Genomic DNA, 112,869 nt, shown 5'->3' on the forward strand with positions numbered 1-112,869 from the left:
TTTTTGGTACTGTTGTTGGTCATATCTAAATATCCCAAGCCTGTAGGTTAGATTACTTACATTACAGGCATCCAAATTCCCAATGGCATACTCCCTTCCATTAAAAAAACTTAGAAAGGCAGTATTGTACTTGTGTTTGGCCTTCAGAATGTCCCCTTCCATGAATTTTGTCTGGACATACCTATAGTCATTTACATTGTTCCCATTTTCAAGAATATAGAACATACTGTCTAAGTATTGCTCTGACTTTAATAGGTCTAATTCATGCTTTAAGTAATAGCTAGCATAGAAATTATACTTTTCCCAAGTATCTAAAGTGTTTCTGTTTTCTAATGAATTATAGACACTGTCAAAATGAACAATGGCCCTATCAATTTGGCCGCTGTTAAAAAAAATACTAGCATCAGCCAATGCTTCAGTGATCACTGGAGATGGTTCTTCGTTATCCGTTATTGTGCTATCACATGCCATAGAAAAAAAGACACAGAAAAATAAAACACAAAGATAATGCTTGAATTTTACTAAATTAAAACAAAATCACTTCGTTTTTTCATAATCGTTCAAATTAATCCATTATTCCTTAAAAAGACTAATTTTGAAAAGGTAAAATTCACGCCCCAAATGGTTGGGGTAAGGGTTTGATATTTTTGAAAGAAAAGCTTTAAGCTTTTATGGGCGTTTTTCAATATTTGAATTACATTAAATCACTTTTAAGAGTTTAAAAAAATAAAAATTTGTATAAATAGAAATACAAGAATTTTTTTACCTTAAAAATAAAATTTTCTTCCTAAAGAAGGATAAAGCCAATGTTGTGGTTTTAACTCTTGCGTGACCAGTGTTATGCACTTAATTTTAAGGATGAGCTTATACCGATAAATTTTTGGGCTGGGGAGACATATTCCGAATGACCTTACTTCATCCTAAAGCATTGCCTTTTTATGCCAAGACGATTGAAAGATTGCTAATCGATTTTTATTAAAATGGCTATTAGGGACAATAATTCTCCCAATTAATGGCTTTCTTATTTCTAAACATTTCCTCATGGTTGGATAAGGTCAAGCACCTGTCCTTTAAATATACCTAACTTGTGATTGTATTCTTTAGGGTCATCGATCATGGACAAGTAATAATAGGCTCCTTCAATTACGACAAAAATTTTCTCTGCCAACAATTCTGTGTTTTTGGATGAAAGTCCCTCATCTTTATCGAGGATGGTTTTTAAAGTTTTCCTCAATTTTAGGTGAAGCTTTTTGTATTCCTCTTTTATCGTTTTGTCTCTAAAAGTAAAAGCGTAACAGCTAAAGAAGACTCCATCATCAAAAAGGAGGTTCCATTCTCTTGAAAAAAGACGGTCAACCAATAAATTGGGATCCAGCTTACTGTCTTTTTCGGATTTTAGAATTATGGGTTTGTAAATCAATTGGTATTGGTGGAGTATAAAATCGATTAAGCCAAGGACCAATAACCTCTTGTTTGAAAAGTAATGTATGATCAGGCTTGGAGGCATCTTAAGGTGATTTCCTATTTTTGCAATAGACACATTTTCCAATCCATCTCTTTTACATAATTCATAAAATCCGGCAATAATTTCCTTTTTTCGTTCTGTTCTAATCGATGACTTCATAAGTTAGTTTAAAATAAAAACACTAAAATAGTTAATTTCATTTATTTTTTAATCTATTTTTTGCTAATTTTATTATAATTTATATTGAATGAACATTCAATAAACAAAGGATAAAGCCCCATTAATATTAGGGTAATATACGTGAGCTACCTTGCGCACTTCAAAAATATAATCGAATCAGTACCAATTTAATATCCAATACTTTATGGAAAAAATTTTACTAATATTTAAAAAAATCAGTATAAGTATAGGCTTTAGTGCCTTATTCATGCTGATTGTCTTCACCGCTCAAGCACAGGTCGTTGTGACCGGAGTAGTTAAAGACGGAATTGAAGACATACCCTTACCTGGGGTCTCGGTCTATCAAAAAGGTGGTGGAAGTGTAAGCATCACTGATTTTGATGGCGTTTATAGTATAGAGGTTGCCAATGCTAACGCTGAATTGGTTTTTTCATTTATAGGCTTTGAAACTCAAAACCTAAAAGTAGGAAATCGATCCACTATAAATGTGACATTGTCTGCTGAAGAAACACTCCTGGAACAAGTGGTAGTGGTAGGGTATGGTACCCAGAAAAAAGTTAACCTGACGGGTGCGGTGGATCAAATATCTGGTGATGATATTATAGACAGGCCTGTTGGAAATGTAATGCAAAGCCTTCAAGGGGTTAGCCCCGGACTAAACATTACATATTCTGGTGGTAGACCTGGTAATATACCAAACATCAATATTAGAGGTTTTACTTCCATCAATGGTGGTGGACCACTAATTGTCCTTGATGGAGTAGCTGTTGCCTATGAAGACCTGTTGCGATTAAACCCAGCAGATATTGAATCTTTTTCAGTATTGCGAGATGCTGCATCTGCAGCCATTTATGGCGCAAGAGCTGCGTTTGGTGTAGTTTTAATTACTACCAAACAAGGAGGAAGCAAACAGGTAATCTCTTATAATAGTAACTTCTCCTGGGGCAAACCATCCGTTATGCCTCAACCAGTGACCGATCCCTATATCTATTCAAGGGTGATGGATCACGCAACAAGTAATACACCTTGGAATTATGTCAACTTCAATGATTACCATTATTCATGGGCAAAAGAGCGTTCTGAGGATCCTTCTGTAGAAGATGTAAGAATAGATCCAAATAATCCTGGTCAGTGGGCCTATATGGGTAACAATGACTGGTATGATTATTTTTTCAATAATTCTAGCTTCTCAACCAATCAAAGTTTATCCATTAGTGGTAGCTCTAATAATGAGGGGATGCCAATGACTTATTATGTATCGGGTGATTATACCAGAGAAAATGGCATGAATAAATTACAACCTGACAATTGGGACAGGTATTCCTTAAGAGCAAGGATTACTGCTACTCCTAAGAGTTGGTTAAAATTAGACAACAACCTTAATATCTATCAAACCAAACGTGAGGAATCAACCAATAACCTTACGGATATTTATTATCGTACTCCTATAGAAGTAGCCAAAAATCCTGATGGATCCTGGGCCAATACAGGTGCAGGTAGGCTGGCCGCTCAATTGGTAGATGGTGGTAGAAATGTTGAAGACATGTTTGGCTTTCACAATATTTTGAGAGCAACAGGTACTTTCCTGGATGGGGACCTTACTGTTACTGCAAACGGAAGTTTCAAAAGAGAGCAATGGATATATGGATGGAATCAAAAAAGTTACGACATCGGTTATGGTCCGGATGATATCCGTACAGAAGGTGGTGATGGGTCTGTAGTACAAAGAAATGGTAACCTACAAAATACTATTTTTGACCTTTACAGTAACTATACCAAGACTTTTGGGAAGCATACCATCAGTCTTCTTGCTGGATACAATCAGGAAAGCTATTCTTATTCCTCTGTAGAGTCAGAAAGAAGGGTCTTAATATCTTCTTCATTGCCTTATTTGGGATTGACATCAGGCGATTCATACATTCGTCCTGGCTATAGTTCATATGCCACACAAAGTGCCTTTGGAAGAGCCAATTATACTTATGACAATAAATATATTCTGGAATTTAACGGACGTTACGATGGTTCTTCCAGGTTTCCAAGTTCGAGCAGATGGGGATTTTTCCCTTCCATATCAGGAGCTTGGATAGCAAGTGATGAAGGATTCCTTCAAAATATTGACGGGGATCCAACACTTAAATTTAGAGCTTCTTACGGTAGTTTAGGAAACCAGAACGTAGAAGATTTTGGCTATCTGCAGTCCCTACCTTTTGGACTTTCTAGCTATTTGATTGATGATGAGCAACAAAATGTTGTGACAAGTTCTCCGCTTTTAGCTGTAGATCCTAATTTCTATACCTGGGAAAGGGTTGTGACAAAAAATTTCGGTGTTGATTTTGGCTTATGGGAAGATAAGTTCTTTGCTACTTTTGATTATTATATCAGAGATACAAAGGACATGTTAACCTATCCGGTGGAACTTCCTGGCGTATTGGGGACTTCTCCACCACAACAAAATGCTGCAGATTTACAAACCAAAGGCTGGGAAATTGCTCTGAATTATAGAAATCAATTTGGTAGTTATGATAAACCTATTGAGTTCGCTTCTAAATTTTTCGTGTCAGATTCCAGATCATTTATTACCAGATATGAAAATGAACAAAGGTTATTTTCAAATGCTGAAAGAACATACTATAGAGAAGGTCAGGAAGTTGGAGAAATATGGGGACTAGTTAATGATGGCTTATTTCAATCAGAAGATGAAATAAGTCAACTTGATCAGACTGCAATTATCCCATGGGGAGCATTACCTATCATCACAGGTTGGCCAAGATATGAAGACCTAAACAATGATGGTAAAATAGAGGAGGGTCTTTCTGATATTGAACCAAAAGACCTTAAGGTTATAGGAAACAGTCGTCCAAGGTACCAATTGGGAGCTAACTTAAGTGTTGCATGGAATGGTTTTGATGCCTCTATATTCCTACAAGGTGTTGGTAAACAGGATTATTATCCAAGGAATTATCTTTTCTGGGGGCCTTATCAACAGCCCTATGCGAATATTTATCCATGGAACCTTGACTACTACAGAGGCGAAGCGGATAGTGATGCTTTGCGGGCGCAGCACAGTCAATCGTATATAGATGCGGGATTAGCAGATGTGAACACTGATTCTAGCTATCCGGTTCTTCAGTCCTGGCTTGCAGATGCAAATTACGGTTCTGGGCTAGATATATCACAAACAGGCTACTTGCTTAATGCCGCGTACGTCAGGGTAAAGAACATTACTATAGGTTACAATTTGCCTGAACAGTGGGTTTCTAGAATTAAGGCCAGTAGAATTAGGGTTTTTGTTTCTGGAGAAAACCTATATGAATTTTCGGCCATCAAGTCATTTATTGACCCAGAGGCAATCAACGATGTGAACGGTTTTGCTTACCCTTTCCAAAGAAAGTTTTCTTTCGGTGTAAATGTTGACCTATAAACGCAAATTAGAAATGAAAAAATACATTAATTATTTATTCATACTGAATATATTCTGGATTAGCGCCTGTGATGATGAATTCATGGACAAGTATCCACAGACTTCTATTGCCCCTGAAGCGTTCTTTAAATCGGAACAGGACCTAAGGCTTTATGTCAATGGATTGTTAACCCTTCCGGGCATGTTCCAGTACCAGGTAGATCAAAACAGTGATAACCTTGCAACTACCGGTGCGGTTGAAATAAAAAACATCATGACTGGATCACCAAGTTCTCAGAATATAACTGTAGGATGGAACTGGGGCAGATTACGGAATATTAATTATTTCCTTGAAAATAGCCGTCAAGCAGATGCTACTGTAGAAGTTATTGAGCATTACGAAGGAATCGCTAGGTATTATCGGGCGATTTTCTATGCTAACATGGTAAAGCGTTATTCCGATGTTCCTTGGTATGACCAATTGCTTTCTCCATCTGATGAAGACTTGTACAAAGGAAGAGATACCAGGGAATCTGTTGTAGATGGTATCATGGAAGACCTTGAATATGCAAGTGAACATGTGACCACAGATGTTCCTAACGGAACTCCTGGAAACTGGGCGGTAAAGGTTTTTTATGCAAGATTTGCATTATATGAGGGTACTTTCAGAAAGTACCATGAAGAATTAAGTCTTCAGAATACTGCAGACACCTATTTAGGGAAAGCGAGTGAAATCGCAAAAGTCATCATGGATTCAGGGAAATTCTCTGTTTACAATACCGGAAACCCTGAAAATGATTATAAAACATTATTCAATAGTCAAGAACTAGCTGGTAATGGAGAAGTAATATTGTTTAATGCTTACGATGCCAATAAGGATAGAAGTAGTGATGTAAACACTGGTGTTTTTGGTACCTATGAGCAATCTCCAGCAAGGGATTTGGTTCAAAGCTACTTAATGGCTGACGGTTCAAGTTTTACCGATAAGGCTGGATATGAAAAATTCTCTTTTGTGGAAGAGTTTCAGGATAGAGATCCTAGATTGTACCAAACACTTGTTTATCCTGGATGGGTTCGTGTGCCTGAAAGCAGCGCCTATATTCCTATTTTAAACAGGAATTTCAGTGGTTACTACCAACACAAAGGATATAGCAATACCACAGACAATCTAGATTTAGGAGGATTAGACTTTCCAGTTTATAGGTACGCAGAAGTATTATTGACTTATGCAGAAGCGAAGGCCGAATTAGGGACTTTGACTCAGGCCGACCTGGATGCTTCTGTGAACTTGCTCAGAAATAGGGTTGAGATGCCAGCGCTTATGCTAAATGAGGCCAATGCGCAACCGGATCCATTCATGATGGCAAAATACCCAATGGTATCAGGTGCTATGGCGGGTGTACTTTTGGAAATCCGAAGAGAGAGAAGGGTTGAGTTAGCGGTAGAAGGTTACAGGTTTGATGACTTGATGCGCTACGGGGCAGGTAAATTGCTGGAAAATATACCTGAAGGAATGTATTTCTCTGGCTTGGGTAAATTCGACTTGACAGGTGATGGTGTTCCTGATGTGTTATTGGTAGATAAAGGAACAGATATCCCTGAAGACGATAACAAAGAAGTAAATGAGTTAGGGAAATTACTTATCTACTATAAAACAGGGACAATTGATGACAATGTTACCGTTTACTTGGAAAATGGAGAAGATGGTGGAACAATGGTTACTGAAACTTCACCAAGGGACTTTATTGAGCCTAAATATTATTACAGACCTATTCCTATTCAACAAATTGCGTTAAACCCAAATCTTGAACAGATTTTTGGGTGGGAATAATACTTTAAATTAGAAATACTTGGTAAGCTGTTGGAAATGTTTTTTCAACAGCTTACTTTTTTTTACTATTTGATGAAAATTTACAAACCAAACAAATGAATAGAACTAAGACAAAACTGGCCACTATATTTGTTTTTTGCTTCATGCTAACATTGGTAGCCAATGCGCAGGAGAAAAAGACCCTTTTTTATAATTTTGGATGGTATTCAAAGGGAGTTGTTAGAAAACAATCCTACCCCAAACCTTGACGACATAGCCGCTCAAGGTGGATATGCACATGCTTATGTAGGAGGAATGAAGGATGGCTATTCTGAAACACCTACTATTTCGGCGGTAGGGTACAATAGCCTTCTGACTGGTGTTTGGGTTAACAAACACAATGTTAAAGGAAATAGTATTCGAGAACCAAATTACAATTACCCAACCATTTTCAAGAAATTTAAAGAAAATTATCCCAACAAAACCATTGCTGTATATTCCACATGGCTAGACAACCGAACCAAGTTGGTAGGAGAGAATCTGGAAGCAACGGGACACTTATTATTGGATTATCATTTTGATGGGCTTGAAATAGACACCCTTTCTTATCCTCATGACAATAAGAGTGATTATATTAAGAAAATTGATCAGGCCGTATCCACTTATGCTGCTAACGATGTCCTTTCTAAAGGGCCTGATTTGACATGGGTTTATTTGCAATATACTGATGACATGGGGCATAGATTTGGGGAAAGCCCTCAAATGGATGCTGGTATTCAAGAAGCAGACAGACAAGTAGGTGTAATTTGGGATGCCATTAAAAAAAGAGAAAAAACAAACAATGAAGAATGGATGATCATCATTACTACAGACCATGGTCGAAAAGTAGGAGGTCGTGGACATGGAGGTCAATCTGAAGAAGAGCGAGCGACTTGGATGGTTTCCAATAAAAAATTCAACGCTATTTCTAAAAATACGCCCGGTGTGGTTGATATCTATCCAACCATTATGAATTATATGGATATTGCCGTTCCTAAAAATCAAGCAATGGAAATCGATGGTGTTTCTTTGCTAGGAGAGGCTTTTGCGAGTCATTTGACAGGGACTTTAAATGGGGAAACACTCACTCTTTCCTGGGAAGACTATAATGCAAAGGCAAAAGCCATGGTATGGGTAACCCCAACGAATCAATCCAAATATGGTGAAACAGATATATACAGACAAATAGGGGAGGTTTCACTTGAAAGCGGAACTGCAACCTTCGATTTGAAATATGACTATGACTTCTTAAAAGTTGTAGTAGAATTGCCAAATGGTTACATTAATGTTTGGGTAACAAATAAAGAGTAAGCATAGCAATGGAATAACTTGTTTTTTAGTATACCATCTATGTAAAAATAATAGATAATTTGGTGTTCGAAGACTTAACTTAGTCTTCGAACACCTTGATTCATGCAAAAATTTATTCTAACCTTTTTACTTTCTTTTTATTCCATAATTATTGTTTTTAGTCAGGAGACCGAGCACCCTGGTATTTTTGCTAACAAAGCGGAGAAACCTGTGCTTATAGACGGGATTCTAAATGAAGAGGTTTGGAAAGACATTGGCTGGGAAAGTAATTTCATTCAGACATTCCCCACGGATACAGCCATGGCTATTGCCAAGACAAAAGTAAAAGTGTCCTTTGATGATAAATTCATTTACATCGCTGCTATCTTATTAAACCCCGAGGATAGGAAAAAGTATGTAAGTACTTCCTTAAGAAGGGATTATAGAGGAAACCAAAATGATGGTATCAGTATTGTAATTGACACTTTTAATGACAAAACCAACGGCTATATATTCGGTGTAAACCCTTATGGGGTGCAAAGAGAAGCCATGGTAGGCAATGGAGGGTTGCTTACGACAGATTTTAATCTTGCTTGGGACAACAAGTGGTATTCCGAAGCAACCATCCACGAAGATCATTGGATAGTGGAAATTGGGATACCTTTGTCCACCCTAAGGTACAAAGATGGAGCAGAAAACTGGAACATAAACTTCTATAGAATTGACAGTAAATATTCAGAAAAGACCACCTGGACGCCTATACCTAAAAATTTTAATGTAACCCATACAGCCTTTTCCAGAAACCTTCACTTTTCTGAGCCATTGCCCAAAGCAGGAGGTAATTTTTCGCTTATACCCTATGCGGCAGTAGCTACTTCAAAAAACAATATTAATGGAATTGAAGAACCCTTAAAACCTTCTTTTGGTGGAGATGCTAAGATAGGAATAGGCCCAGCCATGAATCTTGATCTTACCGTTAATCCTGATTTTTCGCAAGTTGAGGTAGACGAACAAGTGACGAATTTAGATCGATTTGAAATCTTCTTTCCTGAAAGAAGACAGTTCTTTTTGGAGAATGTAGATCTTTTTGCTGATTTTGGAACAGATAGAATTAGGCCTTTTTTCTCTAGAAGAATAGGGGTGGATAGGGATGAAAACACCGGGCAAAATGTGCAGAATCAGATTCTTTATGGTGCAAGATTAAGTGGTAAACTGAATGAAGACTGGAGAATTGGTGCCATGAACATGCAAACTGCCAATGATCCTTTAAGAGGAATCTCTGGTAAAAACTTTACTGTGGCAGCTTTGCAGCGTAAGGTGTTCAATCGTTCCAATGTTGGGGTAATGGTCATCAATAGAGAGACCATGGACATGGAACAAGGTGGCTTAAACCTAGTGAATGGGAAACACAACCGCCTGGTAGGTTTTGATTACAATTTGTTTTCAAAGGACAATCGCTGGACGGGCAAGTTTTTTTACCATAAAACCTTTGAGGAAGGTAAACAAAGCAATACCGGAACGGGCCATGCGCAACTAACCTTTACCGATGTAAACCTGATGGCAGGTTTGTCTTATTCTAATGTGGGAGAGAATTACAATCCCTTGGTAGGTTATACGCCCAGAGTGGGTTACCAAAGAATAGCACCAATCATGAGTTATACCTTTTTTCCAGACTCTAAGCATATCAACCGACATGGTCCGGGCTTTGAATCTGAGACCTTATGGACGCCTACATTGGGAATAACCGACGAATTGCATACCTTAAATTACTTGATTCGCTTGCACTCTTATGCAGAGGTTACCCTAAGCGCAAACAATCAATATACCTATTTATTTTCCCTTTTGACCCTACCAGATCTGGTGGAGAACCTTTGGCTCAAGGTACCTCTTATCGGTACAATTATTTTGGAATTGAAATGAAAACAGACCCCAGGAAATCCTTTTCTTTGATAGGAACAGGACAGACAGGGCAATATTATAATGGGCAAATGTCTAATTTTCTCGGTACTGCCCAATGGCGAGTTGGATACTCCGCTAATATCTCCATGAACATTAGCTATAGTCGGCTAAGGCTTCCAGAGCCACAGAAGGATGCTGATTTATTCCTGATTGGACCTAGGTTTGACCTTACATTTACAAGAAGTTTATTCTGGACTACCTTTATCCAATACAATAACCAAATTGACAATGTCAATATCAATACCAGGGTTCAATGGCGTTATGCTCCAGTCTCTGATTTGTTTATAGTATATACTGACAATTACTTTCCTGACACATTTGCTTCCAAGCAGCGGGCTTTTGTAATGAAATTGAATTATTGGTTGAATCTTTAACTTAAGTTTGAAAGTAGTCTTTAGACTATTGCTTGGCATTTCTAATATTATGGCATTGCATAAAAAAAGGTGACTGAACTTATTGTAGCTCAGTCACCTTTTAAATTCTTTAGTTTTTATTCAAATTATTTTAAGAAATCAGGTCTTTTAGTACCGCTATAAGGTTTTGCACCAAGATTTGATTGATCAATTTCCTCAACCATTAATAGCTTTTTATCGGTAACCGTTGGCGCTTTAATAAAGCCATAGTACCTGCCTTTCCAGTAATCTCTTAAATAACCGGTAGGCTCTATGATCCTGTTACCATGTCTTCCACCATCCAGAACAATTGCTCTTCTGGATTCCCTTAATAAAGCGGTTTCCCTTGGGGACATGGCTTTTAGGCCACCTTCATAGGAGATATATCCTTTTTCTACGAATAGGTCATCCCTATGAGAATTGGTGTAATTGTAGTCCCTGCAATCCAATGGCCATTCTCTAAGATGCTGTGTGGCTGCTCCAAGATCAGCATCATTGCCGGTTAGTGCTGCATAAGTAAAGTTAAACCAAGGGATTTTTTCCATGCGTTTGATTTCATAAGTTCTTTCTAAACTCCTCAGGTAAGTGGAACGCAAGTCTGGGTCTTTTTCGTAGGGAAGCAAGATCATGTAAGATTCCAAGGCAAGGTTATCATCCCATGGAGCAATTTGAGAAGGAGGAAAGGTTTTCTTTTGTTTAATTGTGTTTTCTGGATAACCCCATTTCACCAATTGCTCATAGCCCTTTTTGTATTTTTCATCTCCGGTTAATGCATAGGTAGCATAAGTGAAAGCCAAGACTTCCAAACCATTAATTCCACGGTCTTCGTAGCCATAAGGCCTTAGTAAATATTCTGGATTCCATCGACCCCATCTTGTAGGTTCACCATCAGCATCTATTAATTCCCAGCCATTGTCCATAATATAAGAAGTCATTCTTGTCATATGTTCCTTGGCCAATTCCTTGTCTTTTCCTTTGGCTACCAAATCGTGAAAAATGGCTACAGAGTAATAATGTGCAATAACTTCATCACTTGAAGCATCTCCTTTCCAGTACCATAGGCTGTCCGAAGTGGCATACCATTTGGCTGGTAAACCACCAGAGCCTCTATTATCTAAACCGCCAGAGTCACCTTCTCTGGAAAAGACAGCTCTTGAGATAAGCCCTTCTATCGGGGTAACCCTTTCAAGAAATAGCATGGCCTGGAAAGCATCTAATGCTTCTTTCCTGTCAGCTTCTTCACCGGTAACTGCGTATTTGTAGCTCATAGCAGCCAGGTAGGTAGCCGTATGGGCACCATCATTGTCACTTATCTCTCTTTCCCATTCTCCTTTTCTTTTGGTCAATAGATGAACAAAGCCCATTCTTTTATGTCCGTAAGCTTCCATCCATTGCTCGTAATGCGCAGCTTTTTTCTGCAAGGTATAGGGTTCATAATGTATAATGCCTAGTCCTCCATTCGTTGCAGCTACTACTTTATTCTTGGTGCTTGCAATTCCATTGACTTTATTGTCAGGTAACCAAAGGTCTGAGCCAAAATAGTGAAATTCTTCAGCGGTCATCCTGATAAGGCCACGTGGAGTTCCTATCCACATGTCTCTGTCAAAACCTTTAACCATTTGATTAGTATTTTCTACGGGTAAGCCATCAGCGCCTTTTATTTGGGTAAGAGAGGTTCCTCTTAGCAACCCTAATCCCCGATCGGTACTGATATAAAGCTTACTTCCGATACTAAGTAAGTCTTTGGTGTTTTTTGATGGTAAATTACCCCAATCAATAAGGTGTTCGTTGACCACTTTTCCTGCCAATTGTACCAATTCACCTGGACGGAGGATATGAAGGGTCTGGCTATAACTTTCAATGGCTGTAATAGGGCCCAAAGTAACAGGGTCGGCTAGAAGCTGACTACCGTCTTCCATAAACATGGTTACATCACTTGAAAGAAATCCGCCTTCAGGCATTATATTGGTTAATTTACCACCTTCATATTTAAAAATGGATTCCGTAGTAGCTACATGGACCTGGTTCAGGTGCATACAAAAGTCTATAAACTTTTCTGTGCTGATTTTAGTCCATTTTTTGTCATCAAATAGGTAAAGCCCTGAATTACTGCTTACCCATAAGCCACCTTTCAATACTTCAATTTTATTGATTTGGTCTGGTGCTGCTTTTACAGTAATTAGCGCTTCTCCCTGTAAAAGAGCTAATTTGCCATCTTTTACGATATAAACTGATTCATTTAATATTGCCACCTGACTTATAGGCGTATCAGTCGGTATCACCTCTCTTCGTTCTTGCAAGTAAGGAGCATCCTCTACAGGCTTCCAGAAATGTTCAGCTTTGTCCTGGGCAAAGAGGTAACTACAATTTAATAGTGCTGCCACTAGGATAAGCCCAGCTTTAAAAGTTTTCTTCATTGGTAGATAAAATTTGTGATTGTTAGTTAAATACCCCTTTGCTAGAAGAATGTACCATAGCAAAACTGTTTTTTTGCATGAGGTATTGATTTGGAAAGGCAAGCTTAAATGCCTGTTTTCGGGAAATTTAAAAATTCCGCACAAGGGATTTTAGGAAGCCATCAATTTAGAATCACAACTTAAAAACAATGAATAGCTTTTTAATTGCTATTATCAATTAAAATTAATCCCTATAAAACGGGTTAAGCAATTAATGGGATTTGGAGATTTGAACTATACCTTAACAAAAAAGCAGTTGTTGTTTATTTATTTAAATCCTGGACCTATAAAGCTTCGGCATAATAATTAATAAAAAACAAGAAGCAGAAATTCTTATCTATAGAAATAATTTCAATTTAAGGTAGTTAAATATACCTGGCCTGATATACCTTTGGAGTTTCCCCAAACTTATTTTTAAAAGCCCTTATAAAATAGGTAACATTATTGAAGCCGGCCATTGCACAAACCTCTTGTACCTGATAGGCTGCTTGCTGTAATAAATGGGCGGAATTATTTAATCGTTGTTCTAAAATATATTCCATGGGGCTAATACCAAATTCTTCCTTGAATGTTCTGGAAAAATGGGTTTTACTCATACAAGCCTTAGCACTTAAAACCTCCAATGTCAAATTTTCTCTCAGGTTTTGTTTGATGTAATTGACCACGTGGGCAATTTTATTTGAGCTTGCAAGCGATTTGTATGTCTTTTCTAAGATGTCTCTGGCTTGGGTTTGAGACAAACGAATTAGTAATTCCTTCAAAGCCAGTGAGGCGATCAAATCCTTGTCTTTAGATCTTTCTTTTACGCCAATGCGGATAAAGCGATTGATGATTTCAGAGAGGTCTTGATTGTTGATCAGATGGAAATAATTTAAGTCCAGTCCCCATTGCTTTTGCCATACCTTATCTGGCAATTTTTCATTCAAAAGATTGAAAGTGTTTTCAATCATTTCTTGGGAAATCGAAAGGGCGATACATTGAGTTGGATTGTCCCATTTTGCTTCAGGGAAGTCAATTTTCATCAATTCGTTTGGAGGAACAATAACAGATTCACCTGGCAAATATTCAAATCCAGGCTTATTAAAAAGATGCATGACTTTTTTCCCTTTCATCATAGTAGTCAATACCAAGTCTCCAAAACTTAGATTCACATTTGATGCTTGTTGGTGCGTCTCAAAAATATTGAGTTCACAATTGTTCAATGAATAAGTGGTCCGATTTTCAACCAAGGTTTTCAAATCGCTCTCATTTCTCCAGGGAACTCCGGTTATATAGGGTCGTCTTGGCATGTTATTACCTAACGGTAGGTTTAATGGGCTGCATATAAATATTATGCTTTTTATTTATTCAACCAAAAAAGGCACCTTCCATTAATTTGTTAAAACGATAAATGAGGTGGATAAGATGGTCCTTCAGGTTGATTTTAAAAATTAATTTACTACTAAATTTGATAAAACTCAAAATAAAAAAAATAGTCAACACTAACTTTATCCCAAAGTAAGCCAGTAGAGCGGCCTAAATTTAAAGAAAAATACGATCATTTCATTGGAGGAAAATGGGTAGCCCCTTCATCAGGAGAGTATTTTGACAATATTTCTCCTATTGATGGAAAACCATTTACCAAAGCTGCAAGAGGAAACAAGGAAGATGTGGAATTGGCCTTGGATGCAGCCCATGAAGCATTTAAGTCCTGGTCTAAAACCTCTCCAGCTGAAAGAAGTAAATTGCTCAACAAAATAGCAGATGTCATTGAGGAGAACCTCGAAATGCTGGCTCGAATAGAAACGGTAGACAATGGGAAAGCTTTGAGGGAAACCAGAGCTGCAGATTTGCCTTTGGTCATCGACCACTTCAGGTATTTTGCAGGGGTGATTCGGGCGGATGAAAGTACCATATCCGAGCACGACGAAAATACAGTGAGTATCGCCTTGCACGAGCCTCTTGGAGTGGTAGCTCAAATAATCCCATGGAATTTCCCACTACTAATGGCCACCTGGAAAATGGCCCCAGCTTTGGCAGCAGGTTGTTGTACAATAGTAAAACCAGCCGAACAAACACCTACAAGTATCATGGTCCTTATGGAGCTGATTGGAGACATATTGCCTCCTGGCGTTCTTAATGTTATTACTGGATTTGGTCCGGAAGCGGGAAAACCACTGGCCAGTTCAAAAAGGGTAGCCAAAGTTTCTTTCACAGGTGAAACCACCACAGGAAGGCTCATCATGCAATATGCCTCTGAAAATTTGGTTCCTGTCACAATGGAACTTGGCGGTAAATCTCCAAATATATTTATGAAATCGGTGGCCGATGCCGACGATGATTTTTTTGATAAAGCAGTAGAAGGAGCCGTCCTCTTTGCTTTAAATCAGGGAGAGGTTTGTACTTGCCCTTCCAGGATTTTAGTTCATGAAGATATTTATGATGTGTTTATGGAGCGTGTAGTCGAAAGGACCAAAGCGATTAAGATGGGAAATCCTTTGGCTGAAGACACCATGATGGGAGCACAATCTTCCAATGACCAATTGGAAAAAATCATGTCTTACATGGATATTGGGAAAAAAGAAGGTGCTCAGATTTTGTGTGGTGGTGATAGAGCAGGATTGAACAGTGGCCTTGAAACAGGCTATTATGTACAGCCGACCATTTTCAAAGGCAACAATAAAATGAGGGTTTTCCAGGAGGAGATTTTTGGACCTGTTGTTTCTGTAACCACTTTTAAAACGACCGAAGAAGCAATAGAAATTGCAAATGACACCATGTATGGACTTGGCGCTGGCTTATGGTCAAGAGATGCCCATGAGTTGTATCAGGTGCCCAGAGCCATTCAAGCAGGTAGGGTTTGGGTCAATTGTTACCACACCTATCCGGCTCATGCTCCTTTTGGAGGCTACAAAAAATCCGGATTTGGTAGAGAGAACCATTTGATGATGTTAGCCCATTACAGGCAAACAAAAAATATGTTAATCTCGTATGATAAAAAGAAATTGGGTTTCTTTTAATTGACAAAGTGCCGGATTGCCATATGGCTCCGGCATTTTTTCTTTTTATTGTATTTCATAAATGAGAAATCATCATGCAAAAATATATCGCACGCGTATTGGTTTCTGAAGAAGCCAAAGTGATAATTGATAAAATAAAAGACACCCATAAAAATGATTTAATGTTTCATCAAAGTGGGGGATGTTGTGATGGCTCTTCCCCGATGTGCTTCGAGAAGGGGGATTTTATTGTAGGAGGAAGCGATATTTGGATGGGAGAAGTTTATGGCTGTGATTTTTTCATGAATGAAGACCAGTTTGACTATTGGAAACACACTCAATTGACACTAGATGTGGTTCCTGGCAGGGGAAGCAGTTTTTCTATTGAAATCCCTATGGGAATAAGGTTCATGATCCGGTCCAGGTTATTTACAACTGAAGAATTGGATAAGCTTATCCCAGTTATAACCGGTGAAGAATACCTGGCTCGCTAGGATTTAACAACACTTAATCAATCAGTTATTTGAGTTTTTAATCTTCCCTTTGATAGACAATTTTGCCATTCAGTATTGTCATGAATACCTGTGTATTTAAAATTTCCTCTTCTGGTATTTTCATAATATCCTGATCCAATACTACAAGGTCAGCTAGTTTTCCTACTGTGATGGATCCTTTCGTTTTTTCTTCAAAGGCCCCATATGCAGGGGATAGCGTATAAGATTTAAGCGCTTGCGCTCTGGTCATTTTCTGATTCCCTTCATAACCATTGTCAGGAGATCCCTCTAAAGTTTTCCGGGTTACACTTGCATAGAAATTGGCTATTGGCGAAAGTGGTTCAACAGGTACATCCGTCCCATTTATTAGGGGTACTCCTGATGCTAAGAGTGCCTGCCACATATAGGCCCCATCTGTTATTCTTTTTTCGCCTAAACGATCAATTGCCCAAGGTCTGTCAGACGATAAATGGATGGCCTGCATGGAAGGGATTACTCCTAATGAGGCAAATCTTGGGATGTCATCAGGATGAAGATGCTGTGCATGTTCTATTCTAAATCTATGGTCAGAATTTAAAGCATCCATCTCCGAAAGTGCTTTCTCATATTGATCCAAGACTTCCTGATTGGCCCGATCGCCAATGGCATGGGTAGCTAATTGAAACCCATATTTGATACCATTTTTAGCTGTTTCTAAAACCTCCTCCATTGGTATAGTCTCATGTCCATAGTGGCCAGGCCGGTCAGAATATTCCTCCAATAGCCATGCACCACGTGATCCCAAAGCCCCATCTGCGGATAATTTTATGGATCGAACGTTGAGCCAGGAATTCGTCTTCGGGCCTTTTTGATACCATTCTTCTAATAGTTCTTTGTCATTTCCTCCAAGCATGGCATACAAGCGGATTTTAAGCTTGCCTTCAGCTTGCATCTCCTGGTAAAGGCCCAAAGTTTCTTTGCCTACTCCAGCATCCTGGAAGCTGGTAATGCCATTCCTTAGACAGGCATCCTGAGCCAGATTAAAGGCAAGAAGGTTATTTTCTTCATCGCTTTCTGGAATGTGATTATAGATTAACTCCATGGCATTTTCATTAAAAATCCCCGTAGGATTTCCATTATTATCACGGATAACTTCTCCTCCGGATATTTTTCTACTGCCCCCTAGCTCTTGATTTAATGGTCCGATTCCTGCTATTTCCATTGCTTTGGCATTGGCAAATAAGGCATGTCCACTTGCGTGAAAAAGTACCACAGGATGATCTGGAGAAAAGGCAGTCATAGCTTGGTGAATTGGGAATCCATCGATAATCTCTTGGGGTTGGCTTGTCCATTTACTTTGGTGCCAGCCACGACCAATGATCCAATTTCCAGCAGTGGTTTTAGCTACTGCTACTTTCACTTTTTCTACAATTTCAGCATAGCTTTTTGTGTCAGATAAGTCAAGATTTAATTCACTATAGCCCAGTCCCATAAAATGGCCATGACCTTCTATCCATCCAGGGGTAATTATTTTATTCTTTAAATCAATTTGCTGTGTTTCAGGGCCAATAAACTCCGCTAGATCTTTTTCAAATCCTGCAAAAATGATGACCGAATCTCTAACAGCAATTGCTTCAACCTGTGGGTTGTCAGGTTGTAGTGTGTAAATCTTCCCACCTTTAAAAACGAGTGTTGCTTTTTCATTATTTGTTACCGTACAAGCCATTAACAGTAGCGAAAAAGAAACATAAATGCTTAGGCAAAAAATCCTGCTATGTAGCTGTTGATATCCGGAATTTTTCATGGTTGTTGTTTTTTATTGGTGTCCTTGCTTTAGGCTACTGTTTATGTCTAAGGCCTTTGGAAGAAATACTTCTCATGTCCCATAATCATGTTCTACCTTACATATTCGGATTTTGTATTGGCTGTACCATGTTGACTTGCCAAGGCCTTGGGCAATATTGTGTTCACTTTGGTTCTTCCAGGCTTTTATGGCCTCTATACTTTCCCAATAACTTACCGTGATCCCAATACTACCGCTAGCAGATTCATGTCCAAGGTATCCGGGTTGGATTTGAACCATTTCTTCCATTTTGGCAGACATTTCAGCATAGTTTTCCTGGTTCTCACTTTTGATGCTGGTAAATATAACGGCATAGTAGGGTGTCTTAGGAGTATGGCTTATTTCCCCCATAGTTTTATTCATTTTATTAAGTTAAATAAAGCATTATAAATTTGATAAAAACACCTGTTTTTTAATTTTATCTTCTGATATTGAGACCTATTAACCAATTGGCGTTATTCAATTATTTTTCATTATAAAAGTTTAACTTGAATGTGTCTTTAAATTCAATTCATGGCGTAAACTAAGTAGAAATAACCGCTCTTTCAATGATTTTTAATGGGGATTTACTCCTAAAATATACAGATTTTATGTCAACTATTTTAAATAAAGAACAATGGACGTAGAAATTCTCTCCAGAATACAATTCGCTTTTACCATTGCTTTCCATTACATCTATCCGCCATTGAGCATTGGGCTTGGGTTGATCATGGTAATTATGGAAAGCCTTTATTTACGAACAGGAAATAAAGAATATGAAACCTTGGCCAGGTTTTGGACTAGAATCTTCGCCTTGACATTCGGTATAGGAGTGGCCACAGGTATTGTGATGGAGTTTGAGTTTGGTACCAACTGGGCTACTTATTCACGCTATGTTGGGGATGTGTTTGGAAGTGCTTTGGCTGCCGAAGGGATATTTGCCTTTGCACTTGAGAGCGGTTTTCTAGGTGTCCTCCTTTTCGGTTGGGATCGAGTCAAACCTTGGGTACACTGGGTGGCTACCCTGGGCGTATTTTTAGGCTCCATGTTTTCAGCAGTTTGGATTGTTATTGCCAATAGTTGGCAACAAACACCAGCAGGATTTCATATCGTAGGAGAAGGTATGGAAGCCAGGGCAGAGATTACTGATTTCTGGGAAATGGCATTTAATCCATCCAGCGTAGACCGCTTGATTCATACCTGGCAAGGGGCCTTCTTAGCAGGGGCTTTTCTAGTTTTGAGTGTGCATGCTTATTACCTAAGAAAAGGCAGGTATATAGACATTTCTAAAAAAGCTTTTAAAATTGCATTGGTAGTGGCCACTATTTTTTCATTAGCGCAATTGGTTTCAGGACATAGTTCAGCCAATGGAGTGGCAGTAAACCAGCCAGCTAAACTGGCTGCCTTCGAGGGCCATTTTGAGAAAGAGGCTCCTGCACCCATGTATTTATTTGGCTGGGTGGACAAGTCAAGCCAAACAGTCACTGGCATAAGTATACCTGGTGGATTGTCCTATTTATTGCATTATGAATTTGACGCACCAGTCACAGGTTTAAATGCATTTCCAGAAGAAGATCGACCCTCTCAAATAAATGCTGTCTTCCAGTTTTACCATATAATGATCAGTATTGGTATGTTTCTGATAGCCCTAACAATTGCCGGTTGTGTTCAGTGGTACAGGGGAAAACTCTTTGAAAGTAGGCGTTTATTGTGGGTGTTTTCATTTGCTGTAATACTGCCTCAAATAGCCAATCAAGTGGGTTGGTATGCGGCGGAAATGGGGCGACAGCCATGGGTTGTATATGGTTTGCTCCGTACAAGCGATGCGTTGAGTAAATCGGTCACAGCCAATCAGGTTTTATTCTCTCTGATTTTGTTTTTTATCGTTTATACGATTCTCTTATTGCTGTTCCTTTACCTTTTGACTAAGAAAATCAAGCATGGTCCTTACGATGAAGATGAAGGAAATGATCGACCATTTCAAAAGGAAGTTGCCACCTCTTTTTCACCTGATAAATAATAAAATATGGAAACCCTATTTGGATTAGATTATCCCACGCTTTGGTTTTTAGTAGTAGGTGGCTTGTTCTCTGGCTATGCTATCTTAGATGGTTTTGATTTTGGTGCAGGGGCCTGGCACTTGTTCTTTAAAAAAGAAAAAAGCCGAAGGCTAGCCCTTAATGCGATAGGACCTGTTTGGGATGGGAATGAAGTGTGGTTAGTCATTGGTGGTGGGGCGCTTTTTGCTGGTTTTCCAGTAATGTACGCTACATTATTGTCGGGCATGTACGTTCCGTTTATGTTGTTTTTGTTGGTTATCATTATGCGTGCAGTTTCTATAGAATTTAGAAGCAAAGAGCCCATGCTATGGTGGCGAAAAATGTGGGATATTTCTTATTCAGTATCCAGTATATTATTGCCTTTTTTTCTTGGCGTGGTTTTGGGAAATGTTCTCTTAGGTATGCCCATTGGTGAGGGGTTTGAATATGAGGGCGAGGGTTTTTTAAGCTTTTTAAATCCTTATGCGGTGATGGTGGGTATATCTACACTTGCATTAATGATGTCGCATGGTGCCATTTATCTCTTATTAAAAACGGAAGGGAGAATGTATGCCAAGTTGACTTTTCTTTTAAAGAAGGGAATGATCTTCTTTATGGTAAGTTTTGGAATTACCTCCTTGTATACATTGATTTATATTCCCCACTTGTCAGATACCTTTAGAGATTCCCCAGTGCTATTTGTAGTGCCGTTGGCTGTTTTGCTATGTATTGCAAATGTGCCCAGACTGGCCAATAAGAAACAATTTGGCAAAGCATTTATATTTTCTTCAATTACCATAAGTTTATTATTAATAATAGTAGCGATAGAGCTTTATCCTAACTTACTTTTTTCTACGTTAGACCCGGCGCATACCATTACGGTTTATAATGCCGCTTCCTCTGAAAAATCACTTGGGATAATGCTCACCTTTGCAGCCATAGGTACGCCATTAGTATTAGGTTATACGGCCTTTGTTTACTTTACATTTAGAGGTAAAGTTCGAATTGATGATCACAGTTACTGATAATTTTTATCGCTAATTGTTTGATATTCTGTATTGTGCAAGGAAATATAATCGATTCGTTATATATTTCAGAAGTAAAACCCTGTAGTTGCATTTAAACCCAAAACATTATGAAAAGGCTTGTTTTAATACTTGTAACCTCCTTTTGCCTTTCCTCAATTTATGGACAGCATTTGGACATCAATGATCCGGCATTATTAGCCCTTGTGGATGAAGAGAGTCCTGTCATCAAGGTATCGGATGGTTATCAATTTACGGAAGGTCCTGTATGGAATAATGAAGAGCAATCATTGCTATTTAGTGACATACCTGCTAACACCATCTATAAAGTACATCCGACGGGAGAAATTAGCGCTTTTCGCAATCCCAGCCAGAATGCCAATGGGCTGACATTTGATAAAGCGGGAAACCTATTGATTGCAGAGCACAGTGGAAGGAAGATAAGTAGCCTTAGCCCTGAAGGTAATTATTCCACAATTGTTGACAATTACAATGGGGTTGCCTTAAACAGTCCCAATGATGTCATTATAGATAGCAAAGGGGCCATATATTTTACAGACCCACCTTATGGCAGGCCTAAAAATGCGACCGATACCTTGGGTTTTAACGGTGTGTACCGATTTTTTAATGGCAAAACCCAGTTGATAACTGATGATTTATACAGACCCAATGGCTTGGCTTTATCTCCAGATGAGCGTACACTTTACGTTGCCAATTCTGGACAGCCAAAACTCTTTATGAAATACCCAGTAAGTAACTCTGGTAAAGTTGGAAAGGGAAAAGTATTTTACAATGCGTCATTATTAAAGGGTGAAGGAAATCCTGATGGAATTAAAGTGGATCAACAAGGAAATATATTTGCTACAGGACCTGGAGGAGTTTTGGTTTTTTCACCAGATGCGAAACTTCTTGGTACAATTAAATTCCCTGAAACACCTGCAAATCTAACTTTTGGCGGAGCTGATATGAAAACACTTTACGTTACAGCACGCACAGGCTTGTATTCAATCCGCCTAAAATAATTTAAGGTTTATCAATAGACAGTGAAAACTGCCTTTTAATTTAATGCGACAGTTGGCAAAAGGGAAAAGCCAAATGGTTGATTTTAAATAAAGGAAAGAATATGTAATTTGCCTTTTAAACCTACTTACGCAATAGTGTTTTATTGCATAAGTAGGTTTATATCAATAGCTCAATATACCTTTTGAATAGAATTCAGATTTATGAACAAATTTACCTTATTTTTAAGTTTTGGCTTTACAGGAATGCTATTGGCAGGATGTGGTCAACAGCAGCAGAACACTACCAGCAGTGAATCTTCCGAAGCTAAGCCAAACATCATTTACATTTTAGCAGATGACCTTGGTTACGGGGATCTAGGATTCAATGGTCAGGAGTACATTGCTACTCCAAATATTGATAAATTGGCCAAAGAAGGTTTGTTCTTTAACCAGCATTATTCTGGGTCCACTGTATGTGCCCCGTCCAGAAGCACCCTTGTTTCAGGGCTGCACACAGGGAATGCACCTGTAAGAGGCAATTATGAAATTCAACCTGAAGGTCAATTCCCATTGCCAGATTCAGTCTTTACCATTTTTGAGTCTTTAAAAGCCGCAGGCTATACCACAGGTGCCTTTGGGAAATGGGGCCTTGGTTATCCAAGTTCTGAAGGAGACCCAAATAATCAGGGAGTGGATGTGTTTTTTGGCTACAATTGCCAAAGAATGGGGCATAATTATTACCCTTTTCACCTTTGGGACAATCAAGATTCATTGGTTTTAGAAGGAAATGCAGGCACAAATCTGGGCGATTATGGACCAGCGTTAATTCATGAAAAGACTTTAGATTTTATTACAGACAATAGCAAAAACCCTTTCTTCCTTTACGTCCCTACAATTATCCCACATGCCGAATTGATAGTGCCTGAGGATATCATGGTAAATTACAGAGGTAGGTTTGAAGAAACTCCTTATAAGGGAGTTGATGAAGGGAAAGATTATAAAATTGGTGGCTATATGTCCCAGGAAGAGCCACGTGCTGCTTTTGTGGCCATGGTAGAGTTGCTGGACAAGCAGGTAGGAGAAATAGTGGCCAAGCTTGAAGAATTAGGGATTCGTGACAATACCATGATCATTTTCACCTCTGACAATGGCCCTCATAAAGAAGGGGGAGCTGATCCTGATTTCTTTAACAGTAATGGTCCTTGGAGAGGTTATAAGAGAGATTTGTACGAAGGGGGTATTAGGGTTCCCATGATTGCCAATTGGCCTGGAAAGATTGCCCCTGGCCAAACGGATCATATTTCAGCATTTTGGGACATTTATCCTACTGTTGCGGCACTCACAGGCAGTGAGCTTCCTGAAAATACAGATGGCATTTCTTTCGCTCCTGTGCTTATAGGAAACAAAGAAGATCAAAAAAGCCATGAATATTTGTACTGGGAGTTTATTGAACAAGGAGGAAAGCAGGCCATAAGAAAAGGCAATTGGAAAGCCATCCGACTAAATCTTAGAAAAGAGGACAATCCCGCTATAGAATTATACAACCTTGAAGAGGATCCAGCTGAGGAAAATAATATCGCAGATAAACACCCTGATTTGGTCAAGTCTTTTAAAGCCTTGATGGAAGCCAATCATACCCCAAATCCAGTATTCAAATTATATGCTTCCGAATTGAATAAGTAATCAATTAAGTAACCAAGACTACAAATGATGATTAATTTATCGAAAATATGCTTAGTATTCTTTTGCTTGATAAGTTTGGGACTGGCTTCATGTGCTTCTGAAGAAGTTGAGAAAGCTCCCAATGTATTGTTTATCCTGGTTGATGACATGGGATATGCAGATTTGGGTTACGCAGGATCCACTTTTCATGAAACGCCCAATATTGATAAGTTGGCAAAGGAAAGCTTTCAATTCACCAATGGCTATTCAGGGAGCAGAGTTTGTAGCCCTGCAAGAGCAACGATAATGACCGGGCAGTTTACTTCCAGTCATGGGATAACGGACTGGATTGGCGCTAAAGAAGGGGAGACATGGAGAGAACACAATAGACATGATCCGATGCTACCTGCCAATTATATTCATCAGCTTCCAAAGGAAAGTACAACTTTAGCAGAAGCTTTTAAAGCCAATGGTTATAAGACCTTTTTTGCAGGGAAATGGCATCTTGGAGATGAAGGAAATTATCCTGAAGACCATGGCTTTGACGAAAATGTTGGGGGATGGGACAAAGGGTCTCCGTCGGGTGGGTTTTTCTCTCCTTATAAAAACCCCAAGTTAAAAGATGGGCCTGATGGTGAAAATCTAACCCTTAGGCTTGCAAATGAGGTGGCTGATTTTATTGGTAGAAGTAAAGAGGAACCGTTTTTCGCTTTTCTATCCTTTTATGCCGTCCACGCACCTGTGCAAACAAGTAAGGACAAATGGACCAAATACAGAGATAAAGCTGAAGCTATGGGGATTGCGGACCATGGTTTTGAAATGGGGGAAAAAATTCCTTTCAGAACAGTACAGGATAATCCCAATTATGCAGGTTTGGTGGAGTATGTGGACGATGCAGTTGGAATTGTTTTGCAACAACTTGAAACATTAGGCTTAGCTGAGAATACTATTGTCGTATTTACTTCAGACAATGGGGGAGTAGTAGCCGGCGATGCTTATGCCACGTCCAACCTTTATGTAAAAGGAGGGAAAGGACAACATTGGGAAGGTGGAGTTCGTGTACCCTATTTGATTAAAGTCCCTGGAAATCAACCACAGGGGCCAATAGATTATCCGGTTGTAGGGGCAGATTTTCTCCCAACCTTGGTGGATTTTATCTCTGGAGACGTAGCCATTACACAGGAAATAGAAGGTACAAGCTTGAAACCAATAATTGAAGGTCAAAAATTGCAGGAGCGTCCTATCTTCTGGCACTACCCTCATTATGGCAACCAGGGAGGTGTGCCTTCAGCCATGGTGAGAGCCGGTGATTGGAAATTGATTAGGTATTATGAAGATGGACACGAAGAATTGTATCGACTTCCTGAGGATCCATTTGAAGAGAATGAATTGTCTGTTGCACATCCTGATAAAAAGCCGCCCTTTCCGCTATGCTGGGAGATTATCTCGATAGCAAGTCGGTTTTGATGCCTAGCCCGGATCCTGAATTCGACAAGGACCTATATCAACAACGCATTGAACAAATGGAAAATGAAATGCTTCCAAAATTAGAAAAGCAGCGCCTAGAATTTCTGGACAAAAACTGGCAACCCAACGCCGATTGGTGGGGAAGCGAACCTGCTAAATAAAAAGTGTATTCAATGAAATTAACCCTTTTAAACCTAAAGCTTAAAAGGGTTGATTTCAAATATAAATAACAGGCCTGAAGGGCCTGAATGTAATAGACATAAGGTGGTTTTAAGCTCGAATTATGCAATAGGCTTAGTGATAGTCTTTCCTAACTTTTCTCTGCCTGTACTGATCTCGTGATTTCAATACATATTAGAATGCTCAATCCTATTCAGGGTTAAAGAGGCCATACCCAAAGAATAACAGGGATTCCTACCGCCATCACAATTAAGGAGAGGGGCAAACCTGGTTTCCAATAATCGCCAAACTGGTAACCTCCCGGACCTAGCACAAGGGTATTGGATTGATGACCAATAGGACTGAGGAATGAGGAAGAAGCACCAACGGCGATGCTCATTAGAAATGGATCGGCAGATAGGGAAAGAGCAGCTGCAATCTGCAAACCTATAGGAGCCATAAGCACAACTGTTGCAGCATTGTTGATTAATGCTGACAATAGCATAGTAGTGACCATTATAAGACCGAGCAAAGCCCATGCAGGTAAATTATCTGAACTCAACAAAATCAGTTTTGTAACTGTACTGGCCGCGCCACTCGTTTCGAAAGCCTCTCCCACAGGTATCATGGCACCAAGTAAAACAATTACTGGCCAGTCTATACTTGTATAAAGGTTGTTTAAGGGTAGAATCCTACTGACTACCATTCCCATGGCTGCAAGCGTAAAAGAAATAGCTACTGGTAACCAACCCATCACTACAGCTATGATGGACAAAGCAAACAAGCCTACAGCCAACAGTGTACGTCTTGGTTTCCCTATTTTTATGCTCCTTTTTGCCAATGGATAGCATTTCATTTCGAAGAGGGTATCTGACAGGCTATTTCTTCTCAGTTGCAGGAGTAAAACATCTCCTGAACGAAACACCTCGTGGTCAATTCTCTTTATTAAGGTCCTGTCTCCCCGAGACAAAGCCAACAAATTGACATCATAGCGTGACCTCATATGAATACTTGAAGCGGTTTGCCCAATCAATGGAGAATTGTCCTGGACTATCCCTTCTGTGTTTATTATTTCATTTTCAACCTCAGTAGCCGCTATGAAATCTTCGTTTCCAACAAGTTTAACCTGGTACTTATTGACAAATTCTTCCAGAACATCTGTATTAGATTCCAAAACAATTATGTCATTCCTGGTAAGTACAAAATAGGGGCTTGGCGCATGAATTCTGATCTTATTTCTAACGATACCCAGGACTTTTACATCGAGTTCTTTGTCATCAGTAATGTGCTTAATGGGTTTGTTTTCAAGTTCTGACTTGCCTGAAATGATGACTTCAGTAATGTAGTTTTCAATTTTAAACAAAGCCTCATTGGCCAGATTGGAATTTCTTTTTGGGATCAATCGCCATCCCACCAAGGAAATAAAGAATACTCCTGCCGCGGCAACTACCACTCCTACGATGGTGAAATCAAACATGCCAAATGCTGCTTCACCACTTTGGGCACGGAAGGAGGATATTATAATATTGGGTGGAGTGCCTATTAAAGTAGTCAATCCACCCAATAATGAAGCAAAGGCAATTGGCATTAAAATCAATGAAGGCGAATAATTGTGTTTTCTAGCCATTTGTATGGCTACAGGCATGAAAATAGCCAAGGCACCTATATTATTCATAAACCCCGATGCAATAGCAACTGCCCCGGAAAGGGTTGCTATTTGTAAGTTGATATTGTTCCCTACCTTGTCCATTAATGCCACAAGTACATTAACGATTCCAGAGTTTTCTAGGCCCTTACTTACTACCAGGATGGCTGCCACGGTAATTACAGCAGGGTGGCTAAAACCCATAAAGGCTTCATCATAGGGTACCAGACCAAGTATAGCAAGTAATATTAAAGCCGATAGGGCGACAAGGTCATAACGGATTTTTCCCCAAATGAAAAACAAAAGGGATATTCCGAGAGTGGCAAATACGATGATTTCTTCCATATACTAACTTAGGTAGCAATAGGTGCTGAAAGACAGGAATCCGGGATGTTAAACGCGTTGACCAAAGGCACCGCATCTTTACGAATTTCCCAGCACAATTGGTTGACCATTTTCCTTATGGCCTTGGATTTAATGCCTTCCATATAACCCTGTTCCAGGTACCAACCATTATGGGTTTCGATCTGGTAAAGGGCAAAAAGATCACAAAGTCTTTTGAGCACTTGCTTAAGTTCTGGATCAGTTGTTTGCTCAATTTTCTCAATGAATTTTTCCAATATTACCCGTTCAATAAATGCCATTGCCAAGGTGAATAGATGATGTTGTGCAACATTCACTGCATCAAATGGATCCATTCCTTCATCCATGAGACGCTTTAATCTCTTACCTGCTGAGGAAAGAATACTGTTTTCCCTGTACTGAAAAGCATTAAGATGAAATTCAGGATCCAGTAGGTGGTTTTCGTCAGTATTTCGAATGATCAGTGGGTTCTTTTCTGTGATAGATGTTTTTGTTTTATTCACAACGTAATCTATCACAGTGAACAAGTTCATGTTCTCAAATTGCTCCTTATAAGCACTAAGTCTACTTTTAGCCACAAGTTGTAGCAATACCGTATTGTCACCTTCGAAGGTTGTATACACATCAGAATCATTTTTTAGCGCATCGATCCTATTCTCAGATAAGAAACCTTTGCCACCACATGCTTCTCTACATTCCTGTAGTGTGGCCGTGTTGTGCCAGGTGACATATGATTTTAAGCCTGCTGCAAGCGCCTCTATTTCCTGCATTTCATCCTCTTTTCTATTTAGGAAGCGTTCTGTGACGTACTCCATCGCAAAATGGCAGGCGTAGGTTTTAGACAATAGTGGCAAGAGTCTTCGCTGATGCATGCGGTAATTTAGAATGGGTACTTCTGTAGTGCCATCGGGTCCAAATTGTCGACGCTTGTCTGCGTATCTTATGGCAATGGTAAGACCGGATTTTGAAGCGGCTAGCGCAGACCTTGGAATGCCTATTCTTCCTCCCACCAGGGTGCCCAACATGGTAAAAAATCTTTTGTTATCACTGGCAATTGGACTCTGGAATTCACCTTCTTCGTCAACAGAAGAAAATCTATCCAACATGTTTTCTTTTGGAATAGTGACCTTGTCGAAGGCAATCAAGCCATTGTCTACTCCGTTAAGGCCCATTTTTCTTCCGCAATCTTCTATAGCAATACCAGGCAGGGTTTTTCCTTCCTCATCTCTCAATGGAACGATGAAAGTACTTACCCCGTAATCTTTGTCATTGATCAATAGCTTTGCAAAAACAGTGGCCATTTTACCATGTAGTGCAGCATTGCCAATGTATTCCTTTCTGGCATTTATATGGGGAGTATTTATGGTAAAGGTTTTCTCTTTGTGATTGTAGGTTGCAGTTGTTTCTATACCTCTGACATTGGAGCCATGGTTGGTCTCTGTCATGGCAAAGCATCCCGGTAGTTCAAGAGTTCCTATGGCGGGAAGGTATTTTTCATGGTGTTTCTTTGTCCCTAACATAAAGACACTCATTCCCCATAAGCCAAATTGTACACCAAATTTAATTACTGTACTCAAGTCCCTGTAACTAAGGGTTTCCATAACTGTAAAGTATCCTTCCATGTCATCTCCCCCCCCGTATTCTTTAGGAAAACCAATGGAACCATAGCCTTTGTCAGCAAGCATTTTACACCAAACAAGCACTTGTTCCCTGTATTCTTTTAAATTACCAGGGTCGACATAGTCAAATTCTTTTTTAGAGATAACCGATTTGATTTCATCGATTAATGGTTTTCTCCGGCCATCCAGGAGGGCGGTTAGCTTCTCTGTTTCAAACCCTTTTTTTGTTTCATAGGAAGTGGAAATATTGGCGTGAGAAGATTTGAAAGTCAAGGCTGCAGATTGGCCAATTATACCCAATTGGCTTTCCAGGTTTCCCAATTCCTTTTCGACCTTGGAAAGGGGAAAGGTATGGGCCACCTCAGGCGCATTTTTCTTTAAAATTTCAATGCCTATACTAGAAAGGTGAGGGTAAGTGGTATCGTTGTCTACTGAGGATTTAATTGTCTTCCACCACATCTCCAACTCCTCCCTTGAAGGGGGCGAATTCGGGTCGAGTTTTGCGGTTAAATATTTTCTATCCTCTTCACTCAACCAATCTACAGCTTTAAAAAAGGATTGAAATGCCTGGTGTTCGCTGGCATTGATTGTAGTGTCTGACCATACCATGTATACGATTGGCAGGAGAACGAGACTTCCATTGGTTGGTTGAGAAAGTATCTTTTCCATGTTTTATTTTAGGTTTAAAATTTAGTACTAAAAAGGTAAGAAAATATATCTATCCCTTTCAATAATCTTACCAAAAGTTTAAAATGGAATAAAGACCTTGAAATTAATGAGAATGGCAGTCTTTTATAAAAGACAATTAAAAATTTTGGGCATGGGAATGAATTAGTTTTCTCAACTTTCCCTATTTAGGTAATGGTACATAATTGGTTAAATGAGATAATTGGATCCTAATCAATTTTATCCCAAACTTTGATGTTTTTTATGTCCAGACTTTTAGAGTTAAAAGTAGGGTCTAAACCCTTTTTTCTTTGATCCACATAGTCTTTTAACGCTGCCATAGCTGGTTTTCTAAGCAATATGATTGCTATCATATTTAGCCATGCCATCATTCCCACTCCTATGTCACCTAGTGTCCAGGCAAGCTCTGCAGTTCTGATGGTACCGTAAAAGGTAGCTACCAAAATCAAGACCCTAAGTACAAATACAGGCCATTTTTTGTTTTGATGTCCTTGAAGATAACTAAGGTTCGTCTCAGCTATATAGTAGTAGGCCATGATGGTAGTAAAAGCAAAAAAGGCCAAAGAGATGGCTATGAAGCCTGCCCCAAAATTCGGGAAATGTGAACTAATCGCAAATTGGGTAAATTCAGGCCCATATGTAACACCTGGAAGGTTCTCTACTAAAAATCCTCCTTCGGGATTGACCACATTGTATTGTCCTGTGAAAAGAATCATGAACGCGGTGGCTGTACAGATAAAAAGCGTATCAACATACACGGAAAATGCCTGAACCAGGCCTTGCTTAACTGGGTGACTAACCTCTGCAGCTGCTGCAGCGTGAGGAGCAGTTCCCTGACCTGCTTCATTGCTATAAATCCCTCTTTTTATTCCCCAGGATATGGCCATACCAAATATCCCTCCAAAAGTAGCATCAGCATTGAAAGCAGAAGTAACAATCAATTTGATCACTCCGGGTATTTCTGTGATGTTCAATGCCATGATAATTATAGCCATGATGATGTAAGCCGCCGCCATAAATGGGACAACTATTTGCGCTACTTTTCCGATTCGTTTTACCCCACCAAAAATAATAAGGGCAAGAAAAACACAAATTACCAGGCCTGTAATCCAAACCGGTACATCAAAAGCATTCTCTACACTGATGGCGATACTGTTACTTTGCACTCCAGGTAAGAAAAAGGCAGTGCTAAGAATGGTTGCAATGGCAAACAATATGGCATACCACTTAATTCCTAACCCTTTTTCTATGTAGAAAGCTGGCCCTCCTCGGTATTGGCCATCTTTTACTTCTTTAAACATTTGTCCCAACGTAGCTTCAATGAAGGCTGATGCACTGCCGAGAAACGCGATGATCCACATCCAAAAGATCGCTCCAGGACCTCCCATGGCTATGGCTGCCGCTACTCCTGCAATATTCCCTGTTCCAACCCGCCCTGAAATGGCAATGGCAAAAGCTTGAAAGGAAGTGACTCCCTTGTCTGAAGACTCTCCACCAAACAATAATTTAATCATTTCCTTGAAATAGCGGACTTGAAGAAATTTGGTGACTATAGAAAAATAAATTCCGACACCTAAACAAAGGACAATTAAGGCATTACTCCATATAATGTCATTTACGGCGTATATTATAGACTCCATGTTGATAGTTTGGCTTGATAAGATTTATTTTATTAACACAAAGAAAACCTAAAATAGGGTTAATAATAATTTTGAGGGTAAATAATTATCAGAATAAGGGAGGTTTTAATCCATTATCTGGAATTGCCGTTCTATTTGTGAATAGAATAGCTTCAAAATCATCCAACCATTGTACTTTTCGTTTCAACCAATCGTTCTAAGTTTTAAATTCGGATAGGGTTGCCTGAGAATTATACCAGTTTAACGCACATTTAAGTGAATATAGTAATGGCTTATGGATTAGGAGAAGTTTGTTGTAAATGAAGCTATGCAATATGGTTAAATGCCCTCTGCCATTATTCTAAACAACCTTTATTCTCTCTGGTTTTTTTACAAGGTAAGGTGACTTCATTGATAGAATGGGAGTGATTTGAGGTGATTACTAACAAATGAAAAAATCACTACTTCAAAAAGCAAGAATAAATCCCTATTAAAAATCATTACCTTTACAGCGATTTGTAGCTAAATACAAACCAGACGGAAATACAATTATGAAAGAATTAGGATTAATTAGCACACTACCGATCAATCGGTTTACGGACAATGGAGCTTATCTTGCTTTAAGCGATGGAGATGAGTTGTTGATACCAAATCGGTATTTAAGCGGAGAGGAAAAAGAAGGGGATTTTAAAGAAGTTTTTGTCTATACAGATAGTGAAGACAGGCCGGTAGCAGTTACTGACCATCCATCAGCCATTCTGGATCAGTTTGCTGTGATGGAGGTAAAAGACGTTACGAGCATAGGTGCTTTTTTAGAATGGGGACTGGAAAAGGACTTGTTTCTGCCCAATTCCGAAATGCGCCAGACAGTCGCACCTGGAGACAAGGTATTGGTGTTTGTCTGTGTAGATCATCGAACGTCTCGTTTGATAGGAGTGAGTAAATACGAGGATTTTATCTTATCAGACACCAAAGGATTTGAGGCAGGGCAGGAAGTAAATGCTTTGATTTTTGATCTCACAGATTTGGGGTACAAGGTTTTGGTCAATGACTTTTATGAAGGGCTTATTTATGCCAATGAGGTTTTTAAACCCCTAGAAATAGGAGATTCAGTCCGAGCATTTGTAAAAAAGGTAAGAGAGGACAACAAAATAGATTTAATTATTACCCCTATAGGTCGTCAGAAATTTGATGAAGGTGCAACGCAGATTTTAGACTTGTTAATTGAGAAAAACTTTTTACCTCTAACGGATAAGTCTTCACCTGAAATCATCAAAAAAACATTGGGGATGAGCAAGAAGCATTTCAAACAATGTATTGGTCAATTGTACCGTAAAAAAGTCATTTTGATAAAAGAAGATGGTATTTATAAGGTTTAGATCACTTCTCAAAGGTTATTTTATCAATTATATTATTGAATAAAGGATTTAGTAGGAAAATCTGCTATTTTTGCCTTGTTCACTATTGGATGATCGACCTGATTTTTAGTAAAATTGATCGTTGATCAAAGGCTTAATTAAGCGGTATTTGCATCTTGTAATTTGATTAGAGTATAGAATGGATAAAAAAGCGGAAGTGTTTTTAGGCATAGATGTGGGAGGAACTCACGTAAAAATAGGACTGATAGATACCCTTGGTCAAATTATTGAATTTGGCAAAGAGGATACAGCATTACTCCGAAGTAGTCCACAGGGTTTTAATAAGGCATTTGTAGAGGTTGTAGGTGAATACCTTCAAAAATATCCTGAAGTAAAACATGTTGGAATAGGTCTTCCAGGATTGGTAAGCAAAGATAGAACCACCACACTAGAGATTCCTGCGATTTCAGAACTGAATGGGTTTAACCTTAAAGAAGCGCTATTAGAAAAATACCCTGAAATTATTTTTCACCTCGAGAATGACGCCAGTGCAGCAGCTTTAGGAGAGTTTCATTTTGGCAAAGAAAAAACATCTGATAATTACCTTTTCATCACTTTAGGCACTGGCATTGGCAGTGCATTGATTTTAGATAGAAAAGTATTTAAAGGAGTGAGGGGCAATGCAATGGAAGTAGGGCACATGCTTTCAAGAGGAAATAGCCGGCTTGAGCCTTTGATAGGTAGAAATGGAATACTCAACATGGCCGGAAATATGATGAAACAATTTCCTCAGGAAATTGGTGAAATGGAAGGTAAGGAATTAGGTATTCATTTGTTGGTTGCTTCAGCAAAGAATGGGAATGGAATCGCTTTAAGAACTTTTGCTGAACTAGGAGCAATTTTAGGAGAAGCATTGGTGTCTACAATACGTATTCTAGACGTTACAGAGGTTTATTTTGGCGGTGGAATTTCTGCAGCACTTCCATTTATCCAACCCCAAATGGAAAAGACAATTCATCAATATTTAAGTCCGTATTATCTTACTGACTTAAAATTAGAAAAAGCTACATTGGAAAACGATGCGGGTACGCTAGGTGCAGCAGCCCTGTGTTTTATGGATTAAGTGTTGTCACTGTTACTTCACTTACCTTATTGATAGCATTGAGTCGAAAAAGAACCTTTAGGGGTTCTTTTTTTATTTGTTCGTCACAGCGATCTGATGGCTCCAGGAAGTAAATAAAAAAACTTTGACTTTTATCCACCAGTTCTACCCGATCGGGACGTCCGAAGGTAATGATGATCTCCTGATTGTTTTTTGCCAAATAGGTGTTTTTTAATTCCTTTATTTCTTCAACGTCTTGTAGGCGTAAACCCAGGCAACCGTTCCTGTCCTTTTTCCAGTTCTCTATATTTATGGTGCCTGTCTCTAATTTTCCTGAGCAGGATGAGAAACCTGCTACAAGTAAAATGAAAAAGCAAAAGGTTATTGATTTATAAGCCATGAGGAAAGGGTATAGGTTGCAAATAACTTTGCGAAATTAGTACGAATGTTTGATAGCCTTGGTAGGAATTGAAGAAAAAGACATGATTTTTTAAAATTTAAAGGTTATCGGCTCAATTGTAAATCACTAATAAGGATTTGCCTGATCTTATAAAACCACCTTTCAGACTGCTTTACGAAGTGAATCCTATTGATTTTTACCTGAAAGTGGAGAAAGTGCTTTTGCCAATGATCACATCTCAATTACCTTTTTATTTTAATTCAGGCGTTTCTTTCGCTTCCTTCACCATTTACAGAGGGCAATTACTCCATTTAAAGGTTTGTAAGAACGGCTTAAATCATTTGTATTGAAAACTCATGCTGCCTTTAAATCCAAGTTGATCTCAAATTTAAAGAACTTCTGGTTTTTGACATGGTCACTTTCTGATGGAAGCGTCGTTTTAAGAGAAAGGCTAAAAATTACTTTCTATAAATAATTTTGGTCCTTTTTATTGGGCTTGATCCAAGTAAATATTATTTCGATTTTTATATCTAACCTTCCCTAATTTAGCTGTCTTTGTCTTAAATACTAATATTACCATTTGTCCTTTTAAAAATTGTTTCTACTGTATATTGTTTAGTAATTCTGTTTAGAAGAATTATATATGGTTGTTTTGGAAAAACACACAGCTTTTGCTTGGAGGATAAAATCCTTCTTCCTAGTTTTGCCATTAGAATGAACGTTCGATCTAAAGAGATGCAACAACTTCAAGAGTTTTCAGAAAAAGAAATAGCCATCTATGAAGGTGCGCTAGAATTAGTCGCAAAATATGGCTTCCATGGTACCTCCATGAGTTTATTGACCAAAGAAGCCAGTGTGTCTACAGGAACAATTTACCATTATTTCTGTAGCAAGGATGACTTGATGAAAAAGATGTATTGTTACTTTCGAACCCGCCTGGAAGCCTGTATTTCAATTCAAGTAGATGAGAAACCAGACTATAAAGAGCGGTTCTATTTAAGGTGGCTTAAACTATACCTCTATTATACAGAACACCCCAAAGTTCTTGTGTTTTTTGAGCAATACATTAATTCACCTTACAACCAGGAACGTAGCCCACATCATTTCACAGGAGCCTATTTTAAATTCCTTAAAGAAGGAATTGATGAAAAGTACCTAAAGCCTGCCAAACCCGAAATATATGTAGCCATGTACATGGGTAGTGTGATTATGGCCTCGAAAATCAATGTTTTTGGTTCAATTCTATTGGATGAAACAGATCGGGAGCTTTTGATCAATAAGTTATGGTACGGCATGTCTGAGGTATAATTGCAATCAAAACTTTTAATTAGCATAAATAAATTTTCATTTAAATGAACAAATTTTCTTTTGTAATTCTCATAGTACTTGTCGTACTGTGCCAATCCTGTTCAGAAGGAGAAACAAAAAATGCGGCAATGAGGCAGGCGCCTAGCATTCCCGTTATAGAGGTTCCTTCCCAAACATTGACCGGCTATGATACTTATCCAACTAGTTTGGAGGGAGTAATAAGTAGTTCTGTAAGGGCTAAAGTATCAGGTTATATCACCCAGGTTTTAGTAGATGAAGGCCAAGCCGTAAAGAAAGGTCAAAGCTTGTTTAAACTTGAAACCCAATCTCTGGATGCAGATGCTGCTGCTGCAAAGGCAAATGTAGAGGCGGCTAAGGTGGATGTGGATAAATTGAAACCGCTTGTAGAAAAAGGAATTATTGGTAGTGTTCAGCTGAAAACGGCTGAAGCCAGGTACAATCAGGCCATGGCTACTTTTAACAGTATTTCTGCAAATATTGGTTATGCCACTATAAAAAGCCCTGTTTCAGGGTATGTTGGAGCCATTCCTTATCGTCAAGGAGCCTTGGTAAGTCCAAGTGACCCATTGACAACGGTTTCACAGGTGGACAATGTTTTTGCATTCTTTTCCATGAATGAAAAACAGTACTTAAATATGCTTCAAATCACAGAAGGGGAATCTCTTGACGATAAAATAGGGAATATGGCTGAAGTGGAGCTTGAGCTTGTAAATGGTCAAATCTATTCGCATAAAGGAAAGATTAAAACGATCACAGGTCAGGTGAATCCAACCACTGGGACGGTGAGTTTTAGAGCAACATTTCCAAATCCAAATCGATTGTTAGCACATGGTAACAGTGGAAAGGTGCTTATTCCTAAAATTTATGAAGACAAACCTGTAATTCCTGAAGCTTCCATTTACGAGGAACAGGGAAAAACGTACCTGTATAAGGTCGGGGCAGATTCTGTTGCTGTGGAGGCATTGATTGAAATTGAGGCGAAAGTAGGACAGCTATTAATAATTGAAGAAGGTCTGAAAAAAGGGTGACAAAATAGTTTATCAGGGCCTTGACAAGGTGCGGGATCAGATGAAGATTTCACCTCGACTAGTACCTTTTGATAGTGTCGCTGGAAAATTAAAAGTAGCTTTTAAATAAAATAAAATGCTAAAACAATTTATAGACAAACCGGTACTATCTACTGTAGTGTCCATTTTAATACTTATTCTTGGTGTTTTAGGATTATTGTCCTTACCTGTAAGTCAATATCCGGACATTGCACCTCCAACAGTTAGAATTACAGCATTCTATCCAGGAGCTAACGCTGAGACGGTACTAGAAAGTGTAATTATACCCATAGAGGAGCAAGTGAATGGGGTGGAGAACATGGATTATATTACTTCTACCGCAAGTAATAGTGGAACAGCCACCATTCAGGTGTTTTTTAGACAGGGCGTAGATCCTGATATTGCTGCTGTAAACGTGCAAAATAGGGTGGCGAGAGCCAATCCACTTTTGCCTAGAGAAGTAGTTCAGTCAGGTGTGATTACCCAGAAACAGCAAACGAGTTCGTTGATGTTTTTTACCATGGTCTCAGACAACCCTGATTATGACGCCACTTTTATTCAAAATTACCTTAACATAAATGTTATCCCTACCATCAAAAGGATTAAAGGAGTAGGGGATGTTACGGTATTTGGCTCTAAAAATTATGCCATGAGAATATGGCTGAAACCTGATAAACTCACAGCTTATGGCTTGATGCCTTCAGATGTGACTGCGGCCATAAACGAGCAAAGTTTGGAAGCTGCAGCGGGATCTATTGGGCAGAACAACGCACAGGCCTTCGAATATGTAATCAAATATGGTGGCCGTTATAAAAATGAATCCCAATATGAGGACATCGTTATCAAGGCATTGGGTGATGGACAATTCTTGCGTTTAAAAGATGTTGCTGATGTAGAAATGGATGCACAGGGATACTCTGTGATGTCCTTTACCAATGGTAATCCTGGGGTAAGTATGGCTGTCTACCAGACACCTGGATCGAATGCCCAGGAGATCATCGACAATGTGAAAGCATCTTTGACCGAACTTGAAAGCCGTTTCCCCAAGGGCTTGTCCATTTTCATTAATTTTGACACCAATGATTTTCTTAATGCTTCTATAGCTAAGGTGACGACAACCTTGATCGAGGCCTTTATACTGGTATTTATAGTGGTATTTATTTTCCTTCAGGATTTTAGATCTACCTTAATTCCAGCTATTTCAGTTCCCGTGTCTATTGTTGGTACATTCTTTTTCCTAAATATATTAGGGTATTCAGTTAACTTATTGACCTTGTTTGCTTTGGTTCTTGCCATAGGAATTGTGGTAGATGATGCCATTGTGGTAGTTGAAGCCGTCCATGCCAAAATGGAGGGCGGAGTGAAAAAAGCACGTAACGCTACTCATCAAGCCATGGATGAGATTACCGGTGCTATCATATCGATTACACTGGTAATGGGAGCTGTATTTATACCTGTAACTTTCATAACTGGGCCAACAGGTGTGTTTTATGAGCAGTTTGGGGTCACTTTAATGATCGCAATAGCCATTTCAGCTGTCAATGCATTGACATTAAGTCCTGCACTTTGTGCACTGTTATTGAAACCTCATGAAGACCACCCTGACAAGAAACTTAGTTTGGGTAAACGTTTCTTTAAAGGTTTCAACAGGGCATTTGATGTCACCACTGCGAAGTATGTAGGAGCATTAAAATTCTTGTTTCGCTTCAAGTGGATTACAGGTGTTATAATTATTGGTTCCATTGGAGCGATTATTTGGGCAGCTGAAAATACACCAACTGGTTTTGTCCCCGAAGAGGACAGGGGCTTGATATTTACTGACATTGTATTGCCTGAAGGTGCATCTCTTGACAGGACAGTTGCTGTTACAGACCAACTAATGAATGCTATAAAAGATCTTCCAGGAGTAGAAGGTGGATCCATGGTCAACGGTTTCAGTCTTATTTCTGGAGAAGGTAGTAATTTTGGTTTAGGTTTTATTCGTTTAAAACCTTGGGACGAAAGGGGAGATGAATCTTTATCTGCCAGGGCTTTGATAGGCCAAATGTTCGGTATAGCTGCCGGTATTCCTGGGGCAAAAATCCTATTCTTTGCTCCACCTAGTATTCCGGGATTTGGTGTTTCTTCAGGTTTTGAACTTAAATTTTTGGATCAATCCGGAGGGAGTTTTAATCAATTGGATGTAGAGGTAAAAGAATACATGGGCAAATTGATGGCCAGACCAGAAATTCTATATGCCCAAACAGCCTTTAGTACTGGTTACCCTCAATATGAAATGGTACTCAATATTCCTAAAGCCAAGGAGGCGGGAGTGAGTGTAAGTAGTATTTTAGGTACACTTCAAGGCTATATTGGAAGTATTTATGCTGCCGATTTCTCCAAATTTGGTAAGCAATACAGGGTGTATATTCAGGCAATGCCTCAAGATAGGTCTGAAGTTGATGACCTAAATTCCTTATTTGTTAGGAATAGCAAGGGGGAGATGGCACCTATTTCAGAATTTCTTACCTTAAAAAGGGTTTATGGGCCACAAGCTGTAACTCGGTTTAACCTTTTAATTCTGTAGCCATCAATGGTGCTGCCGCTCCAGGCTATAGTACCGGTGATGCAATCAATGCCATCCAAGAGGTCAATGAGTCAGGGTTGCCAAGAAACTTTGCTGTGGATTATTCTGGTTTGACCAGAGAGGAAATCAATGCAAGTAGCCAAACTACCTTTATCATATTATTGAGTATACTCTTTGTTTACTTCATATTGGCTGCGCAATACGAGAGTTATCTTATTCCTTTTGCAGTTTTGTTGTCTTTACCTGTAGGAGTGATGGGGGCTTATTTGACCACCTACTTCCTGGGAATGGAAGCCAATATTTACTTTCAGATAGCAATGGTCATGCTTATAGGGCTATTGGCCAAAAATGCGATCTTAATAATAGAGTTTGCCATGCAAAGGAGGGCTGCTGGGGCTTCAATTGTGGATGCCGCATATGAGGGTGCCAAAGTAAGGCTTAGGCCTATTCTTATGACATCTTTTGCCTTTATAATAGGATTGTTACCGCTGGCTTTTGCCAATGGGATTGGTGCCGCAGGTAACAGGTCTATTGGTACAGGAGCTGTTGGAGGCTTGCTGATTGGTACTGTTCTGGGTGTTTTTGTCATTCCTATTTTGTTCATATTATTTCAATGGCTTCAGGAAAAAATTAGTCCAAAAAAAGAAGTTGAAGCTTTAGATAACGCTTAATTACTATGCTTAATAAAAGTCTATTTACACCTTTTTTGCTATTGATTTTATCTTCCTGCTTTGTGGCTAAGGATTACCAACAGGCTGATGCAGTAGTGGATGAAGATTATTTCAGAACAGATTTATTGCCTGAGGACAGTGTTACGATGGCAGACTATTCTTGGAGAGAAGTATTTACTGACCCACAATTGGTAGGTTATATTGAAGAAGGATTGGAGTCCAATATTGATATAAGAATGGCTTTACAAACGATTCTTGGGGCACAGTCTTACTACAAACAAGGAAAGTGGGGGCAATTGCCCACCTTGAGTGGCACAGGCAAGGTTACCCATCAGGAATTGTCAAAAAATTCTCAGTTTGGATCTTTCTTTGATGGCGGAATTACCCAGTATGAAGTTTCTGCAGGTTTTTCCTGGGAGGCAGATGTTTGGGGTAAAATCAGAAGTCAACGCAGGGCCTTTGAAGCATCTTATTTGCAATCAATAGCGGCACATCAAGCTGTTAAAACCAGGTTGATTAATGACATTGCCAACCTTTATTTTAGGCTATTGGCCTTGGATCAGCAATTGAAACTGACCAATGAAACAATCAGTAATAGGGAGCAGGCCTTGGAAACTACCTCCTCCTTAAAAATCGCAGGGATTGTAACTGAGGTAGGAGTGAAACAAACTGAAGCCCAGCTTTACACGGCCAAGGCATTAAAGGTGGACTTACAAAGAGACCTTCACCTGGCTGAAAATACGCTTGCCATTCTTTTGGCAAGATCACCGGAAGACATTCCTCGCGGTGAGCTGGACGATCAGCACCTTCCTGAAGAACTCTCTATCGGTTTTCCAGTTCAACTGCTACGCAATCGTCCGGATGTATTTGCTGCGGAATATGGGCTTATCAATGCTTTTGAAATGAGCAATGTGGCGAAGACAAATCTTTATCCTTCATTAACCATTTCAGGTACAGCAGGTATCCAAGGCTTGGAATTGGATCAGTTGTTTAGCCTTAATTCAGTTTTTGCGAATGTTATTGCCGGATTGACACAACCAGTTTTAAATGGCAGAAGGCTAAAGACCCAGTTTGAGGTGGCATTAACTCAGCAAGAGCAAGCGTATCTTTCTTTTAGAAAAACGGTGTTAAATGCCGAAAAGGAGGTTTCTGATGCGATCTATACTTTTGATTCAGCCAAAGAAAAGGAAGGCTTGCTTAAAAAGGAATTAGATGCCTACCTAGTGGCCATTGAATATTCCGAAGAGTTGTTGGACAATGGCATTGGAAATTATTTGGAGGTCATCACTGCCAGGGAAAATGCGTTGAATTCTGAAATCAAATTAATTAATAGCCGTTATAACCAGATGGAAGCCCTTACCAATTTGTACAGGGCACTTGGAGGGGGATGGCAATAAGTCCATTGAGAGATGATTGCTTGCATTGGGTTAGTACAGTTCTATAACTATTTAGGACATTAGATAACTTCTTGCTTTCAGTTGTTATCTCCTACGCTTTTTATTTACTATCAAGTCCCTACAGGGTTTAGCATGTTTACAAAGCTAGAACCTGTAGGGATTTTTTAATTTAAAGGATTAGAATAGTGAGTGACGTTTGGATACATAATCCCAGAAAACACTTTTGGTCTGCTTGATTTCCTGATTTCTAGGTTAAGGAATGCCTAATTCAAGTAGCCTTTAACTTTTCTCCATAGCCTAAAATAAAATTGCCACAGGTTCAGGCCTGTGGCAATTAAATAAAAACAGTAAGACTATCTAATTCACTTAGTAATGGGATTAGAATTTGTATTCATGTGGAAGGATTGGTATTAGAAGCGGCGTTTTTGTCCACTAAATTCCATCGCTTCACCTTTTCCAAATCCATAGCTTAAGCCGAATGTGACAAACCTTCCTCGCATTCTATGGCTGTATTGTGAAAAGTTGCTTTGGATTGTTTCACTTTCAAATATCCTACTTGCAAAAGCATCTCTAACACTAAGATTAAGGATTACTTTTCCTTTAAGTATTTTTTTCCTGACACCAATGTCAGCCATTGTGTAGCCACTCATCAATTGTTGAAATGTTTGTCTTTTTGATTGGTAATTCCCAACGAGCTCCAAAGCGAAGTCAGCAGGGAAATCAATTTTTGTAGTTAACCTTGAAGACCATTGGTCAGCATTGAAATCAAAATCAGTAGCTTCGAAAGTTCCTTCTCTATGGAAATAGTTATAATTGAAATCCCCGTTAAATGACAACCAATCCAATGGGGTATATTTACCGTTCACTTCCCAACCAGTTGTTTTATTCGTGCCAATATTCATAGGCATAGAGATGGCTACATCCCCTTCAAATCGGGTGACATTCTCCACTGTACTGGTAATGTACCTGTGATAAACGGAAGAGCTTAAAGAGAAGGCTTTGTGATCAAATATCCCAGTTATTTCATAGCTATCCGTTAATTCAGGTAGCAAATCTGGATTTCCTGTTCTAATACTGTAATTGTTCCGGATATTATAATAAGGATTCAAGTCAAATAGCCTTGGTCTGGCAATTCTTCTTGAATATCCAGCCTGAAGTGAAAAGTTGTCCCTCATTTTATAAGAGGTATGAAGCGTAGGGAAGAGATTAGTGAAATTCCTGTTGTTTTCCTGGTTATTTTGTTCCAATAGAGTGTGAAGGTCTGTGTTTTCTAACCTAAGGCCTAATTTTATCCCTGCTTTTTCCCCTTCATAAGATCCGGTACTGTAAACACCCAAAACCTTTTGGTTGTAGATAAATGAATTGGACAAATCTGTAACTACCATCCATTGATTATCCTCCCAGTTGCTGATTGAATAATCATTTCCTACATCTGTAATTAGGTATTGACCACCGGTTTCAAAAGTTATCTTTTCCGTAAAAGGCTGGGTATAATCGGCTTTGAAAGTATATTCTACTTGTCCAAAGTCTGTTTGAGTTTGCTGTTGGTCACTGAGTGCTTCTTCACCAAATTCCGGCGTATTATTGAAGGCAGATTTTTGATCTTTAGAAAATGAGCTACCCAATGCGCTTACCAATAAATAATGGTCTTTCTTATCAGAGAAATCTCTTTTGTATTGCATTTCAAATTGCCATTTAGGATTGGTTGCGGAAGTAACCTCATCCCTTTGCCATGCAGAGGAAACTACATTGTCGGCTCCTATAGTGCTATAGTTAATTAGTGATGTTTCTGATTCCCACTCATAGGCAAAGTTACCGGTAAGGGAAAGTACATTGTTGTCATCTATATGGTAATCAGTTCCTAAAATAACATTTAGGAAAGACTCTCCTTTGTCCCTTTCTCCATAATTGTTTATTTCAGTATTGGCTGTTTCATTTCTGTTATAGCCTTTGTATTTTTCCGGGAATTTGCGTTTACCGACACCAATTTGACTGAAGAGATTGAATTTTTCTGTTCTTTTATTCAAGCTGAATCCTAGGCTATGGTTATCTGGTACACCTGTATTTAAAGAGACAGAACCATTAATACCACGTTTCTCTTCTTTCTTTAATACGATATTGATTATTCCGGATGTTCCTTCAGCATCGTATTTTGCAGAAGGGTTGGTAATTACTTCCACGCTTTCTATCATGTCCGCTGTCAAAGTACCCAATGCACTTCCTCCATCACTTGTCAAAACGGATGGTTTGCCATTAATCATGATTTGAACGCCACCAGCTCCTCTTAATTGGATCTGACCTTCTATATCTACTGTTACCGATGGTACATTGTTTAAGACTTCGAGTGCACTTGCACCTGTACTACTCAGGTCTTGACCCACATTGAAAATCCTTTTGTCTAGGCGAAATTCTGTTGATGATCTTTCGCCTCTTATTACCACTTCGTCCATCAATTTGCTGTCTTCTTCTAATAACACAGTCCCGAAATCAACTTTTCCATTGCTAATTTCATATTCGGTAATGGTCTTTGAAATAAATCCTATGAAACTTATTTCAAGGTTAAAAGTTTTGTCTTGGGTAATTAACAAAAGACCACCATCTGCTTTTGTTGTGGTTCCTACCAATAGATTACCTGATTCTTTATCTATTAATTTAATTGTAGCAAACTCAACAGGTGTTTTGCTACCGGCCACCACCACTTTGCCGGATACTTCTATATCCTGTGCTTGTGTAGAAAAAAGTGTCACAAATAAAATGGTGACAAGTGTTAGAAGTGATTTCATATGGTTAATTTTTTGAGTTGATTATGTGAATTAGTGAATAAAATCCGAACATTTAAAAAGTATTCGGTAAAACGGTTCAAATTGTCTGTTAAACGACAAATATGTGATATACACGTTATTCATGTTGTTCGCAGGGAAAAATGGGCTGTTCATCTTATATATTTCCAAGAGACTTCCTAATTTCTATATTTGTACCATGAAAAGGCAACCAATAGAAAATAGCTTAGCCAAAAAGGAGGTTTATTTTCAACTTGTGCTTCATGCATTGGTTTTTAGTTTCTATGTGATAGACAGCAATCACCCTAGTAAAGTCAACACTTTTCATTGGTACGATGTAGTGTATTTTTTAAATTATACGATAGCTAATCTCATCATTAGTTATGTGTTATTGCCCAAGTTTTTTTATGCCAAAAAATACATTGCTTTTTTTGGGTTGACAGTTATAACCATTGCCTTTGTTATTTTGTTAGAAGAACTTGTAATTGAAAAATGGTATTTTCCAGATTCCAGAGGAGCAGGTTTTCCGGGAGTTATCTTTAGCCTTGGGCAGGTACTGCCTGTGATTGTTATCCTTTCGGGATTTAAGTTTGCTTGGGATGCACTTCGCAATCAGCGGAAAGTAGAAGAACTAAAAGCCATTATTAAAGAAAGTGAGTTGACTTTTTTAAAGTCGCAGATTAATCCTCATTTTCTATTCAATAACCTTAACAACCTGTATTCTTATGCTGTAGTGCAATCTTTAAAAACGCCAGAAATAATACTAGAATTAAGTTCTGTGCTTCGTTACATGCTTTATGAGTGCAAGGAAGCTTCTGTTCCCTTAACCAAAGAAATTGAACACTTAAGAAATTTTACGCGCCTTTATGAAATGCAAATTGAAGAGAGGGGGGAGGTCACCTTTGATGCACCCGTTGGGGCTACTGGTTTTAGTATTGCTCCTCTCATTTTAAATGTTTTTATAGAAAACGCCTTCAAACACAGTCAAAGTGGCCAATCAGAGCAAATTAAAATTGCCATTCGATTAACCATCAATGAGGACGGTAAATTAAATTTTGTTTGTCAAAATAATTATAAGAATGTAAATCAAAAATCGAACTCTGGAAAAGGAATAGGCCTTTACAATGTAAAGAAAAGGTTACACCTGCTTTATCCTGATAGTCATGTCCTGGACATACAGCAGACCGATTTATTGTATAAAGTTAGCTTAGAAATGGTTTTGAATAAAGACTAAGATGAATTGTATCATAATTGAAGATCAACCACCAGCGCAAAGGATACTCAAAAAGTACATTGATGATTTGGGTACCCTCAAGCTCAAAGGGACTTTTAGTGATCCCATATTGGCAATGGAGTTTTTAAATTCCAATGCCATTGATCTGATTTTTCTGGATATCCATCTGCCCAGATTGACTGGTTTAGACCTGCTTAAAAGTCTAAGCATAAAGCCACATATTATCCTTACTACAGCTTATTCTGAATATGCGCTCGAAAGTTACGATCTTGATGTAGTAGATTATTTATTGAAGCCGTTCTCGTTTTTGCGTTTTGTGAAAGCCGTTAGCAAAGTTCCTGGGCCAAAAGAAGTAAACCCCGCCGAGAGGGTATCTTTTAAAGCCAATAGTAACCACAAGAAGGAACACTTTATCAAATTAGGATATGACCATGTTAGAATCTCATTTGAAGATATAATGTATATCCGCGCAGATGGAGATTATTGTGACATTATCCTTTCGGACAAGAAGTACATCTCTTCTGAACCGATGAAGAAATGGCTTGAATTATTGGATGGCCAACAATTCATCCGTATTCACAAATCATTTATGGTAAATATTGCCAGAATAGAGAAGGTGTCTGGTAATTTAATCACCTTAATCAATGGAGAGCAATTGCCAATTGGTCGCGCATTTAAAGAGGGGTTTTCAGAAAGATTTCTCAAGTAATTGGCTTAATCTAATTCTTTTATTTCAATATGTTTAAATTCCACACCTTGCCCTTCAGCTTGCAAGCCAATATAACCCTCTTTTAGCATTTGTCCATCTACCTTATACGCTGGATCAAAACGTTGGGCAACACCACCGCCGACTTGGGGATGGGTATATTCCAATACTATTTCACCATTAACTTTATGGATGACTATAGAATCCCCATAAACGATCAATTCTGCATGCACCCATTCATCCCATGGGAAGGTAGGTGAACTTGAACTGATACAATGTCTTGGATCCATCTCTCCATTAAAAAATACTTCAGTACCCGGAGAGCACATATTACCGGTAGGTCTGGGTTTTCCATCTCCGGCATCTGCCAGCATTTGATATTCCACTGAAATAGGCCAGTCTTGCTCTTTTAATATAGTTTCTGGATCTTGGGAATGAAACATTACGCCACTGTTTCTATAAGTGTAGCTTGGTGCATCTTCCATCCATTGGTCGGTGAAGCGGTAATCAAACTTAAGGTGAAAGGAGGAGTAAGGTTTTTTGTAAAACAAATGACCATATCGTTCATCAAAACTTTCATAATCCTCATAATTGACCTGAATCATTCCATCCACTACCCTGAAAGTATTTGCATAATTGTCACCAGATTCATGGTGCTGCAACTTAGCTGTCCATCCTTCCAAATCTTTGCCATTAAAAATGGTTTCCCATTCTTCTTCCTCTAGGGTATTTTGTGCAGTCCTGGATTCACTTTTCCCACATGAAGTGAAAATTATAAATAAAAAAAGCACAGCTAATAAATGGGTCAGCTGTTTTTGTTGATTATAGATCAAAGACCACTTCATTTTTCTAGTTTTTATGGGTAAATTATTATCAAAGGCTAATTTAGGGAATTATTATTTGAAAGGCTTTCATGCATGTGAAGGGTAGAAAATTCAATTCTCCCAGTTTGGCGATTAAATAAAGCAGAACACAAGCCAATATTCCCCTTTTTAATTTCACTGTTTAAATAAGGGTTGCTAGCTAAAATTAAAGCTTTAGAATATTCCAGATTCCATCTTACCAATCGATCTGACCATTCCTCTAAATTATCAAGTGAAATGTCTTTGGGTTCGAAGATTTTCGCTTTCAGGGAAGGAGCCAGTAAGGTGCTCTCTGGGGCATTTGGTGATGCTACTATGTTTTTCAAAGAGGCAGCTATTAATTTATTGGGAGTATTTCCCATAATAAGAATCAATTTAGCATGCTGTTTCCTGCATGAAATTTCAATGGTTTCAATAAGATGGGTGTCGAGAATGTTTGCTGCAACTTTTAAAGGAATAAGATCACCAATACCAGTGTTCATTAACATATTAAGTGGTTCTCGCATGTCTATACAGTTAACCACCACTGCCAAAGGAGCATCTTTGATGAAGTCTTTAAGTTTTTGTTTTGAAAACGCCGAGAAACCAGGTCACCATCAATGTATCGTTTGTTGCCTTCCGTTAAGAAATCCAGTATTTTTTGGGGTGACTTTAGGTCATTTCTGTCTTGAGAATTCTTCCTGTCAATTTTAATTATTTTCTTGGGGGAATAGTTGTCTCCCAAGCCTATGATGTTGAACTCTATATTGTTTTCTTTTGCAAAGGTATGTTTATAATCTTCAAAAATTTCTAGAATATCAGGTTCTATATAGGATGAAAAGGAGGCATCAATAATTACTTTGGTCCCTTTTGGTAAGTTCCAAAGTGTACTTTTTATGGCTGGTTTGTTTAAAAATGACACTTCATTAGACAACTCCAGGCGAACCGTTTTATTTTATTGGTAGGGTTGGTTGCTTCTATATAATAAGGATTGTGGAAATTACTTCTAAGTAAAAAGAAAACACTAACTGCGGATCCTATCATAACGCCTAGCAGGACATCTGTTATTAGAATAGCTATTACAGTGACCGCAAAAGGTAGAAACTGAACCCAGCCTTTTTTATACATCTGACGGATGATATGAAAAGAAGTAAGCTTGTAACCTACCAAAAGCAATATCGCCGCTAGAGAAGCCAAAGGAATTAGATTGATGATGTTGCTCAAAAACAAGACACTTACCATTAATAGTAAGCCATGAATCAGGGTTGACAATTTGGATTCAGCACCGGCTTCAATATTTACAGAACTACGCACAATTACTGAAGTAATGGGTATGCCTCCTAATAATCCGGAAAGGGTGTTTCCTATACCTTGGGCGACCAACTCTTGATTGGGTGGGCTACGTCTTTTGTGCGGATCCAGGTTGTCAGTAGCTTCTAAGTTTAAAAGCGTGGCAATGGACCCAATAATGGCAATGGTAAAAGCATAAGTCCAAACTTTTCTATCATTAATGGCTGTGAAATCTGGAAAAGTGAACAATGATCCAAAGTGACTGATCTCTGGAATATTGACTAGATGTACGCCATCTAGAAAAAGGGAAGGAATAAAAATTTTGAAAAGCTGGTTCAATACTACTCCAAGGATTACGACGAAAAGGGAAGGTGGAAACAGTTTTAAATGCTTTAAGGGTGTTTTGTCCCAAAAAATCATAATACCTAATGAAATCAGGGAGAGCAATATTGCACCTGGCTCCATGGATGTAATGACCAAAAGAATCCGTTCTTGCAGACCGGTGAAAACATCTTGAGAATAATTTAGAAGCCGACTTTTATCAAGTTCAACACCCAATGCATAGGGTAGCTGGGAGAATACCAAGATCAAACCAATAGCGGCTAACAAGCCTTTAATGATATTGGTAGGAATATAGTCGGCAATTCTACCGGCTTTTAACAAACCTAGAATTATTTGAATTAATCCTCCTATTAGAAGGGCCAAAAGGAATACCTGAAAGGAACCCAACAACTGAATGGCGACCAATACAACTGCTGAGAGACTGGCTGCGGGGCCGGAAACACTAGTGTGAGACCGACTCATTAAGCCTACAACAATTCCCCCGATCATTCCAGAAATTAGCCCAGAGATCAAAGGTGCTCCACTAGCGAGCGCTATTCCCAAACACAATGGGAGCGCAACCAGAAAAACTACAATTCCAGAAGGGATGTCCTTGGAGGGGTTGTAGCTTAACTTCTGTCCCAATACTCCGATTTGCTTTTTGTCCATATAATTCTGAATAACTGTTTTCTTATCAATAAATTACGAACAGGTTAGTTTGAGTTATCGCTAAATTCAATGACGAATAAATACAATTGAATGATGATTAATTACCTTCCAAACCAAATCCTTAAGACAAAAATAGAATAAGAATTGGAAATTTTATTCTCCGTCTAAAATATATATATCATCTAAAAAAATTATATTTATCTATTCAAGTTTTATTTACATAGAATGAAATAACCCAATTTAGCTATGAGAACTGCAAAGATGTATATTCCTATAATTGTAATTCTTCTATTGTCCTATAGTATTAGTCCTGTAATAGGTCAAAATGATTCAAATCACTTTTTATATGGGGATTTACTTCCAGATGCACCTGAATTGGCAGAAAGAGGAGACTACCTGATAGGTGTTCGAACTTTGGAGCTAATTCATAAAAATCAGCCCGACGTAGCCAATTTCACTAAAGACGCAAAACCTAACTATGACAGGCCTTTAAAAGTTGAGGTTTGGTATCCAGCGGCTATAAGCACCATGCCAGAAACCAGTTATAGTGATTTTATAGGGGTGGCAAATGATGAAAAACGACCCCTCAGCCCATTTTCATTCAAAGGTAGGGCAGAACGTAATGCCTTACCAAAAAATGATGTAGGAGCATTTCCTTTGGTGATCGTTTCCCATGGCTATTTGGGGTCAAGGTACCTAATGACTTATCTTACCGAAAATCTAGCATCAAAAGGCTATATAGTTGTAGCCATTCACCATACAGAATCTACTTTTGAGGATCCAGGTAAATTTTCAAGTACGCTTTACCACCGACCTTTGGATGATTTATTTGTTTTAAATGAAATGGCCCAAAAGGGAAGTGAAGGAGCAGAAGGGTTTTTGGCGGGTATGATTGATGCCGAGAATACTGCATTGGTAGGCTATTCAATGGGCGGATATGGCGCATTAAATGCTGCAGGGGCTGGTTTTTCACCTGCTTTTGGTGGTTTCTTTGGTCAAATGTCAGGAGGTAGTGATAAGATAACGGAGCGTAGTTTAGCCAATCCATCGTATGCGTCTACTGTTGACCCGCGGATAAAAGCGGTGGTGGCTTTCGCCCCTTGGGGAATGGCCAGAGGAGTATGGGACAGTGAAGGCTTGGCAAACCTTAAGCTCCCAGTGTTTTTTGTGGCGGGTGACCAAGATGATATTTCGGGCTATGAGGATGGAATCAAGGCGATCTATGATGGTGCTGTCAATGCTAACCGGTACTTGCTAACTTATAAAGATGCAAGGCACAATGTAGCACCCAACCCACCGCCAGCAGAATCATTCCAAAAGGGCATGCATCTGGATGAATACCTGAGGTATGCAGAGCCTGTTTGGGACCAGAGAAGGATTAACAATATCAACCAGCATTTTGTAACTGCATTTCTAGGGATTCACCTTAAAGGAAAAGACTATGCTTCTTATCTTGATTTACCGGTAGATTCCTTGGAAGAAACATGGGAAGGTTTTAAACCTAGAACCTCCATAGGTTTGGAATTAAGGTATTTAGATGCTGAGAAGTGAATGCCCCTAAAATTTGACTTTTTAATGTTTTCAATTTAACCGCTATGAAAAACTTAAAATGGATACTGTCAATTTTTTCACTTTTGATTTTAAGTGCCTGTGATAAAAGTGATGAGGAATTGTCGCAAGTGACGGAGGTATCACAGTATGTGGATTTATTGATCAAAGAAAAATACACGGCCCTGGAGTTGCCGTCGTTTACAGCTGCAGAAATCCCTGACTTACTTGATTACAGAAACAGCAATCAAAAAATAACGGTTTTTCCACGCAATTGGATATCCTCTTATGCGACCAATGAGTGTACTTTAGGCATGTACGTGTTATGGACCATAGAGTCGATTCGCGCAGTGGCTAACAATAGTGACCTTTTGATCGGAAGGTTTCCTTCTCAAAACCCTATAGTGCAAAAAAGAGAAGCAGAATTCGAACTTGTTTATGATGAAGAATCACAGAAGAAGGTGGCTGATGCCTACATGAAATGGTGGCAGAAAAACCAAGACAAGCAATTTCAAGATTTTAAGGACATCGACCCATTACTTGATACTGGTCTTAGGTGGCATTAGCATGCAGAATGTATTTCAAAAAGGAGCACTGGTAAATACAGCCGTCCCCAACGAAGTTTAATTTGGGTTTGCCATTTTATCTGTGAAGAACTTGGTTTGCTTTAAATTTTTCACAGCCTTTTTAGCGTTCAATTATTCCCGTTTTCAATTTAAAAGTAAATCAGCAAATGTTGCAATCTGGGTTAGAAAGAATATTTAAATGGATAGCAATCGACTGATGTTCTATCGTTTAAAATGATATTTGTATATGATCTGAAAACCTGATGACATTTTTAGGGTGGAAATTCAAAGCTACTTTCGCCCTCTGATAATTCTATATTATAAAGATTACGGGTATGCATGAGTTAACAACAAATTTTATAATATTTGTGCTACCTTTAAATCCTGAAATCCCGATCTTAAACTCGATTTTCGAGTTAAACCCAAAATCCATTTAATTAAGCGTAACGCGCCTCAAAAATGAGTTTAAATTTGAGTTCAATATTAAAAATTGAAGAGCCAAACGAGTATTGGTTAATTTCTGTAATTAGTTTAGATATTGGAGCTGTTTTGGGTTTTTGAGGGGTCATTGAGTTTATGGGGAAATGGAGGGGATTACAAAATTTAAACCTTTTGGGCTGGTAAAATTAATGTCCAATTATTTCAACTTTAATCCGAATTACGCAATAGGGTTCGTACAGACTGTGCCACATTATAAGAGCGCTACTGCATAATTAGGGTTTAATCATCTGGAAATTTAAATGAACAGGAAAATAAAAGTTCTTTATATAAGCTATTTACAATTCAAAAAGAATTTTATTCAATATCCTTACCGGAAATTTAATTTTATAGAGTTATTTTTAATTTGGGTAAGTCAGAAAGTTACCCGTTCCCAGTTCCTAGTTTTGTCAGGTATTTTAGTGGGGCTTAGTGCTGGTTCTGCGGGTGTTATCCTTAAAGTATTTGTTCATTATATCCAATCTGCAATTAGTGCAGACGCTCCTTTAGAGGAAAGATTACTGATCTATGGGATTTTCCCGATGATTGGGATTACCCTAACTGCCTTTATCGTCAAATACTTTTTTAAAGGTGATGAGGAGAAGGAAATATCTTTTATTCTTAAAGACATTTCCAAAAAACAAAGCAAAGTTAAATTAAGTAAAATGTACTCTCAAATACTACAGAGTGGGATAACTGTAGGTTTTGGGGGATCGGTAGGACTTGAAACACCTATAGCTGTTACTGGATCTGCGATTGGTTCTAACTATGCCCAGAGGTACAGGTTGGGGTTTAAAGAGCGCACCCTCTTATTGGCTGCGGGTGCTGCGGCAGGTATATCAGCTGCTTTCAATGCCCCAATAGCTGGGATCATGTTTGCCTTTGAGATCATCCTTACAGGGCTTGTCTTTACAGATTTTATACCGTTAGTTATTGCTAGTATCTGCGGTAGTCTACTTTCTACAATTATCTTAAATGAGGACATTCTCTTTAATTTCCAGACACGAGAAACCTTCAATCATTTCAATGTATTTTATTTTCTGGGACTTGGGGTATTGACAGGTTTGTATGCCAGGTATTTTTTAGTGGTAGGGCAGAGGGTTCAAAAATTCTTTGACAGGTATAAAAAGCACGTACTTCTTAAGGCAGTTCTTGGAGGAGCTGTGTTGTCTATTCTTTGTGTTTTATTCCCGCCCCTTTTTGGAGAAGGCTACATGAATATCAGGACCATCTACCAAGGTGATGTTGATATGCTAATTGAGGGCAGTCTTTTTCGTTATATAGGGAATTCAGATGTTATCATCATAGTGTTTTTATCCCTAACCATATTGCTAAAGGCATTTGCTACAAGCATTACCCTAAGCTCTGGAGGAAATGGAGGGAATTTCGCGCCTTCCTTGATGGCTGGAGGGCTTTTAGGTTTCGTTTTTGGGTTTTCTTTAGAAATAATGGGTTTTACAGACGTGCCTACAACCAATCTAATGTTGGTAGGTATGGCTGGCGTGATGTCTGGAGCCATGTATGCCCCGCTGACGGCCATTTTCTTAATTGCTGAGTCAAGTAGTGGGTATGACTTGTTTATCCCTCTGATGATCGTCTCAGTGACTTCTTATATTATAAACCGTTCGTTTTCCCCAATCAATCCCTCTTTCAAAGAGTTGGCGGAAAAGGGGGATATTTTTACAACAAGGCAGGATCAGAATATTTTGTCCCACATTTCCCTTAATGATTGCATCAATCCTTCCTCTATTCTTATACGTACCACTGATAGTATGGAGGAAGTGCTTCATATCTTCAGAAATAGCGACCAAAATAGTATGGCTGTTGTGGATGCCAATAACGAATTTTGGGGAGTGTTGAACCGAGAACAATTGCGTCCATTCCTGCTTAATAAGGAGTCTGCTGACGGCACAAGTGTTACTCAGTTGGCCATAGCCCCTCCATTTATTATATCGCCCAATGATTCTGTAATGGAGGTAACCAAGATGTTTGATGAAGCAGATGTATGGCAATTGCCCTTACTTGATGAGGAACGAATGTTCAAAGGGTTTATAAGTAGGTCAAAAATATTAACCAATTACCGTGCTTTGCTAAGGGATTATTCTGAATAAAGAAGTTAACGAATGGAAAGGGGATAGGTATTGAATTTTTTGGCGCTTTAAGTAAATCAAAATTAAAGCGATATCCATCTTTTGGAAGATCTTATTAGCAATCAATTTTATGCAAAAAAAAACCTGATCGATTGATCAGGTTTTTTTATTCACTTTAACCACTAACAACCACAAATAAAATTTGTTTGCCGGGTGGCAAACAAAAAAAATTTGTTGTAGTCCGTACGGGAATCGAACCCGTGTTTCATCCGTGAAAGGGATACGTCCTAACCCCTAGACGAACGGACCAGAATAAGAAAAAGAGCATCATAGTGAAGTAGTCCGTACGGGAATCGAACCCGTGTTTCATCCGTGAAAGGGATACGTCCTAACCCCTAGACGAACGGACCATTTAATGACTGATGTGCTCTTTTCCTTAAATGGTGATGCAAATATAGGGTCTTTCAAGAACAAACCAAAACCCACCAAAAAATAATCCAAAACTAATCACAAACCTTTGAAAGTTAGGGGTAAAATTTATAGAAAGAAAATATTTAACTATGCGTAAACTTTATTTTTGCCAATTCTGTTTCATTATTGAACCCATAGAATAATAAATAAATTTAAAAAAATTAAAATTATGGCATTAAGATTAGGAGATTTTGCACCGGATTTTACCGCTGACTCTTCAGCTGGACAAATTAACCTTTACGAATACCTTGGAGACAGTTGGGGAATTTTGTTTTCTCACCCTGCTGATTACACTCCAGTTTGTACTACAGAATTAGGAGCGGCTTCCAAGTTAAAGGGAGAGTTTGATAAAAGAAACGTTAAAATGCTTGCCTTAAGTGTGGATGGCGCAGAAAGTCACAGGTCTTGGATCAAGGATATCAACGAAACCCAAAACACAAGCGTTGATTTTCCTATAATTGCGGATGAGGACAAGAAAGTTTCTGAGCTTTATGACATGATCCACCCCAATTCAAGTGAAAGTTTTACTGTTCGTTCCGTTTTTATAATTGGCAATGACAAAAAAGTAAAACTTATCATTACTTATCCTGCAAGCACAGGTAGGAACTTTGTTGAACTATTAAGGGTAATCGATTCTTTGCAGTTGACTGCTAATTATTCAGTAGCTACTCCTGCGGATTGGAAAAATGGTGAAGATGTTGTTGTTTCACCTGCCATTAAAACCGAAGACATTCCTTCTAAATTCCCTAAAGGATTTAAAGAAATAAAACCTTATTTAAGAATGACACCACAGCCTGATTTGAAATAAGTTAGGAAGAGGTATTGGGGCTGATCTATTTCAGCCCCTTTTTTTATGGCCAATTTTAAAATAGAGCTACCGAATGGGCCTTATAATTGGTGTTTTCTACGGGTAATGAGGCCATTGTCTTTAATACCTAGTAGTCATTTGCGCTTTTATAGCGTATTATAGAAGCGAATTCATTTTGTAATTACTAATGTTAAAGGACAAATCAGAAATTATGGGGTAAAAGTACTTGATTGGCCATTGTGAAGTTATTCTGGTTTTTACTTTTGAAATACTATTAGTAAAAGAGAATGTTTGATTGTTCATTTGTAGGTTAAATACTGTAGCTTAAAAACTGATAAAGATCATTACAAATTAAATTATATATGGGTTTAATTATTCGTATCATTCCGGAGATTTTTCAAAATGAATGGTAATAATACGTATTTTGGGATTCTAAAATTTCAGTAAGAAAAATAATTAATGGATAAGAGAATAATAAGTAGCATAATTGTTGGTTCAGGGAAATACTTGCCAAAAGAAGTTATCCCAAATGATTATTTTTTAACCAAAGAGTTTTATGACGCAAGTGGTAATAGGTTGGTAAAACCCAATGCCGATATTGTGGCAACACTTCAAAAAATTACTGAAATACGAGAGAGAAGGTATCTAGAAGAAAATTTAATGACTTCAGATATGGCCTATTTTGCGGCAAAGGATGCCTTGAGCTCAGCTGATATAGATGGAGAATCTCTGGATTACATTATTGTGGCGCATAATTTTGGAGACATTTTGAAGGATAATATCCGAATTGATACCTGTCCTACCTTGGCTGCCAGGGTTAAACACAAACTTGGTATTAAAAACCCCTACACAGTTGCCTATGATTTGCCATTTGGTTGTCCGGGTTGGATTCAAGGGATGATTCAAGCCAATTATTACCTTCAATCAGGAGATGCCAAAAGAGTGATGGTAATTGGTGCAGAAAATTTGTCACGAATTTCTGACCCTCATGACATCGACAGTATGATTTTTTCTGATGGGGCAGGGGCAGTCATTTTGGAGGCAAAAGAAGGAGACAGCAAAGAGGGTTTACTGGCACATATCACAAGATCAGACACCTTAGATCATGCCTTTTTATTGACCATGGGGCCATCCTACAATCCCAATCACCCTGACAATACCCGCTTTTTGAAAATGAATGGTAGGAAATTGTATGAATATGCAATAAAAACTGTTGCGCCTACCCTTAAGGAATGCCTTGAACGGGCTGATATTGATATCGAAACCCTTAAACATGTGCTAATCCACCAGGCAAATGCCAAAATGGATCACAATATATTAGAGCGTCTTTTTCTGCTTTATAACAAAACCGATATTCCAAAAGGTCTTATGCCAATGAGTATTCAGGAATTGGGTAACAACTCGGTGGCCACTGTACCTATTCTGTACGATTTGGTTGTGAAAGGGGATAAGAAAAATCATCAATTCAACTCAGGTGACTATTCCTTATTTGCCTCTGTAGGGGCAGGAATGAATATAAATGCTTTTGTTTATTTACATCCATAAAACTTAATTATTCATTTGCTATGATCAACAAAATAGATGCTCATCAGCACTTTTGGCGCTATGATCCTATTGATTATTCATGGATTAATGAGGAAATGCTTAATTTGAAGACCGATTTTCTTCCAGATGATTTATTGCCTGTTCTAACGGCGAACGGAGTTGAAGGAACAGTCGCTGTTCAAGCATTACAGGATGAGAAGGAAAACGAATTCCTTCTGGAGTTGGCAGAAAACCATCCTTTTATTTTAGGCGTTGTGGGATGGATCGATTTAAAGTCTCCGAACCTGGCAGCCCGATTAAGCAATTATGATGCTTTTAATAAGCTAAAAGGCTTTAGGCATGTTCTACAGGATGAAGAAGACTCTGAATACATCCTAAACGAAGCCTTTCAACGAGGGTTAAGCGCGATGTTTGATATTGGGTACAGCTATGACCTTTTGGTGCTTCCACATCAATTGAAAGGCGCTATTAAGACCGTGTCCAATTTTGAAAAAGGAAGCTTTATCTTGGATCACCTGGCAAAACCGGATATCAAGACTGGTCAGAATGAAAAATGGAAGGATAACATCAAAGCATTGGCTGAATTCCCAAACGTTTACTGTAAACTTTCAGGTATGATTACCGAAGCAGCATGGAGTCATTGGGAGGAGAAAGAATTTTATCCTTATATGGATACTGTAATGGAAGCTTTTGGAGAGGATAGGGTCATGTTTGGTTCTGACTGGCCCGTCTGCAAGTTGGCTGGTAGCTATGAACAGGTAATAGGATTAGTGGAAGGGTATTTCAAAGGGCATTCTGAATCCACATTGCAAAAAATATGGTATTCGAATGCGGTAAACTTTTATCGACTTTAAAATAAACATATTAATATGAAGAGATATTGTCTTGCTTTGGATCTAAAAGATGACCCTATAATCATAGAGAAATACATAGACCATCATAAACGGGTTTCTGATGCGATAATTTCAAGCATCAAGGGTGCAGACATAGAGGTAATGGATATTTACCTTACAGGAAACCGACTATTTATGATCATGGAAGTTGGAGAGTCCTTTTCTTTTGATGAAAAAGCCAAAATGGATGAAAGCAATGAGAAGGTTCAAGAATGGGAAGGGTTAATGAGTACGCTTCAACAAGCACTTCCTTGGGCCAAACCAGGAGAGAAATGGGTAATCATGGAGAAGATTTTTTCACTTTAAGAAAATATAAAATAGCATCTTTTTAAAGCCAAAAGCATTGGATTTTTAAACTTGATTTACAAACCTGTAGACTAAGTATTCAACCTGTTTGTCGGCAAGTAGATTTTTTAGTTGACTCAAAGTAGACCATAGGAGTTCATGGTTTACATCTCCTTGAGGGGCAAAATAGAATCGATGATTTCACTTTTTCCGTTTGAAAAATGCTTGTAATCTGCCAATATTTTTATACAAAATTATTATAGATTTTAACGAAAATAGCGGTAGTTTTAATCTATTATATGATTAGTTTAATGGCATATAAATTTAGGTATTTTGTATGGCATTAAATGTTTTTAATTAATTGGTAAAAAAATTAAACCACATCAGAATTTTATTTTTATGAAAACCAGTAGAACTTTAGTATTGTTTTTTGCTTGTTTGATGCTTAGTTTTTCAGCATTTTCCCAAAAGGATCATTTAAGCTCGCAGGCAGGAAGAGCCAATGTTGGGATTGGCGTTGGTCTTCCCTATGGAGGAATTGGATTACGTATGGGTACGAATGTAGCCAAAGGAGTGAATTTATTTGGAGGTGTTGGTTACCAGATTGCTGACATAGGTTACAACCTGGGGATAATTAAAGACTTTGAAAGCAAGGGTATGGCTCAATTTTACCTTTCAGGAATGGTTGGTACCAATGCAGCCATTAAAATTGATGGATTGCCTCAATCTAGCAAAACCTATTTTGGCCCCTCGCTGGGCACAGGGATTAAATTAAATAGCAATCGGAAAGAAGGGAATTTTTGGGATATGGGAATAATAATTCCTATCAGATCCTCTGTCTATAAAAGTGATTTGAACGGGTTAAAACAGGATGCACGAATAACTGGCCTTACCGAACCTTGGCCTGTTTTATTGGTTTTTGCGTATAATTTTAATTTGTAATTATAATTCTCAGCCTCACTGACACATAATTTTTTTTATTAAAGTAATCCCTGATAAGCAATGTCTAAATCAGGGATTACTTTGAAAATCATGCTACCATTCTATTTCACCTTTACATCCTTCCCCTTGAATTTGTTCCAAAGTGGGGTTATAACCATTGTTATTAATCGTTATTTCTGGATGCGTTCCTTCATTTACTAGCTTTGATAAAGCACAGTAATCGGTAAGCCAATCGTTGTTTGCAATTTCTATATTACTACTAAGGTCTACCGAAATCAAGTTTTCAAGCCCTTCTAGCGTGGGAAGGTTCGTATTGCCAATAATATTTAATCTTCTTTTAATTTTTTTAAGATTAGTTAATTCTTTAATATCTCTCAATGAGGTATTGCCATATAAGGTTAAAAACTGCATCTCATCTGCAACCCTTAGGCCTTTCAATGAAGTTAGATTATTACTATCCAAATCTAAGGAAGAGGTCACCGCACCTGTGAATCCGGTAAAATCCATAAGATCATACATATAGGTCAATCTAAGGGAGCCTATTGTTTCCACGTTTCGAAAATCCTCAAAGTTAACTATATCTATACCTTTAATTTCAAGGGATCCAATATGCCTCACATTATACAATCCCTCGAAAGAAATTTGTGCATCATTATCAGTAACCTCCATATAATCGATCTCCTGAACCTGATCCAGTCCTTTGAAATTGATTAATTTGGCATTATGATTTATAAAAACACTACCTAGTTTTTTTATTTCTTCTAAGCCATAGAGGTTTAACAAAGAGGGGTTATCAGCAATGGTTAAATTTAAGCTTTGGTTATCCGATAAGGATAAACCTTCTAGTGTTTCTAAACCAATATTTTTTTCCACAGTTAACTTCCAAACCGACTGGTTTATATTTTGCAATCCATGTAGGTTTTTAAGATGTGTGGTGTTTCTAATTTGGATTTCATCGTAAACATAGGTAATCAATTCCAATGGCGACAGGTCTACGATAGGATCTTCCCCTCCATCACCCTCAATGATAAGGCTTGCTATTGTACTCTTACCACATCTCATTGCCCAGCTGTTTAAATCTGTTTGGGTAGTTAATACCAGTACTTCAGGAAAATCACCCTCTGCACATTTAAATCCCGCCTCTTTCATTTCCACAATTAATGGCTGCTCTGCATAATCCTTTAGTTGGTCTAATGTAAGTGTATCCGTGAAATCATCAAAGTTGAAACTTTTTAATAGAATAGCATAACTTTCAGCAATGGGAAGTGTAACAGATTCATTAATCCCGGCAATTAGTTCCTGAGTGATGACTTCCCCGTCTGCGGTAATTTCTACTGACCCAGAAAGGAAGTCCATTAATCTTGTGTCAGTAACCATGGCTATAAAGATTTTATTAGATGTAGCAGTGACAATATCCAAAGCAAAGGACTGAAAACCAAAGTCGGCGGGGCTATGTCCTTCTGCAGCTACCACTTGCATGGAAATCTCCATTTCTGCTTCCTCTCCAATTTCAGTTTCAATGGATTGTAAATCAAAAGCCAAGGGCAATGACAAGTCTTGATTCTCACTCAATGTGGCGTTTTTCTTGGGAGTCGCTTCTACTATATCATTGTTATCATCCAACACATAAAATGCAACAACCTGATAGGATCCTTCTGGAAGAATGATCTTCTCTGTCAGGTAATGGTCTTCCATGTCCTGGACCTGAATGTTCTTGCTATTGTAGGAGGTCGTGTCTCCATCTGCTGTTTGTATTGTAATAATTGCTTTACTGTAAGCCGTTATCCGAAGTTGCCTTGAAGATGTGTTTGAAGTTTTGGCAATCTTAACAATTACAGCTGGTAATTTCTCTTCGGTTTTTGGATTTTCACCCGGATTTGCAATAGGGTCAGGATTTACGTCGGGCCCTTCGGCCTCTTCACATGAATGCAATGATGCACCAAGTAAAATGAAAACCACAAGGAAGAGGATACGAGATTTTAAATACAATTTTATCATGGTTTACACATCCCTCCTGAGATATCGTTTAAACTCGGATTATAGGCATTATTATTAATTTTCACTCCGAATTCTAACCTATCGGTTGAGGTGATTTTTACGTCTTTTAATCCGCAAAAATCTGTTAGAGATTCATTGTTTTCAATAGTAATCTTGTTAGGTGGGGAAGTAGTGTGACCGGGTGTTGCTATGATATAGAAGGACATTTCCGAAATACCCTCAAATCCGTTAAGGTTTTTAGTTTTGGATTGCCCTTGATTGCAATTGCATCATTAATAGTTTCTCCCGTTCCAATTGCACTTATGTCCGCTAAGGATTCATTGTAATATAGGTGAATTCCTTCTATCTCTTCATTGAAAAAGAGGGGTGTAAGTGTGGTGACCTTGGAGAGGAATTTGACAATCAATTCGCTAACCCCTTCACCATCGGTTTGAAGAAGTCCATTTAAATCAACTAAATTCTCGTTATCTTCCAGATGGAGATTTTCAATAAACATAAATCCACCTGCTTCACCACCAAATGAGATTAGTGAAGGGTTGTTTTTCACTGTCACTTTTGAATTTATTATTTCGGTTTGACTTGGGAAGTCCAGATGCGTGATATTGGTATTGGATTGAATGGTTATTTTCTGAAGGTTTGTAGCATTTTCAAAGCCGGAAAAATCAATAAAATGAACCATGCCCTCAATATGTAGCCGCTCAAGCTTGTCAGCAAGGTGTTCCAAGCCGTCAAATTCTTGAATGCTAGGATTATTGGTTAAGTTCAAGCCCGTTAAATATTCTAAAGAAGTAAAATCCGAAAAGGATTCCAATTTGGGATTACTTCTGATAATTAAATCCTGGGCAATTGTTTGTATATATTTCAGCCCTTCCAATGATTGTAAATCAGGGTTGCCTGAAATGATAAAGTTCTCATCCACCTGTTCAATGGTGGCCAAAGCCGAAAGGTCTTGTATAGGATCGGATGAACCTTCTGGAGTTTGGCCAATCGTTAAATTTCCATTGATAATATCATATCCTTTTAACCCAAAAGAGTCTACAGCTGCTTGGGAGCTTAATTGCACATCTCCATCAAAAGTACCACCTATATAAAACTCATCAGCGCGTTTTTTTGTCAATTCAATAATTAGCGGATGGTTTTCAAATAAAAGAAGACTGTCATAACTAATTTCCTTTTCAATAGGTTGAAAAGCTTTATAAGTAATTGTTAAATCGAAATTCTCACTATTCTTTGGTAGTACAATTTTATTCAACTTTCCATTAAGTTGCTGAGTCAATAGATGGTCACCCTGGCTAACCGTTAATTCTGCTGGGATAAAATCCATAAAGTCATCAACCTTTTCACGTACTGTAGAGATGAAAAAGTAAAAGGTCTCCCTAAAGCCAGCCATTCCGGATTCAAAACCGAAAGGTTCAGGACTTTTTCCAGCCGTAGAGATGATTTCAAGGTTCAAGTTTTGAGATTCACTTGCGGTGACTTCAAAAGGGATTGGAAGTGGTTGAGCTAGGAACTCTCCAAACTCAGAGCCTTCTATCGGTGTAGCATAAAGGATGTTTCCACTACTGTCCGTCAAATAAAATGCACTTATTTGATAGCTGCCTTGTGAAAGGTTTATTTCTTCAATCAGGATTTCGTCACCAAAACCCAATATTGGTAAGGATTTACGGTCAAAAATCGTTTGGGAACCATCCTCGTTTTCTATTGTAAGAACAACATTGTTCACTCCTTGAATGGGTAGGGCCAAGTTCCTACTGCTTTCATTTTCTACGTAACTTTCATTAACCTGAAAGCTTATGCTTCCATCAGTGGGCATTTGTTGCTCATATTCTGTAGTACATGCTCCCAAAACGATCAAACTCAAAAGTTGAAAGTAATGGGATATTTTCCATCTGTTCATATTTTTAAAAAAGGTTTTGTAAAACTAAACATTATTTTCAAATTGACGCTGAAGTATTTCAAATAATTAATAATGTATTTCAGATAATTTATAATGTCGTTTGTTTTGAAATAGCAAATTATTTTTATATTAATATTTCCTTTTTCTAATTTCGATTAGGAAATTTTCTTTGTGAAATTAATGAGATCCCTATTGGTTTAAAGACTAGCAACTTTTTGATTGAAAGTAGGCAGGTATTAAAATCTTTTTTTATTTATGTTTGTTAATAGATAAAGTTAAAGCAATGGAAGACATTTGGATAAAAAAATGGAATGAAAGGTATGGTGAAGAAGCCTATGCATATGGAGAAGCACCTAACTTATTTTTTGAGGAAAAAATCAAGGAATTAAAAGTTGGGAAAATACTATTGCCTGCAGAAGGGGAGGGCAGAAATGCCGTTTTTGCCGCTAAAATGGGTTGGTCTGTTTATGCCTTTGATCAGAGCGAAGAAGGAAAAAAGAAAGCCATTAAGCTTGCGGAAAAGAATAAGGTTGCCATAGACTATCAGGTAAATGATCTGGAATCAGTAAAATACCAGGAAGGTCAGTTTGATGTAATAGCATTAATTTACGCTCACTTTCCGGCGAACCTTAAATCTCAATACCACAAGGTATTGGATGGCTATTTAAAAAAGGGTGGGATAATTATCTTTGAAGCTTTCAGCAAGAAGAATTTGCAATATCGAGCGCAAAATGAAAAAATTGGTGGTCCAAAAGACCTGGACTCGCTATTTTCTATAGAAGAAATAAAAGCTGATTTTAACAATTACACTATCATTCAATTGGAAGAGAAAGAAGTGGTACTAGGTGAAGGTCTTTACCACAATGGCAAAGGGTCTGTTATTAGATTTGTAGGAATGAAACATTAAGATTATAAACCTTAGTAGCTTAATGTTTAACCTTGAAAAAGGATAGTTTTACTTAGTGTAACCAAATAGTGATTTTGGGAAAAAAACCAGAGGCATAATTATTTAAGCATAAAAAAAGGCTGCTTTTGTAAAAGCAGCCTTTTTAACTTACATGTTTTTAACTTCTCCGACGAGCTCATTGAGCACCTTCTTGGCATCACCAAAAAGCATTCGTGTTTTCGGGTCAAAGAAAAGCGCATTCTGAATCCCGGCATAACCTGAACTCATACTTCTTTTGATCACTATCACATTTGTCGCTCTATTCACTTCTAGTATTGGCATTCCATAAATAGGACTTGAAGGATCATCATTTGCAGCAGGGTTGACCACATCATTGGCACCAATCACCATTACTACATCAGTATTAGGGAATTTCTCGTTGATGTCATCCATTTCGATAAGCTTGTCATAAGAAACATCTGACTCGGCTAAGAGCACGTTCATATGACCTGGCATCCTACCTGCAACTGGGTGAATTCCATAAAGTACTTCAACACCTTTTTCTTCTAATATCTTCTCTAAATCATGAACAGCATGTTGCGCTTGCGCAACTGCCAAACCATATCCAGGTACAATCACTACTCGTTTGGCATAGGCCAATAAGATAGAGGAATCATAAGAATTGATTTCCTTGGCCACCTGATCACCATCCTGACCTGCCGCAGCAGTTCCAGCAGAAGCGCCAAATGAAGTGAATAGAATATTCGAAACAGAGCGGTTCATGGCTTTAGCCATTAATAAGGTAAGTAGAATCCCCGCAGAACCAACCAATATACCACCCATTAGCATTACCTTATTGTCATAAAGTAATCCTGTGGTAGCAGCTGTAACACCTGTAAGGGAGTTAAGTAGGGAAATCACTACTGGCATATCTGCACCTCCGATAGGATAAACGAACATCAATCCATAAATGAGGGAAAGCACCACCAATACATAGATTAGAGTTGGCTGTGGTGCACCAGAAGTAAGTATATAAGCAGCTAAACCTACTGCTATAGCGAGGACAACAAATCCAAGCATTTTATTGATACGAATATCTTTTAAAACACCCTGAAGTTTACCCATTGCAACCAATGATCCTGAAAACGAAACGGATCCAATTACTAAACTGGACATAAGTACCGCTCCTTTACCAATGTCACCAATAGGTAGGTCACCGTATTCAACCAAACCGATCAAAGCTGCTGCAGCTCCACCCATTCCATTGAAGAAAGACACCAATTGAGGCATGGCAGTCATCTGAACGGTTTTAGCGGAGTATAATCCACCTACTGTTCCAAGCGCCATTGCAATTAGTATAAGTGCCAGATTATCTAAACCTGGGGTTAAAAAGGAGGCTAAAATAGCCAATATCATTCCTGCTAGGGCGGTGCTGTTTCCTTTTCTCGCAGAATCCGGATGACTCATCATCTTGATACCAACGATAAAGAGTACCACCGCTACCAGGTAGCAAATATCTATTATCTGTAAAATCATGATTCTTATTTTTTACCTGGTTTTTCTTAAACATCTCTAACATTCTGTTGGTCACAGCAAATCCACCTACCACGTTTAAGGTAGCTAGCAATACTGCCAAAAAGCCTAGCGACAAAGCCAGGTAGTTGGAAGGGTCTGTTTTTCCTAAAACGATAATGGACCCTACAATCACTACTCCTGAGAGGGCATTAGACCCCGACATAAGTGGTGTGTGCAACACGGTAGGTACTTTGGAAATAACCTCAACGCCTACGAATATCGCCAGAATGAAAATATAAAGTTCTTGTTGGTTAATTGATATATATTCAATAATCGCTTCCATATTATTTTAATAAGGGTTCATAAACTATCGCTCCATCATGAGTGATGCAGGTTCCTTTAATTATTGCGTCCTCAAAATTGAGGTTTAATTGATCCTCTTTTAACAAGAGTTTCAATAAATTCTGTACGTTCTTACTGTACATTTTACTCGCATCCTGTGGCATAGTGGAAGGTAAAGCGGAGTTACCGATGACAGTTATTCCATCAATAGATACCGTTTCGTTGTTTTGCGTTCCTTCACAATTTCCACCATTTGCTGCTGCTAGATCTACTACAACTGCTCCTGATTTCATTTTTTCCAACATCGCTTTGGTAATCAGGATAGGCGCTTTTCTGCCTGGTATCAATGCGGTCGTTATGACTACATCAGATTTAATGATGGATTTCTCCAACATTTCGGATTGTTTTTGCTTGTATTCAGCAGATTGCTCCACTGCATATCCTCCAGCACCTGTGTCTTCTACAGCACCTGGAACTTCTACAAACTTACCACCTAAACTTTCTACTTGTTCTTTTACAGAAGGTCTGGTATCAAATGCTTCTACTACAGCACCAAGTCTTTTAGCAGTAGCAATAGCTTGTAAACCCGCCACCCCTGCACCAATTACCAATACCTTAGCCGGTGCAATAGTACCTGCAGCTGTCATTAGCATTGGAAAAAATCTCGGTAAGTTTGCCGCTGCCAATAAGACCGCTTTGTAACCTGATACAGTACTCATAGAGGACAATACATCCATACTTTGAGCACGCGAAATTCTTGGGATTGAATCCATACTGAACAAAGAGACTCCTGTGCCAGCAAGTGTTTTCATAAGGTCTTTCGCTACTAAGGGTTGGTATACACCAAACAAATATTTCCCCTTACTAAGTAACGCATGCTCTGAGGCATCCATAGGTGTGATTTGAAAAATCATTTCTGCTTCTTTCAAAACAGCTATGCGTTCTTTAACTTCAGCACCAGCTTCCAAATATGTGGTATCAGAAAGGAAAGAGGATTCTCCAGCCCCTTTTTCAATCAGGACTTTATTGCCTGATGCAGTTAGGACCTTTACAGCTTCCGGATGCAAGGAAACCCTGGTTTCCGGAGAAGGTTCTTTTAAAATTCCTAAAATCATAATGGTGGTTTATATAATGTAATCCAAACATTGAATTTCCAAAATCAAATCTAATCATCCCCTCACTCAACGGTAAGTATCAAATGATTTTGGCAGTGCAAAAAAAGCACTTTTTTACGGATTTTAGTGTAATGTTTGCCAAAACTTTCTCTTTTTAGGTAGATGAAGGATTTTTTCACCTATTGTCTCTAACATATTGAAAAATTTCCATCTTTTTAAGGAGTTTTATCTTCAAAATTGGACTTTGCTTTAATTTGATTTCTCTAAACTAAGTTAAAAAAGGTTAGACTTTAGAGATTTGCCATCTTTTTTCAACTGAATATTAATAGAGAAAGATCATTTTTTTGATCTGTTAATTAAAGACTTTAATGACTCGTAGATTGGGGGAAACAATCAGATGATTAATCAGTGAGTTTTCGATATATAATTATTGATTCAGTGAAAATTTATAAGATAAAACCACTAGGCCTCTTTTGAATAAAGGTATAATTCATTTTTTAAATTAAATTTAATACAAACCCTCTTATGAGGACCGCTTTAATTTCAAAAATGACTGGCTTAATCCTTTTTTTGGGCATTTAACTGTTCGCTTTTTCTTGTACAGACCCAAAGGAAGAAACAATTCACAACACTTATGCTACTAAATGGGGAATAAGGAAAGGTAAATGGTTGTACATTGATGATTCTACGGGTGGTCATAGGTCTTTGCCTGAATCCTTCATGGCACTGAAAGGATATTCTGATTCGAGACAGCAGGACTCCTCTTTGATATTGAAGAAGACCCAGAGCAAAGAGTGAATTTGTACCTGGATAATCAGGATAAGATAAAAGAGATGGAAATGCTACTAAAAAACTACCGCCAATCCAAAAGGACTGTTTCAACAAAAATAAAAAAGTGACAGCAATTTTGACTGGTAAATAGCAACAAACCAATTCTAAAGTGTTTATGGTATTTATATTAATGTCTATTTCCTTTTTCTTGCAGAATAAATTTATGCTATTATTATTTTATAACTTTAGGTCAATCCAATTACTTTAAAAATATAAAAATGAAAACATTGCTTGTCTTATTTTGTCTGGTAGGCATTCTTATGCCAGTTTATGGTCAAAAATTTGAGCCAAATTACGATGAGGACAAGGTGCCTGACTACCAGTTACCCAGCCTGCTCACCATGGAAAGTGGTAAAGCCATTACCAACAAAAGGCAATGGGGGAAAAGGAGGGCAGAATTAATTGAAATTTTTGAAAACGAAATTTATGGTAAATCTCCCGAATGGGATGGTGAAATCACCAGTGAAATGCTATTGGAAAATAAGGATTATTTAAATGGGAAAGCCACTCGCCAGGTAGTAAGGCTAACCCTTGAAAGGGAAGGTGAATCCCTCTATTTGGATCTTTTGGTATTTTACCCCAATTCAGGTAAAAAGGTACCAGCATTTTTAGGACTCAATTTTTATGGCAACCATACTATTTCTTCTGACGATCAAGTCGCTGTACCTGATACCTGGGTTAGAAACAATGAAGCCATGGGAAGTGCAAACAATAAGCCATCTGAAAAGGGTAGAGGCTTGCGAATTGACAATTGGCCCTATGAGGATATTTTAGCTAGAGGTTATGGCTTGGTTACCCTTTACTATGGTCAAATCGATCCGGATTATGCAGATGGATTTAAGAACGGCGTTCATGCTTTGTATCCAGATGAGCAAAGAGAAGCCAATTCCTGGGCTAGTATCGCTGCCTGGGGCTGGGGCTTATCACGTGTTATGGATTATATGGAGAATCAAGATTGGCTGGACAGTAAAAAAGTTGCCGTTCTGGGACATAGCAGGTTGGGAAAAGCAGCTTTATGGGCTGGAGCAACAGACGAACGTTTTGGTATGGTGATCTCAAACAATTCAGGTTGTGGGGGAGCTGCTTTGTCTCGCAGAGCCTATGGAGAAACTATCGGGCAGATGATCAATGTTATTCCTTATTGGTTTTCAGATAGTTTTTCTGCCTACAATAAAAAGAAAATGAATTACCCGTAGACCAACATCAACTGTTGGCTTTGATGGCACCTAGACCCTTGTATGTGGCCAGTGGGGTAGAAGATCAGTGGGCCGATCCAAAGGGTGAGTTTTTATCTTGTGTTGCTGCTTCTCCAGCATATGAATTATTTGGTAAAGAAGGTGTGCATGCAGAAGTGCTACCACCTTTAGACCAACCTGTGATGGGTGGGATAGGTTACCACGTTCGTTCTGGAGGGCATGGCTTGTTGGCCTATGACTGGAAGCAATACCTTGATTTTGCTGACATGCATTTTTAATGGGGTTTCAAGAATAAGGAGAAACGCAACACTACACTTTATTTTTTTATTTGAAACAAAAAGGAGGCCGTTTATGCCTCCTTTTGTTTTCTTGTTAATAGTGTTTTTTATAATCCTTCCAACTACTTGGCTTTAAAAATGCCTTCATCTATCATCACTTGAAACGAGTCTTCCATCGTTTGCTTTAATGGCAAGAATTTGATTCCCAAGTCCCTTTTTATTTTAGAATTGTCAGCATGGAAAGGGATGTTTACGTTGTTTTTGATATACTTACGGGTAAACAGTTTATTGGCCATTGGCCCCACCAACATCAAAAGCCATTTTGGCATTGCCCTTTTGGGCAATGGATATTTGTCTCCATACTTGGGCAATAAAACTTCACTCATCTCCAAAAGGTCTGTATCATGGGCCGAGGTGATATAACGCCCTTTTGCTTTAGGAGTATAACCAGCCATGTAATGAGCATCGGCAACATCGCGAACATCAACCACGCCAAGCCCCATTTTAGGAGCCCCCATTTTGAGTTCACCGCCACCTATCATCTTGAGTATATTCATACTTTCTGAAGTGGCATGAGCTGGATTCAATGGCGGACCTAAAACCAAGGACATATTGATAGTCACCAAATCCCACTGGCTTTGGGACTTTTCAATTTCCCAAGCCTTCTTTTCTGCCAAAGTTTTGGAATAAGAGTAAGGCTGATAATCTAAGGAGGCAGTTGTATTCCAAATCTCTTCTGTAATTGTGCCTCCCGGGGCATTTACAGTGTCGATGGCATCTGTATAAATAGCCGCACAACTGCTGGTGACTACTACACGCAGTACTGAGCTTACTTCATTTGCTGTATTCAATACGTTAGCTGTACCATTTACGGCAGGCGCTATCAATTCCTTTTGTGGATCTTTCACATCCATTGTAAATGGGGAAGCAGTATGGTAAACCAACTCACAACCTTCCATTGCTTCTTTGTAAGATCCTGGCTTTAATAAATCACCTGCGAAAAATTTAATTTTACCTTTTGAATTGGCTGCCGCAGCTTTCAGGTGGCTTATTTTTTTATCATCCTTTGGGTTACGAACTGCAGCGTGAACTGTTATTCCTTCGTCCAAAAGTTTTTTTACCAACCAACTGGCTACATACCCATTGGCACCTGTAACCAATACTGGTTTAGATTTATCTATTTTTGTCATTATTGTTATGTTTTAATATTGATACACAAATGTCCTATAAAGGAATTGGAAAGGTTAACACCAAATACGGAAGCTATAACACTAATTAAGGAAAACACTTCATTTATGTTGTTCTTAACCGTGGTCTTTCATTTTGATAGGTAATTGATATTTAGGGTTTAACTCAATAAGCGCATTATTGGTTTACTTATTTACCAACTGCTTGATTTGGTAGGGTTCTAGTACTTTTATCTTCTTCGGACTTTTAACGAGTAATAACATGGCTTTTCCTAAATCGCTACTTCCAATAGTACTTTTCATTTTTTTAAATAATGGGAAAATTGGACGTAGTAGAACATACATCGTATTGTACCATCCGGTTTTTGATTTTACCCCTTTTTCTGGCAAGATTATTCCTGGCCTAAAAGCATAGGCATCCTTAAAGCCTAGATTTAAAAGGTAATTTTCCGTTTTCCTTTAATTCGGGCCCACATGGAATTCCCCTTTTCAGAGCTATCCGATCCTACTCCGGAAACATAGATTACCGTCATTTCTGGGGTACTTTCAAATAGGGTATTAAATAAATTTTTACTGTAGCCGAAAGTCATTTTGTTGTAGTCTTCTTCACTTAGGCCTATTGCCGATACACCCATGCAATGAAAACAAGCATCGTAACCAGCCAATTCTTGGACATGTGTTGCGATTAGATCAAAGTCTGCTACCAGCAGTTCTTTAATTTTGGGATGTTTTAGGTTTATTGGTTTTCGGTTGATAAGCAAGACCTCTTTAACAGAACTGTCTTCAAGGCATTCAATTAAAACTGCGTGGCCCACCATTCCTGAAGCACCTGTAAGGATAATTTTCATAGTGAATTAGTTTAACAAGGTCTTGTTTCTATAATCATTTGGCGTCATTCCTGTTTTTGATTTAAACATCCGACTGAAATAGTGAGGGTAATTGAAACCTAATTTATAGGCAATGCCGCTAATAGAATCTGAATCACTAAGCAACAAGGTTTTTGCTTTGTCAACGATAAAATTGTTAATGTGCTCCTTGGTTCCTAGTCCAGTTTGCTTCTTCAATAAATCGCTCATGTACTTAGGGGAAAGAGGAATGACTTCTGCAAAATAGTTCATTGTGGGAGTTCCCTGCTCCATAAATTTCCCTTCTTTATAGTAGGCCTTTAGCAATGCTTCAAAATGACTCACCACATCCATGTTTTGTGCTGCGCGGGTATTGAATTGTCGCTCATAATAGCGCAAACTGTAGTTTAACAGTAATTCCAAAGTGCTTACGATGACCCTTTGGCTATGATTATCCACGCGTTGAACAATTTCTGCTTGTATAAGCTTGACACAATCGTTAAGGGTATTTTGTTCTGCATCCGAAAGGTGCAAAGCCTCATGAACATCATAAGAGAAAAAGCCATAATCGTCTATTCGCTTTCCCAAATCTGTATTCCGAAATAGATCCGGATGAATAAAAATAATCCAGCCATGAATCTCATTTAGTTTTTGTTCTTTTTGCGCAGAAGTAACCTGATTGGGAGCTGTAAAAATAAGCACCCCTTCATTGAAATCGTAAGAATTCCGTCCGTAATTTAACCCACAGCTTGCATCCTTTAGGGCAATGGTATAAAAGTCCAAAGCCAATTTTTTCCCCAACCATTCCGGACCAATCACCCATTGACTGACATCTACCACACTTATGAGTGGATGGACTGGCTTAGCAAAACCACAGATAGTATGTAGTTCACTGATTGATTTTATATGAAATATTTCGTCTTGCATCTTATTTTAAGCTAGGGTCAAATTTCATTTAATTCTATTGAAGTTGATAACACAAAATGCAGAATAAAGAACACTAATGAGTTGACTTTGCAGTTATTAATGAATATATGGCTTAAAATTGGTCGTTACAACGTTTAGGATGTCTATACCATGATTACCTTTGAGGTTAATCATAAAAATGTACTAAAATCTTATTTTTCAACTTATTATAATTGGTGAAGCTTACTTTTATTTTCCAATTTCACCCAAATGTGTATGTTTGAAATCGTCATTATATTTCAGTCCATAACCAAAAATCCTATCCATGGCGGAATGGCCAAACAAAATAATGCCTGACAAAATAAGTATTGGCATATTTAGACTCGTGCCTAGGGCAAATATTAAAATTGTCGTCAATTTATGATGGAAGAAATTATACAAGCAGGCGCCAGTTTTTGGATTTACCAAATAGCCAAGCATAGATAAGTCAGGCAATAAAATACATGCAGGGAAAACCCACCAAACGTAATCTAAATAAGTAAACAAAAGTATAGCGAGTAATAATTGGCCAATTTCTTCAAGTCTTAGAAGCGAATTCATTTCCTTAGTCATTTTACTGATTCATTTTGTTTAGATACAAAATTCAGCAATTTCAACTTAGTAGGCCTTGACTTATATCAAGAATTTTCACTTTTTCGCTTTCTGATTCTACTTATTGTTTCGGCAGACATGCCAAGAACAGACGCTATGTATTGCAAGGGTACTTGATTAAATAACTCCTTGTTCTGACGATAATATTGGTCATATCTTTCTTCTGCCGTCATGGATAGATGAGAATAAACCCTGTCTTCAAGCATTGCAAAACATTTTACAATGAATTGCTTTTCAATAGTATTCCACTTGGGAAATGACTCACAAAGTTCAAGGTAATTAGACTTGCTAATCGTCATAATGGTGGTATCGGTTAGGGCTTGGATTGTCCAGCGGTTTGGCTGTTGATAAAAGAATCCCATAATCTCGGTCAGTAGTTGGTTTTCCGTTGAGATCCACTGGGTGATTTCTTTTCCATCAGAATAGGCATAAATTCGGAAAATACCTGATTTTATGATGCTTAGCCGATCACAAATTTTTCCGGAGGAGGTGAAAAAATCATTTTTTTGAAGTTTTTCTTCGTAAAAATAAGACTGAACTATTTCCAGATCTTCGTTTGAGAGTTGTCCAAAATAGGCCTGAATCAGTTGGTTGAAATCTTTCACTGGATTATGTATTTAATAAAAAAAAGCAGGGCCCTTTGTTTCGGTTATAGTTAGATGAGATGCATCATTATGACAGATTTCAATTTGGAATAGACAATTTATTGCTGATTCTTTCAAATCCCCAAAGTCATTAGGTCCTTTACTTTATGGTAAGTTAAAGTGGCTTTTATACATTCTTTCAATTCAGCTTCAGGGACCTTTTGGTCAAGTTTAAATACTATGGCACGTTTCCCTTCAAATTCAAAAGTGTCTTCAAAAACGATCCTAAAGGTATGAACCAATCTGCTGGTGCATTTAAAATACATGGCGTATTGATTTGGGGCTTTTTCTTTCCAATCCATACGCAATGTACTCCCGTTTTTGGTCAGAAAACTTGGCTCTCCCCATTTTAAGGTTTCTTCTAAATTGGAAATGCCTTCAGTTTCTTCAGCTGTTTCAATTACCAATTTCCGCAGGTACATCATTTTTGCTTTCACGAAATCTGGATAATTGGAAAAAACCGTTTCTACCTTTGGGTCTGTCGTCAGTTTCATGTTGATTTATATTTTAATTGTCTATTCCTACGAAAATATCCACTTCAGCAGCTGATGGGTTTTGGGCTTTTTCACCATAAATTTCAAAGTCAGCGGTATAAGTTCTATTCAGATCCATCTCAAATATTTTTGACCAATGCTTTACAATTAAGCCTTGCATCAAATCACCTTTTGTGCTGGTTTTAAGAAAGGTTCCACCCTCAAACGCCTTCCCTATCATTCCATTAGGGATTTCATTTAAATGATCCACCTTACACCCCAGAATAGCTGTATAGGGTTGGGTATGATCACCTTCATAATCTGTGTACAAAGAATAAATGTCATGCCCTAGCTTGTTAGGGATTCTGGCAATCGTATTTTCAGCCATAAATTTACCCCATAAGGCTGCAATATCTTTAGTTGCTTGATCATTCTCATTCGTTGTTTTTATGGAAATACCTATGATTTTAAATGGTTCAATTTCTACGTTCTGCATTTTGTTATCTTTTATGATTCATTGCAAATTTAACTTAGGCTTGTGTCATAGGTATGTCAGGGGTATTCTGGTATTTTTTTCTACATTTTTCAAGGTACTGTTCTAAGCTCATGTTGTGCGGAGTGAAATGTTCATCCTTGATCTCCATTTGTTGGATACAGTCCAACCGAAATGCCCTAAATTCATTTCTTAATTTGCAAAAGGCAATTAGGATCCAATTGTCTTGGGTGGTGTACAATGCAAATGGCTCTATCTCTCTTTGGCTATGACGGTTCTCTAAAGATAAATAATTGATTTTCACTACTTGATAATTGGCAATGGTAGATTGAAGTTGAATCAGGAAACTACTTGTTTTTTCATGCTCCCCATTATTGCGCACTTGCATTCTAGAAGTCAATAATTCTGCCTTTTCCTTTTGTGAGTATTTTAAAACGGCTTTTATTTTAGTAATGGCACTTTCGAATTGCTGGGTCAGAGAAAGGTCTTTGTTTTTCCTTATCAGTTGTTCTGCAGTGATGAGGGCATTGGCTTCTTCCTGGGTAAACAAAACAGGTGGGATTTTATAACCTTCCATCATGGAGAAGCCTTTTCCTTCTTCCGTAATTATGGGAATCCCGGATTTTTCAAGGGTCCGGATGTCCCTATAAATGGTCCTTATACTCACCTGATGTTTATCGGCAATTTCTTTTGCAGTTACTATTTTCTTGGCCTGCAATTGCGTTAGCATTGCCGTTAATCTTGCCAATCTTGGTTTGTCTCCTGCCATTACTATTGGTTTTGCTTATAGCGGTGTGGCTGTAAGTGCTATAAATTGTAAGGTAAATATACTCAAAAGATATTATCAGGTTCTTAACGTTCATGGGGAACAGGGGACCTACAAATCGTAAATTAAGGTTAGTTCTTGAAATTTTATACCAAGTCAAATCATCTAAAGCTATATTTTTCGCAATTTAGCTTTGGCATATATCAACATCAATACATTTTCTGGCACTAAAAACTTTGAAGAGAGTATGAATATTTTATGAATATAAAATATTACTTGATTTTGGCATGAAGAATGTTAGGTTTAAATTTTAGCCTTTTTTGAAATGCTACAAAAATTGACTGGAAAAGGAAATTTTAGTCCTATCCTTCTGTGGGATAAGATTTTAAATATATTTAAGTAATCGTTAGAATATAATATTCACCAGCAAATAAAACCTAAGTATGAAATGGCAAGGTAGACGTCAAAGTTCAAATGTGGATGACCGAAGAGGTCAATCTGGTCCAAGTAGGGGAGGTGGTGGTTTTAGTCCCATGTTGATGGGCCCCTTGATCAAAATTCTTTTTTCAAAAGTTGGGTTGGTCATTGCAGGTTTATTTATTGTAATCTCCTTTGTCACTGGTAATAATCCTTTGAGTTTACTCAGCGGTTTGATTTCTGGAAATAGTGGTCAACAAGTAGCTACAGCAGCCTATCAAGGTACAGAAGAGGAGAATGAACTGGCAGACTTTAGTGCGACGATTTTAGCCAGTACTGAGGATGTTTGGAATGGGATTTTGGAAAATTACCGTGAACCTACTTTGGTATTGTTTACCGGATCTGTTTCTTCTGCATGTGGTTCTGCCTCTAGTGCTACGGGTCCTTTTTATTGTCCAGGAGACGAAAAACTATACATTGACCTTAGCTTTTTTGATGACATGGAACGTAAATTAAATGCGCCGGGTGATTTTGCTCAGGCTTATGTCATTGCTCATGAAGTAGGCCACCATGTGCAGAAATTAATGGGTACTACGGATAAGGTGCACCAGCTCAGGGGACAGGTTAGCGAGACAGAATACAATAAATACTCTGTGATGTTGGAATTACAGGCCGATTTTTTTGCTGGGGTATGGGCAAATCGTTCTGAAAGCAGGATGAGTATGATGGAGGCAGGGGACCTGGAAGAGGCTTTGAATGCGGCCAATGCCATCGGAGATGATCGTTTGCAAAAGCAATCCTCGGGAAGGGTAGTGCCAGATTCTTTTACTCATGGTACTTCGGAACAACGGGTGAGATGGTTTAAAAAGGGTTTTGAAACAGGAGATATTTCACTAGGAGATACTTTTAATGCAAGTTCACTTTAATATTAGCCTTCTTGGGGTTATATATTGTGTGAATCCTGCGTTTATGGTAGTCAATATAATACTTGTTAAACCAGTACCTGAGTAGGGGCAGAAAGTCACATTGCATAGTTTAATGTGTCGTTATGGAATTTCGGAAATCCGAAGTCCTTTAAGCTTTAGCCACAGGTCTCAAATCGATAATTAAGAATACATAAACCGATAATTTTGTTAGCATTGTTGCTCTCTTTTTTACAACAATGCTTCAAAATCTCTACTTATACAATGTCTTCGAATATGGATTAAAATTTAAATTCAACCGTTCCTTTTATGAAAAAGGGAGTCCCCGGAGTAAAATGTAATTCCTCTACGGGAATTGTTTCATTTTGCAACCTTGATTCAGTAGCAAATTGGGTCTCATTCCATTCGGTGTTTAAAAGGTTTTGAACTTGTATTCCAAAATTTAATTTTTTCAATTTGTAACCTACGTTTAGGTCTACCACTGTATAGCCTTCAGCAATAATCGAATTGTCTTCATTGGCAGGCCTGTTTTTGATATGGCGCACATTTGCCCCACCATAAATACCCGATTTGTGTAGCGCATTTAGTCCACTTTCTAAAATAAAATCTGGCGCCAAAGGAATATAATCATTTCCGCTTTCCTCTTCAATTGACCTGGCATGTGTGTAATTGGTATCAAAATTCCAAAATAACCATTTTAGAGGCTGATAGCGGAGACTTAAGTCTATTCCTTGTCTTCGGGTTTTGCCACTAGGCTCCACAATGCCAGCATCTCCTACATAGGCAAATTCTTGTTCTAAGAACAAATACCAGTAAGCCGTATTTACAAGCAACTTAGGAACAGGTTTCCATACAAAGCCAGCATCCAGTCCATATGCTGCAGGAAGGGTTTCCTTTCCACTTTGAGAAAGAATTACCCGCGTATCATTGGAATGAAAACCTTTACCTCCTTTTAAATAGACTTGAAGATTTTGAGTGTAATCATATAAAATATTCAACTTTGGACTAACAATTGTTTTTGATGAAGTTTGAGTTTCGTAATCAACCTGCAAAGCATCATTGTATTGGAAATCAAAATAATCAACCCGAATGGAGGGGTTAAATGTCCACTTTTTATAATAAAAGTTAGCGTTTAGGTAAGAACCGAGATTGGTTTCATTAATATCTCCCAGTTGTAGGTATGAAAGGGTCTGTCTCCGATTTAATGTATGGGATAAGGCATTGCCATTGCTTTGGTCATTTCTCAAATTAACACCAGCCTGAACAGTGGCTTCAATTTTATTTATAAAAAACGATCGATAGTACTCAGTGTTTAATCCATAGATATTGCGACTTTCTTCTTGTTTGATTTGATCGCCATTTACTTCGTCTTCAAGAAAAAACGTGAAATTGGAATACAATTCAAAATCATATTGGCTGTAAAATACCGTACTTTTTATATAGGATTGTTCGTCTATGAATTTCTCATAATTGACCAAAACATTGGTTCTACTGGTATTGCCTCCTTCGGTATCATCAATGGCACCAAAGCGGCTGATCATCCCCATTTCAATCGCTCTTTGTGGGATTTGACCAGATGCGTCCCACTTACTAGACAAATGTGAAAAGGTGATTCCTAATTTATCCAAAGGTGTGATATTTCCTGTATACTTGCCAAATAAATTGATCCTATTGAAATTCTGAGGACTTTCAAATGGGCCATCTGTGCTTAAGTATTCCGTAGCGATGTAGGCGTCATGCTTGTCATTGTTTAAAACATCAAACATACCCAATAAACGGTTGGTGCTAAATTGCCCCTTCTCCATTTTTATTGAACTGTTATCCAGGTTGCGTTTGGTTTGGAAATTTACATAACCTGCTGTGGCAAAATTCCCTTTGTCGGCATAATAAGGGCCTTTGCTAAAATCAATTTTGTCTACTGTTTCGGGAATCACAAAATGCAAATCTGCATAGCCCTGCCCGTGTGCATGTGAAACCATATTGACAGGCAAGCCATCAACTGTGATGGCAATGTCGGTACCATGGTCAATATCAAAGCCCCTTAGGAAAATTTGCTCTGCTTTTCCTCCACCAGCATGCTGACCAATAAAAAGTCCTGGGACCTGTCTTAATATGTCTTGAGATGAACTGACTGGATTGGTCTGCAGATCTATTTTTGTAATTAGGTTTAAGGCGTTTGTTTTTGGGGATATAACTACCCCTTCCAGGGAGATGGATTTCTCATCTAAGACAATGGTGATAGGGGAGGATAAAGAGCGAATGATTGTATTGTTTAGTTCATAGCCCAAGTGAGACAATTTAAGGGTATCTCCAACAGAAATGTTTTGGAGAACAAATTTGCCATTTTCATCACTATGGGTGTGAGTTTTAGTGGACAAGTTCAATATCTGAGCATCGGAAATAAGCTCTTTTTTACTGTTTATGACCGTTCCTTCTATGGCTTGTCCAAAAAGATTGGTTTGTATTAAGAAGAAAAAAAAGGCAATAAAAATTCTATTCATTTGGCAGTATTTGTTATGGTTATTGAAATAGGGATTTAAATTTTGATCGAGGTTGTATTTTGTATGATGAACCTGGTAGATTAAGTAATCAATACCAAAAAAAAGCTGATCAGGCCATGGCGTTCGTTCTTTATCCGGTACTATTAGTTACTGAAACAAAGATAAGCGCATTCCTTTCTTTTTTATGATTTGCAACTAAAATTATCTTATGTTTAAAGTTGCCGGCAAAAAATAAGTTTCGGGATATGGGTAAGGGCATTGTCTTTCAATGAAATAGGCAATAGAATATCTATTGCCTATTTCAAGTACCTAATGACCTGAGTTCGGCCTAAAATCATGAATAAATCGTCATACCGAGGCTTAGTGAGGACTTTGAGTAGAAAAAGTCGTGGGAATCCCCAGAAAGGGGAGACTGAACACCCTTTCCCAACTCAGCATCCCCAAAAAAGGGTTCGCAGTGACGACGTAACCGTTTTTTATGATAGTTTTACATCGAACTGGAGTTAATGGGATTTACCATCTTTTTTTGATCCACAATTGTTTTTCATCCTCAGTGAGGAATGTCCAGGCTACTATTCGGCTAGATTTATTATTTGTGCCGAGGGGAATCATTTTTACCTGATTGGCACCTATTTGTTCTAATAATTTATAGATTTTTTTAAGATTTGATTCCTTAGATACCAATGTTGAAAACCAGTAACAGTTTTTAGAAAACTTTTTGCTTTCGCTAATCATTTTTTGAATAAACCTGGCTTCACCACCATCAAATATAAGCTCATGGCTTATTCCTGAAAAATTGAGTGTAGGTGTTTTTACTTTTTTGCCGGATAGATTCTTAATTTTTCTCCGTGTTCCTTTTTGGGCTTCTTCAATCGATGAATGAAAAGGAGGATTACTAATCGTTAAATCGATTCTATCGTTGGGGTTAATTATGCCTTTAAAAATGGATTCAGGCTCTTTTTGTAAACGACATTCAATTTTACCTTTTAGGGATGAATTTGCTTGTACAATGTGCTGGGCGGATGCAATTGATTTAGGATCAATATCAGACCCAATAAATTTCCATCCGTAGCTGGTCACTCCAATAATTGGATAAATACAGCTTGCCCCTATGCCGATATCAAGACAAGTAAATTTGTCTCCAGTCGGGATAGTGTTGGCATTGTTTTCAGCTAATATATCAGCTATATAATGAAGGTAATCTGCTCTTCCAGGAATTGGAGGGCATAAATTTTCCGTAGGAAATTCCCAGTGTTTTATCCCGTAATAATGATGGAGAATTGCTTGATTTAAAAGTCTTACAGCAACTGGGTTTGTAAAATCAATAGAGGCTTCTCCAGATTTGCTGGGTCTTATGTGATTTTTCAATTCCGGGAGAGCGGCTGATAAGGCACTCAAATCATATTTTTCTCGGTTCTTGTTACGAGAATGTAGCCTTTCTTTCTCTTGTTTTGGTTTTTCTGAAGACATGTTTTATTGTGTTTTTATGTTTCTTATACCTTCATATACAACAATAGCTACTGCGTTAGCCAAGTTTAAACTTCGGATATGAGGACTGTAAATAGGGATATTATAAACCAAATCAAGGTTTTCGGCTACTATACTTTCGGGTAAACCGGTGGATTCTTTACCGAATACAAGAAACATGTCCTCTTTATAATCGATTGAACAGTAATCTTGTGTTCCATGACTTGAGAAATAGGCAAATTGTTTGCCTTTGTTTTTTGCATAAAAGTCGTCAATACTCTCATAAATAAAGAGTGAGATATGCTTCCAATAATCCAAACCAGCTCTTTTTAATCGTTTGTCACTTAATTCAAATCCAAAGGGTTTTACAAGGTGTAAGGTTGATCCGGAGCCTAAACTCAATCGGCCAATATTTCCTGTATTCGTGGGTATCTCTGGTTCAATTAATACAATATTTAATCCCATTATTTTTAGTTAAACTATTTCAAGGTTATGAGGTATACAGCTGCCGTTGGAGAATGACTTTCAATTTTTTATTTAGCTGGGCAGGTACCATGAATAAATAACTTCATCCATCAAAAGTAGGGCTATCGTTTCTATTAAACGTTTAAAACTATAAAAAAACAAGGCAGCTATGGAAATGTAAATGAGCATTCAACAAGCTTGGTTAAATATTTAACCGTTCCAGAATTTGCACTATTTCAACCACCTGGTTTATTTCTAAATGTAAAGGGTTATTGCCTTTGTGTTTAAGCACTATAGCATTTTCTGTTTCATTGAATTCAATGGTCAATAGGGAAGAATCAATTTCCCAACTGAAGGTATTTTGATTTTCTATGTACAATTGCTTTACGTAGGGTGTTTTTGTGTAATTTTCGTCCTCCCAGATTTGCTGCGAAAGCCTTGTTAACAGTTGAATGAGATCTTGGGTATCAGTAAGAGCCAATTGGCAATGATCTCCATTTTCATAATCTAATTGCAAGCTTATTCTGTATTCATTGCTTTGAATGACAATGTTTCCTTTCTTAAGGAACAAATTAAAAAGTTGGTTTTCCATTTATTCAATGCCTTGAGGCGTCCACATTTTTAAAAACTTGAATTTTTTAGGGTATTCTTCTCTTGGGCAAAAGGCCAGACAAACCTCCTTGTCGTTCAGCCTGGATTCTGTCAACAAGATGTTTTCGGATTCAGATTTAAGGTTGTTAAATGCAACCTCATCCACTATACAAACCACCTTTTTGAAAATCCCATTGATCCATTGTTTCATTTGCTCATTATCCTCAAATTTTCTATAACAGGCCAAGGAGGCATGAGCTGTAATGACAGGGATTAACTTATCTGGAATGTTGTCTTTTACGACAATATACATTTTCATAAATTGAATGTCTAAGGTGGTTATAGCTTGATTATTAGGGGAATGTGTTATGGATTAAGTGCTGTCTTGTGAATCGTTTAGTAAATTTATTTTAAAATAAGAATAAAAGTTTGATTGAAACTTGTTCAATTCTGATTCATAGTATTTAAATAGTATTGTTGTACAGCGAACCTGGAGTATGTTGTTAATTTAAAATCCTTATAATTATAGACTGTGGTTGTTTTATGGATGCTCAAGATCGATTAAAAATTCATTGAGATTTGGTTCAAAAGTATAAATCCCCTCTGCTATTCTACTTTTAACTGCTCAATTGCATAGTACAAACGATTCTGTGCTCCTTCCTGGGAACCGAATATGGTACGAGACAGTTTACCGTCTTTTGTGATTAAAACCCATTGAGGGGTGCCGGAAGAGTCAAATTGATCATAAACAGTTCTTCCATTGTCTAAAAAAATAGGAAAGGGAAGTTCATCAATTGTAAAAATGCTTTTTATATCGCTTTCAGTCACTTGGATGGCATTGAAGCTCGTATGAATGCCTACAACTTGTATCTCCTCATTTTCTTTTTGCAATTCATAGGCCAAAGGAATTGCTCTACCGGTACAGCCCAAACATTGGTTGTTATAGATAATGAGCAACAGTGGTTTGCCTTTGTATTCTTTTACGAGGTCAATAGATTTATTATTGAAGTCTCGGACTAGAATTGATTCAACTAAGTCATTTTCCCTTGTCATGATATCCTTTAAGTTTCATTTCTTTTTCTTTCGATGTACGCTGTGGTTTTTTCTGGTAAATCAATGGCATCGTATTCGAAGTCAGTTACCCATTCAAAATCGAAGATAGTAAACCCATCAAAGCATTCACTAGGCACCAAATCAAAAGCTTTCAATACCATTAAGAATCGATCGATACCACCATAGGGAAAATTATCAGTAGAATACTCAATGACCCCAAAATTTTCATTTTGCTTTTCAAGCCTGGTCAAGTATACTTCAAAATCATATTCTAAATAATTAAATATTGAAAGCGTTTCTTGTACACCAAGTACTCCCAATTTTTCATTGTCCACTCCCAGGTATCTTTCTAAAAATGCATTGGCATAGCCAGGCATTAAAGACTGGTATCTTTCTTGTGCGGGATCTTCATCCAATGATGCAATTAATTTTTCATAGGCTTCATCTGTCTCTTCTTTTGATAAGTTTTCCCAATCAACGAGGGTAGGCTCTTTTTCCTCGAACCTGAAACCAGGTTGTCTTACCATATCCATATGTTCATACAGCTTTTTAAAATCTTCAAACTTTGTAGGAGATTGTATATTGAATCTGATGAATAACATTATTTAATACTTTTATGGTGTAGTGATCATTTCGAGGGGAATAATTGCCAATTCTGCACTGTTGTTGTTCCATGAAGCCCTGCCTTCGCTAATGGGCCTGCCAACCTTTCCGCCGCTATTTGAATACCCTACATAAAGTTTTCCTTGGTATTCCACGGCGTGAGGATAGGCCAATGCAGCTTTTGGATGAGATTCTCCCGGTCCTTCAGGAAATACGGCATGGCGGATTATAAAAACTTTTGAAAAGACCATTTCTCCTGGTCGACTAAGAGCGATAGTAAGGGTGTTTCTTGAATTGTTGACGCCTTTAAAAGTGGCACCTATTAAATAATACTCACCAGTACTCAATTGGCCTGTATATGGTTTTGAAGTCGTCATGTCCAGGTTACTAGGTGCAAGTGATGTCCAGGTACGGCCAAAATCTTTACTTTTAGAAGCAAGTGCGATGGGTTCTGCTCCCCAACGAGCTACGTTATTTATTTCTGAACTGTCAATCATTATTGAGCTTTCGCCCCAGACACTTTCTATTTTCATAGGGATAACAACCACGTCCCATTTGGTGAAATTATCTCCTTGACTAATGGCTACAGCAGGTGGATTGTTGCCACTGCCAGTTTCATTTACCTGGAAGCCCGACATTATCCAATTGCCATTCTCCATTTTTTCAGGAGCGGCAAGTGGCCAAAAATTATTTCTTGCGACAATTCCTTGGTCCTCCCAATAGTTTGTGTTTTCATCCAATTTGTATGCACGAACGCGAAGGTTTTCCATGATGCCATCGTATTCCCCCATGAAAGCCCATAATTCGCCTTCATAGGATAGAAATTCGCCATGACTAACCGCTACTTTTCCGCCTCCCCCTATGTTTTTTACGGGTCCCCAGGTTTTGCCTCCATCCTCACTGACACGGTAATTGGCTTCTTCTGTTACTGTGTTTTCACCATTCTTATTGTGGCCAAATGAAGCGTAAAGTTTGTCCTTGTGCCAGATTAATGCAACTCCGTGTAAAAACCTGTAACCATCTTTGTCAAATTCAAAGGGTTTTATTACCGAAAATTCAACGTTTTCAACTTTAGGGATTTCTTTTATTTCAGGCAATTTTTGATTGGAATCCCATAATGGGAAAAGATCCTGTGCACACAATGGCAAGGCACATAAGACCGCAACCAATAATAGTAAACTTTTCATTTAGGTGTTTTTTTGATGCTAATCGCTAAAAATAATAGATGCTGTTACAGATTTCGAAACCCCAAAATTGCGTGTGCATGGTCTCTACTGTTGGCAAGTCCTAAATTAATAAAAGATTACTTATTAGAGACAATATCTGTGGAATTTTTGAGTAAGTGATCATTGTTCCTACAGTCTAAAAAGGAAATGGAGTTGATTTTGTCAGCATTTTTGGAAAAACAGATGGAAATGGTCTCTCAAAACTTGAAATTGTCCCTTCCTTCACAAGCTCAACAACTGTATTTTAAATTATGGTCTTTAGGCCTCCTGAAGTACTATCCAAATAAGTACTTTTCAATTTTAATGATAAAATTGCCTTTTATGGGTTTACGATCAGTTTTTGTTTGTGAACAATGGTTTGCTCATTGCTTACACTTATAATATAGATACCTTTTGGTAAATTTTCCAACGGAAAGTTTAGTATATTTTCTTCGGTTTTAACCCAATCGAATTGACTGACCAAGTTACCATTCATGTTGTGGATGAAGACACTTCCATTTTCAATTTTAGCAATAATTTCCAAAGTGACAGCTCCTTCAGAAGGGTTAGGGAAAATTCGCGTTTTAACTTCAATTGAGGGTTCTTCTCCTTTGGTTCTATTGGTGTAGTACTCTTGCATACCCTTCAAGTTAACCTTAAAGTTTGGATCATTGGCCTCATTTCCTATGATGGCAATTCCTGAAATACTGGCGTTATTGACAGAAGCAGCCATTTCCAAATTCAATGTACCGTCGCTTACGATTATGTTTTCGAAGGATAGTAAAGTAGGTGAATTATGGTTTTCTACAAAAATGTCAAAGTTATCTTTTAAAACTTCACCTTGAAGGGCGATGTCATAAACCCTTTTACCAGCTTCAGCCTCACCTCCGGCATGCCCAAACCAAAGTTCATTGTGCATGGTAAATACTGTATAAGTTCCATTTGGAACCGGGAAAGTGTACAATAAGTTTTTTCCATTTCTTTCCGTTTGAAAAAGGGCTTCCTCCTCGATTTCAGCGTTTTCGAAACGGCCTGAACCAAGATTGAAGTAGTCCTTCGTATCACTTTCAGCAAGAAAAGTAATCCCATTTAATGTCTCATCTGTCGTCCCGCCCGTATTTAAGAAATAAATTAGATCTAATTGCGGGACTTCCTCTATGACTTCCCGAATGATCGATATGCCAGAAATAGAAGCATTGTTGACACTTGCAATTAGCTGAAGATTCAAGACCCCATCTATTACTTGTACAGCATCAAAGGTGAGTGTGGTGGGATCATTATTGCCCTGTGTATAAATGTCAAAATCATCTTGGACTAACTCATTTTCCACTAAAATGTCGAACACGCGGTTTCCAGCTTTTGCTGTAGTCCCACCTTTTCCAAAATAAAGCTCGTTATGATACGTTTTTACTGTGTAAGTTCCATTTTCAATAGGTATTTCAAACGCTAACTCCGTGGCAAATCTCTCAGATTGGAAAATAATTTCATTGCTTGCTTCAGTATTCGTATAAGTATTTGAACCTGATGAGGAAATGAATTTACTATTGATTTTCTCGAAATTGAGGTTATTGAATTTTATAGCTTCTTGGTTGCCGGTATGGAAGTGCAAATCCTGTGAATCTTCTTTGGGGATGCTATTTTCCGTTAACAGGATAAGTGCCAAGGACCCGTAGGGAGGAATGGTCACCTCACCTGAGTATTGCTCTAATTTAGCATCAACATAAGTGCCTGCCAAAGTTATGGTTTTATTGTTTTTGTTGGATTCGTCTCAAATAACATTACCTCCTCAGGTTTTATCAGTGTGGCTTCTACTTCCACCAGTTCCAAATCATCTAGCCAATAAGTAATATTTGCCTCATAAGAATGGATTATAAGAGACACTTCACTTTCATCCTCATAGGGGGAAACAGCCAACTCGAAAGTATTGACCGCTGTGTTGAGTTCAATTGTGCTGATAGGAGACAATCTCTCCCATGGGCTATCAGTAAATCGTAAGTTAAAAGCAAGGTTCCCCACTTTTGTAGCATAACCTTTTAATGATAATAAATAGGTTTTATCCTTCTTCAAAGCACCTAAATTTATTTTAACTGAGCTGGTTCCAGTATTGGCGACCTTAAGTGCACCTCCAGTTAACTTATTATTGGCATCCCAGGATGCTTGGCAATCGTTGCAAGATGCGCCAGCAATACTTTTATCGAAAGTAGCATTATCGTAAAGGCTATTTCCAATTTTCTTACCGATAGTATAGGTTGAAATGTCAATGGTATTGCTTGTTGAGTTTTTATCTTTATTGTATTTTGCACTCCAATGGTTCAGGTCATCCAATGTTTCTTCTATTACTCCATTTTTTAAGTATTGGCTCAGGATACTAAATTCATCACCTAGAGGTCTGAAAAAATAGTTTTTATCAAAATCAGCCATTAAAGAAATATCTGCTTTATAGGTTTTGACTGAATAGGAATATTGATCAGGAAGCATCGTGAAAAATTGGTTGTTTTCGATGTTTACTTTTCTGGTATCATTGCCAATGATACTATTTCCCAATGTAATGGCAGCATGGGTGTTAAAAAACAAATTGTCAGAAACGGATATGGTGTTTCCGTTGGATATTTTTAGTCCACTATTAGTGATATTACCGACCGTATTGCCTATGATGGAGACGTTATTGGAATTATCATCCAGGAAAATACCTTCTGCTAGTAACTTGAATTCTACTCCTCTTTTAGGGGCTCCGTCAATACTTCCGATGCCATTTAGCACAATGTTTTCTTCAATTCTTCTTCCTCTGTAGCTTTGGTATTCGGTGCCTCCAAAGGTGTAAATTCCCCCACCATCACTTTTTATCAGACAATAGGTGTCTACAAAATTATTCTTGACCACTGTATAGTTACCACTAAATTGGATGCCATTAAACCCAGTGTTAATTATGGAATTGTTTTGGATCAATATGTTTTCCCCACTTGCGAAAATCCCTATTCCGGCGGCATCGTCATTTCTGGTTCTTCCGGAGATCAAACCGGTGTTGGTTATTTCATTGTCTCGGACAATCGCTCCATCATTTCCATATTTTAAGAACAAGCCGTTATTATAGTTCTGCCGGACAATATTGCGCTCTATTAATAGGTCCACCACACCCAGGGCATGAATACCGTCTTCACCGGAAAAAGATATTTCAGAATCACTTACTTTAATGTTATCTCCACCTTCCAATTGAAGAATGTTTTCATTTGCGCCCTTAAACTGGAGATTTTGAATGCTGATATTACTTTCAAGATAGTCTTTGGTCAATAAGTTGTCGAGCGTACTTACTTCAATAGATTTGGTAGAAGGATCCTCGTTGCCAAAATAAACACTTATTTTTTTATTGGTAGGGTTAAAAAACCACTCGCCAAACGAATCGAGGGTGCTGATGTGATTTGAGATAAAGAAACCATAACCTACTTGGGCAGAATAGGGACTGATACTTCCATTGTAATGAATTTGTTGGCCAGTTTGTGATTCGATTTTATACCTGTTGATTATCCAGTCCTTTGCTTTTATCACTATGTCTGCCCCTTTCCAGTTGTGATAACTTAGTAATTGCTCACTGTATATCACATTGGTTTCCGTCCTATTAATGGTCAAATAACCATCGTTTTCGATACCAATGTTTGGATACCTGCCCATTTCATTGATCTTCCCATCGATTAAAAGTACCTGGACAGTGTTTGAATTGACAGGGTCAATGCTTTCATAAATACCATTACCGATAGCTTTCCAGCCTTTGATTGATTGGAAAGAAGTAATTATGGGTTTTGATCCTGACCCATAGCTTCCAATTGTTATCGGTGAAGAAGCAGAACCTGAAGCTTCAATATGTAAGGTGCCATAAAAAGTTTCACCTCTTTTAAACAAAATACCATCCCCGGGTTTAAGCTTGTTGAACTGGGAATTGACTTTTTCAATCGATTTCCATGGTGTGGCTGGATTTTGTGCTTCTTCCAAAGTTCGGGTATCATCTCCGGTTTTATCAGAGACATAGTAGTTCGACGCATAACTATTAGAAATAGAAAATGCCATACTGAAAAGGAAGCAAACGGCTAAAAATTGGAATCTCATGCTATTAAAATTAAAAATTACATCTTTTGTTTTCTATACTTTCATAAAACATGTTTTGTTTTATGAGTATTTTATACTTAAAAAAATTATTTAATAAATTATCCTTTCCTTTTTAAGGATTAAATAAAATTAAATATTGGTCTTCTGTTTTAATAATCAAATATATAGATTTAATTATTATTTATAAAAATTAGTGTTTTAATAAAATAAAAATACTTTTTGAAGGCTGTTGAAAGCTTAGGTCTGTTTGTCGATATTCAGGAGTCCTATATGGAATCCAATCATGTGGATATACTCCTATTCATTTCCCTCGCACTATTTTGGCAATTAAAAACCTTTATTTACTAAGATTTCTTGCCGCCATATCCTGTTTGAATACCCCCTCCAAAAGCTTGTACAGTTCTGGATGTTTTCGCTTTAGTAATTTTGGTCGCTCAAAGAAATACTCACTCGCAACGGAGAAGAACTCTGCTTGATTGGTGCCTCCGTAGGGATTTATGTCTGATTTTCCAGCCTGAATTTCCACCAGCTTTTTATTGATAAAATCCAGCCAGGGTATGGTGTATTGCCTTTCCATAAGCGAAGAGGGGACACCATCGACAGTTCCATCTATTTTGTCGATCAAATGTACAAACTCGTGAATCGCTGTGTTTTTCTTGTCAGTTTCATTTTGAAAGCCAAGTTTCAATGCTTTTTGGGATAAAATCATTACCCCCTCCATTGGGCCATTTCCAACCATTCCTGCAACCCTTCTATCTTCACCCTCTGTTGCGAAGCCTTCATTAAACAATGTTGGGTAGATCAATACCTCATAAAGATTGATGTATTTCCAATCTTCAAACCCAAATATGGGGATAATGGCACTGGCCGCAACAAGTATTTTATCGGTAAGGTCTATGTTTGTTTTTACCCCGGTTATTTTACAGTTCAATAAGAACTCTTGAATTTTGTATTCAAATCTTTTTTGCTCCTCAGCGGACAATGACCTGTAATAGGAAACTGTATTGTTCAGCACATTTCTCCATTCTGTAGGGAAAGGCTCATTGGGTAAAATCCATTTTGAATCCTTTTTTCTTTTGAAATAGAAACCAATGAAACCAAATACAATTACAAAGAATAAAACATAAAGAAACGTCATAGGGAATTGTATAGTTTAAGCGGGATAAAGGTAACAATTGATTAACGATTATAGCTGTAACAGGTTGCTGCAAGCCATTGGAAATTATTTAGGAAATAGGCATTAATGCCAATAATGTCCTGCTATCAAAATGGAAAAGCTTAAGGAGCTATGGTACTTTTGTAATGTTAGTTGTTTTTATAAAAACCAACAGGAAGAATACACAAAATATAAGGTCATTTATCCCATATATCGAGTAAAATAGGCCAGCCATGATGTCTTTTTCATACACTTCAGAAACATTATTGTCAAGCATCCATTTGATCCAGATATAGCCATAAATGGATTTTTCAATGGCAAAAACAGCCACAAGCCATTTCACTTTTTCATAATCGTAGGCAATGGAAATATACGCCAATCCCCAAATTACAATCATTAACAAGCCAAAGTTTGACATGACCACTGGATCATATTCAGGAATGGTAGAATTGCTAAAGAACCTTGAAAAAATCAAGACCGTTAAGTTCATTAAACCTGATAGTATAAAGCCTTTTGCAATTGTTTTATCTTGGATATTCATGTTTCAGGAGTATAAATAACAATCGTTGGTATAAGAAAAATTGTGCCAATGTTCAAGACGAATCAAACATCGGCAAATCTATTCCAAAAAGTCAAAAGCAGTAATTACCTCTGCCAGTTACGAATTTTTACGCATAGCAGGATGAGAATATAGGTCAAATAGGTGACCGATCGTATGAGATTTGGGCGATAAAACAGGTGTAAGTATACCAGCCAAGCGAAAGGGTACGGGGAAATGCCGTGAGCAAATTGCCCACGGCTTGATTCTCCAAAAACTATACCTTATCTAATCTGACCACGTAGTAAACCACCACCATGTTGGGTGGAGTGAATGTTTACATACAAGGGATCATTGTTTATCGTGGTAAGTTCAGCATCAGTTAAAGCAAGGCTTTTTGTTATGTCTAGTTGGGCATTGTCTGTAAAGCCCAGGTTTACAAGTACGCCACCATTAACCTCTGCTGATCCTTGGTGAATATGACCTGCATTGATCGCATCAGTAGCATCCAGGTCATTCACCGTGGCTTTGTAAATCATTGTATTGCCTATTATTCTTAAATAAGCAGCACCTGTTTCATTTCTTCCAGTAATTGCAGGGACTTCATTGGCAGGCGATAAAGCTACATTGTAGGCATTGTCAATGGTCTGGTCAATTTGTCCTCTTACCAAACCTGCTGTTTCGTCTGTAGAATGTACATTGACATATACATCACTGCCTTTCAAGGTAGTTACTTCACCATCAGTTAATGTAACTGTCCCTGTGGCCATATTGCCTGAAAAGGAGATATCGGCACCATCAACCAATGTAATGGCTACACTTCCAGCCGTAACGACATCACCTGTGTGAACATGGGCTTTAGTCAAAGCATCGGTTGACAAAAGATTGTTTATTATAATTGTGAATTCCAGGGTATTGTCGTCAAACAAGTTCATTTTAATATTACCCGTTTCATCTCTTCCCATAACCATTGGGATTTCATAAGCATTGTCCAAATCAATATCGAAGATTTGTACACTAACTTTGGCAGGGGTATCGTCGTCATCGTCTTTGCAACTGAATGTAATCAGTGCAAAAAAACTTAGCATTAATAATAGGTTTCTTACTTTCATATTCTAAAAATTTTAATGGTAGGGTCTACTCCTTTTTATAGTCCTTTTTCGACAGGTTCAGACTTTGATTCCTTTTTTGAATGCATATAATGGTTGGCACATAAAGTAAAACCATCTACAGGCTATTACAATTATATAATAGCGGTTTCAAGATGAATATAAGGTAAAAAAATGATCAGTCCTAAGTTTAAGTGGCTTGGAACAAACCGCTTAAGTAAGCGGGTTCTTTTAAGTAATCGCTATGGCCATTGACATTGTTTAATAGGGCTGAATTCTAAAGGTATTACTGAAAGATATTTTTTAAAAGTGTTTTACATCAAGTATAAGGTAAGCCACTGAAGGGTAAGCGTGAGTTGCGCCATCTAAAAGTCGCTCTGTAGGCTGCCCACAAGGATCTAGGTAGTGCTTTTCTTTCCCCAATCCTTCTTTAAATAGTTCATAGCATCAATAAGGGCCTCTTTGGAAGGTTTGGGATTGAAGTCCAGTTCCTGCCTTGATTTCTGGATGTCGTAGTCTTGTTTCAAACCATAAAACATGTCCAGGTAATGCCTTTGTAGCAAGGGTTCTTTGCCAGTGATTTTGCTGCCAAACTCCATGAGTCCTGCTACACAATACAAAAGGGATTTGGGTACTTTTTTAGGTGTTTTTAATTTTAATTCCGGGTACAATTCGGACGCTATTTTAACGCTTTCTTGTAAGGTGGTGTGTTGTTCGTTCGAAAGGATGTAGCGTTCTCCATTTTTGCCCTTCAACATAGCCTTGTAAGCTCCAGAAGCCACATCCTTTACGTCAATCCAATTTAAGGTGACATTCGTATCGACAGGAATTTCTCCATTCAAAATTTGATAGACAAGCTTGTTGGTATAACTGAGCTTAAAGGCTTCACTGCCAATCATGGCAGAGGGTAAGATCAAAACAGTTCTAATGCCATATTTTTCGCCCAATTCAATGGCCAGCTTGTCAGAATCATTTTTGGAATTGTAATACCAGTTTCGCCGGTCTTTATTGTAGCCGTTGTCCACATTTGCTGGTAACTGGGTGAAGTCCAAAGCGGCTACTGAACTTACATAAACAATGTTCTGTATGCCACATTCCCTGGCCATGTCAAATACATTCTGAGTACCTTTTACGTTATTGTCATAGATTTCTACCTTAGGATCTTTGGCCCACATGCTAAAATTTGCTCCTACAGCATAGAGGTTGGTGATGCCCTTGAAGGCTTTCTTAAGTGAAGCCCTATCGGTAATGTCTGCGGGTACTACTTCACAATCTAAACCCTCAAAGGATTCCAGGTTGTTTGCATTTCTTACCGTAGCCCTTACCCTCAGGTTTTTAGAAAGTAATAACCTGACCAAATTATTGCCTAAATGCCCATTGGCACCTGTTACTAATGAAATTTCCTTGCTCATGATGTTGTATTTTGTTTGAGCAAATTTCAACAGCAATTAAGGATTTAAAAATAACATTTGTTAGAAAGCGATTTGCTTGCGTATCCTGCTTAAAGATTGAGGTGCTATGCCTAAGAAAGAGGCGATATTGTCTACGGATACATTTAAAGCCAATTCGGGGTGTTGATTTAAAAATTTTAGGTAACGCTCTTTAGCGGTTAAAACTTGAAAATCTTTTACTCGCGCTAATTTACAACTCAGGTGTTCATTGGTTACTGTTTTTACAAGTTCGGCCCAGATGGGCGTCGTTTCTTGTAACAATACAAAGTCAGGTTTTGAGATTTTTACCAGGGTGCAATCGGTAACTGTTTCATAATAATCGGAAGAGGGCGTTTCGCTCATAAAACTATCCAAAGAGGTAAAGAAATCATTTTCTGGCACCAAATGCTGCACGACAAGTTTACCTTCTATATTTTGATACCCTTTTACAATTCCTGTACTCAAAAAATACACATAACGTTCAATTTTTCCTGCCTCTAAAAGTATGGTTTGCGCTGGCACATTTTCCGTGGTAAAGTATTTTTCAAGCAAAGCCATGTCTTCCTTGCTTACTGTAAAGCGTGTGTCGATATAGTTGCGCAGATTTTTCATCGGTACGTGTTGAATTGGAAGAGTCAAAGCCTGGGGTGGGAGGGCAATTCTTTTGTATCTCTCTTCCCCGCATTAAATGTACAAGTATTTTATTTATATCCTGAATTTGAGCCAATTTCATGGCACAATCGTCATTATGAGGCTTTGCGATGGGCTTGTTTGGGGAAAGCCGTGGGAATCCCTAGGTGGGGCTGCCAAAACTTTCCTTACAACAGCAAGTAGGCGAAATGGGTTTGGCTTCACAATGTAATTCGGATTCGATAACAATTCAATTAACGTCCTGTTGTTAGTTAGCGTTTGGATTTTGTCAGTATTGTTGCTAAAAACAGGCAACAATACCGCCAAAATCCGATGTCGTTAATGTTCTCGGTCCACGGGTTTCACCCGTGGTTATTATTGTTGAAGCCCTTTAGGCTTCTTTGTTTTCGTTTAAATTCACGGGTTGGTTCATTCACTTGATATGGAATTATCTCATAACACGATCGTCATTCTGAGGCTTAGCGATAGCCCTCTATAGGCAAAGCCGTGTGAATCCCAAGCTAGTTGGACCTTCTCCGACGGGAGCATTAATAATGACCAACGTTATTGGGTCTTTCAGGGATGTTTGCTGTCTTCATCCTTTTCTGGAAAGCAGCTTTGCTTTCTCCGGGACTTGGCCATACATCACTTGGGCGATGGGAATCGCTCATCATCTTATTTATCGCTTCCACTTTGTCTTTATTGTCAGCACTGATATCATTTTCCTGTTGTGGGTCTGCTATCAAATTGTACAATTCCAATTCCGCCCCGCTTGCTTTGTGTCCATAATATTCTCCCCAGCGAACGGCTTGATTTTGATTGTGTTCCCAATACAGATACTCATGTTGTTTTTGCGTGCCATTTCCCGTAAGGGTGGGTAAGATCGAAAGTCCATCAATGTCTGAAGGTGAGTTTACCTGGGCCAAATCCGCTGCCGTTGGAAGGAAATCCCAAAAAGCCCAAATATGATCGCTTTCTGAACCTGCTGCAATATGACCTGGCCAGCGGGCCATGGCCGGTACATGAAAACCGCCATTGTACTCATTGCTTTTTTGTCCTCTGGTGGGGGACAAATGATTGAAAAATTCACTTAAAGTAGGGCCATCTTTTAGGTCCAGGTATCTTTTTTCATAACCCTGACTTGAATTGCCATTGTCGGAGGCAAAGAAGATAATGGTGTCATCATCCAGCTCCAATTCTTCCAATAAGGCCATTAATCGACCTACATCTCCGTCCATGCGGGAAATCATGGCAGCCCATTCCTTGTGCTGAATCGGCCAGTCTTTGTCCTTGTACTCTCCAAGCTCAGGAACGATTAGCGGACCATGAGGAGGAGTATTGGCCAGGTACAGGAAGAAAGGCTGCTCTTTGTTTTGTCTCACAAATTCAAGTGCCTTTTCATTGATGATATCAAAAGAATAAACCGCTTCTGAAGGGTCATCTATGCCGTTGGGGATAACTTTTCCTTCTTCATCATAGGCACTTGCCTTGGAATAATTGTCATATTCATAATGGGCTTCGTTCCCTGGGAAATAGACTTTTTCTTTGTTGTGGTACAGAAATTCAGGGTAATAGGTGTGGGCTTGTCGTTGGTTGAGGTAACCATAGAATTCATCGAAACCCATGTTATTGGGAATCCCTGGTTGGTTGTCCAATGCCAATCCCCACTTGCCGAATAAACCGGTTTTGTATCCTGCTTCTTGCAAAAGCATCGCCACTGTATAATCTTCTTCCCTTAAAGATTCCCGAAAGGATTGATAAGAATTGCCACGTACCCTGGCATGCCCCTGATGCAATCCCTGCATCAATGAGGACCTGGATGGCGCGCAAACGGTGCTTCCTGCATAAGCATTTGTGAATTTGATTCCTTCATAAGCAATCCTGTCTATGTTTGGGGTTTTGATTTTCTCCTGACCAAAAGCACCCAAATCTCCCCAACTCAAGTCATCACTAAGTATGAAAATGATGTTTGGAACCCGTTCTTCCTCTTCTTGAGCCTCTTTTTGATTGCCAGAACAGGCAGAAAATAGCAGCAAGGCGGTCAGCATTACCAATGCCCCCTGATTCCTTATTGGGTTTGTATAAGATGGTTTAAACTTCATGTTAATCTGATTAATAATGGCTTAAAATGTACTTTTTCCTTTCTTCTGGATTGTAGTTGCCCATGGTCCAGGATTTATCGTTTTTATGAACCTTGAAAGCAGGCCTTACGGATCGATCCATGCTTTTGATATCCAAATCTCCTGCCGCTGACTTGTCCCCCAACAGTGGATTCAATACCCTTAATTTCCTTGGCGAAAGGGCCTGATAAATTTGAGGCAGGTCAAAATAGGTCAATATTCCAGGTAAAATGATCTCATGTTGGTATTCTGGAATGTCCACTTCCACAATGCTTTCAAAAGAAATTAGGGGGTCTTCCAAAAGAAAAGAAGCAATGTTTTCATCCATTGTCCCGGCAAAAACACCATAGAGGGCACCCATTCCTGTACCCCAATAATGTATCTTTTGGGCATTGATTTCCGATGATTTTAGCCAGTCGGTAACTGCCAGAACATCCCTTATCCTTTGGCCAAAAATCGGTTTTCCCAATAGAAAATCCCAAAACTTATTAGCATTGTCAGGGCCTGTTTCGCCAATACCTCGCAAATCAATTCCACACAATAAGTATCCTTTGGCCAATAGTGCTTCTACCAAATCCAAATCTTCCAACAAATTCGATTTTCCTTCTTCATGAACGTATAGAATCACTTCTTTCCCTACCAAACCCTCATCGGCACCCATAGTTACACCTGGTACAATTATCCCTGCTTCAGGCTCCATGGTGAATTTCCGAAGCGTCATTCCCTTTCGTTTTATGGGAGCTTCCAGTGTAGCTTTTCCTTTAATGTCCTTCAGGGAGGTATTCAACACTTGCTCAATTAATTCAGGCAATTGCATTTGAAGCGCTTCAAGTGTTTGCTTGGATTGGATGTTTTTCCAATTGGCTTTGTTTTGGGCCAAATGCGCTTTTATCAAATCAAGTTCACTGACACTTCCTGGTTCATTATAAACACTTCCGTTTTGTGTAGCCCATAATTCCTCCTCTTTCATTAGTGGCGTTTCCTCCTCCCAAAATGTAGAGGGATCGCCTCCGGTCCATTTTAGTATCCATGAATAGGTGGCCTCTCTTTGTTCTTGATTGTAATCATGCCCTGCTCGGACCATGCTTGTTTTGAATTTCTCCGGTACTCCATGAGCGGCATAAGACTTACTTAGCCAGGTGTCCAGTTCCCAAACACCCTCAGGAGGATTCAAACTGTCGTCCGATGTGGCATTTAGCATTAGTGCATGGGGTACCTGGCAGAACAATGGATCTCCCCGTGGATCAATCAACTGACCGAATGCCCCGAAGAAAACCTGCTCATGATCAGTGGCAAGGTTGGCCAGGGTGCGGTGTGACCAGGTATTGGGATTACAGGTAGGTATGGCAACAGCAATGCGATCGTCCAGGGGCAAGATATAAGTGGTGGTCATTCCCCCTCCCGAACTTCCGGTCATGCCAATCTTAGTGGGATCCACTTCGGGTCTACTTTCCAGGTAATCGATCGCCCTGATGACATCCCATGCCATAAAATTGAATAGGTGGGTGCCGCTTAAAAAGGCTTTTGTTCCCAATATCTTGTGAGAAGCGAGCAACCCCCGTTCTCCCTGACCTATCTGGTCAATGGTCAGCACTACAAAGCCATTTTTCGCCTGTGCGATACTCATCCTTTGGTACCGTTCATTGGCTTTTCCATTTTGGGCATGTCCTATCACATTCAACTGGGCAGGTCTTGGTCCGGAAAAGTTTCGGGGTAGGTATAAATTGGCACTTACATATAAATTTGGCCGGCTTTCAAACAAGATATTTTCGATGCTGTATTCCTCGTGTTCAATTCGACCCGTAACACGTGCATTCAAAGGTGTTTTTTCCGGGAATGCCCCTGTCCATTCTTTCATGGCATCCGAAATGGATGCTGCCCGAAGGTCCCAATCTTCAGCAGCTTTTAGTGAGGATAGGAGGGAATCCCTTTTGGTAAATTGGGTAGTGACCTTCTTGGTAAGGTAGTCTCGCATCATGGTAGCTGCAGGCTGATTCAAGACAGTCAAATCATCCATCACGATGGCATTCTGACCATTTACAGCTCCAATTGTTAAAAACAAAACAAGATATAACCAAATGTACTTCCGCATTTTACCTGATTTTAAGTAGTTAAGGGGATTCTAATTAACTGTTTTAACCGGATAATGCAATAAGATTTTTAGTAAGTGGTAAGGATTAGATCTATGCTGTTGCCTTCGAAGAGCGCAGGGGACGGTACGTTTTCGGTGGGTGCTGGTATTAAGATAGAACAGTCTATCAGGTTTTTTACAGCCTTTACTTTTTATTTAGAAGATTTCGAGAACTGCTGTGCGCTATGCAATCCTCAATAGGCTCTGAATCTGAAATCTTAAGTAATTCAACGATCTCATTCGGTAAATCGTCCATTGATGCTTTACGAAAAGCTTCAATTTGATTGATTTTTTGCTCATCCTCCAAGTTTGAAATCCAATTGATAAGCGATATTTTTCTTTCTTCTATCGTCATAAGGTTAAAAATACTAAAAGTTTTTTGTTTTACTAGTTCGAATCCCTCATTCACAAGCACTTTAATTAGGGACACTAGTGTCGTCTATTCCAGTACGCTTTATGTTTAAAAGTAGATTGACAAGCCCTTGATAGGAGGGAGTTCTCCTGAAGGCTTGCCATTGACTGAGTTTGATTTATGTAATTAATATATTAGAGGGTATTTTCTTGGTCAAGCCGTGCTCTCTTTAAAAAATTAGCTTTATGGGTTTATTTCATTGGCGTAAGTTTTAATGGGTGAATAAACTTAGCTATTTGCGCACTTGGCCTTTACTTACCTATCTTTCCCTCACGATTCCTGCATTTTCTGCTGAAAGCTGATTTCTATGAATTCTGCCGGATGGGAGAGGGCTACTTTTACGGATACACGTAAGATGCCGTTTAAAATGTCTTCTGCGGTCATGGTGCTTCCCAAACCTACATTTACGGTATAGGCATCTGATGGACTTGAACCCACAAGTCCTCCTTGTTTCCATAAATTGGTTAAAAAGTTTTGGATCATGCTTTTTATTGATACCCAAGTATTGGCGGTATTTGGTTCATATTCATAGTCCTTAATGGCCTGTTTTATGGATTGTTCCAGAAAGATGGCCGCACGCTTTATATTGATATACCTCCAATCAGTGGAATTGCCATCCAGGGTTCGAGCGCCCCATATCAGCAATCCATTGTTTGGGAATAAGCGAATGGGATTGATGGCTTTTCCTGATAAGGGTGCATTGAGGTCTTCCTGAAAATCCTGGCTTATGTTTATCGCAGGGGCTTTTACATCAATCATGCTTATATTTGCAGGGGCTTTCCAAACCCCTGCAGTATTGTCTACTGTGGTATAAATTCCTGCGATAGCACCGGAAGGTGGGGTCAAATTTAATTTTTTAAAATGGCCTCCCTTAGCGATTGATAGGCTTTGCTTATCAGTTGAAGGTTTTGGTCTGCCTTTTGCCTATTTTTCTTATCTATTTTTAGTTGTTCTTCTTTACTTATTTTGCTGTCTGTCATTGGAGGATCATCAGCTCCTTCTCCAGCCGTTTGGCCTGTGAGTTGGGATACCATCAATAAGAATGGACCTCTATTAACTTCAGGTTTTTTTGGGGCTTCCAACTGGAGCAAGTAGTCCAGGGTTTTCAGGGCATTGGCAGATAGGTTTTTATAAGAATAATCCTCTTTTGGGTACAGAAATGTATGAAGCCAGGGATAATAAGCAGCTGCATAAGCATTGTAGTTTGGACGGATAGGGTTCACGTTTTCTCGAAAGGCATCAATGCTCTCTGAAGGATTTTTTTCAGTTTGCCAATAAGCCAAGGGAATGTCTAATATGGACATTCGATTGCCCATGCTTCCACAATGGTTGACCATATGGGATTGTAAGGCATAAGCGGCTTTGAATTTGTCCTTCAAATGGATTTGGCTTTCATCAAATAATTCCACAGCATCCGGAACAAGGAGTAGGGTAGGTTCCGGTACTTTTTCCAATAGATCTATTCCTGCTATTAGGTCTGCTAAATTTGGAGCAACAGTGTAATTACCCACACTTACGATATAACATTGATCTCCACCATTTTGATAGAAAAATTTTACTGCCTTGTACATCCGGTAATGCGGCCCATTGGCTTTGAGCAGGTAGTTTTCCCCGTTTTGACCAATGAAGTCGGCTTCACTTGACTCGGTCTTTTCAAGGTCAAATTGAATCAAAGGTGGTTCTTTACCGAAAATCCTATAAAATTCATACAGTGAGGTTACTCTCCGCGGCTTATTGCATAAATCCTCCCCTAAGAAGGTGTAACCGATAAAGGCCGGTATGGAAGTGGGTACCGGAACGACTGTATTAGGGCGGGCGTACAATTCATTTATATATACCCCGGGGGTTTTCATTGGTTTGGTCATGGTTGTTAGTTTATGCCTTGTTATTTATCCTTAGGCAAAGCATCAAATTGTTTGCGTTTGTCATTAAACCATTTTTTTATGGCATCAGGAGATTGCATCAATTGCTGCATTTTTCCCATGGCTTTTAAGTGGGCGGGATCCTTTTTTTGGAACATTTCCATGCCATGGTTTTTGCTGAGTGCAGCCATTTCATCAAAGGTAGAGGCATGAAATGCCAGTCCACAAGCTCCCCCAAGTTGTTCACAGGTCATTGTTTTCATTATAGGTTGGATTTATTGTTCATTAAAAAAGCATTTCTGGACTGCGAAAACAGTTCTTTGGCCAATTCTATGTCAGTTATCTATTCTTCGTTTTTGTAATCTGCTGTAAAATAACGAATATAAGTAAAATCCTTTGGTTTTGACAGGCTGGCTTCGACAGGCTCAGCCACCTGCAATAGGTTAATGATTTGGCGAAAGCCAGAAAGCTGTATTAACGTTTAAAAGCCTCCGGTAAATCTGGGGGCTATTGATAACCTGACCCTTTGTTACAAATACCCCTTCTCTTATGGCAGGGGGATTTTTTTCGAGGATTTTCAATATAAAATTGATCGAAGTAATTGATAATTACGTAATAAATCCCCCTGCGCCCCCTTTAAAGGGGGATTCCGGTTTTTCAAGAATTTCCGAGTACGTTATTGACTTTTCAATTGGTTAGCCCATTAATAGGGTAAGATCAAAAAATCTGGCTTTGGCCAAAATTTAGGGAAGGAAAGGATTTTCATTAAAAATGCCTTTTCCAACGGTATAGGGCTAAAGAATTACAAAGGTTATCCCTACCTTAGTATACTTAAACACGGGACTTTTTCCTTGGCTTGAAATTCAGATTGAATCAAAGTTCCAGGATTTCCGTAAAACCAGATATAGTTATTTCGATGCAAGGATATCTTGCAAATATTATTAATGTAAAATCATTTACCATCATGCCTTGTGCATGAACAAAGGTTAAAATAAAACATAGCATATGAAGCGAAGAAAGATGATTTCCACTATGGGAGCCATTTCCCTAGGATTAGCCTCTTCACCACTTGCCAAAGCAGACGTGGTAAAAGAACCCTATAAAATAACGGAGAAAACAATTGAAACCGATATTTTGATTGTTGGTGGTGGTACTGCAGGGGTGGTGGCAGCCATTCAGGCAGGGAGAGCAGGGGCTAAAACGATCCTGGTAGAAAGTGGTAGTCAACTTGGAGGAACAACCACCACCGGAGGCGTTTCCTTCCCTGGGATTTTCCATGCCTGGGGAAAACAGGTCATCGGAGGCATAGGCTGGGAATTGGTTTTGGATGCTGTGAATCTAAACGATGATATCCTGCCCAATTTCTCCATTGTTGCCAATAATACTACTATTCGCCATTGGAGACATCAGGTAACTGTCAATCCAGCGCTTTACGCCATGCTTGCAGAGGAAAAGTGCGTGGAAGCAGGTGTTGATATTCGTTATTACGAAACGCCTACGACTATCAAATTTAACAAAGGCAAATGGTCTGTGAAAACAGTGGGTAAGGGGTGTAGCAATGAAATTATTTGTGATCAGATCATCGATTGTACCGGTAATGCTACCGCTGCATCAATAGCAGGCTTTAAACTATTAAAAGAAGAAGATACGCAACCTGGATCTTTTGTCTTCAGAATCGGTGGCTATGATTTGGAAAAGCTGGACCTTTCTAAGATTCCAAAAGAATACCATTCCAGGCTTAAGCAAAACATGCTTATCAATAGTGATGTGAAAGTGGAATCATCCGTCAACAATTTTCCTCCTACTTCCCCTTATAATTATGTCTATGTACATGGAGCTGACTCCTCTACTTCGGAGCTACATACAAAAGCAAATATAGAGGGAAGGGCTTCACTATTGCAATTGATTAGAAAATTAAGAACATTCCCAGGTTGTGAAAAGATAAAATTATTGGATGCGCGGCCTGAAACGGCTATTCGGGAAACTTACCGAATTGACGGGCTCTACCAAATCACACACAATGATTATGTTACCGGGAAAGTATTTGAAGATTCCCTGTCCTATTCATTTTATCCAATCGATTTGCATCGAAACGGGAAATCCATTTACCAGGAATATCTAGAGGAGGATGTTGTTGCCACCATTCCACTCAGGGCATTGATACCTAAAGGCAGCCAGAATTTCCTGGTTGCCGGTCGTTGTTTGAGCAGTGACAGGCTGGCCAATTCCGCACTACGTGTTCAGGCATCCTGTATGGGGATGGCACAGGCTGCTGCGGCGGCGGCAGTATTGGCCATCAAACATAAAGTTACACCAGCGAATGTCCCCCTAGCGGAATTGAAAAATATGCTAAAGGAACATGGAGGGATAGTTCCGAATGCGTAAGTTGTTCATTCAAAGAATAATTAAATGATCAATTGGATCAAGGGCTTATTGGTTGGGGCATTATTGCTCCCATTTTCTTTTGAAAATGGAGAGGACATTCGATATTTTCAACAATCAACGATTCCTCTAACTGATTCCACTGATGTAATCGTATCCTCTATTTATGATTCTTTATCAAATCAGGACATTTACCAGGTAAAAACATCAACTGGTACGCCTGTACATTATTATATTGAACTTCAAGAAGGGGTATGTTTTGAAAATGAGTGCCGGCCCCTGAATATTCTGATCTACTGGAACATTACTGGTAGGTACCTGGGGTTTGAACTGGTGGATGGCGAATTCCTGAGTAAGTTTGACCATGAGCCTTTTTCACCAAAGGAATATGAGGAACTGGATCAGCTGTTGGCAGATCCATTCCTGCCTTTGGGCAATTATACTTTTGAAGATTTGGTTAAAAGACCAGATACAGTCAGCCAATCCCTGGATGGTGTTTCGGGAGCCACCATGAAAGATGTGCTGGAATACATAGTGCCCGGAGCTGCCTATACTACTCATAAATTATGGAATGTGATCCATGGTCCCATTCAACAAGAAGTCATCCGCATGACAGAGCGGAACCTTGATTCCTCATTGCTTAATAAAATCCTGCAAAGCAGGGATCAAAGTGACCAAACCTGGGCTCTGGAACGGATCGCTCAGCTTTCTGATTTGGATGATTCTGTGGTTGAATCCCTAGTAAGGATTCTTCTTGAGGGGGAGCATTTTCAAGCTTACCTGTTGTTGAAATCACTGTCTATAAAGCAATTGGAATCAGAGCATTTGCAGCTTCATCTTTTTAGCCTTATAGGAAAGGTTGACTTTAGCATTGAAAATATGATTTTTGATAAATTGGTTGAAGCACCGCAACTTCACGGCTCTGTTGTGGATGCTTCAATTCCCATCCTTACAGCATTGAGCGGTTCCCAATTGGGAAAGTTGCTGAAGCTTTATTCGCATCATGAAGTAAAAAATCCTGAGTTTAATCAGGCTCTAAAACAGATGGTACCCATTGAAAATAGTTTTATAGAGCGCCAGGTGTTGAAGTTCCTGGATAAGCAAGCGGAAACTTCTGATTAAGTGGAGAATATGTTTTTTCAAATCCCCCTTTTTATAAAGGGGGCAGGGGGATTTTTTCGAGCTCTCTCAATTTAAAATAAATCGAATAGGTGGATAACTACGTAATTCCTACCGAAGGCTGATCGGAGTCGATGCCATAGGGATCTGTGCCCGTATACCTACTCCTTCGACGCCGCTCAGGATCCGGTTACTGTTTAAAAAGTGGTGCCATTTCAATAGCCATAATTTAATCCATAGCAAATTGTCCAAGAAAACAATTCAATGTGAAATGGCTTCAGCCCATTTAAAGAAGGTGATTTGTGAATTCTGGCTTTAGCCAAAATTTATAGAAGGAGAGGGAGAAGATCAATAATCTTTTAATTTTCATACTTGACCACTTCATCTTCCAGCCCTACACAGAGTACGGCTCTTTTTAGGCCGAAAATCCTCCCGTCTTTGGCTTCATAATTGGCGAACAATTCCCCGTTTTTTCTGAAAGCTTGTTGAAGGCCTTCCTCTCTTCCCATATTGAGGGTTAGGACTTTAAAAATTTCTCCCGTGGGATACCATTTTTTTTGTTCACCATGCAACTTCCCTGAAGAATATTGAAGGTGGGATATTAAAAGGTGTGTGGAACCAGGAGTCCATGTTTTCTTTTCACCATGCAATTTTCCCAAATGGTAAAAGGCCGAATGTTGGTTCTGCCATCGGGATACCAATCTGTGGTCTCATTTTGCTTCTTTCCATTCAATATCCCAATCTTTTGCTTTAGGGTACTGTCAGGAAAATAGCTCAAGGCATAACCTGAAAATTTCTTCCCATCTAGCGTCCAAAGTGAAACCTTATTGTCATAATTTAGCCTTGATTTGTCAATGGTGTTGGCGGGCACCTGCAACAAACTGATTGTCTCTGTTACTGGGGTTTTGATTGCTGTTTTTGATTCTTCCCCACAACTTGCAATCAATAAAATCAGAAGTATGAAAATTAAATTTCTAATCATTGTGTCCAATTATTAAAACAGGAACCATCCCTTGTTTCAGGGTTGAAGTATGGGATGATTCCTATTCATATAAAACAGAAAGTTCCGAATTACATTATAGTGTTTGGGGTTCCTTGCAAATCAACACCGAACAATAAAATATAGGAGCCTATATAGGTTTCATTGATTATGTGATAGTGATAAAATTCCTCATCGCTACTGTGTTGGGTTGCGGAAATGTGTCCACCAGATGCATCCAGGTTAGTTGGATGGTCATCCGTTGAATTGCATTTTCTACCATAGAGTAAAAACCCATCTTGTAGAATGCCAATCAATTTTTCATCATCATACGAGAGTGTGGTATTTGCTTCTACATCGGTAGATTCAAGATGGTAATGATAACCTGTAGGACCCATATGGGCTCCTGCATAATCAAAACCTGAGGCTACGTTTGCGGATAAAGCAATATTTGGCCCTTCTTCGTCATTGAAGATAGGAGCTCCTGTAACGGCAATACCGATAGCACCCAATCCAGTTGCAGAGCTTGAAGAAGCTTTTACTGGAGTAGCAGGAACGGTAACCGTGTAACTTCCGCTTGAAATGGTACCAGGAGACATCTCACTTGTACTAGCAACAAAGGGTTCAATGTATAGGCTGTTACTTGTTGACCAATAAGGAGAAGTATGATTAGGAAGACCGTTAGATTCGATGGTGATATCATCTCCATCAAAAGAAATGGTGACGGCATCTTCATTGAATTCGTCAAATGCAGCAAGTGGTGTGCTACCTGTAGAAGCGGCACTGCTGTCGTCGGTATCGCTGTTGTCCGCCACATATCCACTAGGTTGTACACAGGCTGTTTGACTCACATCCGCGTTTCCTAAACCGTCGCTGTCAGCATCTTGATACCAGGTGGTCTCAACGCATACATCTTCCTCGTCATCACAAGAGCTAATCAATATTGTCACTCCAAAGAGAACAGACAGAAATAATTTCGAGTAGTTCATTTTTTTAAATTTAAAAATTGGTAATTATTAATAATCGTTAAAGGTTTAGACGCCTTTAATTGAAAAATCCCTCGGTACCGGGAAAATTAATAGCAAATGGTTTTGGGTAATTTGGGGTGAAAATGGGTTAACTTTCCTGAATGGAGTAGTAGGTGTTTTATCTGGTATTGAATCAAAAAAGAGATAATGGTAACTACTTCTTGTTCCGTGCAAAAAATTGTAATTGTATAAAAATCAAATAGCATACTTCTACACAAATGTATGTGTTTTTACTTTTACCACCTAAATAATTTCAAGAAAATATATTTTACCTTATTGATTTACAGTTGTTTAATAAGTGGTGTTTTTATAATTCACCTATTAGGCTTGGCCCATTCGATCAATCATCCAATTTTTCAAAACATTTGTAAACAGATGTTCGGATTGCCTTTAGATACAGCTTGTCTATAAAGTCATAATTTGCATCCATTGATCTTGTCTCTAAAAAAGCTGTTGATGTACAATACTTCACCATTTCTCCTGCAGCATTTAACAATTCTATCTTGGTTTCAAATTCAACATATTCCCTTTCGTTAAAAAGTGTGGGCCGAAAACTCCTGAAATCCACCGATAATGGCACATCTAACTTTGACTTCAGTTTCACCATCAGAAAAATAGGAACTAATCTGATCAAGGATCAATTGCTCTTGCTCATTGTTTAAAATGGGTGAAACTTTGTCAGATTGACCTGGGAAAGATAGTACATTCAACTTTATTCTCTTACTTGTAACGTTTGACCTTTCGTCTACAATTTCTATAGCTATTAACTTGCCTGGTATCGCTATTTCTTCCGTTTCAATATTGCGATCTAATATTGCATATTTAGAAGTGCAACTTGAAAAAATAACTGTAGCGATTGTTAAAATCGAAAAAATTAATCTTGACATAAAAATATTGTTTAGAAAATAATTCAACCAATGAGGGTTTGTATCAATTGCTCAGATGCCTAATTTCTACCCTCTCAAAAGCAAGCCAATTGGAAAAAAATAACTCCGAATGGATTGTCGTACAAACGTAATAGGTTTTTGATTAATTTAAAAGTAGTAATGGTTAGAACACAGAACTTCACTAAGAAAAAAAATGAAGTTAAAAACCCATCTTTCTAAATTTTCCTTCTTGTAATCATTGCGTCAATGTTTTTAGCCTGTCAATCGCATTTTGGTTTTGAGGATTCAAATCCAGTGATTTCTTAAAATCGGCGATGGCTTTTTTATGGTTTCCAATATATAAATGAGCCTCTCCCAGGCTATCAAAAAGATTTGCAGAATTGGGGTATAATTGGGTTGCTAAATTTAAGACATTGATACCTTGATTGGAGGTATTTGGATTAAAAACAAGCTGAAGACCAAGGGTGTTAAGATTTCCTTCAGGAAGTATTAACAGGGGATGTTTTCTTAAGCTTTTCTCATACAAATCTAACAGCTTTTCATAGTGCTGGGCAGCAGCCAAATCGTTGAAATCCTGAAAAGTAAAGACAGTGCTTTCTTGCCCCTTGCTTTTATAGGTTAATAGCCCAGCCTTTATTCCAAGCTCATCAGGATGGCTTTCAATAAAAGCCAATGCGGCAGCATCATTTATTAAATAAGCCTTTAAAAAATTTAGGGTATAAATGGAAAGCCATTTATAGGAGTTCATGATCTCAGAATCGCTTTTGTCCTGTCTTGCATCTCTTTTTTCGAAGAGCACACCTAATGTACTAAAATAGGAATGGGTTAAGTTTTGAAATTTTAATTGATAAGCCTTGTTCTTGGTAAGGCTATCGTATAATTCGAAGTTTGAATTAAGCGCTGGATCAATATTGTCTTCCTGCAGCACCTTAACAGGTATGTCCTTTTGGGCCATATGGAGGTAAGGCACATCTAATTTATTCAAATCGAAGAAGGGTGATTTTTGCAGCAAAGCATATTGGTACCTTTCTGTTCCGTCCAGACTGACAATGGCCTTGATGTTATCATTGCGCATTTGGGCAATGACATTGGACAAACCACCAAAACTAAAACCCATCACCGCAATTTTAGAGTGATCACTGTTAGGGAGTTTTACCGCTTCTTTTATTAGGAATTCAACATCCCTGGCCTGGGTTTCTATTTCCTTTTCAATGTTATTTCCAAACCAGCGTGTATCAGTTCCCCTGCCAGGACTTGCTATAACAATAAAGCCCTGGCTTGCTAGGTATTCGCACAGGGCAAAGTTTTCCACGGAGGAGGCCTGAAAACTTGGCGCATAAACAATCACAGGATATTTCCCCTTTGCCATTTCAAGGTTCGAATAGGCATTGCTCTCCTCTATTAAATGGGCTTGGTTCGCTGGAGTGTTGGCATAATAAAACCAATTCAATATTTGTTCATTGGGAAGGTATTCCCATTCCTCTTCTTCTTTTAAAATTTGCAGGTAATCCAGTACCTGTAAAGGAGACATCTTTTCATCCTTTTGAGAAGCGGGATACCATAGGCTAATAGGGATTGGTCTTGCTGTTTTTTGATTGCTATAATCGTAAATTCTACTGTAAGTTCTGGTACTATCCGAACTGGTATAATGCCGAAATCCAATGTTATATTGGCCTTTATCAAGGCCAATTTCATTTAAAGACGTTTGCCCATATAATGTAAGAAACTGAAGAAGTAGGAGGGGTAATGCTACAAGGAATCGCATGGTTTTGGTGTCTGGTTCATTGTAAAAGATGCGCTAAAAAGATTATGATTGTGGGTAATCTTTAGCTTGTTATCAGGTTATTAATCATTTGAAAGATAAATGACTATTTTGCCCGTCTCTAATTTAATGGGTTTTTATTCCTTTTGAAAGGCAATAGAGAACTGAATGAAAATCTGTGGTAATGGCTATCGGCCTTTGTGTTTTTGCTGACTGGTTTGGGATTCTGTATCGTAAAATAGTATCCCTTCATGAGATTGATCAAGTTGTCCTATTAAAAGGCCGTTTTTATCCCATATTGAAGTTTGCCCGGCACTTTTAAAATTGTCACAATGGCCAATGCAATTGACCATTAATACAGGAATTGAATATTTGACAGCAATATTCGAGAAGTGACTGAAGGCTTTTTCAACATTCTGCTGAGGTTTTGCAACGCTTGCCAAATACACATCCGCTCCATAAGCCATTGCTTTTTCAGCATGCTCGGGTTGCAATCCTTCATAACAAATGGCTGGCGCAATTTTCAAATCATTTATGGTCAAAACAAACATTTTATCCCCTGCTACAAAATAGGGCATTTCGTCTGGATGAAGCTTTTGTTTTGAATAGATGTGATAGGGTAGATTTGGCTGGAAAAAGACCATACTTATGAAAATTCCAGATTTGGATTTGGTTGGTAAACCTATTCCGATGGTGATTTGATGCCGATCACTCAATTGCTGAAATTCGCTCAGTCCTAAATTTTGCTGATCCAGGGCCAGCTTTTCGGCCAATTCTGGCTCGTAACTTGTTAGCGATAATTCTGGAAATACAATCAAATCGGCCTTTTCAGCCACAGCAATATCGATCCAGTATTTGTGCTGCTCAATATTGTGCCTGATATTTCCTTTGTGTGATTGTGATTGAATTAAACCTATTTTCATTGAAATATAATCAGCTAAATCCAAGTCCTTCAGTAAGGGTTGGTGAGTTTGAAATACTCGATTTAGTCAATATTGTTTACAAAGCCAAGATAGTATTCATAGTCCTACCTTCTAAACTAGCAAGTAGTCCATTTTATTGATGTTAAAAGGAATAACCCAAGCCGAGGCCTAAACCAAGAATCCCTGCTTTGACTTTAAACAGGATTCCCCCACTTGGTTTTTGGAAGCGGTAACCGAGATCTAAACTAGGTAAAACAAAAGTGTCGTCATGATAATTGTCATAACCAACAAATGCTCCGCCATTGAGCTCTAAATGATGATTTTTCTTTCCGGTTAATAAAGTCATCGCAGCTAAAACTCCAGGACCACCCTCTGCCAATATTATCCCACTGTATCCTAATCCGGCCCGCCCATACCAGGTGAGGTATCCACCATCATTTATAAGTATTTCCACATTCATCAATGCTTCTAACCCTGGGACAGCTCCAATACTTGCATAGGTATTGATCTTGCTAAATTCTCCTTGTGCCATTAATGGATTGTTCAATCCTAAATATATTATTCCAATGAATACTAAATTTAAAAGAAACCGGGGAGTTTGGTTTGTGTTTGTCATAGTGGGTTTTTAAGTAATGCCAATTATTTGGCGAGCCTTGCCTTATTGGTTTTTTTCCAATGCTTTATTTACCTAATGTAAACCTATTTTCAAATTACCCACCTAATTTTACCTAATTAAAATGTTCCAGTAAAATCACACTCACCGTTTGATAAACATGTAGTTGAATTGTTATTACAAACGTAATTTGAAGTGCTATAAGCTCGGATATCAGTTTGCAGGTTAAGCAAATTGTAGCTAAAGACAATGTATTAATTGTCTCGCTATAAATTTCCATTCCCAAGACTATTACCAGAACTTTAGAGTCAAGTGCTTTTGATATGTACAAAAAAAAATGACCCTTATAGGTCATTTTTGTAGCCTCCTGATTCGTGCGATTTCTCTGAGCCAGTGCAACTGTGAACTGGAAAAGAATAAAGGTAATATCCGGGATAAACCCCTTCTTAAATCCCTACCTTCTTTATACTAATGTGAAAATCTCTTCCTCAGGAAGTCTTGATTTTGGCGTTTTGTCTGTAGTGTTAAAATCTGACGCAGTTCGGTACCCAATAGAAACAGCAGTTACTGCTGTAAATCCTTTTTCTCTCAAGCCAAACTCTTCATCCAAGGCTTTGACATCAATGCCTTCCATAGGCACTGCATCAATACCAAGGGTGGCTACACCGAGCAAAAAGTTTCCTATATTCAAATAAACCTGCTTTTCCAACCAATGGGGCAAGTCCTTTAGGTCGTATTTGTGAATGTTGGCAAAAGCATTTCTTCCACCATGCATGCCTTGTTTTACTTGCTCATTTGGAAACCTTCCATCCAGGTCTTCCACGGCCAATACATGTTGCATATAGTCCTCATCTGCGGTAATTCTTGAGCAAAATAATACCACGTGGGAAGCCTTTATTACTTTGGCTTCATTGAAAGCAAAAAAACCTTGCGTTCCTTTAGCGATACGCTTTTTACCTTCTTCGGTTGAAGCAATGATAAAATGCCAAGGTTGTAAATTTGTGCTGGAAGGACTCATCCTTAAAAGCGTTTTAACCTGATCAATGTCTTCACTTGAGATCTTCTTATTTGGATCAAAATCTTTGGCTGAATAACGCCAGTTCAATACATTTTTAATATTCATAATTGTATACTATATTTTTTATAGTTGCAAACTTATAGATAGTTTAATAACTTTGCAATAACGGTCAAATAGGATAGTATAAAATTATTTGCTTATGTATAAGTTCAAAGGTAAAGAATACCCATGTTGTGCAAGTTTAACGATGGGGCTGATAGGAGGCAAGTGGAAAACAGTGATCCTGTTTCACCTTAGGAATGATACTTTACGCTACAATGAGTTGCGGAAAGAAATGCCCACGGTAACGGAGCGGACCTTGAGCCTGCAGTTAAAAACCCTGGAAGAGGATGGCATTATCAAAAGAAAGGTGTATACTTCCAAGCCACCGTTAAAAGTGGAGTATTCCCTTACCGATTTTGGGAAAACCTTGATTCCGGTGGTTCAGTCCATTGCTGATTGGGGCCATAAAACTGTTCATAATAACTTGGATGTATCAGGGTAAATAATTGAAATTTCTGCTCAGGTGTACAAGCCAATTCATTGTGTGAAAAGGAAATATTGGTTATTCCAGGATTTTGTTGGCTTGCACCATATGGCGGTCATTGTGATAGATGACTACTCTAAAGGTGTCGCCGAGTTTTAACCTGATCCATCTGGAGATACTGATGGCAGTTTTGGTTTTATTTAAGTCTATTTCACCTGATTTATTGAGAAGATCTAAAAGCTGTTCTTGCTGAGTGAGGAATCGTTGAAGGGTTGTTTTGTCCAAAGTGCTGCCTATTGGGTTTTTGTCGCTAAAGGTTTTCATCTTGTTTAATTTATCCTTTGGCAGCATGGTTTTTGCGAAATAATTTCCTAAAATACCAGCTTTGAAGGTTTCTTTTGAGCTGGTTTTTGATTTTGTGATGCAATTGTTTATTTCTGGGATATAAAAGTCCCCATACAAATTCAAATGTTCAATGCATTCCAAAATGCTCCAACTTTCTGGTCCTGGTCTATGGTTCAATTTTTCATCAGACAAGCTACTGAATTTTTCAGCTTGGTTGATGTTAATGCGTGTGCGTTCCACCAAATCCTGTATTAATTTTTCTGTTGCTATTTCCATTGTTTTTTTGCCAAAATTCGGGTTAATCTCCAGCCAAAACATTGATTTGGATCAAGACTTTTTGATTCTGGACAATGTTTCAGGGGTCATTCGCAGGTAGGAAGCAATATACCTGTTTGGGATTTCCTGAAACAATTGAGGACTTCTGGCTAAAACCCTTTTATATCTTTCAAGTGGCGAACTTGTTAAAATGTCGCGCTCTCTTTCCATTTGTTGGTAAATCAGATCGCCAAGCATCATTTGCCAGATTTTGGTGTTTTCAGTTGAGCTGTCAATAAATGCCATGAAGCTTTCTTTTTTGATTACCTTCAATTGCGTTTTTTTGATTGCTTGGATGTAGAGGTCAGAAGGTTTTTCACTGATAAATGAATCCAAAGCGGCTATGAAGTTGTTTTGGTATCCAAACCTTATAATGTTTTCTTCGAACTCCTCTAACACATAGATTCTCAAACTCCCACTAACTACAAAGTAAAGATTGGTATCTATGCTTCCTTTCACTTTCAGGTATTCATTTCGGCTTAATTCAAGCTTTTTGTCCCATAACTGTTGCTGGTCAATTTGCGCTATAAAGTTTGAAATCAGGCTCATTTTTTAGCTTTTATTCCTATTGAATCCAAGGATTTAATTGCCATCAATTTTTCTACTATGGGGATGTCTGCAGCTGCCCAATCAAGTTTGTGTAGCGTTTGCAAGGGTAACCATTCATGGTGGATATGTTCATGCAGTGTAAGGGCTTTCGTGTCAACCTCACAAATAAAACCATGCATGGTCAATTCAAAATCTGGATATCGATACGTCACAGTAAGGAACAGGGATTTAATGCTTGCAGAAAGACTTAACTCTTCTTGTAGCTCACGGTGCAAGGCTTCTTCTTTTGTTTCACCAGCTTCAATTTTCCCTCCTGGAAATTCGAATTTCTCAGATATATATTGGTGTATACTTTTTGGTTTTTGCACACAAAGGATCAGTTCCTCGTGAAAAATTATTCCTGCAACAACTTCAATATTTTTCATCAATTCGTTTTTAAAATCACCTAAAAATGAAGCACCCAAAATACCAATAGGGGTCAAAGCGTAAGCTTTACTTTTAATTTCAATAAAGGTACTCTGTGAGTCAAATTTTTCCGTAAAAGGTTTTAGTTTTTATCTAAAATCGTATTTGTATTGGAAGTTAAATTACTGACTATGTTTTGGTTTTCTGAATTAATATCAATTCAGAAACAATAAAACGCTTATTTGAGACTGCAATTCCCCATGGAAATATAAATTGACCATCGCAGTTTCCATTCCCCCCCATTTAAGAATAAAATTACCTGGGCCATCGAATTTATTGTTAAATTTTATCAACATTCATCTCACGATTCTTGTATTTTCTAAAGACATATTCAACAA

94 protein-coding genes, 2 tRNA genes and 2 pseudogenes are annotated in these 112,869 nt (G+C 38.4%); 36 read left to right on the top strand and 62 right to left on the bottom strand.

Annotated features, from left to right (window positions below):
* Together ADICYQ_RS11460 and ADICYQ_RS11465 are read right to left on the bottom strand one after the other, a co-directional pair.
* Positions 1-471 (bottom strand): hypothetical protein (locus tag ADICYQ_RS11460; RefSeq protein ID WP_040415899.1); only part of this gene is annotated, 471 nt, incomplete at its 3' end.
* 568 nt (positions 472-1,039) lie between these two features.
* Complete coding sequence (locus ADICYQ_RS11465) at positions 1,040-1,624, bottom strand: TetR family transcriptional regulator (protein ID WP_020890862.1); 585 nt, start codon at positions 1,622-1,624, stop codon at positions 1,040-1,042.
* A 205-nt stretch (positions 1,625-1,829) separates the two neighbouring features.
* Between ADICYQ_RS11465 and ADICYQ_RS11470 the strand changes: the two genes are divergently transcribed.
* The 5 genes from ADICYQ_RS11470 to ADICYQ_RS28540 all read left to right on the top strand — a co-directional run bounded on the left by ADICYQ_RS11470 (position 1,830) and on the right by ADICYQ_RS28540 (position 10,517).
* Positions 1,830-5,066: a SusC/RagA family TonB-linked outer membrane protein gene (locus ADICYQ_RS11470; protein ID WP_020890863.1), complete on the top strand. Its 3,237-nt coding sequence runs from the start codon at positions 1,830-1,832 to the stop codon at positions 5,064-5,066.
* Positions 5,067-5,079: 13 nt separating this feature from the next.
* Positions 5,080-6,876, top strand: coding sequence for a RagB/SusD family nutrient uptake outer membrane protein (locus tag ADICYQ_RS11475; protein WP_040415948.1), 1,797 nt, complete (start codon positions 5,080-5,082; stop codon positions 6,874-6,876).
* 162 nt (positions 6,877-7,038) lie between these two features.
* Positions 7,039-8,205, top strand: coding sequence for an alkaline phosphatase family protein (locus ADICYQ_RS11480; RefSeq protein ID WP_152520483.1), 1,167 nt, complete (start codon positions 7,039-7,041; stop codon positions 8,203-8,205).
* 102 nt (positions 8,206-8,307) lie between these two features.
* The gene (locus tag ADICYQ_RS11485; RefSeq protein WP_020890867.1) at positions 8,308-10,104 is read left to right on the top strand and encodes a DUF5916 domain-containing protein; all 1,797 of its coding nucleotides are present in this window, start codon (positions 8,308-8,310) and stop codon (positions 10,102-10,104) included.
* Entirely contained in the window at positions 10,101-10,517 is a 417-nt protein-coding gene (locus tag ADICYQ_RS28540; RefSeq protein ID WP_020890868.1) for a hypothetical protein, read from the top strand. Before ADICYQ_RS11485 ends, ADICYQ_RS28540 begins: the two co-directional genes overlap by 4 nt.
* 125 nt (positions 10,518-10,642) lie before the next feature.
* On the opposite strand, the gene ADICYQ_RS11490 is transcribed toward ADICYQ_RS28540, so the two are convergent.
* Together ADICYQ_RS11490 and ADICYQ_RS11495 are read right to left on the bottom strand one after the other, a co-directional pair.
* Positions 10,643-12,952: a ligand-binding sensor domain-containing protein gene (locus ADICYQ_RS11490; protein WP_020890869.1), complete on the bottom strand. Its 2,310-nt coding sequence runs from the start codon at positions 12,950-12,952 to the stop codon at positions 10,643-10,645.
* A gap of 404 nt (positions 12,953-13,356) precedes the next feature.
* Complete coding sequence (locus tag ADICYQ_RS11495) at positions 13,357-14,280, bottom strand: AraC family transcriptional regulator (protein ID WP_040415901.1); 924 nt, start codon at positions 14,278-14,280, stop codon at positions 13,357-13,359.
* Between the two features lie 255 nt (positions 14,281-14,535).
* Between ADICYQ_RS11495 and ADICYQ_RS11500 the strand changes: the two genes are divergently transcribed.
* Positions 14,536-15,990 carry an aldehyde dehydrogenase family protein gene (locus ADICYQ_RS11500; protein WP_051160183.1) on the top strand — a complete coding sequence of 485 codons (1,455 nt, stop codon included), beginning with the start codon at positions 14,536-14,538 and terminating at the stop codon, positions 15,988-15,990.
* Positions 15,991-16,064: 74 nt separating this feature from the next.
* Positions 16,065-16,463 carry a DUF779 domain-containing protein gene (locus ADICYQ_RS11505; RefSeq protein ID WP_020890873.1) on the top strand — a complete coding sequence of 133 codons (399 nt, stop codon included), beginning with the start codon at positions 16,065-16,067 and terminating at the stop codon, positions 16,461-16,463.
* A gap of 37 nt (positions 16,464-16,500) precedes the next feature.
* On the opposite strand, the gene ADICYQ_RS11510 is transcribed toward ADICYQ_RS11505, so the two are convergent.
* On the bottom strand, positions 16,501-18,246 hold the full coding sequence (locus ADICYQ_RS11510; RefSeq protein ID WP_081652340.1) for an amidohydrolase: 1,746 nt from the start codon (positions 18,244-18,246) through the stop codon (positions 16,501-16,503).
* Positions 18,247-18,318: 72 nt separating this feature from the next.
* Positions 18,319-18,648 carry an antibiotic biosynthesis monooxygenase family protein gene (locus tag ADICYQ_RS11515; protein WP_235114590.1) on the bottom strand — a complete coding sequence of 110 codons (330 nt, stop codon included), beginning with the start codon at positions 18,646-18,648 and terminating at the stop codon, positions 18,319-18,321.
* Positions 18,649-18,901: 253 nt separating this feature from the next.
* On the opposite strand from ADICYQ_RS11515, the gene ADICYQ_RS11520 reads away from it, so the two are divergent.
* The 6 genes from ADICYQ_RS11520 (at position 18,902) to ADICYQ_RS28545 (ending at position 25,619) form a co-directional block, all read left to right on the top strand.
* Positions 18,902-20,284, top strand: a complete 1,383-nt coding sequence (locus ADICYQ_RS11520) for a cytochrome ubiquinol oxidase subunit I (RefSeq protein ID WP_040415903.1) — start codon at positions 18,902-18,904, stop codon at positions 20,282-20,284.
* Between the two features lie 6 nt (positions 20,285-20,290).
* A complete protein-coding gene (gene cydB, locus ADICYQ_RS11525) occupies positions 20,291-21,328 on the top strand; it encodes a cytochrome d ubiquinol oxidase subunit II (RefSeq protein ID WP_020890878.1) in 1,038 nt (345 codons plus the stop codon).
* Between the two features lie 110 nt (positions 21,329-21,438).
* Positions 21,439-22,350: an SMP-30/gluconolactonase/LRE family protein gene (locus ADICYQ_RS11530; RefSeq protein WP_020890879.1), complete on the top strand. Its 912-nt coding sequence runs from the start codon at positions 21,439-21,441 to the stop codon at positions 22,348-22,350.
* Positions 22,351-22,551: 201 nt separating this feature from the next.
* A complete protein-coding gene (locus ADICYQ_RS11535; protein ID WP_020890880.1) occupies positions 22,552-24,012 on the top strand; it encodes an arylsulfatase in 1,461 nt (486 codons plus the stop codon).
* A gap of 24 nt (positions 24,013-24,036) precedes the next feature.
* Entirely contained in the window at positions 24,037-25,458 is a 1,422-nt protein-coding gene (locus tag ADICYQ_RS11540) for a sulfatase (protein WP_235114592.1), read from the top strand.
* Entirely contained in the window at positions 25,458-25,619 is a 162-nt protein-coding gene (locus tag ADICYQ_RS28545; RefSeq protein ID WP_020890882.1) for a hypothetical protein, read from the top strand. Before ADICYQ_RS11540 ends, ADICYQ_RS28545 begins: the two co-directional genes overlap by 1 nt.
* A 218-nt stretch (positions 25,620-25,837) precedes the next feature.
* Here ADICYQ_RS28545 and ADICYQ_RS11545 read toward each other — a convergent pair whose 3' ends face one another.
* The 3 genes from ADICYQ_RS11545 to ADICYQ_RS11555 all read right to left on the bottom strand — a co-directional run bounded on the left by ADICYQ_RS11545 (position 25,838) and on the right by ADICYQ_RS11555 (position 31,571).
* Positions 25,838-27,607 carry an SLC13 family permease gene (locus tag ADICYQ_RS11545; protein WP_020890883.1) on the bottom strand — a complete coding sequence of 590 codons (1,770 nt, stop codon included), beginning with the start codon at positions 27,605-27,607 and terminating at the stop codon, positions 25,838-25,840.
* A gap of 8 nt (positions 27,608-27,615) precedes the next feature.
* Entirely contained in the window at positions 27,616-29,913 is a 2,298-nt protein-coding gene (locus ADICYQ_RS11550; protein ID WP_020890884.1) for an acyl-CoA dehydrogenase family protein, read from the bottom strand.
* Between the two features lie 227 nt (positions 29,914-30,140).
* On the bottom strand, positions 30,141-31,571 hold the full coding sequence (locus tag ADICYQ_RS11555; protein ID WP_040415906.1) for an alanine/glycine:cation symporter family protein: 1,431 nt from the start codon (positions 31,569-31,571) through the stop codon (positions 30,141-30,143).
* Positions 31,572-32,101: 530 nt separating this feature from the next.
* On the opposite strand from ADICYQ_RS11555, the gene ADICYQ_RS11560 reads away from it, so the two are divergent.
* Both ADICYQ_RS11560 and ADICYQ_RS11565 read left to right on the top strand, forming a co-directional pair.
* Positions 32,102-32,929 (top strand): CvfB family protein, encoded by an 828-nt coding sequence (locus ADICYQ_RS11560; RefSeq protein WP_020890886.1) that lies wholly within the window; start codon positions 32,102-32,104, stop codon positions 32,927-32,929.
* Between the two features lie 178 nt (positions 32,930-33,107).
* A complete protein-coding gene (locus ADICYQ_RS11565) occupies positions 33,108-34,031 on the top strand; it encodes an ROK family protein (protein ID WP_020890887.1) in 924 nt (307 codons plus the stop codon).
* Here ADICYQ_RS11565 and ADICYQ_RS11570 read toward each other — a convergent pair.
* Positions 34,021-34,410 carry a hypothetical protein gene (locus tag ADICYQ_RS11570; protein ID WP_020890888.1) on the bottom strand — a complete coding sequence of 130 codons (390 nt, stop codon included), beginning with the start codon at positions 34,408-34,410 and terminating at the stop codon, positions 34,021-34,023. The two genes, ADICYQ_RS11565 and ADICYQ_RS11570, sit on opposite strands and share 11 nt — an antisense overlap.
* A gap of 675 nt (positions 34,411-35,085) precedes the next feature.
* Between ADICYQ_RS11570 and ADICYQ_RS25970 the strand changes: the two genes are divergently transcribed.
* The 5 genes from ADICYQ_RS25970 to ADICYQ_RS11595 all read left to right on the top strand — a co-directional run bounded on the left by ADICYQ_RS25970 (position 35,086) and on the right by ADICYQ_RS11595 (position 41,419).
* The gene (locus tag ADICYQ_RS25970) at positions 35,086-35,718 is read left to right on the top strand and encodes a TetR/AcrR family transcriptional regulator (protein ID WP_020890890.1); all 633 of its coding nucleotides are present in this window, start codon (positions 35,086-35,088) and stop codon (positions 35,716-35,718) included.
* Positions 35,719-35,762: 44 nt separating this feature from the next.
* Positions 35,763-36,767: an efflux RND transporter periplasmic adaptor subunit gene (locus ADICYQ_RS11585; protein ID WP_020890891.1), complete on the top strand. Its 1,005-nt coding sequence runs from the start codon at positions 35,763-35,765 to the stop codon at positions 36,765-36,767.
* A 115-nt stretch (positions 36,768-36,882) separates the two neighbouring features.
* Positions 36,883-39,351, top strand: a complete 2,469-nt coding sequence (locus ADICYQ_RS11590; RefSeq protein ID WP_020890892.1) for an efflux RND transporter permease subunit — start codon at positions 36,883-36,885, stop codon at positions 39,349-39,351.
* Between the two features lie 44 nt (positions 39,352-39,395).
* Entirely contained in the window at positions 39,396-40,022 is a 627-nt protein-coding gene (locus tag ADICYQ_RS29695; protein WP_316929298.1) for an efflux RND transporter permease subunit, read from the top strand.
* 5 nt (positions 40,023-40,027) lie between these two features.
* Positions 40,028-41,419: an efflux transporter outer membrane subunit gene (locus tag ADICYQ_RS11595; protein WP_040415908.1), complete on the top strand. Its 1,392-nt coding sequence runs from the start codon at positions 40,028-40,030 to the stop codon at positions 41,417-41,419.
* A gap of 410 nt (positions 41,420-41,829) precedes the next feature.
* Here ADICYQ_RS11595 and ADICYQ_RS11600 read toward each other — a convergent pair whose 3' ends face one another.
* Positions 41,830-44,202 carry a TonB-dependent receptor gene (locus ADICYQ_RS11600; protein WP_020890895.1) on the bottom strand — a complete coding sequence of 791 codons (2,373 nt, stop codon included), beginning with the start codon at positions 44,200-44,202 and terminating at the stop codon, positions 41,830-41,832.
* A 196-nt stretch (positions 44,203-44,398) separates the two neighbouring features.
* Between ADICYQ_RS11600 and ADICYQ_RS11605 the strand changes: the two genes are divergently transcribed.
* Positions 44,399-45,433, top strand: a complete 1,035-nt coding sequence (locus tag ADICYQ_RS11605) for a sensor histidine kinase (protein ID WP_020890896.1) — start codon at positions 44,399-44,401, stop codon at positions 45,431-45,433.
* A gap of 1 nt (position 45,434) precedes the next feature.
* Positions 45,435-46,142, top strand: coding sequence for a LytR/AlgR family response regulator transcription factor (locus ADICYQ_RS11610; RefSeq protein WP_020890897.1), 708 nt, complete (start codon positions 45,435-45,437; stop codon positions 46,140-46,142).
* Between the two features lie 5 nt (positions 46,143-46,147).
* Here ADICYQ_RS11610 and ADICYQ_RS11615 read toward each other — a convergent pair whose 3' ends face one another.
* Genes ADICYQ_RS11615 through ADICYQ_RS29710 form a run of 4 tightly spaced genes read right to left on the bottom strand, consistent with a single transcriptional unit; the run spans position 46,148 to position 49,261 of the window.
* On the bottom strand, positions 46,148-46,984 hold the full coding sequence (locus tag ADICYQ_RS11615) for a 3-keto-disaccharide hydrolase (RefSeq protein ID WP_020890898.1): 837 nt from the start codon (positions 46,982-46,984) through the stop codon (positions 46,148-46,150).
* A gap of 35 nt (positions 46,985-47,019) precedes the next feature.
* Positions 47,020-47,508 (bottom strand): carbonic anhydrase, encoded by a 489-nt coding sequence (locus tag ADICYQ_RS29700; RefSeq protein WP_200861891.1) that lies wholly within the window; start codon positions 47,506-47,508, stop codon positions 47,020-47,022.
* A gap of 2 nt (positions 47,509-47,510) precedes the next feature.
* Positions 47,511-47,903, bottom strand: coding sequence for a hypothetical protein (locus ADICYQ_RS29705; RefSeq protein ID WP_316929297.1), 393 nt, complete (start codon positions 47,901-47,903; stop codon positions 47,511-47,513).
* Positions 47,891-49,261 (bottom strand): SulP family inorganic anion transporter, encoded by a 1,371-nt coding sequence (locus ADICYQ_RS29710; RefSeq protein ID WP_020890901.1) that lies wholly within the window; start codon positions 49,259-49,261, stop codon positions 47,891-47,893. Before ADICYQ_RS29710 ends, ADICYQ_RS29705 begins: the two co-directional genes overlap by 13 nt.
* 246 nt (positions 49,262-49,507) lie before the next feature.
* On the opposite strand from ADICYQ_RS29710, the gene ADICYQ_RS11625 reads away from it, so the two are divergent.
* From ADICYQ_RS11625 to ADICYQ_RS11635, 3 genes are all read left to right on the top strand, one after another.
* Complete coding sequence (locus tag ADICYQ_RS11625; protein WP_040415910.1) at positions 49,508-50,812, top strand: alpha/beta hydrolase family protein; 1,305 nt, start codon at positions 49,508-49,510, stop codon at positions 50,810-50,812.
* A 44-nt stretch (positions 50,813-50,856) separates the two neighbouring features.
* Positions 50,857-51,375, top strand: coding sequence for a DUF4943 family protein (locus ADICYQ_RS11630; RefSeq protein ID WP_020890903.1), 519 nt, complete (start codon positions 50,857-50,859; stop codon positions 51,373-51,375).
* A 740-nt stretch (positions 51,376-52,115) separates the two neighbouring features.
* Complete coding sequence (locus ADICYQ_RS11635) at positions 52,116-53,963, top strand: chloride channel protein (protein WP_040415912.1); 1,848 nt, start codon at positions 52,116-52,118, stop codon at positions 53,961-53,963.
* Positions 53,964-54,179: 216 nt separating this feature from the next.
* On the opposite strand, the gene ADICYQ_RS11640 is transcribed toward ADICYQ_RS11635, so the two are convergent.
* Positions 54,180-54,251 (bottom strand) — tRNA-Glu (locus tag ADICYQ_RS11640).
* A gap of 29 nt (positions 54,252-54,280) precedes the next feature.
* Positions 54,281-54,352: transfer RNA gene (locus ADICYQ_RS11645), tRNA-Glu, on the bottom strand.
* 230 nt (positions 54,353-54,582) lie between these two features.
* Here ADICYQ_RS11645 and ADICYQ_RS11650 point away from each other — a divergent pair.
* From ADICYQ_RS11650 to ADICYQ_RS11670, 5 genes are all read left to right on the top strand, one after another.
* Positions 54,583-55,221, top strand: a complete 639-nt coding sequence (locus ADICYQ_RS11650) for a peroxiredoxin (RefSeq protein ID WP_020890906.1) — start codon at positions 54,583-54,585, stop codon at positions 55,219-55,221.
* Positions 55,222-55,680: 459 nt separating this feature from the next.
* Complete coding sequence (locus ADICYQ_RS11655; protein ID WP_020890907.1) at positions 55,681-56,766, top strand: 3-oxoacyl-ACP synthase III family protein; 1,086 nt, start codon at positions 55,681-55,683, stop codon at positions 56,764-56,766.
* A gap of 20 nt (positions 56,767-56,786) precedes the next feature.
* Positions 56,787-57,620 carry an amidohydrolase family protein gene (locus ADICYQ_RS11660; protein ID WP_020890908.1) on the top strand — a complete coding sequence of 278 codons (834 nt, stop codon included), beginning with the start codon at positions 56,787-56,789 and terminating at the stop codon, positions 57,618-57,620.
* A gap of 15 nt (positions 57,621-57,635) precedes the next feature.
* The gene (locus ADICYQ_RS11665; RefSeq protein WP_020890909.1) at positions 57,636-57,965 is read left to right on the top strand and encodes an L-rhamnose mutarotase; all 330 of its coding nucleotides are present in this window, start codon (positions 57,636-57,638) and stop codon (positions 57,963-57,965) included.
* Between the two features lie 378 nt (positions 57,966-58,343).
* Positions 58,344-58,886, top strand: a complete 543-nt coding sequence (locus ADICYQ_RS11670) for a hypothetical protein (protein ID WP_040415914.1) — start codon at positions 58,344-58,346, stop codon at positions 58,884-58,886.
* 93 nt (positions 58,887-58,979) lie between these two features.
* Here ADICYQ_RS11670 and ADICYQ_RS11675 read toward each other — a convergent pair whose 3' ends face one another.
* Entirely contained in the window at positions 58,980-60,884 is a 1,905-nt protein-coding gene (locus ADICYQ_RS11675; protein WP_040415916.1) for a leucine-rich repeat domain-containing protein, read from the bottom strand.
* Between the two features lie 187 nt (positions 60,885-61,071).
* Complete coding sequence (locus tag ADICYQ_RS11685; RefSeq protein WP_020890913.1) at positions 61,072-62,781, bottom strand: receptor L domain-containing protein; 1,710 nt, start codon at positions 62,779-62,781, stop codon at positions 61,072-61,074.
* A gap of 283 nt (positions 62,782-63,064) precedes the next feature.
* Here ADICYQ_RS11685 and ADICYQ_RS11690 point away from each other — a divergent pair, with 283 nt between their 5' ends.
* Positions 63,065-63,688, top strand: coding sequence for a class I SAM-dependent methyltransferase (locus tag ADICYQ_RS11690; RefSeq protein ID WP_020890914.1), 624 nt, complete (start codon positions 63,065-63,067; stop codon positions 63,686-63,688).
* 147 nt (positions 63,689-63,835) lie between these two features.
* On the opposite strand, the gene ADICYQ_RS11695 is transcribed toward ADICYQ_RS11690, so the two are convergent.
* The 3 genes and pseudogenes from ADICYQ_RS11695 to ADICYQ_RS11705 form a co-directional block, all read right to left on the bottom strand.
* Complete coding sequence (locus tag ADICYQ_RS11695) at positions 63,836-65,203, bottom strand: NAD(P)(+) transhydrogenase (Re/Si-specific) subunit beta (RefSeq protein ID WP_040415918.1); 1,368 nt, start codon at positions 65,201-65,203, stop codon at positions 63,836-63,838.
* 10 nt (positions 65,204-65,213) lie between these two features.
* A pseudogene (locus ADICYQ_RS11700) lies at positions 65,214-65,525 on the bottom strand (NAD(P) transhydrogenase subunit alpha part 2); the annotation flags it as partial.
* Between the two features lies 1 nt (position 65,526).
* The gene (locus tag ADICYQ_RS11705) at positions 65,527-66,639 is read right to left on the bottom strand and encodes a Re/Si-specific NAD(P)(+) transhydrogenase subunit alpha (protein WP_020890917.1); all 1,113 of its coding nucleotides are present in this window, start codon (positions 66,637-66,639) and stop codon (positions 65,527-65,529) included.
* Positions 66,640-68,411: 1,772 nt separating this feature from the next.
* Between ADICYQ_RS11705 and ADICYQ_RS30795 the strand changes: the two are divergent.
* Positions 68,412-68,944: pseudogene (locus tag ADICYQ_RS30795) on the top strand (glucuronyl esterase domain-containing protein).
* 122 nt (positions 68,945-69,066) lie between these two features.
* On the opposite strand, the gene ADICYQ_RS11720 reads toward ADICYQ_RS30795, so the two are convergent.
* The 8 genes from ADICYQ_RS11720 to ADICYQ_RS11755 form a co-directional block, all read right to left on the bottom strand.
* A complete protein-coding gene (locus ADICYQ_RS11720) occupies positions 69,067-70,134 on the bottom strand; it encodes an NAD-dependent epimerase/dehydratase family protein (protein ID WP_020890922.1) in 1,068 nt (355 codons plus the stop codon).
* Positions 70,135-70,565: 431 nt separating this feature from the next.
* Positions 70,566-70,979 (bottom strand): NAD-dependent epimerase/dehydratase family protein, encoded by a 414-nt coding sequence (locus ADICYQ_RS27675; protein ID WP_020890924.1) that lies wholly within the window; start codon positions 70,977-70,979, stop codon positions 70,566-70,568.
* 6 nt (positions 70,980-70,985) lie between these two features.
* Positions 70,986-71,903, bottom strand: a complete 918-nt coding sequence (locus tag ADICYQ_RS11730) for a helix-turn-helix domain-containing protein (protein WP_040415921.1) — start codon at positions 71,901-71,903, stop codon at positions 70,986-70,988.
* 228 nt (positions 71,904-72,131) lie between these two features.
* On the bottom strand, positions 72,132-72,482 hold the full coding sequence (locus ADICYQ_RS11735; RefSeq protein ID WP_040415963.1) for a DUF4260 domain-containing protein: 351 nt from the start codon (positions 72,480-72,482) through the stop codon (positions 72,132-72,134).
* A 77-nt stretch (positions 72,483-72,559) separates the two neighbouring features.
* Positions 72,560-73,138 carry a Crp/Fnr family transcriptional regulator gene (locus ADICYQ_RS11740; protein ID WP_020890927.1) on the bottom strand — a complete coding sequence of 193 codons (579 nt, stop codon included), beginning with the start codon at positions 73,136-73,138 and terminating at the stop codon, positions 72,560-72,562.
* A 113-nt stretch (positions 73,139-73,251) separates the two neighbouring features.
* Complete coding sequence (locus ADICYQ_RS11745) at positions 73,252-73,671, bottom strand: DUF1801 domain-containing protein (protein WP_020890928.1); 420 nt, start codon at positions 73,669-73,671, stop codon at positions 73,252-73,254.
* Positions 73,672-73,684: 13 nt separating this feature from the next.
* Positions 73,685-74,146: a GyrI-like domain-containing protein gene (locus ADICYQ_RS11750; protein ID WP_020890929.1), complete on the bottom strand. Its 462-nt coding sequence runs from the start codon at positions 74,144-74,146 to the stop codon at positions 73,685-73,687.
* A gap of 34 nt (positions 74,147-74,180) precedes the next feature.
* Positions 74,181-74,912: a helix-turn-helix transcriptional regulator gene (locus ADICYQ_RS11755; RefSeq protein WP_020890930.1), complete on the bottom strand. Its 732-nt coding sequence runs from the start codon at positions 74,910-74,912 to the stop codon at positions 74,181-74,183.
* A gap of 440 nt (positions 74,913-75,352) precedes the next feature.
* On the opposite strand from ADICYQ_RS11755, the gene ypfJ reads away from it, so the two are divergent.
* Positions 75,353-76,252, top strand: a complete 900-nt coding sequence (gene ypfJ, locus ADICYQ_RS11760) for a KPN_02809 family neutral zinc metallopeptidase (protein WP_020890931.1) — start codon at positions 75,353-75,355, stop codon at positions 76,250-76,252.
* Between the two features lie 278 nt (positions 76,253-76,530).
* Here ypfJ and ADICYQ_RS11765 read toward each other — a convergent pair whose 3' ends face one another.
* From ADICYQ_RS11765 to ADICYQ_RS11860, 21 genes are all read right to left on the bottom strand, one after another.
* Positions 76,531-78,750: a TonB-dependent receptor gene (locus ADICYQ_RS11765; protein WP_020890932.1), complete on the bottom strand. Its 2,220-nt coding sequence runs from the start codon at positions 78,748-78,750 to the stop codon at positions 76,531-76,533.
* A 513-nt stretch (positions 78,751-79,263) separates the two neighbouring features.
* Entirely contained in the window at positions 79,264-80,220 is a 957-nt protein-coding gene (rlmF, locus tag ADICYQ_RS11770) for a 23S rRNA (adenine(1618)-N(6))-methyltransferase RlmF (RefSeq protein WP_020890933.1), read from the bottom strand.
* 3 nt (positions 80,221-80,223) lie between these two features.
* Positions 80,224-80,682 carry a tRNA (cytidine(34)-2'-O)-methyltransferase gene (locus tag ADICYQ_RS11775; RefSeq protein WP_020890934.1) on the bottom strand — a complete coding sequence of 153 codons (459 nt, stop codon included), beginning with the start codon at positions 80,680-80,682 and terminating at the stop codon, positions 80,224-80,226.
* Between the two features lie 202 nt (positions 80,683-80,884).
* Positions 80,885-81,274, bottom strand: coding sequence for a hypothetical protein (locus ADICYQ_RS11780; protein ID WP_020890936.1), 390 nt, complete (start codon positions 81,272-81,274; stop codon positions 80,885-80,887).
* Entirely contained in the window at positions 81,275-81,592 is a 318-nt protein-coding gene (locus ADICYQ_RS11785; RefSeq protein WP_040415923.1) for a peptidyl-tRNA hydrolase, read from the bottom strand.
* 287 nt (positions 81,593-81,879) lie between these two features.
* Positions 81,880-82,326, bottom strand: coding sequence for a TlpA family protein disulfide reductase (locus ADICYQ_RS11790; protein WP_040415925.1), 447 nt, complete (start codon positions 82,324-82,326; stop codon positions 81,880-81,882).
* A gap of 8 nt (positions 82,327-82,334) precedes the next feature.
* Positions 82,335-82,928, bottom strand: coding sequence for a hypothetical protein (locus tag ADICYQ_RS11795; RefSeq protein ID WP_040415927.1), 594 nt, complete (start codon positions 82,926-82,928; stop codon positions 82,335-82,337).
* A 12-nt stretch (positions 82,929-82,940) separates the two neighbouring features.
* On the bottom strand, positions 82,941-84,116 hold the full coding sequence (locus ADICYQ_RS11800) for an exo-alpha-sialidase (RefSeq protein ID WP_020890940.1): 1,176 nt from the start codon (positions 84,114-84,116) through the stop codon (positions 82,941-82,943).
* A gap of 358 nt (positions 84,117-84,474) precedes the next feature.
* Positions 84,475-85,869, bottom strand: coding sequence for a malectin domain-containing carbohydrate-binding protein (locus ADICYQ_RS28550; protein WP_020890941.1), 1,395 nt, complete (start codon positions 85,867-85,869; stop codon positions 84,475-84,477).
* A 2-nt stretch (positions 85,870-85,871) separates the two neighbouring features.
* Positions 85,872-88,232, bottom strand: a complete 2,361-nt coding sequence (locus ADICYQ_RS28555) for a right-handed parallel beta-helix repeat-containing protein (protein ID WP_020890942.1) — start codon at positions 88,230-88,232, stop codon at positions 85,872-85,874.
* Positions 88,233-88,569: 337 nt separating this feature from the next.
* A complete protein-coding gene (locus ADICYQ_RS11815; RefSeq protein ID WP_020890944.1) occupies positions 88,570-89,370 on the bottom strand; it encodes a M90 family metallopeptidase in 801 nt (266 codons plus the stop codon).
* Positions 89,371-89,518: 148 nt separating this feature from the next.
* On the bottom strand, positions 89,519-89,929 hold the full coding sequence (locus ADICYQ_RS11820; protein WP_020890945.1) for a hypothetical protein: 411 nt from the start codon (positions 89,927-89,929) through the stop codon (positions 89,519-89,521).
* A gap of 281 nt (positions 89,930-90,210) precedes the next feature.
* Positions 90,211-91,038, bottom strand: coding sequence for a CHRD domain-containing protein (locus ADICYQ_RS11825; protein WP_020890946.1), 828 nt, complete (start codon positions 91,036-91,038; stop codon positions 90,211-90,213).
* Between the two features lie 395 nt (positions 91,039-91,433).
* Positions 91,434-92,447, bottom strand: a complete 1,014-nt coding sequence (locus ADICYQ_RS11830; RefSeq protein ID WP_174779576.1) for an NAD-dependent epimerase/dehydratase family protein — start codon at positions 92,445-92,447, stop codon at positions 91,434-91,436.
* Positions 92,448-92,507: 60 nt separating this feature from the next.
* Positions 92,508-93,077 (bottom strand): Crp/Fnr family transcriptional regulator, encoded by a 570-nt coding sequence (locus ADICYQ_RS11835; RefSeq protein ID WP_020890949.1) that lies wholly within the window; start codon positions 93,075-93,077, stop codon positions 92,508-92,510.
* Between the two features lie 566 nt (positions 93,078-93,643).
* Entirely contained in the window at positions 93,644-95,197 is a 1,554-nt protein-coding gene (locus ADICYQ_RS11840; protein WP_020890951.1) for an arylsulfatase, read from the bottom strand.
* Positions 95,198-95,207: 10 nt separating this feature from the next.
* On the bottom strand, positions 95,208-97,307 hold the full coding sequence (locus tag ADICYQ_RS11845) for an alpha/beta hydrolase (RefSeq protein WP_040415932.1): 2,100 nt from the start codon (positions 97,305-97,307) through the stop codon (positions 95,208-95,210).
* Between the two features lie 184 nt (positions 97,308-97,491).
* Positions 97,492-97,701: a hypothetical protein gene (locus tag ADICYQ_RS11850; protein ID WP_020890953.1), complete on the bottom strand. Its 210-nt coding sequence runs from the start codon at positions 97,699-97,701 to the stop codon at positions 97,492-97,494.
* A gap of 327 nt (positions 97,702-98,028) precedes the next feature.
* The gene (locus tag ADICYQ_RS27680; RefSeq protein WP_020890954.1) at positions 98,029-98,604 is read right to left on the bottom strand and encodes a phage tail sheath family protein; all 576 of its coding nucleotides are present in this window, start codon (positions 98,602-98,604) and stop codon (positions 98,029-98,031) included.
* 2 nt (positions 98,605-98,606) lie between these two features.
* Positions 98,607-99,623 (bottom strand): Phage tail sheath protein FI, encoded by a 1,017-nt coding sequence (locus ADICYQ_RS27685; RefSeq protein WP_020890955.1) that lies wholly within the window; start codon positions 99,621-99,623, stop codon positions 98,607-98,609.
* A gap of 20 nt (positions 99,624-99,643) precedes the next feature.
* Positions 99,644-99,883, bottom strand: coding sequence for a hypothetical protein (locus ADICYQ_RS11860; RefSeq protein ID WP_040415936.1), 240 nt, complete (start codon positions 99,881-99,883; stop codon positions 99,644-99,646).
* Between the two features lie 742 nt (positions 99,884-100,625).
* On the opposite strand from ADICYQ_RS11860, the gene ADICYQ_RS11865 reads away from it, so the two are divergent.
* Together ADICYQ_RS11865 and ADICYQ_RS11870 are read left to right on the top strand one after the other, a co-directional pair.
* Positions 100,626-102,005 carry an FAD-dependent oxidoreductase gene (locus ADICYQ_RS11865; RefSeq protein WP_020890957.1) on the top strand — a complete coding sequence of 460 codons (1,380 nt, stop codon included), beginning with the start codon at positions 100,626-100,628 and terminating at the stop codon, positions 102,003-102,005.
* 24 nt (positions 102,006-102,029) lie between these two features.
* A complete protein-coding gene (locus ADICYQ_RS11870; RefSeq protein ID WP_020890958.1) occupies positions 102,030-103,124 on the top strand; it encodes a hypothetical protein in 1,095 nt (364 codons plus the stop codon).
* 356 nt (positions 103,125-103,480) lie between these two features.
* Here ADICYQ_RS11870 and ADICYQ_RS27690 read toward each other — a convergent pair whose 3' ends face one another.
* The 8 genes from ADICYQ_RS27690 to nfsB form a co-directional block, all read right to left on the bottom strand.
* Positions 103,481-103,630 (bottom strand): hypothetical protein, encoded by a 150-nt coding sequence (locus tag ADICYQ_RS27690; protein ID WP_020890959.1) that lies wholly within the window; start codon positions 103,628-103,630, stop codon positions 103,481-103,483.
* Positions 103,631-103,722: 92 nt separating this feature from the next.
* Positions 103,723-104,103 (bottom strand): toxin-antitoxin system YwqK family antitoxin, encoded by a 381-nt coding sequence (locus ADICYQ_RS27695; protein ID WP_020890960.1) that lies wholly within the window; start codon positions 104,101-104,103, stop codon positions 103,723-103,725.
* Between the two features lie 89 nt (positions 104,104-104,192).
* Entirely contained in the window at positions 104,193-105,089 is an 897-nt protein-coding gene (locus ADICYQ_RS11880) for a YHYH protein (protein ID WP_040415938.1), read from the bottom strand.
* 572 nt (positions 105,090-105,661) lie between these two features.
* Positions 105,662-106,015 carry a hypothetical protein gene (locus ADICYQ_RS11885; RefSeq protein WP_040415940.1) on the bottom strand — a complete coding sequence of 118 codons (354 nt, stop codon included), beginning with the start codon at positions 106,013-106,015 and terminating at the stop codon, positions 105,662-105,664.
* A 235-nt stretch (positions 106,016-106,250) separates the two neighbouring features.
* Entirely contained in the window at positions 106,251-107,780 is a 1,530-nt protein-coding gene (locus ADICYQ_RS11890; protein WP_040415942.1) for a tetratricopeptide repeat protein, read from the bottom strand.
* A 185-nt stretch (positions 107,781-107,965) separates the two neighbouring features.
* Positions 107,966-108,700: a carbon-nitrogen hydrolase family protein gene (locus tag ADICYQ_RS11895; RefSeq protein WP_020890968.1), complete on the bottom strand. Its 735-nt coding sequence runs from the start codon at positions 108,698-108,700 to the stop codon at positions 107,966-107,968.
* A gap of 142 nt (positions 108,701-108,842) precedes the next feature.
* On the bottom strand, positions 108,843-109,232 hold the full coding sequence (locus tag ADICYQ_RS11900; RefSeq protein ID WP_020890969.1) for a hypothetical protein: 390 nt from the start codon (positions 109,230-109,232) through the stop codon (positions 108,843-108,845).
* Between the two features lie 544 nt (positions 109,233-109,776).
* Positions 109,777-110,436 (bottom strand): oxygen-insensitive NAD(P)H nitroreductase, encoded by a 660-nt coding sequence (nfsB, locus tag ADICYQ_RS11905; protein ID WP_020890970.1) that lies wholly within the window; start codon positions 110,434-110,436, stop codon positions 109,777-109,779.
* 94 nt (positions 110,437-110,530) lie between these two features.
* Between nfsB and ADICYQ_RS11910 the strand changes: the two genes are divergently transcribed.
* Entirely contained in the window at positions 110,531-110,875 is a 345-nt protein-coding gene (locus tag ADICYQ_RS11910; protein WP_040415946.1) for a winged helix-turn-helix transcriptional regulator, read from the top strand.
* A gap of 60 nt (positions 110,876-110,935) precedes the next feature.
* Here the strand turns inward: ADICYQ_RS11910 and ADICYQ_RS11915 are convergent, their stop codons facing one another.
* Genes ADICYQ_RS11915 through ADICYQ_RS11925 form a run of 3 tightly spaced genes read right to left on the bottom strand, consistent with a single transcriptional unit; the run spans position 110,936 to position 112,491 of the window.
* Positions 110,936-111,478, bottom strand: coding sequence for a DinB family protein (locus ADICYQ_RS11915; RefSeq protein ID WP_040415969.1), 543 nt, complete (start codon positions 111,476-111,478; stop codon positions 110,936-110,938).
* A 51-nt stretch (positions 111,479-111,529) separates the two neighbouring features.
* The gene (locus ADICYQ_RS11920; protein ID WP_020890973.1) at positions 111,530-112,066 is read right to left on the bottom strand and encodes a Crp/Fnr family transcriptional regulator; all 537 of its coding nucleotides are present in this window, start codon (positions 112,064-112,066) and stop codon (positions 111,530-111,532) included.
* Positions 112,063-112,491, bottom strand: a complete 429-nt coding sequence (locus ADICYQ_RS11925; RefSeq protein WP_051160185.1) for a (deoxy)nucleoside triphosphate pyrophosphohydrolase — start codon at positions 112,489-112,491, stop codon at positions 112,063-112,065. Before ADICYQ_RS11925 ends, ADICYQ_RS11920 begins: the two co-directional genes overlap by 4 nt.
* Positions 112,492-112,869 lie beyond the last annotated feature (378 nt).

Source organism: Cyclobacterium qasimii M12-11B, from assembly GCF_000427295.1.
Classification (GTDB): domain Bacteria; phylum Bacteroidota; class Bacteroidia; order Cytophagales; family Cyclobacteriaceae; genus Cyclobacterium; species Cyclobacterium qasimii.

Coding starts and splice junctions, on each gene's coding strand:
- ADICYQ_RS11820 (WP_020890945.1), bottom strand. CDS start 89,929: ATGAATATCCAAGATAAAACAATTGCAAAAGGCTTTATACTATCAGGT.
- ADICYQ_RS11695 (WP_040415918.1), bottom strand. CDS start 65,203: ATGATTTTACAGATAATAGATATTTGCTACCTGGTAGCGGTGGTACTC.
- ADICYQ_RS11520 (WP_040415903.1), top strand. CDS start 18,902: ATGGACGTAGAAATTCTCTCCAGAATACAATTCGCTTTTACCATTGCT.
- ADICYQ_RS11835 (WP_020890949.1), bottom strand. CDS start 93,077: ATGAAAAATCTGCGCAACTATATCGACACACGCTTTACAGTAAGCAAG.
- ADICYQ_RS27675 (WP_020890924.1), bottom strand. CDS start 70,979: ATGAAAATTATCCTTACAGGTGCTTCAGGAATGGTGGGCCACGCAGTT.
- ADICYQ_RS11540 (WP_235114592.1), top strand. CDS start 24,037: ATGATGATTAATTTATCGAAAATATGCTTAGTATTCTTTTGCTTGATA.
- ADICYQ_RS11765 (WP_020890932.1), bottom strand. CDS start 78,750: ATGAATAGAATTTTTATTGCCTTTTTTTTCTTCTTAATACAAACCAAT.
- ADICYQ_RS11610 (WP_020890897.1), top strand. CDS start 45,435: ATGAATTGTATCATAATTGAAGATCAACCACCAGCGCAAAGGATACTC.
- ADICYQ_RS11475 (WP_040415948.1), top strand. CDS start 5,080: ATGAAAAAATACATTAATTATTTATTCATACTGAATATATTCTGGATT.
- ADICYQ_RS11885 (WP_040415940.1), bottom strand. CDS start 106,015: ATGTCAAGATTAATTTTTTCGATTTTAACAATCGCTACAGTTATTTTT.
- ADICYQ_RS11605 (WP_020890896.1), top strand. CDS start 44,399: ATGAAAAGGCAACCAATAGAAAATAGCTTAGCCAAAAAGGAGGTTTAT.
- ADICYQ_RS11515 (WP_235114590.1), bottom strand. CDS start 18,648: ATGAATAAAACTATGGGGGAAATAAGCCATACTCCTAAGACACCCTAC.
- ADICYQ_RS11750 (WP_020890929.1), bottom strand. CDS start 74,146: ATGCAGAACGTAGAAATTGAACCATTTAAAATCATAGGTATTTCCATA.
- ADICYQ_RS11505 (WP_020890873.1), top strand. CDS start 16,065: ATGCAAAAATATATCGCACGCGTATTGGTTTCTGAAGAAGCCAAAGTG.
- ADICYQ_RS11550 (WP_020890884.1), bottom strand. CDS start 29,913: ATGGAAAAGATACTTTCTCAACCAACCAATGGAAGTCTCGTTCTCCTG.
- ADICYQ_RS11630 (WP_020890903.1), top strand. CDS start 50,857: ATGAAAAACTTAAAATGGATACTGTCAATTTTTTCACTTTTGATTTTA.
- ADICYQ_RS11845 (WP_040415932.1), bottom strand. CDS start 97,307: ATGCGGAAGTACATTTGGTTATATCTTGTTTTGTTTTTAACAATTGGA.
- ADICYQ_RS11920 (WP_020890973.1), bottom strand. CDS start 112,066: ATGAGCCTGATTTCAAACTTTATAGCGCAAATTGACCAGCAACAGTTA.
- ADICYQ_RS11665 (WP_020890909.1), top strand. CDS start 57,636: ATGAAGAGATATTGTCTTGCTTTGGATCTAAAAGATGACCCTATAATC.
- ADICYQ_RS11650 (WP_020890906.1), top strand. CDS start 54,583: ATGGCATTAAGATTAGGAGATTTTGCACCGGATTTTACCGCTGACTCT.
- rlmF (WP_020890933.1), bottom strand. CDS start 80,220: ATGTCTTCAGAAAAACCAAAACAAGAGAAAGAAAGGCTACATTCTCGT.
- ADICYQ_RS11560 (WP_020890886.1), top strand. CDS start 32,102: ATGAAAGAATTAGGATTAATTAGCACACTACCGATCAATCGGTTTACG.
- ADICYQ_RS29710 (WP_020890901.1), bottom strand. CDS start 49,261: ATGGACAAAAAGCAAATCGGAGTATTGGGACAGAAGTTAAGCTACAAC.
- ADICYQ_RS27695 (WP_020890960.1), bottom strand. CDS start 104,103: ATGATTAGAAATTTAATTTTCATACTTCTGATTTTATTGATTGCAAGT.
- ADICYQ_RS11785 (WP_040415923.1), bottom strand. CDS start 81,592: ATGAAAATGTATATTGTCGTAAAAGACAACATTCCAGATAAGTTAATC.
- ADICYQ_RS11585 (WP_020890891.1), top strand. CDS start 35,763: ATGAACAAATTTTCTTTTGTAATTCTCATAGTACTTGTCGTACTGTGC.
- ADICYQ_RS11555 (WP_040415906.1), bottom strand. CDS start 31,571: ATGGAGTCTATAATATACGCCGTAAATGACATTATATGGAGTAATGCC.
- ADICYQ_RS27685 (WP_020890955.1), bottom strand. CDS start 99,623: ATGACCAAACCAATGAAAACCCCCGGGGTATATATAAATGAATTGTAC.
- ADICYQ_RS11595 (WP_040415908.1), top strand. CDS start 40,028: ATGCTTAATAAAAGTCTATTTACACCTTTTTTGCTATTGATTTTATCT.
- ADICYQ_RS11485 (WP_020890867.1), top strand. CDS start 8,308: ATGCAAAAATTTATTCTAACCTTTTTACTTTCTTTTTATTCCATAATT.
- ADICYQ_RS11775 (WP_020890934.1), bottom strand. CDS start 80,682: ATGGGATTAAATATTGTATTAATTGAACCAGAGATACCCACGAATACA.
- ADICYQ_RS27690 (WP_020890959.1), bottom strand. CDS start 103,630: ATGGGAAGAGAGGAAGGCCTTCAACAAGCTTTCAGAAAAAACGGGGAA.
- ADICYQ_RS11895 (WP_020890968.1), bottom strand. CDS start 108,700: ATGAAAATAGGTTTAATTCAATCACAATCACACAAAGGAAATATCAGG.
- ADICYQ_RS11790 (WP_040415925.1), bottom strand. CDS start 82,326: ATGACAAGGGAAAATGACTTAGTTGAATCAATTCTAGTCCGAGACTTC.
- ADICYQ_RS28555 (WP_020890942.1), bottom strand. CDS start 88,232: ATGAGATTCCAATTTTTAGCCGTTTGCTTCCTTTTCAGTATGGCATTT.
- ADICYQ_RS11880 (WP_040415938.1), bottom strand. CDS start 105,089: ATGAACTACTCGAAATTATTTCTGTCTGTTCTCTTTGGAGTGACAATA.
- ADICYQ_RS11565 (WP_020890887.1), top strand. CDS start 33,108: ATGGATAAAAAAGCGGAAGTGTTTTTAGGCATAGATGTGGGAGGAACT.
- ADICYQ_RS11850 (WP_020890953.1), bottom strand. CDS start 97,701: ATGACGATAGAAGAAAGAAAAATATCGCTTATCAATTGGATTTCAAAC.
- ADICYQ_RS11910 (WP_040415946.1), top strand. CDS start 110,531: ATGTATAAGTTCAAAGGTAAAGAATACCCATGTTGTGCAAGTTTAACG.
- ADICYQ_RS11480 (WP_152520483.1), top strand. CDS start 7,039: ATGCGCAGGAGAAAAAGACCCTTTTTTATAATTTTGGATGGTATTCAA.
- ADICYQ_RS11490 (WP_020890869.1), bottom strand. CDS start 12,952: ATGAAGAAAACTTTTAAAGCTGGGCTTATCCTAGTGGCAGCACTATTA.
- ADICYQ_RS11865 (WP_020890957.1), top strand. CDS start 100,626: ATGAAGCGAAGAAAGATGATTTCCACTATGGGAGCCATTTCCCTAGGA.
- ADICYQ_RS11590 (WP_020890892.1), top strand. CDS start 36,883: ATGCTAAAACAATTTATAGACAAACCGGTACTATCTACTGTAGTGTCC.
- ADICYQ_RS28540 (WP_020890868.1), top strand. CDS start 10,101: ATGAAAACAGACCCCAGGAAATCCTTTTCTTTGATAGGAACAGGACAG.
- ADICYQ_RS11625 (WP_040415910.1), top strand. CDS start 49,508: ATGAGAACTGCAAAGATGTATATTCCTATAATTGTAATTCTTCTATTG.
- ADICYQ_RS11675 (WP_040415916.1), bottom strand. CDS start 60,884: ATGATAAAATTGTATTTAAAATCTCGTATCCTCTTCCTTGTGGTTTTC.
- ADICYQ_RS11860 (WP_040415936.1), bottom strand. CDS start 99,883: ATGAAAACAATGACCTGTGAACAACTTGGGGGAGCTTGTGGACTGGCA.
- ADICYQ_RS11735 (WP_040415963.1), bottom strand. CDS start 72,482: ATGAATTCGCTTCTAAGACTTGAAGAAATTGGCCAATTATTACTCGCT.
- ADICYQ_RS11660 (WP_020890908.1), top strand. CDS start 56,787: ATGATCAACAAAATAGATGCTCATCAGCACTTTTGGCGCTATGATCCT.
- ADICYQ_RS11900 (WP_020890969.1), bottom strand. CDS start 109,232: ATGGCACAAGGAGAATTTAGCAAGATCAATACCTATGCAAGTATTGGA.
- ADICYQ_RS11780 (WP_020890936.1), bottom strand. CDS start 81,274: ATGGAAAACCAACTTTTTAATTTGTTCCTTAAGAAAGGAAACATTGTC.
- cydB (WP_020890878.1), top strand. CDS start 20,291: ATGGAAACCCTATTTGGATTAGATTATCCCACGCTTTGGTTTTTAGTA.
- ADICYQ_RS11830 (WP_174779576.1), bottom strand. CDS start 92,447: ATGAGCAAGGAAATTTCATTAGTAACAGGTGCCAATGGGCATTTAGGC.
- ADICYQ_RS11600 (WP_020890895.1), bottom strand. CDS start 44,202: ATGAAATCACTTCTAACACTTGTCACCATTTTATTTGTGACACTTTTT.
- ADICYQ_RS11655 (WP_020890907.1), top strand. CDS start 55,681: ATGGATAAGAGAATAATAAGTAGCATAATTGTTGGTTCAGGGAAATAC.
- ADICYQ_RS11510 (WP_081652340.1), bottom strand. CDS start 18,246: ATGAAAAATTCCGGATATCAACAGCTACATAGCAGGATTTTTTGCCTA.
- ADICYQ_RS11745 (WP_020890928.1), bottom strand. CDS start 73,671: ATGAAACTGACGACAGACCCAAAGGTAGAAACGGTTTTTTCCAATTAT.
- ADICYQ_RS11465 (WP_020890862.1), bottom strand. CDS start 1,624: ATGAAGTCATCGATTAGAACAGAACGAAAAAAGGAAATTATTGCCGGA.
- ADICYQ_RS11495 (WP_040415901.1), bottom strand. CDS start 14,280: ATGCCAAGACGACCCTATATAACCGGAGTTCCCTGGAGAAATGAGAGC.
- ADICYQ_RS11800 (WP_020890940.1), bottom strand. CDS start 84,116: ATGAAAAGTTTACTATTATTGGTTGCGGTCTTATGTGCCTTGCCATTG.
- ADICYQ_RS11530 (WP_020890879.1), top strand. CDS start 21,439: ATGAAAAGGCTTGTTTTAATACTTGTAACCTCCTTTTGCCTTTCCTCA.
- ADICYQ_RS11925 (WP_051160185.1), bottom strand. CDS start 112,491: ATGAAAAATATTGAAGTTGTTGCAGGAATAATTTTTCACGAGGAACTG.
- ADICYQ_RS29700 (WP_200861891.1), bottom strand. CDS start 47,508: ATGCGAGAACCACTTAATATGTTAATGAACACTGGTATTGGTGATCTT.
- ADICYQ_RS11545 (WP_020890883.1), bottom strand. CDS start 27,607: ATGGAAGAAATCATCGTATTTGCCACTCTCGGAATATCCCTTTTGTTT.
- ADICYQ_RS11690 (WP_020890914.1), top strand. CDS start 63,065: ATGGAAGACATTTGGATAAAAAAATGGAATGAAAGGTATGGTGAAGAA.
- ADICYQ_RS11755 (WP_020890930.1), bottom strand. CDS start 74,912: ATGGCAGGAGACAAACCAAGATTGGCAAGATTAACGGCAATGCTAACG.
- ADICYQ_RS11635 (WP_040415912.1), top strand. CDS start 52,116: ATGAACAGGAAAATAAAAGTTCTTTATATAAGCTATTTACAATTCAAA.
- ADICYQ_RS28545 (WP_020890882.1), top strand. CDS start 25,458: ATGCCTAGCCCGGATCCTGAATTCGACAAGGACCTATATCAACAACGC.
- ADICYQ_RS11840 (WP_020890951.1), bottom strand. CDS start 95,197: ATGAAGTTTAAACCATCTTATACAAACCCAATAAGGAATCAGGGGGCA.
- nfsB (WP_020890970.1), bottom strand. CDS start 110,436: ATGAATATTAAAAATGTATTGAACTGGCGTTATTCAGCCAAAGATTTT.
- ADICYQ_RS11670 (WP_040415914.1), top strand. CDS start 58,344: ATGAAAACCAGTAGAACTTTAGTATTGTTTTTTGCTTGTTTGATGCTT.
- ADICYQ_RS11915 (WP_040415969.1), bottom strand. CDS start 111,478: ATGGAAATAGCAACAGAAAAATTAATACAGGATTTGGTGGAACGCACA.
- ADICYQ_RS11720 (WP_020890922.1), bottom strand. CDS start 70,134: ATGACAAAAATAGATAAATCTAAACCAGTATTGGTTACAGGTGCCAAT.
- ADICYQ_RS11730 (WP_040415921.1), bottom strand. CDS start 71,903: ATGCAAGACGAAATATTTCATATAAAATCAATCAGTGAACTACATACT.
- ADICYQ_RS11615 (WP_020890898.1), bottom strand. CDS start 46,984: ATGAAGTGGTCTTTGATCTATAATCAACAAAAACAGCTGACCCATTTA.
- ADICYQ_RS11535 (WP_020890880.1), top strand. CDS start 22,552: ATGAACAAATTTACCTTATTTTTAAGTTTTGGCTTTACAGGAATGCTA.
- ypfJ (WP_020890931.1), top strand. CDS start 75,353: ATGAAATGGCAAGGTAGACGTCAAAGTTCAAATGTGGATGACCGAAGA.
- ADICYQ_RS11870 (WP_020890958.1), top strand. CDS start 102,030: ATGATCAATTGGATCAAGGGCTTATTGGTTGGGGCATTATTGCTCCCA.
- ADICYQ_RS11815 (WP_020890944.1), bottom strand. CDS start 89,370: ATGACGTTTCTTTATGTTTTATTCTTTGTAATTGTATTTGGTTTCATT.
- ADICYQ_RS11470 (WP_020890863.1), top strand. CDS start 1,830: ATGGAAAAAATTTTACTAATATTTAAAAAAATCAGTATAAGTATAGGC.
- ADICYQ_RS11795 (WP_040415927.1), bottom strand. CDS start 82,928: ATGTTATTCATCAGATTCAATATACAATCTCCTACAAAGTTTGAAGAT.
- ADICYQ_RS11890 (WP_040415942.1), bottom strand. CDS start 107,780: ATGCGATTCCTTGTAGCATTACCCCTCCTACTTCTTCAGTTTCTTACA.
- ADICYQ_RS11705 (WP_020890917.1), bottom strand. CDS start 66,639: ATGATTTTAGGAATTTTAAAAGAACCTTCTCCGGAAACCAGGGTTTCC.
- ADICYQ_RS11570 (WP_020890888.1), bottom strand. CDS start 34,410: ATGGCTTATAAATCAATAACCTTTTGCTTTTTCATTTTACTTGTAGCA.
- ADICYQ_RS11825 (WP_020890946.1), bottom strand. CDS start 91,038: ATGAAAGTAAGAAACCTATTATTAATGCTAAGTTTTTTTGCACTGATT.
- ADICYQ_RS11685 (WP_020890913.1), bottom strand. CDS start 62,781: ATGAACAGATGGAAAATATCCCATTACTTTCAACTTTTGAGTTTGATC.